115 protein-coding genes and 1 rRNA gene are annotated in these 109,511 nt (G+C 68.0%); 75 read left to right on the top strand and 41 right to left on the bottom strand.

What is annotated here, in order from left to right; all coding sequences use genetic code 11:
* From BIU82_RS19600 to BIU82_RS05495, 3 genes are all read right to left on the bottom strand, one after another.
* Window positions 1–185: helix-turn-helix domain-containing protein (locus BIU82_RS19600; protein ID WP_139146518.1), on the bottom strand; the 185-nt coding region annotated here is incomplete at its 3' end.
* Window positions 186–279: 94 nt separating this feature from the next.
* Window positions 280–732 (bottom strand): DUF1801 domain-containing protein, encoded by a 453-nt coding sequence (locus tag BIU82_RS05500; protein WP_070348461.1) that lies wholly within the window; start codon window positions 730–732, stop codon window positions 280–282.
* Window positions 733–806: 74 nt separating this feature from the next.
* Window positions 807–1,475 carry a GntR family transcriptional regulator gene (locus BIU82_RS05495; RefSeq protein ID WP_070348460.1) on the bottom strand — a complete coding sequence of 223 codons (669 nt, stop codon included), beginning with the start codon at window positions 1,473–1,475 and terminating at the stop codon, window positions 807–809.
* 106 nt (window positions 1,476–1,581) lie between these two features.
* Here BIU82_RS05495 and BIU82_RS05490 point away from each other — a divergent pair, with 106 nt between their 5' ends.
* Genes BIU82_RS05490 through BIU82_RS05475 form a run of 4 tightly spaced genes read left to right on the top strand, consistent with a single transcriptional unit; the run spans window position 1,582 to window position 7,194 of the window.
* Window positions 1,582–2,340: a 5-oxoprolinase subunit PxpA gene (locus tag BIU82_RS05490; RefSeq protein WP_139146517.1), complete on the top strand. Its 759-nt coding sequence runs from the start codon at window positions 1,582–1,584 to the stop codon at window positions 2,338–2,340.
* Between the two features lie 51 nt (window positions 2,341–2,391).
* On the top strand, window positions 2,392–3,729 hold the full coding sequence (locus tag BIU82_RS05485) for an MFS transporter (RefSeq protein ID WP_070348459.1): 1,338 nt from the start codon (window positions 2,392–2,394) through the stop codon (window positions 3,727–3,729).
* 37 nt (window positions 3,730–3,766) lie between these two features.
* Window positions 3,767–5,407, top strand: coding sequence for a carboxyltransferase domain-containing protein (locus tag BIU82_RS05480; RefSeq protein ID WP_253182696.1), 1,641 nt, complete (start codon window positions 3,767–3,769; stop codon window positions 5,405–5,407).
* Between the two features lie 8 nt (window positions 5,408–5,415).
* Entirely contained in the window at window positions 5,416–7,194 is a 1,779-nt protein-coding gene (locus BIU82_RS05475; RefSeq protein ID WP_070348475.1) for a biotin carboxylase N-terminal domain-containing protein, read from the top strand.
* Between the two features lie 2 nt (window positions 7,195–7,196).
* Here the strand turns inward: BIU82_RS05475 and BIU82_RS05470 are convergent, their stop codons facing one another.
* From BIU82_RS05470 to BIU82_RS05460, 4 genes are all read right to left on the bottom strand, one after another.
* Window positions 7,197–7,583, bottom strand: coding sequence for a hypothetical protein (locus BIU82_RS05470; RefSeq protein WP_070348457.1), 387 nt, complete (start codon window positions 7,581–7,583; stop codon window positions 7,197–7,199).
* A gap of 209 nt (window positions 7,584–7,792) precedes the next feature.
* Window positions 7,793–9,073, bottom strand: a complete 1,281-nt coding sequence (locus BIU82_RS05465; RefSeq protein WP_070348456.1) for a sigma-70 family RNA polymerase sigma factor — start codon at window positions 9,071–9,073, stop codon at window positions 7,793–7,795.
* 44 nt (window positions 9,074–9,117) lie between these two features.
* Entirely contained in the window at window positions 9,118–9,282 is a 165-nt protein-coding gene (locus BIU82_RS19835) for a hypothetical protein (protein ID WP_171906504.1), read from the bottom strand.
* The gene (locus BIU82_RS05460; protein WP_139146516.1) at window positions 9,275–9,490 is read right to left on the bottom strand and encodes a hypothetical protein; all 216 of its coding nucleotides are present in this window, start codon (window positions 9,488–9,490) and stop codon (window positions 9,275–9,277) included. The genes BIU82_RS19835 and BIU82_RS05460 overlap by 8 nt, the downstream gene beginning before the upstream one ends.
* A 198-nt stretch (window positions 9,491–9,688) precedes the next feature.
* Between BIU82_RS05460 and BIU82_RS05455 the strand changes: the two genes are divergently transcribed.
* From BIU82_RS05455 to BIU82_RS05440, 4 genes are read left to right on the top strand one after another with little or no spacing between them, the layout of a single operon-like run.
* On the top strand, window positions 9,689–10,588 hold the full coding sequence (locus BIU82_RS05455) for an isoprenylcysteine carboxylmethyltransferase family protein (protein ID WP_253182695.1): 900 nt from the start codon (window positions 9,689–9,691) through the stop codon (window positions 10,586–10,588).
* A gap of 51 nt (window positions 10,589–10,639) precedes the next feature.
* Complete coding sequence (locus BIU82_RS05450; RefSeq protein WP_070348453.1) at window positions 10,640–10,996, top strand: metalloregulator ArsR/SmtB family transcription factor; 357 nt, start codon at window positions 10,640–10,642, stop codon at window positions 10,994–10,996.
* Window positions 10,996–12,348 (top strand): FAD-dependent oxidoreductase, encoded by a 1,353-nt coding sequence (locus BIU82_RS05445; protein WP_070348452.1) that lies wholly within the window; start codon window positions 10,996–10,998, stop codon window positions 12,346–12,348. Before BIU82_RS05450 ends, BIU82_RS05445 begins: the two co-directional genes overlap by 1 nt.
* Window positions 12,345–12,842, top strand: coding sequence for a GNAT family N-acetyltransferase (locus BIU82_RS05440; protein WP_070348451.1), 498 nt, complete (start codon window positions 12,345–12,347; stop codon window positions 12,840–12,842). The genes BIU82_RS05445 and BIU82_RS05440 overlap by 4 nt, the downstream gene beginning before the upstream one ends.
* Window positions 12,843–12,854: 12 nt before the next feature.
* Here the strand turns inward: BIU82_RS05440 and BIU82_RS05435 are convergent, their stop codons facing one another.
* The 5 genes from BIU82_RS05435 to BIU82_RS05415 all read right to left on the bottom strand — a co-directional run bounded on the left by BIU82_RS05435 (window position 12,855) and on the right by BIU82_RS05415 (window position 17,277).
* Window positions 12,855–13,748: a helix-turn-helix transcriptional regulator gene (locus BIU82_RS05435; RefSeq protein WP_070348450.1), complete on the bottom strand. Its 894-nt coding sequence runs from the start codon at window positions 13,746–13,748 to the stop codon at window positions 12,855–12,857.
* Window positions 13,749–13,812: 64 nt separating this feature from the next.
* Window positions 13,813–14,211, bottom strand: a complete 399-nt coding sequence (locus BIU82_RS05430) for a nuclear transport factor 2 family protein (protein ID WP_070348449.1) — start codon at window positions 14,209–14,211, stop codon at window positions 13,813–13,815.
* 39 nt (window positions 14,212–14,250) lie between these two features.
* Window positions 14,251–14,694: a hypothetical protein gene (locus BIU82_RS05425; RefSeq protein WP_070348448.1), complete on the bottom strand. Its 444-nt coding sequence runs from the start codon at window positions 14,692–14,694 to the stop codon at window positions 14,251–14,253.
* A gap of 288 nt (window positions 14,695–14,982) precedes the next feature.
* On the bottom strand, window positions 14,983–16,653 hold the full coding sequence (locus BIU82_RS05420) for a thiamine pyrophosphate-binding protein (protein WP_070348447.1): 1,671 nt from the start codon (window positions 16,651–16,653) through the stop codon (window positions 14,983–14,985).
* Between the two features lie 120 nt (window positions 16,654–16,773).
* Window positions 16,774–17,277: an Lrp/AsnC family transcriptional regulator gene (locus tag BIU82_RS05415; protein WP_070348446.1), complete on the bottom strand. Its 504-nt coding sequence runs from the start codon at window positions 17,275–17,277 to the stop codon at window positions 16,774–16,776.
* Between the two features lie 93 nt (window positions 17,278–17,370).
* Here BIU82_RS05415 and hisC point away from each other — a divergent pair, with 93 nt between their 5' ends.
* Both hisC and BIU82_RS05405 read left to right on the top strand, forming a co-directional pair.
* Complete coding sequence (gene hisC / locus BIU82_RS05410) at window positions 17,371–18,468, top strand: histidinol-phosphate transaminase (protein WP_070348445.1); 1,098 nt, start codon at window positions 17,371–17,373, stop codon at window positions 18,466–18,468.
* 41 nt (window positions 18,469–18,509) lie between these two features.
* Window positions 18,510–19,967, top strand: a complete 1,458-nt coding sequence (locus BIU82_RS05405; protein ID WP_070348444.1) for an amino acid permease — start codon at window positions 18,510–18,512, stop codon at window positions 19,965–19,967.
* Window positions 19,968–19,994: 27 nt separating this feature from the next.
* Here BIU82_RS05405 and BIU82_RS19595 read toward each other — a convergent pair whose 3' ends face one another.
* Together BIU82_RS19595 and BIU82_RS05395 are read right to left on the bottom strand one after the other, a co-directional pair.
* On the bottom strand, window positions 19,995–20,501 hold the full coding sequence (locus tag BIU82_RS19595; RefSeq protein WP_139146515.1) for a hypothetical protein: 507 nt from the start codon (window positions 20,499–20,501) through the stop codon (window positions 19,995–19,997).
* 31 nt (window positions 20,502–20,532) lie between these two features.
* Entirely contained in the window at window positions 20,533–20,850 is a 318-nt protein-coding gene (locus BIU82_RS05395) for a hypothetical protein (RefSeq protein WP_070348442.1), read from the bottom strand.
* A 644-nt stretch (window positions 20,851–21,494) separates the two neighbouring features.
* Between BIU82_RS05395 and BIU82_RS05390 the strand changes: the two genes are divergently transcribed.
* From BIU82_RS05390 to BIU82_RS05335, 12 genes are all read left to right on the top strand, one after another.
* Window positions 21,495–22,280, top strand: a complete 786-nt coding sequence (locus tag BIU82_RS05390) for an amino acid ABC transporter ATP-binding protein (RefSeq protein ID WP_070348441.1) — start codon at window positions 21,495–21,497, stop codon at window positions 22,278–22,280.
* Between the two features lies 1 nt (window position 22,281).
* Window positions 22,282–22,926 carry an amino acid ABC transporter permease gene (locus tag BIU82_RS05385; protein WP_070348440.1) on the top strand — a complete coding sequence of 215 codons (645 nt, stop codon included), beginning with the start codon at window positions 22,282–22,284 and terminating at the stop codon, window positions 22,924–22,926.
* A complete protein-coding gene (locus BIU82_RS05380) occupies window positions 22,923–23,576 on the top strand; it encodes an amino acid ABC transporter permease (RefSeq protein WP_070348439.1) in 654 nt (217 codons plus the stop codon). The genes BIU82_RS05385 and BIU82_RS05380 overlap by 4 nt, the downstream gene beginning before the upstream one ends.
* Before the next feature lie 67 nt (window positions 23,577–23,643).
* Complete coding sequence (locus tag BIU82_RS05375; RefSeq protein ID WP_070348438.1) at window positions 23,644–24,516, top strand: ABC transporter substrate-binding protein; 873 nt, start codon at window positions 23,644–23,646, stop codon at window positions 24,514–24,516.
* 163 nt (window positions 24,517–24,679) lie between these two features.
* Complete coding sequence (locus tag BIU82_RS05370; RefSeq protein WP_070348437.1) at window positions 24,680–25,585, top strand: dihydrodipicolinate synthase family protein; 906 nt, start codon at window positions 24,680–24,682, stop codon at window positions 25,583–25,585.
* 300 nt (window positions 25,586–25,885) lie between these two features.
* Complete coding sequence (locus BIU82_RS05365; RefSeq protein WP_070348436.1) at window positions 25,886–26,887, top strand: proline racemase family protein; 1,002 nt, start codon at window positions 25,886–25,888, stop codon at window positions 26,885–26,887.
* A complete protein-coding gene (locus BIU82_RS05360) occupies window positions 26,884–27,840 on the top strand; it encodes an ornithine cyclodeaminase family protein (RefSeq protein ID WP_070348435.1) in 957 nt (318 codons plus the stop codon). The genes BIU82_RS05365 and BIU82_RS05360 overlap by 4 nt, the downstream gene beginning before the upstream one ends.
* Before the next feature lie 23 nt (window positions 27,841–27,863).
* Complete coding sequence (locus tag BIU82_RS05355) at window positions 27,864–28,559, top strand: GntR family transcriptional regulator (protein ID WP_253182694.1); 696 nt, start codon at window positions 27,864–27,866, stop codon at window positions 28,557–28,559.
* Window positions 28,556–29,761, top strand: coding sequence for an FAD-dependent oxidoreductase (locus tag BIU82_RS05350; RefSeq protein ID WP_070348433.1), 1,206 nt, complete (start codon window positions 28,556–28,558; stop codon window positions 29,759–29,761). Before BIU82_RS05355 ends, BIU82_RS05350 begins: the two co-directional genes overlap by 4 nt.
* Entirely contained in the window at window positions 29,758–30,009 is a 252-nt protein-coding gene (locus BIU82_RS05345) for a (2Fe-2S)-binding protein (protein WP_171906502.1), read from the top strand. The genes BIU82_RS05350 and BIU82_RS05345 overlap by 4 nt, the downstream gene beginning before the upstream one ends.
* A complete protein-coding gene (locus BIU82_RS05340; protein ID WP_070348432.1) occupies window positions 30,006–31,433 on the top strand; it encodes an NAD(P)/FAD-dependent oxidoreductase in 1,428 nt (475 codons plus the stop codon). The genes BIU82_RS05345 and BIU82_RS05340 overlap by 4 nt, the downstream gene beginning before the upstream one ends.
* Window positions 31,434–31,477: 44 nt before the next feature.
* A complete protein-coding gene (locus BIU82_RS05335) occupies window positions 31,478–32,959 on the top strand; it encodes an aldehyde dehydrogenase family protein (protein WP_070348431.1) in 1,482 nt (493 codons plus the stop codon).
* 68 nt (window positions 32,960–33,027) lie between these two features.
* Here BIU82_RS05335 and BIU82_RS05330 read toward each other — a convergent pair whose 3' ends face one another.
* The gene (locus BIU82_RS05330; RefSeq protein WP_216098995.1) at window positions 33,028–33,705 is read right to left on the bottom strand and encodes a FadR/GntR family transcriptional regulator; all 678 of its coding nucleotides are present in this window, start codon (window positions 33,703–33,705) and stop codon (window positions 33,028–33,030) included.
* A gap of 187 nt (window positions 33,706–33,892) precedes the next feature.
* On the opposite strand from BIU82_RS05330, the gene BIU82_RS05325 reads away from it, so the two are divergent.
* The 6 genes from BIU82_RS05325 (at window position 33,893) to BIU82_RS05300 (ending at window position 40,208) form a co-directional block, all read left to right on the top strand.
* Window positions 33,893–34,984, top strand: coding sequence for an amidohydrolase family protein (locus tag BIU82_RS05325; RefSeq protein ID WP_070348429.1), 1,092 nt, complete (start codon window positions 33,893–33,895; stop codon window positions 34,982–34,984).
* Window positions 34,985–35,045: 61 nt separating this feature from the next.
* Window positions 35,046–36,689: an ABC transporter substrate-binding protein gene (locus BIU82_RS05320; RefSeq protein ID WP_070348428.1), complete on the top strand. Its 1,644-nt coding sequence runs from the start codon at window positions 35,046–35,048 to the stop codon at window positions 36,687–36,689.
* A 9-nt stretch (window positions 36,690–36,698) separates the two neighbouring features.
* Window positions 36,699–37,643 carry an ABC transporter permease gene (locus BIU82_RS05315; protein WP_070348427.1) on the top strand — a complete coding sequence of 315 codons (945 nt, stop codon included), beginning with the start codon at window positions 36,699–36,701 and terminating at the stop codon, window positions 37,641–37,643.
* Window positions 37,640–38,533, top strand: coding sequence for an ABC transporter permease (locus BIU82_RS05310; RefSeq protein WP_083292208.1), 894 nt, complete (start codon window positions 37,640–37,642; stop codon window positions 38,531–38,533). Before BIU82_RS05315 ends, BIU82_RS05310 begins: the two co-directional genes overlap by 4 nt.
* Entirely contained in the window at window positions 38,530–39,381 is an 852-nt protein-coding gene (locus BIU82_RS05305) for an ABC transporter ATP-binding protein (protein WP_083292207.1), read from the top strand. The genes BIU82_RS05310 and BIU82_RS05305 overlap by 4 nt, the downstream gene beginning before the upstream one ends.
* The gene (locus BIU82_RS05300) at window positions 39,378–40,208 is read left to right on the top strand and encodes an ATP-binding cassette domain-containing protein (protein WP_083292206.1); all 831 of its coding nucleotides are present in this window, start codon (window positions 39,378–39,380) and stop codon (window positions 40,206–40,208) included. The genes BIU82_RS05305 and BIU82_RS05300 overlap by 4 nt, the downstream gene beginning before the upstream one ends.
* A 41-nt stretch (window positions 40,209–40,249) precedes the next feature.
* Here the strand turns inward: BIU82_RS05300 and BIU82_RS05295 are convergent, their stop codons facing one another.
* The gene (locus tag BIU82_RS05295) at window positions 40,250–41,794 is read right to left on the bottom strand and encodes a SulP family inorganic anion transporter (protein ID WP_070348426.1); all 1,545 of its coding nucleotides are present in this window, start codon (window positions 41,792–41,794) and stop codon (window positions 40,250–40,252) included.
* Window positions 41,791–42,900, bottom strand: a complete 1,110-nt coding sequence (locus tag BIU82_RS05290; protein WP_070348425.1) for a RelA/SpoT domain-containing protein — start codon at window positions 42,898–42,900, stop codon at window positions 41,791–41,793. The genes BIU82_RS05295 and BIU82_RS05290 overlap by 4 nt, the downstream gene beginning before the upstream one ends.
* Window positions 42,901–42,998: 98 nt before the next feature.
* Here BIU82_RS05290 and BIU82_RS05285 point away from each other — a divergent pair, with 98 nt between their 5' ends.
* Entirely contained in the window at window positions 42,999–43,823 is an 825-nt protein-coding gene (locus BIU82_RS05285; protein WP_070348424.1) for an alpha/beta hydrolase, read from the top strand.
* Window positions 43,824–43,835: 12 nt separating this feature from the next.
* On the opposite strand, the gene BIU82_RS05280 is transcribed toward BIU82_RS05285, so the two are convergent.
* The gene (locus BIU82_RS05280; RefSeq protein ID WP_070348423.1) at window positions 43,836–44,714 is read right to left on the bottom strand and encodes an alpha/beta fold hydrolase; all 879 of its coding nucleotides are present in this window, start codon (window positions 44,712–44,714) and stop codon (window positions 43,836–43,838) included.
* Between the two features lie 210 nt (window positions 44,715–44,924).
* Here BIU82_RS05280 and BIU82_RS05275 point away from each other — a divergent pair, with 210 nt between their 5' ends.
* Together BIU82_RS05275 and BIU82_RS05270 are read left to right on the top strand one after the other, a co-directional pair.
* Window positions 44,925–45,875: a carbohydrate kinase gene (locus tag BIU82_RS05275; RefSeq protein ID WP_070348422.1), complete on the top strand. Its 951-nt coding sequence runs from the start codon at window positions 44,925–44,927 to the stop codon at window positions 45,873–45,875.
* 29 nt (window positions 45,876–45,904) lie between these two features.
* Window positions 45,905–46,720: a Cof-type HAD-IIB family hydrolase gene (locus tag BIU82_RS05270; RefSeq protein ID WP_070348421.1), complete on the top strand. Its 816-nt coding sequence runs from the start codon at window positions 45,905–45,907 to the stop codon at window positions 46,718–46,720.
* A gap of 94 nt (window positions 46,721–46,814) precedes the next feature.
* On the opposite strand, the gene BIU82_RS05265 is transcribed toward BIU82_RS05270, so the two are convergent.
* The 5 genes from BIU82_RS05265 to BIU82_RS05245 form a co-directional block, all read right to left on the bottom strand.
* Window positions 46,815–48,392, bottom strand: a complete 1,578-nt coding sequence (locus tag BIU82_RS05265) for a xanthine permease (RefSeq protein WP_070348420.1) — start codon at window positions 48,390–48,392, stop codon at window positions 46,815–46,817.
* Window positions 48,389–49,813: a DUF1116 domain-containing protein gene (locus BIU82_RS05260; RefSeq protein WP_070348419.1), complete on the bottom strand. Its 1,425-nt coding sequence runs from the start codon at window positions 49,811–49,813 to the stop codon at window positions 48,389–48,391. Before BIU82_RS05260 ends, BIU82_RS05265 begins: the two co-directional genes overlap by 4 nt.
* Complete coding sequence (fdrA, locus tag BIU82_RS05255) at window positions 49,813–51,360, bottom strand: acyl-CoA synthetase FdrA (protein ID WP_070348418.1); 1,548 nt, start codon at window positions 51,358–51,360, stop codon at window positions 49,813–49,815. The genes BIU82_RS05260 and fdrA overlap by 1 nt, the downstream gene beginning before the upstream one ends.
* A 32-nt stretch (window positions 51,361–51,392) precedes the next feature.
* Window positions 51,393–52,001, bottom strand: coding sequence for an ankyrin repeat domain-containing protein (locus BIU82_RS05250; protein WP_070348417.1), 609 nt, complete (start codon window positions 51,999–52,001; stop codon window positions 51,393–51,395).
* Between the two features lie 149 nt (window positions 52,002–52,150).
* On the bottom strand, window positions 52,151–53,494 hold the full coding sequence (locus BIU82_RS05245) for a LuxR C-terminal-related transcriptional regulator (RefSeq protein ID WP_083292205.1): 1,344 nt from the start codon (window positions 53,492–53,494) through the stop codon (window positions 52,151–52,153).
* 141 nt (window positions 53,495–53,635) lie between these two features.
* Here BIU82_RS05245 and hxlB point away from each other — a divergent pair, with 141 nt between their 5' ends.
* From hxlB to BIU82_RS05215, 6 genes are all read left to right on the top strand, one after another.
* Entirely contained in the window at window positions 53,636–54,268 is a 633-nt protein-coding gene (gene hxlB, locus BIU82_RS05240; protein ID WP_083292204.1) for a 6-phospho-3-hexuloisomerase, read from the top strand.
* A gap of 60 nt (window positions 54,269–54,328) precedes the next feature.
* Window positions 54,329–54,952, top strand: coding sequence for a 3-hexulose-6-phosphate synthase (hxlA, locus tag BIU82_RS05235; protein WP_070348416.1), 624 nt, complete (start codon window positions 54,329–54,331; stop codon window positions 54,950–54,952).
* 136 nt (window positions 54,953–55,088) lie between these two features.
* Window positions 55,089–55,928 (top strand): pyrroline-5-carboxylate reductase dimerization domain-containing protein, encoded by an 840-nt coding sequence (locus tag BIU82_RS05230; protein WP_070348415.1) that lies wholly within the window; start codon window positions 55,089–55,091, stop codon window positions 55,926–55,928.
* A gap of 112 nt (window positions 55,929–56,040) precedes the next feature.
* Window positions 56,041–56,289 carry a hypothetical protein gene (locus BIU82_RS05225; protein ID WP_070348414.1) on the top strand — a complete coding sequence of 83 codons (249 nt, stop codon included), beginning with the start codon at window positions 56,041–56,043 and terminating at the stop codon, window positions 56,287–56,289.
* A 42-nt stretch (window positions 56,290–56,331) separates the two neighbouring features.
* Window positions 56,332–57,180 carry a glycerophosphodiester phosphodiesterase gene (locus tag BIU82_RS05220; protein WP_070348468.1) on the top strand — a complete coding sequence of 283 codons (849 nt, stop codon included), beginning with the start codon at window positions 56,332–56,334 and terminating at the stop codon, window positions 57,178–57,180.
* A gap of 23 nt (window positions 57,181–57,203) precedes the next feature.
* Window positions 57,204–59,837 carry an AMP-binding protein gene (locus BIU82_RS05215; RefSeq protein WP_070348413.1) on the top strand — a complete coding sequence of 878 codons (2,634 nt, stop codon included), beginning with the start codon at window positions 57,204–57,206 and terminating at the stop codon, window positions 59,835–59,837.
* Here BIU82_RS05215 and BIU82_RS19830 read toward each other — a convergent pair.
* Window positions 59,829–59,975: a hypothetical protein gene (locus tag BIU82_RS19830; RefSeq protein ID WP_171906501.1), complete on the bottom strand. Its 147-nt coding sequence runs from the start codon at window positions 59,973–59,975 to the stop codon at window positions 59,829–59,831. The genes BIU82_RS05215 and BIU82_RS19830 overlap by 9 nt on opposite strands.
* On the opposite strand from BIU82_RS19830, the gene BIU82_RS05210 reads away from it, so the two are divergent.
* The 3 genes from BIU82_RS05210 to BIU82_RS05200 are packed head-to-tail and all read left to right on the top strand — an operon-like array spanning window position 59,974 to window position 62,481.
* Window positions 59,974–60,438 (top strand): hypothetical protein, encoded by a 465-nt coding sequence (locus BIU82_RS05210; protein ID WP_139146513.1) that lies wholly within the window; start codon window positions 59,974–59,976, stop codon window positions 60,436–60,438. The genes BIU82_RS19830 and BIU82_RS05210 overlap by 2 nt on opposite strands.
* A 40-nt stretch (window positions 60,439–60,478) precedes the next feature.
* Complete coding sequence (locus BIU82_RS05205; protein WP_070348411.1) at window positions 60,479–61,621, top strand: glycerate kinase; 1,143 nt, start codon at window positions 60,479–60,481, stop codon at window positions 61,619–61,621.
* 5 nt (window positions 61,622–61,626) lie between these two features.
* Window positions 61,627–62,481 (top strand): HAD family hydrolase, encoded by an 855-nt coding sequence (locus BIU82_RS05200; RefSeq protein WP_216098994.1) that lies wholly within the window; start codon window positions 61,627–61,629, stop codon window positions 62,479–62,481.
* Here the strand turns inward: BIU82_RS05200 and BIU82_RS05195 are convergent.
* On the bottom strand, window positions 62,468–63,568 hold the full coding sequence (locus tag BIU82_RS05195) for a VanZ family protein (RefSeq protein ID WP_070348410.1): 1,101 nt from the start codon (window positions 63,566–63,568) through the stop codon (window positions 62,468–62,470). The two genes, BIU82_RS05200 and BIU82_RS05195, sit on opposite strands and share 14 nt — an antisense overlap.
* Before the next feature lie 131 nt (window positions 63,569–63,699).
* Between BIU82_RS05195 and BIU82_RS05190 the strand changes: the two genes are divergently transcribed.
* Both BIU82_RS05190 and BIU82_RS05185 read left to right on the top strand, forming a co-directional pair.
* Window positions 63,700–64,191: a DUF2975 domain-containing protein gene (locus BIU82_RS05190; protein ID WP_070348409.1), complete on the top strand. Its 492-nt coding sequence runs from the start codon at window positions 63,700–63,702 to the stop codon at window positions 64,189–64,191.
* Window positions 64,192–64,458: a helix-turn-helix transcriptional regulator gene (locus BIU82_RS05185; protein ID WP_070348408.1), complete on the top strand. Its 267-nt coding sequence runs from the start codon at window positions 64,192–64,194 to the stop codon at window positions 64,456–64,458.
* 123 nt (window positions 64,459–64,581) lie between these two features.
* Here the strand turns inward: BIU82_RS05185 and BIU82_RS05180 are convergent, their stop codons facing one another.
* On the bottom strand, window positions 64,582–66,078 hold the full coding sequence (locus BIU82_RS05180) for an HNH endonuclease signature motif containing protein (protein ID WP_070348407.1): 1,497 nt from the start codon (window positions 66,076–66,078) through the stop codon (window positions 64,582–64,584).
* Window positions 66,079–66,270: 192 nt separating this feature from the next.
* On the opposite strand from BIU82_RS05180, the gene BIU82_RS05175 reads away from it, so the two are divergent.
* Both BIU82_RS05175 and BIU82_RS05170 read left to right on the top strand, forming a co-directional pair.
* Window positions 66,271–67,188: an SDR family oxidoreductase gene (locus BIU82_RS05175; RefSeq protein WP_070348466.1), complete on the top strand. Its 918-nt coding sequence runs from the start codon at window positions 66,271–66,273 to the stop codon at window positions 67,186–67,188.
* A gap of 58 nt (window positions 67,189–67,246) precedes the next feature.
* On the top strand, window positions 67,247–67,759 hold the full coding sequence (locus BIU82_RS05170) for a hypothetical protein (RefSeq protein WP_070348406.1): 513 nt from the start codon (window positions 67,247–67,249) through the stop codon (window positions 67,757–67,759).
* A 97-nt stretch (window positions 67,760–67,856) separates the two neighbouring features.
* Here the strand turns inward: BIU82_RS05170 and BIU82_RS05165 are convergent, their stop codons facing one another.
* Window positions 67,857–69,209 carry a solute carrier family 23 protein gene (locus BIU82_RS05165; RefSeq protein ID WP_070348405.1) on the bottom strand — a complete coding sequence of 451 codons (1,353 nt, stop codon included), beginning with the start codon at window positions 69,207–69,209 and terminating at the stop codon, window positions 67,857–67,859.
* Window positions 69,210–69,271: 62 nt separating this feature from the next.
* Window positions 69,272–70,219, bottom strand: a complete 948-nt coding sequence (locus BIU82_RS05160; protein ID WP_070348404.1) for an NAD(P)/FAD-dependent oxidoreductase — start codon at window positions 70,217–70,219, stop codon at window positions 69,272–69,274.
* A gap of 77 nt (window positions 70,220–70,296) precedes the next feature.
* On the opposite strand from BIU82_RS05160, the gene BIU82_RS05155 reads away from it, so the two are divergent.
* From BIU82_RS05155 to BIU82_RS05145, 3 genes are all read left to right on the top strand, one after another.
* On the top strand, window positions 70,297–70,887 hold the full coding sequence (locus BIU82_RS05155; protein ID WP_070348403.1) for an XRE family transcriptional regulator: 591 nt from the start codon (window positions 70,297–70,299) through the stop codon (window positions 70,885–70,887).
* Window positions 70,888–71,041: 154 nt separating this feature from the next.
* Complete coding sequence (locus tag BIU82_RS05150; protein WP_070348402.1) at window positions 71,042–71,647, top strand: malonic semialdehyde reductase; 606 nt, start codon at window positions 71,042–71,044, stop codon at window positions 71,645–71,647.
* A 108-nt stretch (window positions 71,648–71,755) separates the two neighbouring features.
* Window positions 71,756–72,274 (top strand): 2'-5' RNA ligase family protein, encoded by a 519-nt coding sequence (locus tag BIU82_RS05145; protein ID WP_070348401.1) that lies wholly within the window; start codon window positions 71,756–71,758, stop codon window positions 72,272–72,274.
* Here BIU82_RS05145 and pgm read toward each other — a convergent pair.
* The gene (pgm, locus tag BIU82_RS05140; protein WP_070348400.1) at window positions 72,271–73,932 is read right to left on the bottom strand and encodes a phosphoglucomutase (alpha-D-glucose-1,6-bisphosphate-dependent); all 1,662 of its coding nucleotides are present in this window, start codon (window positions 73,930–73,932) and stop codon (window positions 72,271–72,273) included. The genes BIU82_RS05145 and pgm overlap by 4 nt on opposite strands.
* Before the next feature lie 171 nt (window positions 73,933–74,103).
* Between pgm and BIU82_RS05135 the strand changes: the two genes are divergently transcribed.
* Entirely contained in the window at window positions 74,104–74,640 is a 537-nt protein-coding gene (locus tag BIU82_RS05135; protein WP_070348399.1) for a DUF4190 domain-containing protein, read from the top strand.
* A gap of 82 nt (window positions 74,641–74,722) precedes the next feature.
* Here BIU82_RS05135 and BIU82_RS05130 read toward each other — a convergent pair whose 3' ends face one another.
* From BIU82_RS05130 to BIU82_RS05115, 4 genes are all read right to left on the bottom strand, one after another.
* On the bottom strand, window positions 74,723–76,192 hold the full coding sequence (locus BIU82_RS05130; RefSeq protein WP_070348398.1) for an oligopeptide:H+ symporter: 1,470 nt from the start codon (window positions 76,190–76,192) through the stop codon (window positions 74,723–74,725).
* 94 nt (window positions 76,193–76,286) lie between these two features.
* Window positions 76,287–77,711, bottom strand: coding sequence for an amidase (locus BIU82_RS05125; RefSeq protein ID WP_070348397.1), 1,425 nt, complete (start codon window positions 77,709–77,711; stop codon window positions 76,287–76,289).
* Window positions 77,704–78,432: a peptidase E gene (locus BIU82_RS05120; protein WP_070348396.1), complete on the bottom strand. Its 729-nt coding sequence runs from the start codon at window positions 78,430–78,432 to the stop codon at window positions 77,704–77,706. Before BIU82_RS05120 ends, BIU82_RS05125 begins: the two co-directional genes overlap by 8 nt.
* Before the next feature lie 65 nt (window positions 78,433–78,497).
* Window positions 78,498–78,746: a winged helix-turn-helix domain-containing protein gene (locus BIU82_RS05115; RefSeq protein ID WP_070348395.1), complete on the bottom strand. Its 249-nt coding sequence runs from the start codon at window positions 78,744–78,746 to the stop codon at window positions 78,498–78,500.
* A 151-nt stretch (window positions 78,747–78,897) separates the two neighbouring features.
* Here BIU82_RS05115 and BIU82_RS05110 point away from each other — a divergent pair, with 151 nt between their 5' ends.
* The 3 genes from BIU82_RS05110 to BIU82_RS05100 all read left to right on the top strand — a co-directional run bounded on the left by BIU82_RS05110 (window position 78,898) and on the right by BIU82_RS05100 (window position 80,484).
* Window positions 78,898–79,224 (top strand): rhodanese-like domain-containing protein, encoded by a 327-nt coding sequence (locus tag BIU82_RS05110; protein ID WP_070348394.1) that lies wholly within the window; start codon window positions 78,898–78,900, stop codon window positions 79,222–79,224.
* Window positions 79,225–79,258: 34 nt separating this feature from the next.
* Window positions 79,259–80,209 carry a prephenate dehydratase gene (gene pheA, locus BIU82_RS05105; RefSeq protein ID WP_070348393.1) on the top strand — a complete coding sequence of 317 codons (951 nt, stop codon included), beginning with the start codon at window positions 79,259–79,261 and terminating at the stop codon, window positions 80,207–80,209.
* A 65-nt stretch (window positions 80,210–80,274) separates the two neighbouring features.
* Window positions 80,275–80,484 carry a hypothetical protein gene (locus tag BIU82_RS05100; protein WP_070348392.1) on the top strand — a complete coding sequence of 70 codons (210 nt, stop codon included), beginning with the start codon at window positions 80,275–80,277 and terminating at the stop codon, window positions 80,482–80,484.
* 6 nt (window positions 80,485–80,490) lie between these two features.
* On the opposite strand, the gene BIU82_RS05095 is transcribed toward BIU82_RS05100, so the two are convergent.
* A complete protein-coding gene (locus BIU82_RS05095) occupies window positions 80,491–81,540 on the bottom strand; it encodes a diacylglycerol kinase family protein (protein WP_070348391.1) in 1,050 nt (349 codons plus the stop codon).
* 75 nt (window positions 81,541–81,615) lie between these two features.
* Here BIU82_RS05095 and serS point away from each other — a divergent pair, with 75 nt between their 5' ends.
* A complete protein-coding gene (gene serS / locus BIU82_RS05090; protein ID WP_070348390.1) occupies window positions 81,616–82,896 on the top strand; it encodes a serine--tRNA ligase in 1,281 nt (426 codons plus the stop codon).
* Window positions 82,897–82,968: 72 nt separating this feature from the next.
* Here the strand turns inward: serS and BIU82_RS05085 are convergent, their stop codons facing one another.
* Window positions 82,969–83,961, bottom strand: a complete 993-nt coding sequence (locus tag BIU82_RS05085) for a hypothetical protein (RefSeq protein WP_070348389.1) — start codon at window positions 83,959–83,961, stop codon at window positions 82,969–82,971.
* Between the two features lie 236 nt (window positions 83,962–84,197).
* Here BIU82_RS05085 and BIU82_RS05080 point away from each other — a divergent pair, with 236 nt between their 5' ends.
* A complete protein-coding gene (locus BIU82_RS05080) occupies window positions 84,198–85,046 on the top strand; it encodes a Cof-type HAD-IIB family hydrolase (protein WP_070348388.1) in 849 nt (282 codons plus the stop codon).
* A 3-nt stretch (window positions 85,047–85,049) separates the two neighbouring features.
* Here BIU82_RS05080 and BIU82_RS05075 read toward each other — a convergent pair whose 3' ends face one another.
* From BIU82_RS05075 to BIU82_RS05050, 6 genes are all read right to left on the bottom strand, one after another.
* Window positions 85,050–85,649 carry a hypothetical protein gene (locus BIU82_RS05075; RefSeq protein WP_070348387.1) on the bottom strand — a complete coding sequence of 200 codons (600 nt, stop codon included), beginning with the start codon at window positions 85,647–85,649 and terminating at the stop codon, window positions 85,050–85,052.
* 72 nt (window positions 85,650–85,721) lie between these two features.
* Complete coding sequence (locus BIU82_RS05070) at window positions 85,722–86,282, bottom strand: hypothetical protein (RefSeq protein WP_253182693.1); 561 nt, start codon at window positions 86,280–86,282, stop codon at window positions 85,722–85,724.
* Window positions 86,283–86,340: 58 nt separating this feature from the next.
* Window positions 86,341–86,979: a hypothetical protein gene (locus tag BIU82_RS05065; protein WP_070348385.1), complete on the bottom strand. Its 639-nt coding sequence runs from the start codon at window positions 86,977–86,979 to the stop codon at window positions 86,341–86,343.
* 30 nt (window positions 86,980–87,009) lie between these two features.
* Window positions 87,010–87,786 (bottom strand): hypothetical protein, encoded by a 777-nt coding sequence (locus BIU82_RS05060; RefSeq protein WP_070348384.1) that lies wholly within the window; start codon window positions 87,784–87,786, stop codon window positions 87,010–87,012.
* Window positions 87,783–88,760 carry a hypothetical protein gene (locus tag BIU82_RS05055; RefSeq protein ID WP_070348383.1) on the bottom strand — a complete coding sequence of 326 codons (978 nt, stop codon included), beginning with the start codon at window positions 88,758–88,760 and terminating at the stop codon, window positions 87,783–87,785. Before BIU82_RS05055 ends, BIU82_RS05060 begins: the two co-directional genes overlap by 4 nt.
* Window positions 88,761–88,989: 229 nt before the next feature.
* Window positions 88,990–89,478 (bottom strand): inorganic diphosphatase, encoded by a 489-nt coding sequence (locus BIU82_RS05050; RefSeq protein ID WP_070348382.1) that lies wholly within the window; start codon window positions 89,476–89,478, stop codon window positions 88,990–88,992.
* A gap of 253 nt (window positions 89,479–89,731) precedes the next feature.
* On the opposite strand from BIU82_RS05050, the gene dacB reads away from it, so the two are divergent.
* From dacB to BIU82_RS04940, 22 genes are all read left to right on the top strand, one after another.
* On the top strand, window positions 89,732–91,087 hold the full coding sequence (gene dacB, locus BIU82_RS05045; protein ID WP_070348465.1) for a D-alanyl-D-alanine carboxypeptidase/D-alanyl-D-alanine-endopeptidase: 1,356 nt from the start codon (window positions 89,732–89,734) through the stop codon (window positions 91,085–91,087).
* Window positions 91,078–91,491 carry a hypothetical protein gene (locus BIU82_RS05040; protein WP_139146512.1) on the top strand — a complete coding sequence of 138 codons (414 nt, stop codon included), beginning with the start codon at window positions 91,078–91,080 and terminating at the stop codon, window positions 91,489–91,491. The genes dacB and BIU82_RS05040 overlap by 10 nt, the downstream gene beginning before the upstream one ends.
* 188 nt (window positions 91,492–91,679) lie before the next feature.
* Window positions 91,680–92,828, top strand: coding sequence for a zinc-dependent metalloprotease (locus tag BIU82_RS05035; RefSeq protein ID WP_070348380.1), 1,149 nt, complete (start codon window positions 91,680–91,682; stop codon window positions 92,826–92,828).
* 89 nt (window positions 92,829–92,917) lie between these two features.
* A complete protein-coding gene (gene tilS, locus BIU82_RS05030) occupies window positions 92,918–93,967 on the top strand; it encodes a tRNA lysidine(34) synthetase TilS (protein WP_070348464.1) in 1,050 nt (349 codons plus the stop codon).
* A gap of 31 nt (window positions 93,968–93,998) precedes the next feature.
* Window positions 93,999–94,550, top strand: coding sequence for a hypoxanthine phosphoribosyltransferase (gene hpt / locus BIU82_RS05025; protein ID WP_070348379.1), 552 nt, complete (start codon window positions 93,999–94,001; stop codon window positions 94,548–94,550).
* Window positions 94,551–94,730: 180 nt separating this feature from the next.
* Complete coding sequence (locus tag BIU82_RS05020; protein ID WP_070348378.1) at window positions 94,731–95,336, top strand: SipW-dependent-type signal peptide-containing protein; 606 nt, start codon at window positions 94,731–94,733, stop codon at window positions 95,334–95,336.
* A gap of 35 nt (window positions 95,337–95,371) precedes the next feature.
* Complete coding sequence (locus tag BIU82_RS05015) at window positions 95,372–96,064, top strand: SipW-dependent-type signal peptide-containing protein (protein WP_171906500.1); 693 nt, start codon at window positions 95,372–95,374, stop codon at window positions 96,062–96,064.
* On the top strand, window positions 96,061–96,663 hold the full coding sequence (locus BIU82_RS05010; protein ID WP_070348377.1) for a signal peptidase I: 603 nt from the start codon (window positions 96,061–96,063) through the stop codon (window positions 96,661–96,663). Before BIU82_RS05015 ends, BIU82_RS05010 begins: the two co-directional genes overlap by 4 nt.
* Window positions 96,641–97,345 (top strand): hypothetical protein, encoded by a 705-nt coding sequence (locus BIU82_RS05005; RefSeq protein WP_139146511.1) that lies wholly within the window; start codon window positions 96,641–96,643, stop codon window positions 97,343–97,345. The genes BIU82_RS05010 and BIU82_RS05005 overlap by 23 nt, the downstream gene beginning before the upstream one ends.
* Window positions 97,342–97,881: a hypothetical protein gene (locus tag BIU82_RS05000; RefSeq protein WP_070348375.1), complete on the top strand. Its 540-nt coding sequence runs from the start codon at window positions 97,342–97,344 to the stop codon at window positions 97,879–97,881. Before BIU82_RS05005 ends, BIU82_RS05000 begins: the two co-directional genes overlap by 4 nt.
* 161 nt (window positions 97,882–98,042) lie before the next feature.
* On the top strand, window positions 98,043–100,157 hold the full coding sequence (gene ftsH, locus BIU82_RS04995; RefSeq protein WP_074466409.1) for an ATP-dependent zinc metalloprotease FtsH: 2,115 nt from the start codon (window positions 98,043–98,045) through the stop codon (window positions 100,155–100,157).
* Window positions 100,158–100,212: 55 nt separating this feature from the next.
* Complete coding sequence (gene folE, locus BIU82_RS04990; protein ID WP_216098996.1) at window positions 100,213–100,824, top strand: GTP cyclohydrolase I FolE; 612 nt, start codon at window positions 100,213–100,215, stop codon at window positions 100,822–100,824.
* Window positions 100,825–100,831: 7 nt separating this feature from the next.
* Window positions 100,832–101,737: a dihydropteroate synthase gene (folP, locus tag BIU82_RS04985; RefSeq protein ID WP_070348373.1), complete on the top strand. Its 906-nt coding sequence runs from the start codon at window positions 100,832–100,834 to the stop codon at window positions 101,735–101,737.
* A 46-nt stretch (window positions 101,738–101,783) separates the two neighbouring features.
* Window positions 101,784–102,176 carry a dihydroneopterin aldolase gene (gene folB / locus BIU82_RS04980; RefSeq protein WP_070348372.1) on the top strand — a complete coding sequence of 131 codons (393 nt, stop codon included), beginning with the start codon at window positions 101,784–101,786 and terminating at the stop codon, window positions 102,174–102,176.
* Window positions 102,173–102,721, top strand: a complete 549-nt coding sequence (folK, locus tag BIU82_RS04975) for a 2-amino-4-hydroxy-6-hydroxymethyldihydropteridine diphosphokinase (protein WP_070348371.1) — start codon at window positions 102,173–102,175, stop codon at window positions 102,719–102,721. The genes folB and folK overlap by 4 nt, the downstream gene beginning before the upstream one ends.
* Window positions 102,718–103,239 (top strand): DUF3180 domain-containing protein, encoded by a 522-nt coding sequence (locus BIU82_RS04970; RefSeq protein WP_070348370.1) that lies wholly within the window; start codon window positions 102,718–102,720, stop codon window positions 103,237–103,239. Before folK ends, BIU82_RS04970 begins: the two co-directional genes overlap by 4 nt.
* Window positions 103,220–103,732, top strand: a complete 513-nt coding sequence (locus BIU82_RS04965) for a PH domain-containing protein (RefSeq protein ID WP_070348369.1) — start codon at window positions 103,220–103,222, stop codon at window positions 103,730–103,732. Before BIU82_RS04970 ends, BIU82_RS04965 begins: the two co-directional genes overlap by 20 nt.
* Before the next feature lie 13 nt (window positions 103,733–103,745).
* The gene (locus BIU82_RS04960) at window positions 103,746–105,269 is read left to right on the top strand and encodes a PH domain-containing protein (RefSeq protein ID WP_253182692.1); all 1,524 of its coding nucleotides are present in this window, start codon (window positions 103,746–103,748) and stop codon (window positions 105,267–105,269) included.
* Complete coding sequence (locus BIU82_RS04955; RefSeq protein WP_070348368.1) at window positions 105,262–106,206, top strand: DUF2520 domain-containing protein; 945 nt, start codon at window positions 105,262–105,264, stop codon at window positions 106,204–106,206. Before BIU82_RS04960 ends, BIU82_RS04955 begins: the two co-directional genes overlap by 8 nt.
* 2 nt (window positions 106,207–106,208) lie before the next feature.
* Complete coding sequence (locus BIU82_RS04950) at window positions 106,209–107,126, top strand: pantoate--beta-alanine ligase (protein WP_070348367.1); 918 nt, start codon at window positions 106,209–106,211, stop codon at window positions 107,124–107,126.
* Between the two features lie 116 nt (window positions 107,127–107,242).
* Window positions 107,243–108,685 carry a DHA2 family efflux MFS transporter permease subunit gene (locus BIU82_RS04945; RefSeq protein ID WP_070348366.1) on the top strand — a complete coding sequence of 481 codons (1,443 nt, stop codon included), beginning with the start codon at window positions 107,243–107,245 and terminating at the stop codon, window positions 108,683–108,685.
* A gap of 752 nt (window positions 108,686–109,437) precedes the next feature.
* Window positions 109,438–109,511: ribosomal RNA gene (locus BIU82_RS04940) — 16S ribosomal RNA — on the top strand; the annotation flags it as partial.

The raw sequence follows: 109,511 nt of genomic DNA, 5'->3' as shown, positions 1-109,511 counted from the left end.
GAGTGTTTCGTCGGCTTGGTCACCAACACCCCTTGCCCATGAATCCTCCACCGCCGATACAGCGACTTGACCGGCGTACTGGAGACACCCAGTAACCTGGCCGCCGCTTTGTACCCGATGCCCTCATCAAACAACGCTACAGCCGCCTCACGCTGTGCTGCGGCCAATGAACTACGTACGTGCATAAAACTGCTCCCCGGGAGTCGGAACTGAATTTCTCAGTCCAACTTCCGGGGAGCAGTTCAGTTCCGGGAGGGGGCGCCGTTGTTTGTGGTCCGCTTAGCCGGCGGCCTTCTTCACGAGCTCTGCGATCCGGGTCTCGACCTCCGGGGTCAGCTCCGTGAGGGCGTAGGCAACCGGCCACATCTCGCCGTCGTCCAACTGCGCGGGATCGTTGAAGCCGAGCGTGGAATAGCGGGTCTTGAACTTTCCCGAGCCCTGGAAGAAGCAGACAACCTTGCCGTTCCGCGCGTAGGCGGGCATCCCGTACCAGGTCTTTGGCTCGAGTTCCGGGGCGCTTTCCTTGACGATGGCGTGGATGCGTTCGGCCACGCCCCGGTCCGGTTCGGGGAGCTCAGCGATCTTGGCGAGCACCTCGCTTTCGCCGTCAGGCTTGGCTGCCTTGCCGGTGGTGCGGCGCTTTGCGGAGGACTTCAGCTCCTGCGCCCGTTCCTTCATGGCGGCGCGCTCTTCTTCGGTGAAGCCGTCGTAGGACTTGTTGCTTTCGGTCATGGCAGTTCCCCCTCTGTCGCTTGTGATGGGAGCAACGCTACGCGGGCGCGCCGGGGATGGCTTCTCCGGAACTGCTATTCCCCGTGGACGGCCCTCTGCTGCTCTTCGGAGCGGTTGAGGTACCCGGTCAGCAACTCGCCGGCGCGTTCCAATTCCCCGGCTTCGAGCGCGGCGCAGATGGCCTCGTTCTCCTCCAGCCAGGCGCTGTAGAAGTGCGCATCCGCGGTGGCCTTGTGGAAGTACAGGCGCATCTCGGCGAGGACGTGGCGCATGATCGTGTCCAGCCGTTTGCTCTCGGCCAGGGCCACGATGGCGCCGTGGAAGTGCTGGTTGGCGCTGCCGAGGGCGTCGTTGTCGTCGGCAGCTGCCGCGCGCTTGCCCTCCTCGACGGCGGCCCGCACGGCGGCGATCCGTTCCGGGCTTCCGCCGCCGCGGATGGAACTGACCTCGATGGCCCGCCGCACGGTATAGAGATCGTGGATATCTCCGGCTTCGAGGGTGGCCACGAAGACGCCGCGGTTCGGCTGGCGGACCACCAGGCGTTCGCTGGCAAGTTCGGCAAAGGCCTCGCGCACGGTGTTCCGCGAGACTCCCAGGTCCTCGGCGATGGTGGCCTCGGTGAGTCGTGCGCCGGGCAGCAGCATGCCCTCGGCCAGCTGATAGCGCAGTTCTTCGGCCACGCGTTCGGCCACGGAGGGCACGGCGATGCGGACACGTGCGCTGCTGGTCAGAGGAGGTGCCATGACATGAATTTACCCGATTGCCACATTTCCGGATCGAAGAATCGTTGAACAATCCGACGATGTAGTGCATCCTAGATGGACCACAGCCGATGAGATGAGGATCACAGTGGCAAGCATCGACCTGAACAGCGACGTCGGGGAGTCCTTCGGACGCTGGACCCTCGGCGACGACTCCGCGATGTTCCAGTCCGTCTCCAGCGCCAACGTGGCGTGCGGCTTCCACGCCGGCGACCCCAGCGTCATCCGCGCCACCGCGCAGAAGGCGGCGGAGGCCGGCGTCGTGATCGGAGCGCATGTGGGGTACCGGGACCTGGCGGGCTTCGGCCGCCGCTTCCTGGACGTGGATCCCGTCGAACTGGCTGACGACGTCGTGTACCAGATCGGCGCGCTGCAAGCCCTGGCTGCCACCGCCGGAGCCCGGGTCAAGTACGTGAAGCCGCACGGCGGCCTGTACAACGCGATCGTGGCGCACACCGCCCAGGCGCAGGCCGTCGTCGACGCCGTCAAGGCTGTGGACCCCAGCCTTCCGATCCTCGGGCTGCCGGGCTCGGAAGTCTTGCGGCTGGCCGAAAAGGCCGGGCTGCGCGCCGTGACCGAAGCGTTCGCCGACCGCGCCTACAACCCGGACGGCACCCTGGTCTCCCGCCGCCAGCCGGGAGCCGTGCTGCACGATCCCGCCGAGGTCGCCGAGCACGTGCTGCGCATGGCTACGGAACAGAAGGTCAAAGCGATCGACGGCTCCATCCTCGGCGTCCGCGCGGAGAGTATCTGCGTGCACGGCGACTCACCCGGCGCCGTGGCCATGGCCGCCGCCGTGAAGGCTGCCCTTGGCGACGCCGGCGTCACCATCGCCAGCTTCGCCTGAACCCAAACACCCCAAGAATCCCCAGCACCACCCTCACCCCCGGAGGAAACCATGACCACCAACAGCAAGGCGGCCGCCGCCGTGAAAAGGAAGCCGCCGGCCGGCGCGCTCAAGGCGTACATCGCCAGCCTCACCGGAACCTCGCTGGAGTACTACGACTTCGCCATCTACTCCGTGGCCTCGGCCCTGGTGTTCCCCAAGATCTTCTTTCCCGCGGGGGATGAGTTCGTGGGCCTGCTGCTCTCCTTCTCGGCCTTTGCGGTGGGCTACCTGGCCCGTCCGATCGGCGGCGTGGTGTTCGGCCGGCTCGGCGACAAGATCGGCCGCAAGTACGTGCTGGTCTTCACGCTGGTGCTGATCGGCGTCGCCACGGTCCTCATCGGCGCGCTGCCGGACTACACCGTCATCGGCGTCGCCGCCCCCACCATCCTGGTGCTGCTGCGACTGGCCCAGGGCATCGGCGTCGGCGGCGAATGGGGCGGCGCCGTGCTGCTCTCCAGCGAATTCGGCGACCCCAACAAGCGCGGCTTCTGGTCCTCCGCCGCCCAGATCGGGCCGCCCGCCGGCAACCTGCTGGCCAACGGCGTCCTGGCCGTCCTGGCCGCGTCCCTCAGCAACGAAGCGTTCCTCTCCTGGGGTTGGCGCGTGGCATTCCTGGCCTCGGCCCTGCTGGTGGCGTTCGGCCTGCTGATCCGCCTCAAGCTTGAGGAAACCCCGGTCTTCAAGGCCATCCAGGCCCACGGCGAACGCCCCAAGGCTCCCATCAAGGAAGTCTTCACCACCGAGCCCAAGGCGCTCATCTCGGCTGCCCTGTCCCGCGTCTGCCCGGATATCCTCTACGCCCTGTTCACGGTGTTCGTGGCCGTCTACGCCACCAAGCAGCTCGGCCTGACCACCGGCAATGTGCTGGCCGCCATCCTGATCGGCTCGGCCTTCCAGCTGTTCCTCATTCCGCTGGCCGGCGCCGTGACCGACCGCTTCAACCGCCGCCTGGTCTATGGCATCACCGCCGCCGCCACGGCCGCGTACATCCCGCTGTTCTTCCTCATGATCCAGGGCAAGTCCGTGGTGATGCTGACCGTCGGCGTGGTGATCGGCTTGGCGCTGCACGCCTTCATGTACGGCCCGCAAGCCGCCTACATCACCGAACAGTTCCCGGCCCGCCTCCGCTACGCGGGCAGCTCGCTGGCCTACACCTTGGCTGGCGTGATCGGCGGCGCCGTTGCTCCGATCATCTTCACCGCGCTCTACGGTGCAGCGTCGGGCGGCTGGTGGCTGATCGCGCTCTACCTGCTGGCCGCCTCTGCGGTGACGATCGTGGGCCTGCTGCTGGGCCGCGACCCGCAGCCGGAAGAGGACATCCAGCTCCTGCAGGACGCCCCGGCCTGAGCCGTTCCTGCCCGAGTTCTTGCTGAAGGAAACGATGATGGAGACCAGGATGCACACGGCCCGCAAGGTGCGCTCCGTCCGGCCTGTGGGGACCCGCGCGGTGCTCGCCGAATTGGACGGCATGGAGGACGTGCTGGCGTTGCAGGCGCAGCTGACCGCCTCCCCGTTGCCGGGCCAGTTGGACGTGCTTGCCGCGGCCGGGACCGTGATGGTGGTGGCTGAATCCGCCTCCGCGGCCCGCGCCATCGGCGCCCGGCTGCTGGAGCTCGAACTGGGCGGAGCGGCGGAAAGCGACAGTGCGTTGGTGGTCATCGACACCGTGTACGACGGCGAAGACCTGGCCGAAGTCGCCGAGCTCACCGGCCTGGGTGTGGACGGAGTCATTGCCGCGCACACCGGCCAGCTCTGGACTGTGGCCTTCGCGGGTTTCGCCCCCGGATTCGGTTACATGGTGGGCGAAAACCAGGCCCTCGAGGTCCCGCGCCGCTCCACCCCGCGCACCGCAGTCCCCGCCGGATCCGTGGCCTTGGCCGGGAACTACTCGGCGGTGTACCCGCGGCGCTCGCCGGGCGGCTGGCAGCTGATCGGCCGCACCGGCGCGCACATGTGGGACCTGGACCGGGAACAGCCCGCGCTGGTCCGGCCGGGGGACCGGGTGCAGTACCGGGCAGTCCGCGAAATCGTGGAACTTTCCGCTCCGGCACCCGCGGCTGCTGCCGAGCCCGCCACCGGGATCCGCATTGTTGCCCCCGGCGCGCTGAGCCTCGTCCAGGACCTGGGCCGGCGCGGCCACGGCGGCCTGGGCGTGTCCGCTGCCGGCGCCCTGGACCGGTCCTCCCTCCGCCGGGCCAACCGGCTGGTAGGCAACGCGCTCACGGCCGCCGCGATCGAGACCGTCAACGGCGGGCTCACCATCCAGGCTGTGGGGGACCAGGTGATTGCCGTGGCCGGTGCGCCGTCCAGCCTCACCATCACGCCGCCGTCGGACGCTGTTTCCGGCTCGAGTAACGACGACGGCGACGCCGGGCCCGCTGCGCCCCGCACCGTTGCGATGGCCACGCCGTTCGCGCTGCTCGACGGCGAGACCCTCACCATCGGTGCCCCGCAGGCCGGCTTCCGTACGTACCTCGCCGTCCGCGGCGGCGTCGATGCCCTGGCCGTGCTCGGCAGCCGCTCCACGGACACCCTGTCCGGGCTCGGACCGGCCCCCTTGGCTGCCGGGCAGGTGCTTGGCGTCGGAAGCGAAACGGAATCCGCCGCCGTCGGGAATCCCGAACTGCAGCCGGACTTTCCGGAACCCGGCAGCGTCACGGTGCTGGACATCGTGCCCGGTCCGCGTGACGACTGGTTCGATCCGTCCCAGCTCGAAGCCCTGTGCAGCCAGGACTGGCAGGTGACACCGCAGTCGAATCGGGTGGGCATGCGCCTGGCCGGCGAACCGCTCACGCGCAGCCGCGACGGCGAACTGCCCAGCGAAGGCACCATGGCCGGGGCGCTGCAGATTCCGCCCGCTGGCCTGCCCGTGCTGTTCCTGGCCGACCACCCGATCACCGGCGGCTACCCCGTGATCGCGGTGGTCACCGACGAGCACCTGGACCGCGCAGCGCAGGTCCCCATCGGCGGGAGCATCCGCTTCCGCGTTTTCCCTTCTTTTGCACGAACTTCGGCACGAAAGTGAGCACCCTGATGCGCAAGGTCCTGATCGCGAACCGCGGCGAAATCGCCGTCCGGATTGCCCGTGCCTGCGAGGACGCCGGCATTGATTCGGTGGCTGTTTACGCGGACATCGACGCCGACGCCATGCACGTGGGCGCCGCGGGCGAGGCGTACAGCCTGGGCGGCAACAGCCCGGCGGACACGTACCTGAACATCCCCAAGCTGCTGGACGTCGCGGCCCGTTCCGGCGCGGACGCCGTGCACCCCGGCTACGGTTTCCTGTCCGAGAACGCGGACTTCGCGCAGGCAGTGCTCGACGCCGGACTCGCCTGGATCGGGCCGTCACCGGAGGCGATCCGGCAGCTGGGCAACAAGATCACCGCCCGCGAAATCGCCGTCCGTGCCGGGGCGCCGCTGGTGGCCGGCAGCGACGGGCCGGTGGCGTCCGCCGCCGAGGCCCGGGCTTTCGCCGAGGAGCACGGACTGCCGATCGCCATCAAGGCGGCGTTCGGCGGTGGCGGGCGCGGTTTGAAGGTGGTCCGTGAGCTGGCCGAGGTTGAGGAGGCCTTCGATTCCGCCGTGCGCGAGGCCGTGGTGGCGTTCGGCCGGGGCGAATGCTTCGTGGAGCAGTACCTGGACCGCCCCCGGCACGTCGAGGCCCAGGTGCTTGCCGACGCCCACGGAAACGTGGTGGTGGTCGGCACCCGCGACTGCTCCCTGCAGCGCCGCCACCAGAAACTCGTGGAGGAAGCGCCCGCACCGTTCCTTACGGATTCGCAGCGTGAGTCGATCTACTCTGCGGCCAAGGCGATCTGCCGCGAGGCCGGCTACACGGGGGCCGGAACGGTGGAATTCCTGGTTTCGGCCAACGGCGCGGTGGCCTTCCTTGAGGTCAACACGCGCCTGCAGGTGGAGCACCCCATTACCGAAGAAACCTCCGGCGTGGACTTGGTGCAGGAGCAGCTCCGCATCGCAGACGGATTGCCTTTGAGTATTGCCGCGGATCCCGAGCCGCGCGGGCACTCCTTCGAATTCCGCATCAACGCCGAGGACGTGGGCCGCGGCTTCCTGCCCTCCCCGGGGACGGTTGCCGCTTTTGCCGGTCCCACGGGCCCGGGTATCCGCCTGGACGCCGGCGTCCGTGCCGGCTCCGTGGTGCCGCCGCAGTTCGATTCCCTGCTGGCCAAGCTGATCGTCACCGGCGCCGACCGGCAACAGGCCCTTCGCCGCGCCCGGCGCGCGCTGGCAGAGATGGAGATCTCCGGTGTTGCCACGGTGCTGCCGTTCCACCGGGCCGTGCTTGAAGCCCCGGAATTCACCTCCCCGGATGCGCTGGGGGTGCACACCCGCTGGATCGAAACCGAGTTCGCCGAACGTATCCCCGCGGACCCCGGATACAGTCCCGTGGCGCCCTCCGGTGAACGGCGCACCATCACGGTGGATGTGGATGGCAGGCGCTTTGCCGTCGGCCTGCCCGCCGATCTGTTGGACGGATGGGCGAGGTCGGGTGGCTCCTTGCCTTCTGTGGCGCTCGACGGCGGCGCTCCGGTTGCGGGCGACGCTTCCGGTGCCGCTGTTCCTGAGTCTGCTGTCCCCGAGTCCGCGCTGGTGTCCGGGATGGCCGGCACCGTGGTGAAGTGGCTGGTGGAGCCCGGATCGTCCGTTGCGGAAGGCGACCCGCTGGTGGTGCTCGAAGCCATGAAGATGGAAACCCAGGTGCCCGCGCACCGAGGCGGAACGCTCTCCTCCGTGCTGTCAGAAGCAGGCGCTGTCGTGTCGCCTGGCTCGGTGCTGGGGCATATCGAGTAAAACTAGTAGCCCGGTGGCCGTGGGTAGGAAACGACCGGCGTCGGCTTGAGCCGAAGGAGTCCGACGGCCAGGATCACCAGTCCGAGATACACCCAGGCCGCCCAGAAGATCGGCCGCCTTTCCATGGAAATGGCGAGGTCAATGGCATTGATCACCGAAAAGACAAAGCTCCCGCCGGAAACGATGACTGCGGTAACCAGCGGGGCGATCGCCCAAGTGCGCCGCGCAGCAAGGTTCCAGATGCCGGTTCCCAGCAAAGCGAGAAACATGAGCACGCCCAAGGCGGTGCTGGCCACCACCTCGTCGCGCTGGCCGTCGTCCAGGAAGTCGACAACGGGGAGGAGCTGCGAGTACAGCCAGACCCCGGCGGCGGCGCCAATCGCGCACATGACAAGGAGTGCAACACCGAGAGAGGTCCTGCCGACGCGGGAGCGCCTGGCGTTTCCATCCTCGACCGGCGGGAAAAGGACTGTTCGCGGGGGCGGAAACTGAGCGCTCATCGGGGCTCCTTGCAACAGGGGAGTACCCTGACGCGCCCCCACTGCGACGAATGTAGCAGCACGAGCGTCTTTTCGCCCCGGTTTTCCGGTGCCTATTCTTATCGCTGCGGCGGCGGACTTATCCGCGGCATGCAGAAGAACAGCACGTCGTTGCACGGCGGCCGCGCCGAGGTCGGAGCCGGGGCCGGAGTGGCCGTCGGGGGAGGCGCGGGTGGCTGCGTCGGCGTGGCGCTGGCGGTCGACGCCGGGCTCGGCGTTGTTGTCGACGACGGCGCGGTGGCCGCCGGCGAGTCAACCACCGGGGTGGTTTCCGCCGTCGGGTAGCTGGCGGAGCTGACCGCAGGGACCGGCACGACGGGACTCTTAGGAGGAGACGGCGACGGAGTGCTCCGCGGCGGAGCTTCCCGCGCCGGGCCGTCCTGGGAAGCGTCGCTTGGCGGAACTGCAGGCTGCGTCGCGGGAACCGCCGGCGCCGGAGAAGTGTTGCCGGCCAGGCTGAAGCCGCCCGCCACGGCGGCAACGGCCACGCACGTGGCGACGAGCGCCGTCGTCATCCCCGGAGCGGGCGGCCACAAACGTGGCCCCGGCAGCAGCACGGCCGTTCCTCCGGACACGGCGGCGCCGGCCGGAAGTAAGGGAACCAGGAACAGCGGAGCCAGGACCCCGCGCATGGTTGCCCCCACGTGCGTCAGTTCGGCCAGGACCTTGGCGCAGTCCTCGCAATCGCGGGTATGCTCCTTGGCCTTCCGCCGGTCCCGGGCGGCGCCCGTGCCGAGGACCGTCGCCGCAAGGAAGGGGAAGGTCGGCTCGCACTCGGGCCGGGGTGGAGTGGCGGCGTACGCGCTGAGGTATGCCTCCCGCAGCCCTTTGCGCGCACGCACAAGCAGGGCCGAGACGGCGCCCGGCTCCATGCCCAGGATCGGCGCGATACGCCGGGGCGGTTCCTTTTCCACCTCGGCATGCCACAGCACGGTCATCCACCGTGGCGGAAGGGACTGGAAGGCCCTGAGTGCGAGGCCCGGGTCGTTGCGGTGCAGGACAGCTTCCAGGGACGCGTCTTCAACAGGGGTATCACCGGTGCTGTCCACCGGTGTTTCCTTGGCTTGCTGGTTCCAGCGGTCGGTGGCCACGGTGCGTACGGTCCGCAGCAAGTAGGGCCGGAACATCTCTTCGGGACCTTTGCCGCGCTCCATGGCCGCGGCGACCTTGAGGAATGCTTCCTGCGCGACGTCCTCGGCGTCGGCCGTGTTGGCCATGAGCCGCCGCGCGTAGCGGAGGCCGGCGTCGTGGTGCCGGCTGTACAGCGCCTCCAAGGCAGCGGCGTCCCCGGAACGGCCGGAGCGGATGAGCTCCTCGTCCGAAATCTCAGTTGTGGTCATGATGTTCTTCCAGGTTTGCTGGACCGGGCCTGGCCCTCGCCACCCTACTCCTTCCGCATGCCGTGACGCTTCCGGCGCCTGGCCTGCCTGGCGCTGTGAACCAGCGCGATGCCGCTGAACAGCAGCAAAGACAGAGCTCCGACGGCGAGGGCGCCCAGGACGAAAAGGGCCAGCGTTCCTGCGTAAACGAGGAGGTTCAAATCAGGCATGGCCGGCCTGCCGGTTCAGGGCCGGAGTCCCGGTGGGCAGGTTGATGACCCGCCGCACCGCTTCCAGGACATCGCCGGTCAGGTTGAGGACCTGGACCGGATCCATGGAACTGGTGAGGGACTGGCGGTATTCGACGTACTTGTAGGTGAGCTCCCGCAGCCGTGCCGCATCCACGGCGACGAGTTCGGGAGAGGCTCCGTGCTCCATGGCTTTCTCCTTCTCAATGAGTCCGACAGGTGCCCTCCCCATCAGCACCCACATCTCTAGTACCGGCGAGGGGCCGATTTCATGACGGACTTTTATGTGGCCTTCCTCACGCGGCGGCTCGGGGCGCCCGGTTCGCTACGCTGAAGCCACTGTTTGTTCCGGCCTCACCTGCCGGGTTCCGGATGATCGGTGGTGTGCGTGGTTCTGTGGGGGCGGGCCTATTTCGCGGCGCAGGCGCTCGCCGGCGCGATCTGGTGGGTGCTGGTTTTCACGATGCCCGCAGTGCGCGAGGCGACGCTCGGCAGCCTTGACCCGGTCATCGTCGCCGCCTTCGACCTTCCCCTTTTCGTCCTGGCGTCAGCAGCGGCCGCAGCAGGCAGCCGCGCGGCCGCTGTAGTGGGCGCCGGCTGGACGGTGATTGTCGCCGTCGTGCTGGCGGCTTACGCGACGGTCACCGGCGAGGCGGGCTGGGGCGTGTTGGCCATGGCAGCCGCGACGGCGGGCTCCCTGCTGGCGCTGAGCGCCGTGTGGCTGGGCCGGATTCCGAATGAGTGGCTCCTCCGCGGTCCGTTCGCCTTCCGTTCTGCCCCGCGGACGGCGGGGACGAACCATGTGGCCAGGACGTTTGCCCAGCTGGTGGTGTTCTGGGGATTCTTCCTGGCCGTGGTGCCACTTGCGGTCCAGCTCCTCGAAATGCGCTGGGGTGTGGGCCTGCCGTTTCCGTGGTTTGCATGGCTTGCCGGAGCGGTGATCCTGGCGGCGGCCAGCGTGCTCGGGATCGCCTCGGCGGTGGCCATGTCCACGCGAGGCGAGGGCACTCCGCTGCCTTCGGCGATGGCCAACCGGCTGGTGGTTGCCGGGCCGTACCGCTGGGTCCGCAATCCGATGGCGCTCGCGGGCATCACCCAAGGCGTGGCGGTCGGCCTGATCCTGCAGTCGTGGCTGGTGGTGGCGTACGCGGTGGCCGGTTCGCTGCTGTGGAACTACGCCATCCGGCCGCTGGAGGAAGCCGACCTTGAAGACCGCTTCGGCGAGGACTTCAGGCGGTACCGCGAGGACGTGCGGTGCTGGGTGCCGCGGGTGCCGGCATCGAGATAATCCTTGTCCCAACCCTTGATTGCCGACATAGACGGTTGTATATATTTACGTATGTCTATGTCTCTGGCGCCCGCAAAACAAGCCTCGCCGCTGGGGTGCTGCGCCCCGCTGTCCCGCGAGCCACTCACTGAAGAAGGCGCTGAGCGCGCTGCCGCTCTCCTGAAGGCCCTGGGCGATCCGGTTCGGCTGCGCCTGATGTCCCTGGTGGCCTCGCGCGACGGCGGGGAAGCCTGCGTCTGCGATCTCAACGACGCCTTCGAACTCTCCCAGCCGACCATCAGCCACCACCTGAAAGTCCTGCACGAGGCGGGACTGCTGGACCGGGAAAAGCGCGGCGTGTGGGTCTACTACCGCGCCCGGACCGAGGTCCTGAACGAGCTCGCCGCCCTGATCGGAGGCGCAGCCTGATGAACGGAAACCCGCTGCCCGTCGCCGTGATCGGTGCCGGACCTGTCGGACTCGCGGCCGCGGCCCATCTGCTGGAACGCGGACTGGAACCGCTGCTGCTCGAGGCCGGCCCCGCCGTCGGCTCCGCCATCCGCGCCTGGGGCCATGTCCGCCTCTTCTCCACCTGGCGTTACAACCTCGACGCCGCCGCCGTCCGCCTGCTCGAAGGCACCGGCTGGGTGCCGCCCCGGCCTACCGCGCTGCCGTACGGGGCGGAAATCGTGAGCGACTACCTTGAGCCCTTGGCGGCAACGCCGCAGCTCAAGGGGAGGATCCGGACCGGTTCGAGGGTCATCGCCGTGACCCGTCACGGCCTGGACAAGGGCCGCAGCGCGGGCCGGGACAAGGCCCCATTCCTGCTGCGGATCCAGCACGCCGACGGCGGCACTTCGGAACTGCTGGCCCGTGCGGTGATCGACGCCTCGGGCACCTGGAACACCCCCGCGCCACTTGGCGCCTCCGGCCTGTCCGCACCGGGAGAAGCCGAAGCCCGGGCGGCCGGCTTGGTCCCCGCCCCGTTGCCGGACGTCTTCGCGGACGGCTTTGCCGGCCGGAGGACCCTGGTGGTCGGGGCCGGGCATTCGGCGGCGAACATGGTGCTGGACCTGGCCCGGTTGGCCCGCAGCAACCCCGGAACCGAGGTGGCCTGGGTCATCCGCGCGGACAGCCCCGCCCGCGCGTACGGCGGTGGCGACGCCGACCAGCTGCCCGCCCGCGGCCAGCTCGGCACCCGGCTCCGCACCGCCGTCGAAAGCGGCGCCGTCCGGCTCCTGGCGGGCTTCCGGACCGCCCGCATTGACGTGCGCGGCGACGGCGCGACGGTCCACGCCGAGGACGGCCGCAGCATCGAGGTGGACCGGATCATTCCCGCCACCGGCTTCCGTCCGGACCTTGGCATGCTGTCCGAACTCCGCTTGGAGCTTGACCCCGCGGTGGATGCCCCGAAGGCGCTCGGCCCCCTGATCGATCCGGATTTCCACAGCTGCGGAACAGTCCCGGCGCACGGAGCGGCGGTCCTGGCCCACCCGGAGAAGGACTTCTACCTGGCGGGCATGAAATCCTACGGCCGGGCACCCACGTTCCTGCTGGCAACCGGCTACGAACAAATCCGCTCCATCGCCGCCGCCCTGGCCGGAGACGCCGCCGCGGCGTCCGCCGTCGAACTCGAACTCCCCGAAACGGGCGTCTGCTCCACCGGCCTGGCGGACACGGACGCCGATTCATGCTGCGGAGACGCCGGCCCCGTTCCGGTCACCCTGGGCTTCGCCAGCGGGCTGCAGCACGGCCGCGCGGCGGAAACGGCCGCCCCGTGAGTAGGGCCGTCATCCGGCCGATGGTTCCTGCCGACTGGGCGGAGGTCGAGGCCATCTGGGCCGAAGGCATCGCCACCGGAAACGCGACGTTCGAGGCCGTGCCGCCATCCTGGGCGGACTTTGACAGCAGCCGACGGCGGGACTTGCGCCTGGTGGCCGAGCTCGGCGGGCGGGTGCTTGGCTGGGCCGCGGCCTCTCCGGTGTCCGTGCGCCCGGTCTACCGGGGCGTGGTGGAACACTCCGTTTACGTGGGCAGCGAGGCGCGAGGCAAGGGACTCGGGCGGCGGTTGCTGGCAGAGTTCATTGAGCACTGCCAGGCGCAGGGCGTGTGGACCATCCAGTCCACGATCTTCCCGGAGAACACCGCCTCGCTCGGTCTTCATCACAGCCTTGGTTTCGTCAGTGTCGGCATCCGGCAGCGGATCGGCCTGATGGACTATGGGCCCCACGCGGGAGTGTGGCGGGACACGGTCCTGCTGGAGCGGCGGAGCTAGCCGGCCCTGGAGTTACCCCGCGTGCTGCTTTCCGGCTCCCTGCCCGCTTGTCTTCGCGTACTCCGTGGCCGCCCAGGAGGCGAGCAGGCGCATGGCTTCCTCTGACGGGGAGGCAGGTTCAGCGGCATAGATGGTCAGGCTGAGGCCGGGCTCGGCGGCCATTTCGAGGCCTTCGTACGCCACCGTGATCTCGCCGACCACCGGGTGGCGGAACGTCTTGAAGCCGGTGCCATGCTGGCGGACGTTGTGCAGGCTCCAACGACGGCGGAACTCCTCGCTCCGTGTGCTCAGCTCGCCTATCAGCTCGTGGAGTTCCTTGTTGTGCGGATCGCGGCCGGCTTCGGTGCGCAGGATGGCTACGGTGATATCTGCGGCGGCGTCCCAGTCCGCATAGAAGTGCTTGCTGCGCTCGTCGAGGAAGGTGTAGCGGGCCAGGTTGGGTGGCTGGCCGGGCATATCGTAGACGTCCTTGTAGAAGGCGCGGGCCAAGGAATTGACGGCAACCAGGTCCATCCGGCCGTTCCGGATAAAAGCCGGTCCCGCCGTCACAGCGTCGAGCACCCATTGGAGGCTGGCATGCGGAGCCCAGCTCTTGGCGCTGCGCCGCTTGGGCGGCCGGGCTACCGGGCTTGCCGCATGGGCGAGGTCGAAGAGGTGGGCGCGTTCGGCGTCGTCCAGGCGCAGCGCGCGGGCCAGCGCGTCCAGGATCTCGGGGGAGGCGCCGCTGATGGACCCCCGCTCCAGGCGTGTGTAGTACTCCACGCTTACGCCGGCGAGTGTTGCCACCTCGCTGCGGCGCAGGCCGGCCACGCGCCGGTTGCTCCCGGTGGGCAGCCCGATGTCTTCGGGGGAGATGCGGGCCCGGCGGGAGGTCAGGAATTCGCGAACGTCGGCACGGTTGTCCATGAATTCACCATAGGCGTGTACCGGCTGGTGAAGGAGACCCTTCGAGTACCTGCCTCCGGCCGCCTTACTCTGCCACCGTATCCGCGTGCCGGTGAACCACCCTCCATTCGCCGTCCTCGCGGCGGTAGACCTGGGTGACCCGCAGGACGTAGCTTCCGGGTTCGCCGTTGACAGAAACCGAGGTGCGTTCAAGGCCCGCCGTGTAGGCCATATCGCCCGATACGTCGTAGGACTGCAGCTCGAATGCGTAGGAGATGCAGTCGGAGAAGGAGCGCTCAAGGAAGGCGAAGACCTCGTTCACTTCGTCCTGCCCGAACGCGTTGCGCCACGCACCCAGGATGCTCACGGGATCGTTGCGTGACCAGATGGCCCGGCGCGGAGCCGAGTCGCCGTTGTGGAGGGCCAGTTCAGCTTGGTAGAGCGTGGACTTTACCCATGACAGGAAGTCGTCGTTGGCAGCCATGCCTCAGTATGGCCCCGGGTGGGGAGATTGGACAGGGTGCTAGCCGGAGTGGCGTTCCCAGTAGGCATCGGCCGCTTCGAGGAGCCGCCGGCGGGCTATCCGTTCCCCGCGGATCGGATAGGCTGCCGGGTCTCCGGGGGGCCCGCCAGCGTCTGCGCCGGGGACGTTGATGACAGCGATGGCGACGGCGGCAGGGACCGAAAACAGGGCCATCAGGGCAAGGACCAAGCCATACTTCGGGCCAGGTTTGTCGCCGGATCTGGTGCGCAAGCTGAATCCGCAAAGCCCGGTCCCGGGGGTCGCGCCGCGGGCGAGGAACGCCCAGTACGCCGCCACCGCTGCAGTCAGCAACCCGAGGGCGACGGCGGCCGGGCCACCGAGGGCGAACACCAGGACCGCCGGCGTCCACACGATGAGGGAGTCGAGCAACACGGCAAGAAGCAGCGACGGCCAGTCAACGATCTCGGGTTCGGCGGCGTCCATCCGGTGATTGTTTCACGCAGGCGCGGAGTGGCGCCGAGGGTGCGCGGCCGCCGTCGCATCTTGCTCAATTGATCCTGCAGATCAGGCGGGTTTCGCGGCCGGGAGGTCGCGTGATCTGCAAGATTGATCGCGGTGCTGGCGGAATCCCCATCGCCGTACCTTGACGCTCCTCCCCAGTTGCTCTCGGAATCTTGTCCGCCGCCCGCGCAAACACGGGGCGTCAGAAGTATGCCGGGCGAAGCAACCGGGACGGAGCGGTGCTACCGGAGCCCGCTGGGCCGCAGACCCCTACCCCGCCACCTTCTCCTTCGCGGCCTGCGAGGCCTTCATCCACTCGCTCAGCCACGGCGCGCGGACGCTGGACGTGATCCGGCAGTCCGCCACGAACGTTCCGCGCGCGCCGGTGTCGATCCAGTCCTGCAGCGCCTCGAGATCCGAGAGGGTGCGGATGACCGCCGACTCTGCACCAAGCGCGCGGGCAATACCGCTGAAGTCCACTTCGGGGATCAGCATCGGCTTTTCGGTGAGGCCTTGGGAGCCGTACTGGTGGATTTCCGCTCCGTAGGCGGCGTCGTTGTAGATCACCACGATGGCGCTCTTCGCCGCGCCCACCAGTGACTCGAGGTCGGACAGGCCCATGAGGAAGCCGCCGTCGCCGGACGCCAGGACCAGGGTGCGGCCGTCCTCGATGGAGCGCGCCGCCCCCACCGCGCTGGCCAGGCCAAGCCCGATGGTCTGGTACGCCGTACCCACCATCACCAGGTCCTGCGGCCGCGGGATGCGCCAGTACATGGGTGCCCAGCCGAGGAAGTGCCCGCCGTCCTGGACCACCGTGCGGCGCTCCGGAAGGATGCCGTCCAGGGCTGTGGCCAGGGCCCGCGGGTCCAGCCGGCCGTCCGCGGTGTCCGCGGAACCGGGGTGATGCCCGGCGCCGGACGCCAGCCGCTTCCGGGCCTCCGCCCGCCAAGCCGCGGCGCGTCCGGAGGGAACCGCACCGCCGTCAAGCAGTTCCAGCAGCCGCTTCGCTGCCGCCTTCGCGTCCGCGCTGATGAACATGTCCACCCGCGGGTTCGTGGGCTGCAGGGCGGTATCGATCTGCACCAGCACGCTGTCCGGCCCGATCAGGTGGCCGAAGCGCATGGTGAACGGGCTCAGGCTCGCGCCGGCCACCAGGACCACGTCGGCTTCGCCCATGAGCCCTGCCGCGGTGTCCGTGCCGAAGCCACCCGCGACGCCGAGATACCCCTCGCCCTCCAGCAGGTTCAGTGCCAGCGCGGTGCCGGCGGTCAGGGCGCCGAGCCGGTCGGCGAGCTCCCGGAGTTCGGGTGCCGCTCCGGCGAGGTGCGCGCCGCGGCCGGCCAGGATCAGCGGCCGCTTCGCCGAAGCGAGCAGTTCGGCAACCCGCCCGAGTCCGCCGTTGACGTCGGACGGAACCGGAGCTGCCGACGCCGCCGGAAGTTCTTCGTCCGCCGCTTCAGCTGCGGCGAGGTCGTACGGGATGGCAATCACGACGGCGGTGCGCTTGGTGAGCGCGTACTCCACCGCCTGCCGGGTGATGGAGCCCGCGGATTCGCGGGTGACGGTGAACGTCGCCGCGCCGAGGCCGGCAGCGATGGCGGCCTGGTCCACGTCCCAGGGGCGGGGTCCGGTGCTGGGCGCGTCGCCGGTCACGAGGACCACGGGGATCTGCGCCTGGACCGCTTCGGCGAGGGCCGTCAGGGCGTTGGTGTAGCCCGGGCCGTAAGTCGTAGTTCCCGCGGCGAGCCGTCCGGAGGCGCGGTAGTAGGCGTCGGCCGCGGCGATCGCGGCACCTTCATGGCGCACGGGGGAGAAGCGGAGGCCCTGCTTCTCGGCGGCATCCAGGAAGTAGACATTCCCGTTGCCCATGACGCCGAATACATCGCTGAGGTAGCCGCTGAGGACCTGTGCCACGCGGCCGGAGACGGTCAGTGAAGTCATGCAGGAATCTTCGGATCACCGCACTGTGCTGGCAACACCCGAAAATTCTGATGGGATATTTGGCAGTTTCCAGCAGTGGATAGTGAAAATCTGCACAAGTGTGGCGTGCGCCACTAAGGTTCAGCCCTGCGGCTTGCTTTCCTGCTCCGACAGCCTGTTGAGGAGGCCATCGTAGCGGGGCGGCATGAGTTCGAGCACCGAGATCGCCGTGCTGGTGCGCTGGATGCCTTCGATTTCGAGGATCTGGTTGGTGATGCGGTAAAGATCGGCGGTATCGCGGGCCACCACCTTCGCCATCAGGTCGGCGTCTCCGGTGGTCGCGTGTACCTCGATGACCTCGGGGATTCCTTCCAGGCCGTTCTCCACCGAGCCGGCGCGGGTTTGGCTGATGGCCAGGGACAGGAACGCCATGAGCCCGTAGCCAAGTGCCGCGGGATCCAGCCTGCGGCTGAAAGAACGCAGGGCGCCGCTGCGCTCAAGCCGTGAGAGGCGCGCGTGCACCGTATTACGCGCGACGCCGAGGATCCGGGAAAGCGCCAAGGCGCTCGCTTCCGGGTCCTTGTCCAGGGCGAGGATGATCCGGGCATCGAGGGAATCAAGGTTGCGGGCACCAGGGATGGTCATATTTTCACCACGGCTAGTAGAAGTTGAGCAGAAATCCCAATGTGCTCAGCGTATCTTGCAATGTGCTCCGGGTCACTTTCATCATCGAGCCTCATGAGCCTTTCGAGCACCGAGCTGCTTCCCACCGCCGTCCGACCCGCCCTGCGTGCGGCAGTCTCCGGACTCCCGTCCTACGTTCCGGGCCGCCGCGGCACGGGCGTGGACATCGCCGCCCTCGCCAGCAACGAAAGCCACCACGAACCGCTGCCCGCTGCCGCCGCCGCGGTGGCCGAAGCGGCAGCCCGCATGAACCGCTACCCGGACATGGCCGCCGTCGGGCTCCGGGAACGGATCGCCGCGCAGTTCGGGGTCAGCGCAGACGAAGTGGCCGTGGGTCCCGGCAGCGTGGGCGTGCTGCAGCAGATCATCACCGGATTATGCGACGCCGGAGACGAAGTGGTCTTCGCATGGCGCTCCTTCGAGGCCTACCCGATCCTGGTGGAAGTGGCCGGGGCCCGCGCCGTGCGCGTTCCCCTGGACGCTGCCGAGGGCCACGACCTCGACGCGATGGCCGCCGCCGTCACGGAGCGGACCAAGGTGATCCTGCTCTGCACCCCCAACAATCCCACCGGCGTTCCGATCAGCCACGAACGCATCGAGGCTTTCCTGCGCTCGGTGCGCTCCGACATCCTGGTGGTGATCGACGAAGCCTACGTGGAATACGCCGACGCCGGCAGCGGACCGGATTCGCTCGGGCTGTACCGCGCCTTCCCGAACGTGTGCATCCTGCGGACCTTCTCCAAGGCCTACGGCCTGGCCGGGCTGCGCGTCGGATACGCCGTGGCGACGCCGGAGATCGCCGAAGGCCTGCGCCGCACCGCCATCCCTTTCGGCGTGACCGCCCTGGCCCAGGCCGCCGCAATCGCCTCGCTCGACGCGGCGGACGAGATGGAGGCGAGGGTCGCCGTCGTCAAGGAAGAACGCGCCCGCATGGCCGCCATCCTGGAGGACCGCGGTTGGACGCTGCCCCGCAGCCAGGGCAACTTCCTGTGGATCCGGACCGACGACGAACTCCGCCCCCGGCTCATGGACGCCTTCGATAACGCCGGCATCCTGGTCCGCGCCTACCAGGGCGACGGCATCCGGATCACTGTGGCCGACCCCGCCTCCAACGACCGTGTGCTCGCGGTCCTGGAAAGCTTCACAGCCTGACCCCCAACACCCCGTTCCACCTCTTACCCAAAGGACTCCCCATGGAACAACGGACAATGACGTCTGCCCGCGCCGCCTCCGCCCCGGAACCCGGTGGCCGGTCGCTCGGCGCGGCCCTCAAGCCCCGCCAGCTCACGATGATGGGCCTCGGCAGCGCCATCGGCGCAGGCCTCTTCATCGGATCCGGCGCCGGCATCCAGGCTGCCGGGCCCGCCGTGCTGATTTCCTATCTCGTGGCGGGCACGCTCATCATCCTGGTGATGTGGGCCCTCGGTGAGATGGCCGCCGCCAATCCGGACAGCGGCGCGTTCTCCGTCTACACCGCCCGCGCCTTCGGCCCGGTGGCCGGTGCCACCGTGGGCTGGCTCTGGTGGCTGCAGCTGGTGGTGGTGATCGCGGCCGAAGCACTCGGCGCCGCGGCCCTGCTGGCCACGATCTTCCCGGCACTCCCGGTCTGGCTCATGGCCTTCATATTCATCGCCGTGCTGACCGCCGTGAACCTTACCCGCGTGAAGAACTTCGGCGAATTCGAATTCTGGTTCGCCCTGCTCAAGGTCGCCGCGATCGTCGGCTTCCTGCTGGTCGGTGCCGCGCTGCTCTTCGGCTGGATCCCCGGCGTTCCGTCTCCGGGCTTGGCGAACTTCGGCGGAGAAGGCTTCGCTCCGAACGGCTTCGCGGGCATCGCAACGGCGCTCTTCGTGGTGGCCTTCGCCTTCGGCGGCACTGAAATCGTCTCCGTGGCGGCCGCCGAAACCGAGGATCCCGCCCGCAGCGTGGGCAAGGCCGTCCGCACCGTGCTGTGGCGCATCCTGGTGTTCTACATCGGCGCCATCTTCATCATCGCCGCCGTCATCCCGGTCGGCTCGGCCGGGCTCAAGAGCCCCTTCGCCGCCGTGCTCGACGCCGCCGGCATGCCCGGCGCGGCCACCGCCATCACCCTGGTCGCCGTCGCGGCCCTGCTCTCCGCGCTCAACGCCAACCTCTACGGCGCCTCCCGCATGGCGTTCTCCCTGGCCGAACGCGGCGAGGCTCCCCGCTCGCTCGCCTTCGTCTCCAAGGCGCAGGTCCCGGTGGTGGCGGTCCTCGCGAGCGTCTCCTTCGGCGTCGTGACCGCAGTGCTCGAGGTGATCTTCCCGGACAAGGTGCTCCCGGTCCTGCTGAACATCGTGGGCTCCACCTCGCTGCTGGTGTGGACCTCCGCGCTCCTGGCCCAGCTGGCGCTCCGCCTCCGTGCCGACCGCGAAGGAACCGCCCTGCCCCTGCGGATGGCCGGCTTCCCGTGGCTGACGGGCATCGGCCTGCTCATCCTCGCGGCGATCTTCGTGGTCGGCTTCATCGGCGAAGACTCCCGCCCGCAGCTTGTGAGCACCTTCGTGCTGGTGGGCGTCCTGGCGGCGGCGAACTGGCTGCACCACCGGACGGCGAAGCCCGGTTCCGGCAAGGGGCCCGACGGCGCCGGCTCACCTGAGCGCGCGAAGGCTGCGGTTCCGGCCGGCTAGGGTTTCCTGCGCCTGGCGGTGTGCGGTTCAGTGGCCGGACATCGCCAGGCAGCCGCCGTCCAGGATGGAGCCGCGCGGCGAGAGTTCCACCTTTCCGTCGATGCCCACGAAGCCCACAAGGCAGCCGCCCGCAGCCGCGGCGCCGAAGCGGATTCCGCGGCCGGTATCGTCTGTCCGCACGTCCTGCGCATGGAAGCCGGCGGCCTCGAATGCGCGCTCAACGTCCTTGGTGCCCGCTGGGTCCGGAAGGGCCTCGAGCGCCTTGCGGACGGCCGGGATCCGGCGGTTCAATTCGGCCTTGGCGTCTGCGCTGATCGGCCGTTGTTCGCGGTACCGCTCGTTCTCGGCCATGGCGGCTTCGGGGTCATAGAGCGCGCAATTCGATGGTTGCGGGCCTTCCGGAACATAAGGGCAGGCCGCCGTCGGGCTTGGGCTGGAAGGGGCTGGCCGGGCAGGCGACGTCGCCACCCCGCAGCCGGACAGCAGCACGGCGGCCGCAACGACAATGACGCTCAGTACACCTTGTTTCCCCATGGCCGAAGCCTACGGGACGCGGCCGGCCCGCTCATTCCCGCGGAATGCCCGGCGGAGGGACGATCGTCGACGGCAGGAGGCCTTTCGACCCGGGGTCGCTCAGGCCGAGTTCGCTGAGCTGCCAGCCGTTGCTGGTGGAGACGAAACGAGCGGTCTGGTCCAGGGAGTACATTGTGGGGACATCGCTCGGGCCCGCCTTTGATGCCAGCCGCAACTCGGTGAGTTCGTTGAAAGCCACCAAGGTGTAGCGCTGGTCCGCAGTTACCTTGATGCCGCGGATTTCCACCGTGGAGGACGCCCCGATGTACCAAAAGCCGGTGTCCCTAAAGCGCTTGGCGCGGGCTGCCAACTCCGCCGCATCCCGGGTTGGGCTTCCTTAAAGGCGGCCGTGGAGTCGCTGTCGGCCAAACGCTTCGACGCCGGCGGCTCGGCCAGGAGGCCCGAATTCCTGTCCTCAACGGCTGCCAGGATCATGGCGGTCATCCTTTCCTTCTCCGGCGAAGGCCGCTCGACGGTGGTCACCGCGATTGTCTTCTGCGCATCAGGGGTTGGCCCGGCTTGGACGCCGGCAGCAGGCTGCAGCATCCCGTACACAAGGAATCCGCCGACGACAAGCAACATCACCGCTGAGACCGCCAGGATTGCCTTGGCCCGAGTATCCATGTTTTCCCCCAAACAGTTTGGCCTGAGCCACAGTGTGTGCCCCTGCGGTTGGCCCGGTCAATCGCGCGGGCAAAGAATCCGGGTGTCCTGCGTCCGCGGAATCGATGATTCGTTGCAGGGACGATGATGCGCACCATCGTCCCTGAAGGGAACCATCGATTCCGCGGCCGGCCTGCGAAGCGCACCCTCTCGACTAGCCGCGCCAACCGGGAAAACGAGCCCAAAAATCCGCCCTTGCATCTCTTCTTGTGTCATGTACCATTGCACATATGATGTGACATCGAACACAGAAAACGATGTTCCCACCAGTTCCCCACATGGAAGATCGCTATGACCCTTTCAGAAATCGCGAACGGCAAGCTCGCGCCCCGCACCGGCATCAAGCTGGAGAACATCTCCAAGAGCTACGGAAACCACGTGGTGATCGACGATGTTTCCCTGGATGTCGAACCCGGTACCGTGACGGCGCTGATCGGCCCGTCCGGCGCCGGCAAAAGCACCTTCCTGCGCTGCATCAACCTGCTGGAACGTCCCGATTCCGGGACCATCCGGGTGGCCGGCCATACGATCGAGCCCGGCAAGGTGATCAACGCCAAGGACCTTGCAGCACTGCGCAGCACCGTAGGCATGGTGTTCCAGTCCTTCAATCTTTTCCCGCACATGTCCGCGCTGAAGAACATCAGCTTCCCGCAGCAGAAGGTCCTGGGCCGCAGCAAGGAAGAAGCAGATGAGCGCGCCCTGCAACTGTTGGAGCGCGTTGGCCTGAAGGACAAGGCCAACCAGCACCCGGGCCGCTGCTCGGGCGGCCAGCAGCAGCGCATCGCGATCGCCCGCGCCCTGGCGCTGGACCCGTCGATCATGCTGTTCGACGAACCGACATCCGCCTTGGACCCCGAGGTGGGGCTCGAGGTCCTGGCGGTCATGCGCGAACTGGCCGACGACGGCATGACCATGATCGTGGTGACCCACGAGATGCAGTTCGCCCGCGACGTTTCGGACACGCTCGTGGTGATGGCCGACTGCAAGATCATCGAGCAGGGTGATCCGAAGGCCATCATGAGCGATCCGCAGGAGGCCCGCACCCGGCGCTTCCTGCGCGCCGTCCTGGAGCGCTGAGATGGACGCATTCTCCGCGGTCCTCCAAGGACTGCCCATGACCCTGCTGCTGACGGTGTCCGCATTCGTGATCGGCATCGTCGGCGCCGTGCCGCTGGCGGTGGGACTGTCTTCGCCGAACGCGGTGCTCCGCCTGGTGTGCCGGCTCTTCGTGGACCTGGTCCGCGGCGTCCCGATCATCGTGTGGCTGTTCCTGCTGAAGTTCGGCATCCAGATCGGCACCTTCAAGTTCAACCCTGTGGGTGCGGCGATCGTGGGCCTGGGCGTGGTGTCCATCGCGTACCTGGCCGAGATCTACCGCGGCGGCCTCGAATCCGTGCCGCGCGGCCAGAACGAGGCCGCGGACGCCCTGGGCCTGGCCCGTTCCACCACCTTCTACCGGGTGCTGGTGCCGCAGGCCTTCCGGATCGTGTCCCCGTCCATCGCCACCTACCTGACCGGCCTGCTGAAGGACTCCTCGATCGCGTCCACGATCATCGTGGCCGAGATGGTGTTCCAGTCCCAGTCCTTCGCCCGCCAGCACCCCACCGTGGAAGGCATCCTGCCGTACGTGCTGGTCGGCATCCTGTACATCGTGCTCAGCCTGCCGGTGGCGTACCTGTCCCGCAGCCTTGATGCCCGCATGAGGAAGGCGGTCTACGCATGAACTGGCTGATCGAATGGGCGGCCTACCTGCCGCAGCTGATGTCCGGCCTCGGCGTAAGCCTCATGATCGCCGGCGTCTCCATCCTGGCCGGCTATCCGCTGGGACTGGTGCTCAGCGTGATGGTCGGAGCGAAGAACCTGGCCGTGCGCACCCTGGGCCTGGCCGTCGTCGAAATCGGCCGCGGCGCCCCGGCCCTGGTGATCCTGTACCTCTTCTATTACGGGCTGCCGAAGTTCGGCATCGCCTTCGAAAGCATCACCGCGGCCTGCCTGGCGCTGAGCTGGAACGCCGCGGCCTACTCCTCGGAGATCATGCGCGCCGGGCTGCAGTCCGTGGCCCGGGGCCAGCACGAAGCGTCCGCCGCGCTGGGCCTGTCCTGGAGCCACACCTTCTTCCGGGTGATCATGCCGCAGGGCATGCGCTCGGCGATCCCGGGCCTGATGGGTGTGGCCATCCAGATGTTCCAGGGCACCTCGCTGGCCTACGCCATCGCCGTGCCGGAGCTGATGAAGTCCGCGTACAACATCGGCTCGCAGGACTTCAACTACCTGCAGATCTTCACCCTGGCGGGCATTTGCTACGCCGCCATCTCCATGCCGGCCACGTGGATCACCGTGTACTTCGAAAAACGCATGGCCCGCCACGCCTGAAACACCCGCCACGCCTGATCCCTTACCCAGAACTCCCAAGCATTCCCCACCACCTCAGGAGGAAAGTATGAACATCCGCAAGCTCAAGACCACCGGTGCGCTGGCCGCCGTCGTCCTCGCCGCCGGCCTGGGCCTGACCGCCTGCGGCGGCTCCTCGACCGCAAGCAACTCGAACTGCACGCCCAAGCACCAGGGCGTCCAGACCGTGGCGCAGGGCAAGCTGACCGTCGGCGTCATCGACATCCCGCCGTTCAGCAGCTACAACAGCGGCAAGCCCACCGGCATCGACATCTCCATTGTGGAGAAGGTCGCCAAGGACGAATGCCTCGAGCCCGTCTACCAGCAGGCCACCTACGCCGACGCCGTGCAGTCCATCTCCGGCGGCAATATCGACCTCGCGCTCGGCACCATCGATGCCACCGAGAAGCGCCTGAAGGCCGTGGACTTCTCCGCCTCCCTGTACCTGGACGGCATGGGCATCGCGTCCAAGAGCGGCGCGACTACCGTTGCCGACCTTGAAAAGATGAATAAGGTGGGCACCATTGACGGCTACCTCTGGGTGGAGGATCTCCGCAAGATCCTCGGCGACAAACTGGTCACCTACCCGTCCAGCGTTGAGCTGAAGGCGGACTTCGACGCCGGACGCCTGGACGCCGACGTCGACGCTTACGGCGTGCAGGTCCTGCAGTTCAAGGACGCCTCCGGAGTGAAGGTCGCCTTGGCGAACGAGAAGCCGGATGCCCGCGTCGGGGCGATCACCCAGGCGCCTGAGGCTGCCTTCCCGATCACCAAGGGCAACACCAGCCTGAAGGAAGCGCTCGACGCCGGCATCAAGGCCCAGCGCGAAGACGGAACCATCACCAAGCTGCTCACCGACGCCGGCCTTTCCGAAGGCCTCGGAAAGGTCGCCGAAAAGCAGTACGTGGTTCCCGCGAGCTGACGTCCCGGCCCGCCGCGCTCCGCGGCGGGCCCCGGATGCCGGGCGCCTGCCCGGCATCCCCTTAATCCACCTGTGCAATGTCACATGGTAAGCTGGGCTGTGAGGCACCTCACGGCAGCAAAGATAAACGGCGCCGAGTGTGCCAGACCGAAAGGACCTGATCATGACTGAAACCCGCAAGCCCTGGCACGGCGTACACGTCGCCACCGCGCTGCCGTTCAATGACGACTTCAGCGTGGATTTCGACGCCTACGCCGAGCATGTCCGCTTCCTGGCCAACGCAGGCTGCGACGGCGTTGCCCCCAACGGCTCCCTGGGCGAGTACCAGACCCTCAGCGAAGAGGAACGCGGCCGCGTGATCTCGACGGCGGTCGAGGCCGCTCCGGAAGGCTTCACCGTAATGGCCGGCGTCGGTGCGTACAGCGCCCTGCAGTCCGTGAAGTGGGCCGAGCAGGCAGCCGAGGCCGGCGCTTCCTCGCTCATGCTGCTCCCGCCGAACGCCTACCGCGCCAACGACGACGAAGTGGTTGACCACTACCGCCGTGTTGCCGCCGTCGGCCTGCCCATCGTGGCCTACAACAACCCGATCGACACCAAGGTAGACCTGACCCCGCAGTTGATCGCCCGCCTGCACGGCGAGGGCCTGATTGTCGGCGTCAAGGAATTCACCGGCGACGTCCGCCGCGCCTACGAGATCAAGGAGCTCGCCCCGGAGGTGGACCTGATCATCGGCACGGACGACACCGTCGTCGAGATGGGCCTGGCAGGTGCCGTGGGCTGGGTGGCCGGCTACCCGAACGCCATCCCGGAGTCCACACTGGAGCTGTACCGCCTCTCCACTTCCGGCGACGTCGCCGACCTGGCCCGTGCCCGCGAGATCTACACGGATCTGCACTCCCTGCTCCGCTGGGACAGCAAGACCGAGTTCGTCCAGTCGATCAAGCTGTCAATGGACATCGTGGGCCTCCGTGGCGGAGCCTGCCGCCCCCCGCGCGGCCCGATGACCCCCGAAGCCCACGCAGCAGTAGTAAGGGACACAGAAGCAGCCCTCGCCAAGGGCTACAAATAAACAAAAACAAAAGGGCTGGTTGCCACGGTGCCTGACGCGATTGGTGACCAACCCACAAGCCGGGCCGGCGGTCCTCCGGAAACGGTGAGATAAGCACACGACGGATTTCGGTCCTCCGGAAAGGAGCGCATCGCGAGCGATCGCAGCGCGGAGGTCGCCCAGCGACCGAAGCACTGCATATCGTTCGTGTCTAAGCGACGCCGGAGGGCCGGAATCCGGCGAACCCAGCCGCGACGAACACCGAAGCGGAAGCGGACGGGCAACCGGCGAAAGCCGGCAGAAACAACAAGGAGAGAGCACATGAGAACCAGCCGCATCTTCCATGCCGTGGACTCCCACACCGAGGGCATGCCCACGCGCGTGATCACGGGCGGCATCGGGACCATCCCCGGCGCGACGATGGCTGAGCGCCGGCTGTGGTTCATGGAGCACAGCGACTGGATCCGCACCCTCCTGATGACCGAGCCGCGCGGCCACGCCTCCATGAGCGGGGCGATCCTGCAGCCGCCTACCCGGCCGGATGCGGATTACGGGGTGCTGTACATCGAGGTGTCGGGCCTGCTGCCGATGTGCGGGCACGGCACCATCGGTGTGGCCACGGTGCTGGTGGAGACCGGCATGGTGGAGGTCGTGGAGCCTGTCACCACGGTGCGCCTGGACACCCCGGCCGGCCTGGTGATCGCGGAGGTCGCGGTGAAGGACGGCCATGCCGAGTCCGTGACCATCCGCAATGTGCCCTCCTTCGTGGACCGCCTGGACGCGGAGGTGGAGGTGCCCGGCTACGGCCTGGTGAACTACGACCTCGCGTTCGGCGGCAACTTCTACGCCGTGGTGGACCTGGAGAGCCTGGGCCTGCCGTTCGAGCGGGAGCGCAAGGATGACCTGCTCAAGGCCGGCCTGGCCATCATGGACGCCATCAACGCCAAGGACGAGCCGGTGCACCCGGAACGGGACGACATCCGCGGCTGCCACCACGTGTACCTGAAGGCGCCCGGCTCCACGGCCGAGCATTCCCGGCACGCGATGGCCATCCACCCGGGCTGGTTCGACCGCTCGCCCTGCGGCACCGGCACCAGCGCCCGCATGGCCCAGCTGCACGCCCGCGGCGAGCTGGCCCTGAACACGGATTTCATCAACGAGTCCTACATCGGATCCCGCTTCATCGGCCGCCTGGTGGAGGAGACCGAAGTGGCCGGCCGCCCCGCCGTCGTGCCTACCGTGACGGGACGCGCCTGGCTGACCGGCACCGCGCAGTACTTCCTGGATCCCACGGATCCCTTCCCGGAAGGCTTCCTGCTGTGAGCCTTCCCTATTTCGACGCCGCCGCCGTGCGTGCCGCTGCTCCGTGGCCGACGGCGGTCGCGGCCTTGGAGCGCGCGCTCGCAGACGGGGTGGACCCGGAGTCCGACAGCCCCAGGCTGTTCAGCCCGGCGCCGGGCGGGGAGTTCCTCATCATGCCGGCACAGGGTTTCACCAAGGCAGGGCAGGCTTATTCAGGCGTCAAGGCCCTCACCGTGGCCCCGGGCAATCCGGCCCGCGGGCTGGAGAAGATCCAGGGCATCTACCTGCTGATCGATTCGGACACCCTGGCACCGCTGGCCACCATGGACGGCACGGAGCTCACGGCCATCCGCACCCCGGCCACCACGCTCATGGCGGTCAAGCACATCCTCGCCGCGGGCCCCGAAACCACGGAGCACCTCCAGATCCTCGTCTTCGGCGCCGGCATCCAGGCACTCAACCACCTCCGCGCGGCGCACGCCGTGCTGCCCGGGGCGCGCTTCGCCGTCGTCGGCCAGCGTCCGGAAAGGGTACAGGCGCTGATCGGAACGCTCGCTGCGGAGGGCATCGAGGTCCGGGCCGGCAGCGTTGCCGACGTCCCGGAGGCGGACGTCATCCTCTGCACCACCTCCTCCCGCACTCCGCTGTTCGACGGCGGGCTGGTGGCGGACGGCGCGGTGGTGGCCGCCGTCGGGCAGCACGGACTGGACGCCCGCGAAGTGGATGCCGCGCTGGTACTGCGCTCCGACGTCGTGGTGGAAGGCCGGGCCTCGGCCATGCGCGAGGCGGGCGACCTCATTCCCGCGCGCAGCGTGGAGGAATGGGAGGCCATCCACCCGCTGAACCTGCAGGAACTCGTGGCCGGCAAGCTGGAACGCACGCCCGGGAAGCCTTGCCTGTACGCGGGAGTGGGCATGGCCTGGGAGGACCTCGTGACGGCGGCCGTGGTGTATGAAGGAGGCACCAGAGAATGACGCCCGCCCAAGGAGTGCTCACCGTGCCAGCCAACAACCTCCCCATCGCCCCGCTCGGCCGCCAGCGCAGCCTGCGCGAATCGGTCACCGAGTCGCTGCGTGCCGCGATCATCGCCGGCACCCTGGAGGAGGGCACCCTGTATTCGGCGCCGGCCCTCGGCGCGGCGTTCGGCGTCTCGGCCACGCCGGTGCGCGAGGCCATGATGGACCTGGCCCGGGAAGGCCTGGTGGAGACGGTCAAGAACAAGGGCTTCCGCGTCACCAGCATGAGCGACCGCGAACTGGACGAGATCACCGAGATCCGCCTCCTCCTGGAACCGCCGGTGATGGCCGACGTCGCCGGAACCGTCCCGGAGTCCGACATGGAACGCCTGCACAAGCTCGCCGAGGACATCGTGGACGCCGCCCGCGAAGGCGACCTGGCCGCCTACCTGGCCGCGGACCGCGACTTCCACGCCGAACTGCTCGAATACTCGGGCAACAAACAGCTCGTGGAACTGGCCACCAGCCTGCGCACCCGCACCCGCATGTACGGCCTGAAGACCCTCAGCGAGAGCAACCGCCTGGCCGATTCCGCGCAGGAACACCACGAACTGCTGGAGCTGATCGCCGCCGGAGACGGCCCCGCCGCCCGCGAACTGATGCGCCGCCACATCGGCCACGCCCGCGGGCTCTGGGCCACCGGCGATGACGAAACCCCACAGGAGCAACAGACATGAGCCAATCCAGCGATGTGCTGGTGATCGGCGCCGGAGTCATCGGAGCCGCCACCGCGTACTTCGCCGCACAGCAGGGCCAGAGCGTGACCGTGCTGGACAAGGGCCTCCCCGCCAGCGGCACCTCCTCCGCCTGCGAAGGCAACATCCTCGTCTCGGACAAGGAACTCGGCCCCGAACTCGAACTGACCCGCTACTCCCTGGGCGTCTGGCACAACGACCTCGAAGAGCACAAGAAACTCTGGGAGTTTGAATCCAAGGGCGGCATCATCGTGGCCTCCCGCGAAAGCAGCCTGGCCTCCCTCAACCGGGTGATGGCCGTCCAGAACAGCTACGGCGTGGACGTCGAGGAACTGGACCAGGCCGCCCTCCGCGAAGCCGAACCCCACATTTCCCCTGAAGCCCTGGGCGGCGCCAGCTACCGCGAAGACTGCCAGGTGCAGCCCATGCTGGTGGCGGCCCACCTGGTCCGGCTCGCCACCGAAGCCGGTGCCCGCTTCATCGCCGATACTCCCGTGACGGGCTTCCTGCGTTCAGCGCGCGACGGCGGCCGGGTCACCGGCGTCCGCACCCCGCGCGGCGATTTCCCCGCCGGAGCCGTGGTGAACTGCACCGGAACCTGGGCCGGCGAGCTCGCGGCGATGGCCGGCGTCGAGGTCCCCGTGCTGCCGCGGCGCGGCTTCGTGATGGTCACCGAGCCGCTGCCGCCCATGGTGCACCACAAGGTCTACGCCGCCGAATACATCGACAACGTGGGCAGCTCGGACGCCGGACTCCAGGCCTCGCCCGTGGTGGAAGGCACGCCCGCCGGCAGCATCCTCATCGGCTCCACCCGCGAACGCGTCGGCTTCGACCGTAAAGTCAGCACCGCCGCGCTTGGCCTGCTGGCCCGCAACGCCACCTCCCTCTTCCCGTTCCTCAAGGACGTCAAAGCCATCCGGCACTACCACGGCTTCCGGCCGTATTGCCCGGACCACCTGCCCGTGATCGGCCACGACGACCGTGCCCCCGGGCTCTGGCACGCCGCCGGCCACGAAGGCGCCGGAATCGGGCTGTCCGCCGGTACGGGGAAGCTCCTGGCCCAGGCGCTCGCCGGGCTCACCCCGGACATGGACCTTTCACCGTTCGCGCCGGCCCGCTTTGGCGAGTTTGGCTCTGTACGGCACCACCGAAACTCCGAACACCGAGAGGAGGCCACGGCATGACCACCCAGCCGGTCACCATCAGCTTCGACGGCCGCCCGCTCACCGCGGCCGCCGGCCAAAGCGTCGGCGCGGCCCTGGCATCCCAGGGCATCACCGCCTGGCGCAGCACCCGCAAGGGCGGCAAGCCGCGCGGCCTGTTTTGCGGCATCGGCGTCTGCTTCGACTGCCTCGTGACGGTCGACGGCGAGCCGAACCAGCGCGCCTGCCTCGTGGAAGCCTGCGAGGGCATGGAGGTGGAAGGCTCATGAGCGTCACTGCAGACGTCGCCGTCGTCGGTGTCGGTCCGGCCGGGCTCGCCGCCGCGGTGGCGGCCGCCGAAGCGGGGGCGAGGGTCGCCGTCGTCGACGCCGGAAACCAGCCGGGCGGCCAGTTCTGGCGGCACGCGCCGGAGTCGGTCCGGGAAGCGGACGGCCACGGCCACCACGGCTGGAGCACCTACCTGGACCTGCGCGCGCGTTTCGACGCCGCGCGCGGCGCCGGGCGGATCACGTACCTGCCGGGATTGCAGGTGTGGATGGCTGAGCGCACTGGCCTTCCCGGCTCCGCCGAATTTGTTTTGCGGACGACGGCGGCCGTCGCCTCGTCCGGGGCCGCGCCGGCCACCGTCGCCGCGGACCGCCTGGTCCTGTGCCCGGGTGGCTACGACCGCCAGCTGCCCGTTCCCGGCTGGGAGCTGCCCGGCGTGATGGCGGCGGGCGGCATCCAGGCGTTCATCAAGGCCAACGGCGTGCTGCCCGGCAAGCGATTCGTGATTGCGGGCACCGGTCCGTTTCTGCTGCCCGTCGCGGCGGGCATCGCCGAGGCCGGCGGAAAGGTGCTGGCCGTGCTCGAGTCCTCCTCGCCGTCGGCGTGGCTGCCGCACCTCGGTGCGGCCACGGGCGTGCCGGAAAAGGCCCTCGAAGGCGCCGAATACGCGGCGGTTTTCGCCAAGCACCGCATTCCGTACCGAACTCGCAGCATCGTCACCGAGGTGCTGGGCCCGGATAAGGCGGAGGGAGTGCGCACCGCGAAGGTTGACGCCGACGGCCGGGTCCGCCCCGGAACGGAACGGGAGTACGCGGACGTGGACGTGGTGGGTTTCGGCTGGGGCTTCACCCCGCAGATGGAATTGCCCGTTGCGCTCGGCGTCGAAACCCGGCTGGACGCCGACGGCTCCCTGGTGGGCGTCGTGGACGAACGCCAGCAGTCCAGCGTTCCCGGGCTCTACCTCGCGGGCGAGGTGACCGGCGTCGGGGGAGCGACCCTCGCTGTGTTGGAAGGCCTCGCCGCGGGAGCCGCGGCCGCCCGCCCGGACTCGCACGTTCCGGTCAAGCAGCCCGCCGCGATCGCCCGGCACCGCCGCTTCGCCCGGGCCATGCACCACGCCCATCCGGTCCCTGCCGCCTGGCAGGACTGGCTCACCCCGGACACCACCGTGTGCCGCTGCGAGGAAGTCACCGCCGGGGAAATCACGGAGGCCCGGGACAGCCTGGGCGCCCGCGACATCCGCAGCCTCAAGTCCTTCACCCGCGCCGGCATGGGCTGGTGCCAGGGCCGGGTCTGCGGTTTCGCGGCCGGCTGCCTGGGCGCCGGTCCGGGGGAAATGCCCGACGCCGGATCCCTCGCCTCCAGCGCGAAGCGGCCTCTCGCCGCGCCCGTGGGCATCGGCGAACTGGCCGCGCTCGACAACTAGTGCGCTCGACAACCAGACCAAGACCTCAACGGAAGGAGACCGCGATGACCGCGATCACCCACAACGCCGGCACCGTTGCCGCGACCACTGACGCCGAACTCGAACTGCACCTCGCCGCCGCCCACGCCGCGGCCGCACCCCTCGCCGCACTCCGCCCGGCAGACCGTGCAGCGCTGCTGGACGCCGTCGCGGACGCCCTCGACGCCGCCGTCGAAGAACTGGTGCCGATCGCGCAGCAGGAAACCCGCCTCGCCGAGGCCCGGCTGCGCGGCGAACTCAAGCGCACCACCTTCCAGTTGCGGATCTTCGGCGAAGTGCTGCGCGACGGCGGCTACCTGGATGCCCGGATCGACCACGCCGACCCCGACTGGCCCATGGGCGCACCCCGCCCCGAACTCCGCCGCCTGCTGGTCCCCGTGGGCCCGGTGGTGGTCTTCGCGGCGAGCAACTTCCCCTTCGCCTTCTCCGTGGCCGGCGGCGACACCGCCTCGGCGCTCGCGGCGGGCAACCCCGTGATCCTCAAGGCGCACTCCGGGCACCCGGAGCTGTCCAGGGCGACGGCCGCCGTCGTGGTCTCCGCCCTGGCCGCCGCCGGCGCGCCGGAAGGGACCTTCGCGCTCATCACCGGAACCGCCGCTGGATCCGCCGCGCTCAAGGATCCACGCGTCAAGGCCGGCGCCTTCACCGGGTCGATTCCGGGCGGCCGCGCGCTGTTCGACATCGCCAGCTCGCGGCCCGAGCCCATCCCGTTCTTCGGCGAACTGGGCAGCAACAACCCCGTCTTCGTCACGGAGGCCGCGGCCGCCGAGCGCGGTGCGGAGATCGCCGAAGCGTTCATCGGCTCCTTCACGATGGGCGCCGGCCAGTTCTGCACCAAGCCCGGGACGCTGTTCGTGCCCGCATCCTCCGGCATGGTCGAGGCCTTGCGCCAGGCCGCCCTGCCCGCCGCGGCACCGCTGCTGAATGACCGTATCCAGTCCGGCTACACGGAAGTCCTCGGCGAACTGCAGGCCAACCCGCGGCTGTCCGTGCTCGCGCAGGGCGAGGAACCGCTGGCCGATCCGCCCGCGCCCACGCTCCTGCTCACCACCGCCGCGGACATGCTTGCCGAGCCGCACGCGCTGCAGGCCGAATGCTTCGGCCCCACCGCCGTGGTGGTGGAGTACGACGACGAGTCCCGGCTTCCGGAGATCGCCGAGACCTTCGAGGGGCAGCTGACCGCGACGATCCACGGCACCGACTCCTGCGAAGTGGCCAAGCTGGTGGAGGTGCTGGCGCGCAAGGCCGGCCGCGTCCTGTGGAACCAGTGGCCCACCGGCGTCTCGGTCACCTACGCGCAGCAGCACGGCGGACCGTACCCCGCCACGACCGCGGCCGGCAGCACCTCCGTGGGCACCGCCGCTATCGAACGCTTCCTGCGCCCGGTGGCGTACCAGGGCTTCCCGCAGCACCTGCTGCCCGAGGCCGTGCGCGAGGACAACCCGCTGGGCGTCCCGCGCCTGGTGGACGGACGCCGCGAAGGCTAACTGTCCGGGGGCAATGGCAGGAGGGCCGGCACCGCATCATGCGGTGCCGGCCCTCCTTCGCTTAAGCCTCAGGTGTCCCCGTCCCGCCGCTCATCCGGCATGGCTTCGCTGTGGTCCAGCAGGCCGAGGGCCGCGGCGGCCGCGGCGTCCGGATCACGTTCCTTGATGGCGAGCAGAAGCTTTGAGTGCAGCTCGTCCAGGATGGCGTCCGTGTTGTCCGACATGCAGTTGTTGGGCCCGACGGCGAAGCGCAGCGAGGTGTCGAAGCTGGCGTAGATGGCGGCAAGCAGGCGGTTGTGGGACGCCACGGCGATGCCGACGTGGAAGGCGACATCGTGGTCCACGAAAGCGTCATGGTCATCCCTTGCGATCGCCTCCCGGCGCTTCGCGAAATGGGCCTCCAACTCCGCCACCTCGGCGTCGGTCCGGTTCAGGGCGGCGTCGCGTGCGGCCAGGCCGTCCAGGGCGCGCCGCACGCTGAGCACCTCGCGGGTGTCTGCCTCGTTGAGCATGCGTCGCAGCGCCACCTCGCTGGGGTCGCTGGCCACCACGTAGGTGCCGTCGCCCTGGCGGATTTCGAGCAGGCCGAGCTGGACGATCGAGCGCACGGCTTCGCGCAGCGAGGGGCGGCTGACGCCGAGCACCTTGGTCAGCTCGCTCTCCGCCGGGATCCGCTTGCCCACGGGCCAGTTTCCGGAGCTGATCTCGGTTTGCAGCCGGTCGACGATCGTGTCGACGAGTGACATTCGCTGGATTGGCTTCACGATTCCAATATTTCCATAACCATTGACCTCTTACGATCAGACGTCATACCATCTGACCCATGTTCCCGCGGCGGGCGCTCCGGCGCAAGATGCGGGCCCTGGCTGTTTTGAACTGCAGGCCCTGAACAGGCCTGCAGCAAGGCTTTCGATGGACAAAGGAGTTCACGATTTGAGCGGTCTTCCCGAAGCGCACGCTTCGAATTTCGCGGCACCGGCCTTGGTCGATGCCCACATCCACCCGGACAAAACAAGCTGGGGCGGCCGCTGGCTGTCCCGCAAGGAAGCGGTGGAACTGCGCGATTTCATCGCCAATGACCTCGCCACCCAGCGGGCCTACACGCGCAGCGTCGAGGAGCGCGCCTACGGGCTGCTGAGCACGGCGGTCGCCAACGGCACCCTCGCCATGCGGGCGCAGGTGGACGTGTCCAGCGAACTCGGCACGGCCAATGTCGAAGGCGTCCGCGCTGCCGCCGAACGCATCCCCGGCCTCACGCTGCAGATCGTGGCGTTTCCGCAGTTCGGCCTGCTCAGCAATCCCGGCACCCTGGAGGTCATGGCCGCGGCCCTGGACTCCGGCGCGGATCTGGTGGGCGGCATCGACCCGCTGAGCCTGGAGGGCGACCTGGACGGCCACCTCGACGCCGTCTTCGGCCTGGCTGAGCGCAGCGGCCGGGACCTCGACATCCACCTGCATGACCGCGGCGCCGCGGGGCTGGCCCAGATCCGTGAGATCGCCGCCCGCACCATCGCCACCGGCATGCGCGGCAAGGTCACCGTCAGCCACGCCTTCGCCCTCTCCGAAGACTCGGACCCTACCCTGCGCAAGACGCTGGACCTGGTGGCCGACGCCGGCCTCTGGATCACCACTTGCGCCCTCGGCTCCGAACCGGTTCCGGACCTGGGGCTGCTTGCCTCCCACGGGGTGCAGCTCGCTCTGGGGTCCGACGGCGTCCGGGACGCCTGGACGCCGTTCGGCACCGGCAGCATGGTGGACCGGGCCCATCTGCTCGCCTACCGCACGGGCGCCGTGACGGACGCCGAGCTGGAGCGCTGCTACGCCCTGGCCTCCACCGAAGGCGGCCGCATGCTCGGCATCGACGACCTCGCCTCCTGGCCGGGCCCGGATGCCCCCACCCGGCTGGAGTTCCACGCCGAATCGCTGGCCCAGCTGGTTACGGACCGGCCCGCGCCGCAGCGCGTGTTCCGCTCAGGCCGGCTGCTCGGCACCAAGCCCGTGCCGGCGTCGGCCCCTCCGGCGTAGCACCCCAGACTTCCCCCACAAGCCCTTCCCCCAACAACACGTCAACAAAGGAGTTCTCGTCTTGTCCAGAAGCGTTTTCCCCCGAAAAATCCTCAGCAGCGCCGCGGTCCTCGCGGCAACAGCCCTGGCACTCAGCGCCTGCGGCGGATCGAACAGCAAGCCTGAAGCCAGCAAGGTTTCCGTGGACCTGGCCAATCTCGCCACCACCACCCCGCGCGGCACCGAAGCCGTGGACAAAGTGGCCTGGAACCTGCCATATGAGCCGCTGTCCCTGGACCCGATGCTCGGCTTCAACTACGCCGAAAACACCGTGACGGCGAACCTGTGCGAAAGCCTCATGCGCATGACGCCGGAGCTCGGCACCGAACCCGGCCTCGCCGAAAGCGTCTCCGCTCCGGATGACACCACCCGCGTCTACAAGATCCGCGCCGGCGTGACGTTCTGGGACGGCAGCCCGCTCACGGCCGAGGACGTCGCATACTCCCTGAGCCGGCAGACCGGCAACGGCGGCTCCTACTTTGCCGACTACTTCCTGAATGTCGCCTCCGTTAAGGTCACCGGCGACCGCGAAGTGACGGTCAAGCTCAGCAAGCCCGACGTCCTCTTTGAGCAGGCAATGGCCAGCGCAGCGGGCGCGATCGTCCAGAAGAAGGCGGCCGAGGCCGGTGGCAAGGCATTCGGCACGCCGCAGGGCAAGCTGCAGTGCACGGGCCCCTTCGCCTTGGACAAGTGGACCCCGGGCAAGAGCATCGAGCTGAGCAAGAACCCTGCCTATTGGGACAGCAAGCTGGCACCGCTCGTGAAGAAGCTCAGCTTCAGCTTCATTGCCGACGAATCCACCGCAGTCAACGCCCTGCGCAGCGGCGACATCGACGGCCAGTACTTCTACCTGCCGCCGGCCGGCCTCTCCCAGCTGCAGCAGAGCGACAAGGTCACCCTGACCCACGGCAAGTCCCTGGTGTTCTGGACCCTTGCCGCCACCAGCAAGAGCGGCCCGTTTGCCAACCCCAAGGTGCGCGAAGCCCTGTCCTTGGCCATCGACCGCAACGCCCTGGCCAAGGTGGTCTTCCAGGATGCCGCCATCCCCGCACCCACCCTGGTGGGCCCGGACTACTGGGGCTATGAAAAGGACGCCTTCGCCAAGGCCCACGCCGGATTCTCCGCAGCGCCGGACTTCGAGAAGGCCAAGAAGATCCTGGCCGAGGCCGGCCCGCAGGACGGCAAGATCGTGCTGGGCGTCCAGGGCAGCTCCGCCGTGCACGAACAGACCGCCAACGTCTTCCAGGCCGCCGGAACCGCGATCGGCCTGAAGGTCGAAACCAAGGTGATCCCGGTGGAGCAGTTCGGCAACCTGTACTTCGATCCCGCCGCCCGCAAGGGAATCGACGGCTTCTTCACCACCTACTACGGCAACTTCGCCGACCCCCTGGACGTCTACCAGATCTTCCGCACCGGCGCCCATGGCGACTACATCGGCTGGAACGACGCCGACGCCCAGCTGAACAAGGCCGTCGGAACCACGGACAAGGCCGAACGCGCCAAGCTGACCATCGAAGCGCAGAAGCTCATCACCGAAGGCAACCCGCGCATCCCGCTGGCCTACGAGCCGAACACCCTGGTGCAGAGCAAGCGCATTTCCGGCGCCACGGCGTCCTTCGCGTACCTCTACTACCCGTGGGCCGCGACCATCGGCGGGGTGAAATAGCCGGTGTCCATGGGTTCCTACCTCCTCCGGAGGCTGGGAGGCCTGCTGCTGGTGCTCCTGGTGACCTCGTTCATCGTCTTCGGACTGATGTACCTGGCACCGGGCAGCCCGCTGGCCTTCGTACTCGGCCCCCGGGGCGGCACGCCTGAACAGGTGGCGGCCGTGACCGCGCAGTACCACTTCGACGATCCCTTCTTCGTGCGGTACTTCCGCTGGCTGGGCGATATTGTCCAGGGCGACCTTGGCCATTCGATCGTCTACCGCCAGGACGTCTCCGCCCTCATGTCCGGCCGCATCGGCACCACGGCGGCACTTGTCTCGCTCTCGGCGGTGCTGATCGCCGTCGCCGGTGTCGGTTTCGGAACGCTCGCCGCGCTCAAGAGCCGCTGGGTGGACACGGTGGTGTCCACGCTCGCGGCGATCGGGCTGTCCACGCCGTCCTTCGTGGTGGGCGTCGCGCTCATCAGTGTGTTCGGCGTCGGGCTGGGCTGGTTCCCCACCTTCGGCGTCGGCTCCGGCGGCTTCGACACCCTGGTGCACCTGATCCTGCCGGCCATCGCTCTCTCGGTGGCCAGCGCGGCCTACCTGGCCAGGATCACCAAGGCCGCCGTGAACGAGGAACGCGGCCGGGAGCACGTGCAGACCGCCACCGTGCGGGGCCTCGCCGCCGGAGTGATCGTCCGCCGGCACGTGCTGCGCAACGCGCTCATCCCGATCACCACGGTGATGGGCCTGACCGTGGCCACGCTGATTGCCGGGGCCGTGGTGGTGGAGAACGTCTTCGCATTGGACGGCCTGGGTTCCCTGCTGGTCCGGGCCATCCTGCAGCGGGACTTCGCCGTGGTGCAGGCGGTCATCCTGGTGCTCGTGGTGGCGTTCGTGGTGGTGAACGCGATCGTCGACTTCCTGTACACCATCATCGATCCACGCATCGCACTGGGGAGCCGGCAATGACACTGAGCATCAAGCCACCTGTGAAAACCGTGAAGCGGGCGGCCGTGGAACTGCGGCAGCCCGGCGTCCTGCAAAAGGGCTACGAACGGCTCGGCCTGGTCGGAACGGCCGCCGCGGCGGTGCTGTTGGTCATCGTGCTGGCCGCGGTGTCCGCACCCGTGCTGGCTCCGTACGATCCGGACTTCCCGGACCTGTTGGCGGCCCTGGGCGGCCCGACGGCGGAGCACCCTTTGGGGACCGACGCCCTGGGGCGGGACATCCTTTCCCGCCTCATGTGGGGTGCGCGGGTCACCCTTGCCGGCCCCGGGCTGGTGATCCTGCTGTCGACGGTCGTGGGCACCGCGCTGGCGCTCGTCGCGGCATGGTGCGGCGGCCGGGTGGACACCGTCATCAGTTGGGTGCTGGACATCCTCTTCGCGGTTCCGGGCATCGTTTTCGCACTGATTTCGGTGGCCATCTGGGGGCCGAGCCTGCTGACCGTCGTGGCCGGCCTGGCCGTGGCGTACGTTCCGTACGTGGCCCGGGTGGTGCGCGGCGCGGCGTTGCGGGAACGGAACCTGCCGTACGTGTCCGCGGCTTGGTTGCAGGGCCAGTCCGGCGTGGGCATCACCTTCACGCAGATCCTGCCGAACGTGCAGCCGATCGTGATCGCCCAGGCCGTGTCCTCACTGGGCTTCGCCGTGATCGACCTCGCCTCCGTGTCCTTCCTGGGCCTTGGTGTGCAGCCGCCCACCGCGGATCTCGGCCTGATGGTCAAGAGCGGCTTTGATTCCGTGCTGCGCGGCCACCCCGGCGAGGCAATCTCCGCCGGCGTCCTGATCATCCTGATCGTCTGGTGCGTCACCGTCATCGGTGACCGCCTGACCAGCACTGCAAGGAGCATGCGATGAGCGAAGCCCTGCTGACCTTGACCGACGTCCGGGCAGTCCTGCATTCCCGGCACCAGTCCCAGTCCCTGCTCAACGGCGTCAGCTTCAGCATCGCCAAGGGCGAGGCCCTGGGCCTGGTGGGCGAATCCGGCTCCGGCAAGTCCCTCACCACCCGCGCCGTCACCCGGATGCTGGACCCCGCCTTCGAGGTGTCCGGGTCCATCAGTTTCGATGGCGCCGAGGTGCTGTCCATGGGGCCGGCCGAGCTGCGCAACTACCGGTCCCGGGACATCGGCATGATCTTCCAGGACCCGCGGGCGCACGTGAACCCGGTGCACACGGTGGGCGATTTCCTCACCGAAGAACTGGTGCGCAACCGCGGCCTGGCCCGGGAGGAGGTGGAGCAGCGGGCCATCACCCTGCTGGACGAGGTGGGCGTGCGGTACCCGGAACGCCGCCTCACGCAGTATCCGCATGAACTTTCCGGCGGCATGCTGCAGCGCGTCATGATCGCCAGTGTGCTCCTGGCCGAGCCGCGGCTGATCCTGGCGGACGAACCCACCACCGCGCTGGACGTCACGGCGCAGTCCGACGTCATGGCAATCCTCGACGAACAGCGCCGCGCCCGCGGGCTCTCCCTGCTGTTCATCACCCATGACCTGGAGCTGGCGGCGGCATGCTGCGAGCGGCTCGCAGTGATGTACGCGGGGGAGATCGTGGAGCAGGGCGCCCACGTCTATGAATCGCCACGCCACCCGTACACGATCGAACTGCTCGGCGCCCGGCCAAGCATCGACCAGCGGCTCGAGCGCCTGCCGGTGCTGCAGTACAACCGGGACATCCACGAACAACTGAAGGCGGAAGCATGAGCACCGAAGCGCTGGTTGTCGCGCAGAATCTGAGGAAAGTCTTCCCCGCCCCGAAGGGGATGAAGTCGGAGCCGATTGTCGCCGTCGATGACGTGTCCTTTGAGCTGTTCCCCAACGAATGCCTGGCGATCGTGGGGGAGTCCGGTTCCGGAAAGACCACGGTGGCCCGGATGCTCGTGGGCCTGGAAACGGTCACCGGCGGCAGCCTCAGCGTCCGCGGCGAAGACCGGAACAAGGGCGCGCGCGGCCTGGCCGGGCGGCGTCGCTGGGCGCGCGAGGTGCAGTACGTCTTCCAGGATCCCTACTCCTCGCTCAATCCGCGGCAGGGCATTGGCGACATCATTCAGGCGAGCCTGTCCCTGCACGCGCCCGGCAATCCGGGGAAGCGGGAGCTGAAGCTGAAGGCCGGGGAAATCCTGGACAGCGTGGGCCTGGGCTCCGCCTTCCACAGGAAGTTCCCGCACCAGCTCTCCGGCGGGCAGCGCCAGCGCGTGGCCATCGCCCGGGCGCTCGCGGCGGACCCGGCGGTGATCGTCCTCGATGAGGCCGTGGCGGCGCTGGACGTCTCCATCCAGGCCCAGATCCTGAACCTGCTCAGCGACATCCGGGCCCGCCGCGAGGTGAGCTACCTGTTCATCTCGCACGATCTGGCGGTGGTCAACCAGGTCTCGGAGCGGATGATCGTGATGGAGCAGGGGCGGGTGGTCGACGCCGGCAACACTGCCGAGCTGTTGGCCAACCCCGTGCATCCCTACACGCGCTCGCTGCGCGCCGCCGTCCCTGGGCCGGGATGGAAGCCGGTCCGCCGGGAGCGGCTGGCGTCCTAAGGGCTCTGCCGAGGTGTGCCCGACGCCGGCTGGCGGGGGAGCTATCCCAGCTTCCCCGCCAGCCGCTCGCGCATGGCGGCGCTGGCCGTGTTGAGGCCGATGAATTCCACCTCGCGGCCGTGGTTCCGGTACTTCTCCGTGACCGAATCCAGCACCGCCACGGTGGAGGCGTCCCAGACGTGCGAGGCGTGCAGGTCGATCACCACGCGGGCAATCCGGTCCTCGGCGTCCTTCGCGTAGTCGAACTGGGTGTAGAGATCGTTGGAGGAGGCGAAGAACAGTTCGCCGTCCACTGTGTACGTAGCCACGGTTTCGCCGTTGAGCTCCAGTTCCGTCCGTTCCACCGTGGCGAAATGGGCCACGCGCCGTGCGAACAGCACCATCGCCGCGAGCACGCCGGCCCCGACGCCGATGGCCAGGTTGTGCGTCGCGACCACCACCGCGACGGTGACCAGCATGACGCCGGTTTCCGACTTCGGCAGCCGCCGCAGGGTGGAGGGTCGCACTGAATGCCAGTCGAAGGTGATGAGCGAAACGAAGATCATCACGGCCACCAGCGCGGCCATGGGGATCATGCCCACCACGTCGCCCAGTACTACCACCAGGAGCAGGAGGAACGCCCCGGCCAGGAAGGTGGAGAGCCGGCTCCGGGCACCCGAGCCTTTGACGTTGATCATGGTCTGGCCGATCACCGCGCACCCGCCCAGGCCGCCCAGGAAACCCGTGACGATGTTCGCCGCGCCCTGGCCCCAGGACACCCGGGTCTTGTTCGAACGGGTATCCGTGATGTCGTCCACCAGCTTGGCCGTCAGCAAGGATTCCAACAGGCCCACCAAGGCCATGGACAAGGCGTACGGGGCGATGATCCGCAGGGTGTCCAAGTTCAGCGGGACCTGCGGGAAGAAGAAACCAGGCAGGCTGCGCGGCAGTTCGCCTTCGTCGCTGACCGTCGGCACATCGATGCCTGCCAGGACGGTGGCCAGCGTCAGCAGCACGATCGCCACCAAAGGCGCGGGCACCGCCGTCGTGAGTTTGGGCAGGGCGAAGACGATCAGCAGGCCCACCGCCACGATCGGATAGACCATCCACGGCACGTTCACCAGCTCCGGGAGCTGCGCCATGAGGACCAGGACGGCCAGGGCGTTGACGAAGCCAATCATCACCGAGCGCGGGATGAACCGCATCAGCCGGGTGACGCCGAGCGCCGCCAGCAGGATCTGGAAGACCCCGGCCAGGATGATCGTGGCGATCAGGTAATCGAGGCCGTGCTCCCTCATGACCGGCGCGATCACCAGCGCCACGGCACCGGTGGCCGCGGAGATCATGGCCGGGCGGCCGCCCACGATCGCCGTGACGATGCCCATGGTGAAGGAGGCGATCAGGCCCACCCGCGGGTCGACGCCGGCGATCACCGAGAACGCGATGGCCTCCGGGATCAGGGCCAGCGCCACCACCAGGGCGGCCAACGATTCGGTCTTGAGGCGGCGCAGCGAGCGGAAAGTGAAGCGCAGCGACTGCAGCTGTTCCGGAGTGGCGTGTTCGGGTTTCAGTTCTTGTCCAGGCGTCAGTTCTTGTCCAGGCGTCATGGGCGGGCAGTCTGGCGGTAGCGCTCGATTTGCTTCAGCCGCCGCTGGAGGCTGTCACGCCGCGGGTGCGGAACGACGTCGGGCCCTTCGGCGGTGAGTTCGATATGCCGGGGGCCGTACTCCCACAGCAGGAGGTCGTCCAGCAGGCGGTCCGGGCCGGGGGAGTAGCGGTGGTCCAGGGCCTTCCGGACCTCGGTGATGCGGCCGGCGCTCAGCAGCCCGGCCAGCTCCACGGTCTTGTTCAGACCGTGCGCGGCGAGGAGTTCCGCGGCCCAGCCCCAGTCGTCGTCCACTTTCCGGTCCACGTGCGGCAACAGGGTGCGCCAGACGTCCCGCACGCGGTTGGGCGTGAGCGGGCTGGCGCCTTCACCTTCCAGGTCCCAGTAGCCGCGCACCTCGGCATAGCGTTCGTTGAGGTCGGAGAACGCACTCTCCACGGTTTCCAGCATGGCGGCCGTGGCGGTGAACTGTCGGTCGAAATGCGGGGTCCAGGCCCGGGGGTCTTCGGCCTTGAAGCGGATGTCGTGCTCGATCTCGCTCCAGGCGTGCGCGAACACGGTGCGGATCTGGCACTCGAAGAAGTAGCTGCCGTTGGCCGGCAGCTCCGGGTTGAAGATCTGCTGGTATTCCTTGACCGATTCGTTCTGGATGGTCCGCAGGATCAGGTGCCGGCTGGAGTAGCCGTAGGTGCCCGATTCGATGGAGCCGATGTCCTTCTCCCGGTCCCCGCGGCAGTCGAAGAGCTGGCGCTGGCGCTTGATCAGGTTGGCCACGGCGGCGTTCTCCGCCGGGAGCTTGGTGATGACGCGGATGCCCACCATGTCATTGAGGGTGCGGAAGGGATCCGGGAACTTCAGTTGCCGCGGCCCGCCCGGCTCCAGGGGCTCATCCGTGCGGGAGATCTTTTCACGGAAGGAATCCACGGTCTTGGTGCGGCCAGTGACGAACAACGGCACGGAATCGCTGTTCTTCAACATGTCGCGCAGCGTGAGCAGCACGTCCCGGGTGACGAGTTTCAGCGCCGGGCGCACGCGCTCATAGATCTCGACGTTCGCCTGCACCGATTCGCGCAGCCGGGGATCCAGCTTCTCCCAATTGCTTGCCATGCCCCCAAGCTTACGGCGCGGGGCTGACACCGCACCCGGCCGCGAAATGCGTTGTAGGCTCGTGGGAGGCTCTTGCAGCACCCCAAAGGAGGCACGCAGTGAAGCGGCAGAAGTACCACTACGGCGAGCACCCCAGCCAGTGGGCCGAGCTTTTCCTACCGGAACCCGCCCATGGCTCCAACGGCCATCGGCCGGTGACCACCGGCGTCGCAGTAGTGATCCATGGCGGTTATTGGCGCTCGCAGTACGGTGCGGAACTGGGTGAGCCGCTCGCCCGCGACCTCGCCGCGCACGGCATCGCCGCATGGAACCTCGAATACCGCCGGGCCGGCAACGGCGGCGGCTGGCCGCACACTTTCGAGGACGTCCTCAGCGGCATCGACCACCTCAAGGAAGTAGCCCCGGAACACGGGCTGGACCTCAGCAAGGTGGTGGCGCTGGGCCACTCGGCCGGCGGCCACCTCGCGGTGTGGGCCGCCGGCCGGCGCCGCCTGGACAAGATCGGAACGCCCGACGCCGACCGGCAGCTGGTGCGCAACGGCGACGACGCCGCGGTGCAGCTCAGCGGCGTCGTCAGCCAGTCAGGGGTACTGAACCTCGCGGAGGCCGAGCGCCTCAACCTGAGCAACGGCGCGGTGGACAACCTGATGGGCGGCGATTCCGTCAGATACCCCAAACGGCATATTTACGCCGACCCCATGAAGTGCCTGCCGCTGAGCATTCCCGTATATGCCGTGCACGCCATGGATGACGAGGACGTTCCGGCCAGCCTGTCCGAGGCCTACGTCAACGCTTCCCTTGCGGCGGGCGGCGCGGCCCAGCTCCTCAAGGTCCCGGGAACCCACTACGACCTCATCGATCCCCGCGCCGCCGCCTACAAGAAGTGCCGCGAGCTGGTGCAGCGGATGCTCACCGGAGCCTAGGCACTACAGGTACTACAGGCACAGCGGCCGGAACGCCGGGTCCGCCGGGCCGTCCTGGGCGAGCGCGTTCGCCACCCACTGGTGCACCACGGGATCGTTGGGCGTCTGGTCGTGCTCGAACACGTCGAGCGGGCAGGCATCCTGGAGGGTGATGTTGGTGACCTGCTCCGGGCTGCCCGCCAGGAACTGGCTGCGGTACGGCGTCACCACTTCGTCGTACCTCGTGGAAATGACGGTGTAGGCAGGGCCCTTCACGGTGTCGCCGATCGAGTTCAGCTCGGTCATGAACGCCGAGCCGGCTTCCTGGTCAATGCAGGCCTGGCAGATCGGGCCGAAGAGCTGCATCTCCGATGGCGTGCCGTCCGGCGGCGGGACAATCAGTCCTTCGGTGCCGTGGTTGGAGGGCGAAATGCCTACGAGGTGGTGCACTTTCTTCGCACCGCTCAGGAAGCCCATGTAGTAGCGGGGCATCATGCCGCCCTGGCTGTGGCCCACGATGTCCACCTGGCGTGCCTGTGTGGCGGCCAGGACCGCGTCGATGAAGGGCGCCAGTTCCCGGGCCGAATCAGCCACCGGACCGGAGGCGGCAATTCCGTTGGCTTCGCCGTAGTTGAGGGCGAAGACGCAGTATCCCTGCGATTTCAGCGCAGGGGAGAGGGTGCTCCAGTTCTTGGCCATCGTTTCAAAGGTTCCCGGGACCAGGACGACGGGATAGGGATGTTCCGCCGTTGGCTTGCAGGCCCAGTCGTTGGCGCCGGGCGGGTCGATGTCCAGGGTGTCAGCCGAGGCCGCGGCGGGTCCGGCGAACAGGGAAAGCACCAGGATGGCGGCGGCGGACAGGGCTGCCGTAACGGATCGTTTGTGCGTTGTCTGAGGGCGGTGCACTGTCATAGGGCACTCCAATCATTGAGAAGGTTCCGCGCCTCAGTGGCGCACATCACATTCCCCCAAGTCCCAGCAGGTTACTTGTCGGTAACTTCTGCTGCAATAACGTCGCCCCGAAAATGGGAAAACGTGCACAATCGCTGGTGATCCTGTGGCGGGAGTAACAGAAGTGCCGTCTCTGGCCCGCCGCTTGGCCGCTCTGGCAGAGTGTTCCCCATGCTGACTGTGATCGGAGAAGCCCTGGTGGACGTGGTCCGCCGTTCCTCGGGCGAAGAAGCGCACGTGGGTGGAAGCCCGCTGAACGTGGCCGTGGGCCTGGCCCGGCTGGACCACGCCGTGCAGTTCATCGGGCGTTTCGGCAAGGACCCCTACGGTGAAGCCATCGCCGCCCATCTCCGCTCCAGCTCCGTGATGGTTCCGTTCGCGCCGGACGGCAAACCCAGCAGCGTGGCCACCGCCGTGATCGACGACGACGGCGCCGCCAGCTACACCTTCGACCTCGCCTGGGAGCTCCCCGGCCTGGCCGAGCGTCTTCCGTTCATGCTGCAGGGCGCCTCCCTGCTGCACACCGGTTCCATTGCCACCATGCTGGAACCGGGCGCCGCCGAGGTGCTCGCCGCCGTCGAACACGCCCACCCGAACGCGACCATCAGCTTCGATCCCAACTGCCGGCCCAGCATCATCACGGACCTGGAGTACGCACGTGCCCAGACCGAACGCTTCGTGGCGCTGGCGGACATCGTCAAGGCTTCGGACGAGGACCTCGAATGGCTCTACCCCGGCGTGGACGTGCGCGAGTCCGCCCGCCGCTGGCTCAGCCTGGGCAGCGCCTCCGGCCGTCAGGGCCCCGCCATGGTGGTGGTCACCCGCGGTTCCGCCGGTCCGTGGGGTGTCACCGCCGCGGGTGAGGCCGAGGTTCCCGCGCCCAAGGTCAAGGTCGCGGACACTGTGGGCGCGGGCGATTCCTTCATGGCCGCCCTGCTCTCCGGCGTGGTGGACCGCGGGCTGGACGGCGCGCAGAACCGGGAAGCCCTGCGCGCCATGCCCGCTGAGGTGCTGCGCGAACTGCTGGCCCACGCGGCAAGCGCGGCCGCCATCACGGTGTCCCGGGCCGGCGCCAATCCGCCCACCCGCGCGGAGATGAACGCCCTCAACGCCGGGAAGTAGCCCCGGAACAGGCCCCGTAGACTGGCAGGATGCGGCTTGTAGCAAGTGACATCGACGGCACCATCCTCGGCCACGACGGCCGGATCAGCAGCCGCACCGTCCGCGCCTTCCACGCCTGCGCCGAGGCCGGCGTCGAGATCGTCTTCGTGACCGGCCGCCCGCCGCGCTGGCTCTACCCGCTCCGCGAACAGCTCGGCCACAGCGGCACCGTCATCTGCTCCAACGGCGCGGTGCTGTGGGACCTCGAGGAAGACAAACTGCTGTCCGCCCGCGCCATCGGGCTCGACGCCGTCCTCGAAGCCCGCCGCCTCATCAAGGAACTGTGCCCGGACGCGCTGTTCGCCGCCGAAACCGTCGCCGGCTTCCACCTCGAACCCGGCTTCGTCGAGAACCCCACCAGCGAACTGCTTGCCGAGTTCAGCCCCGCACCACTGGACGAGACGCTCACGGCGGAGGACGCCGTCGTGAAGTTCCTCGCGGTGACCCGCACCGGCACCCCGGACGCGTTCCTCGCGCAGGTGCAGCCCGTCGTCGCGCACCTGGTGGAAACCACGCACTCGGCGCCGCGCACCGCGCTGCTGGAAATGTCCGCGCCCGGGGTGAACAAGGCCGTTACCCTCGCCGAATACGCCGCCTCGCTGGGCATCCCGGCGTCGGAGGTGGTGGCGTTCGGGGACATGCCCAACGACATCGAGATGCTCCGCTGGGCCGGCCACGGCTACGCCATGGCCAGCGGCCATCCGGAAGCGATCACCGCGGCCGGCCGCCAGGCGCCGCATTTCGACGACGACGGCGTGGCCCAGGTGATCGAGACGCTCCTCGCCGGGATGAAGCTGGGAGCCTGAACCGGCTTCCCCGCGCCGCCCACCTTCCCGGCCCGCGATACAACCGTGGCCGGGAAGGATCGCTCCTCCCCGGCCACAGCCGCTGTATTGCCGCTTACTCGCCGGACTGTTCGCCTGCCAGGGCGAGTTCCCGCGGCGGTTCCTTTTCACGCATCATGCGGTCCTGGAGCAGCTTGGCCCCGAAGAGCGCCGCCACCATCAGGTAGCTCATCATGAACGTGTTCTGCGATTCACCGAAGCCCGGAACAGGCTGGTGGATGACGCCGAAGAAGGCCAGGGTGGCTGCGATCACCGCAGCCACGATGCCGTGGACCGACTTGTTCCGGATGGCGAAGATCGCGATGCAGCCCCACAGCAGCGAGGACAGCGGAGCGCCCGCACCGAGGTGGGCGATGCCCGTGAAGAAGGTGCCGGCCCCGTTCAGGGCCTGTGCACCGACCTCGCCCACGGTGGTGCCCGCGGCCTTGAGCGTGTTGCCTACCAGGGTGTTCGCCCAGTTGGCGATCCAGGGGAACAAGGCCACAAAGATGACCGGAACTTCCGGCTTCGGGGTCTCGCGCACCGCCTGGTTGGCCGTCACGATGCCGATGTAGATCAGGATCGGAGCGATGGCCGCCATCGGGATGATGGACAGCAGCAGTGCGCCAAGGCCGAAGAGGCCCACCAGGAACATCGTGATGCCGTTGAGCAGGGTGTAGCCGATGCCGGCGCCCATTTCTTTGTACGCGGTGTGGCCCACGTACACGGTGACCGGGAAGGGGTTGCCCATGAGGGCGCCGATCATCGAGGAGCTGCCGTTGGCGAGCATCACCGGGCGGGCCTTGTAACGGTCGCCCGCGGCTTCCGCGGATTCGATGTTCTCAAGGTCGAACACGTAGTTCGCCAGCGCCAGCGGCACGGCCGAAGCGAGGTGCGGACCGGCGTGTGCCAGGCCTTCGATGAAGGTGGTGATGTGCACGGTGGGCGGGTGGTAGCCGGCGTGCGCCAGGGCCTTGGTGATGGCTTCGGGCGACTGCAGGCCGAAGGCCCACGCGAGGGCGGTGCCCACCACCAGCAGGAGCAGGCCGGTGGGGATCTTCTTCAGGAACGGCGAACGGCCGAACCAGTTCATGAACACGAGCACCAGCACCACGAAGGCGACCACCGGGAACTGGAAGGCCTGCAGCATCGGGTTCATGGCCAGCAGCAGCAGGCCAAGGCCGGCGAGGCAGGCAAGGAGCACCGTGCGGGGAACGGCGCGGCGCAGCCAGTCGCCCACGAAGGAGCCAGCGAACAGGATGGCGCCTTCGGCGAAGCCCCACACCAGGGCGATGCCGAGCGTCAGTTCAGCGTTCTGCGTTTCCCGGTACACGGGCAGCAGCACGAGGAACGTGACGGTGAAGATCGACGGCGCGCTGGGGCCGGAAGGCAGGGCCACGACGTCGCCGCGTCCTTCCTTCTTGGCCAGCTGCCGCGCAAACGTCACGTACGCCACGGAGGCGACCAGGATCGCCAGGCCGAAAGCCGGGGCGATGCGCCCGACCACCAGTTCCGCGGGGAGGCCCACCACCACGGTGAGCAGCGCCGTCATGGTGAGGAGGTTGGTGAGGTTGTTCGTGAACAGGCCGAAGTAGGCCGCTACGTCACCCTTCTTCCACCACTTCAGGCCGGTTTCGGCGAGGGCCGTGCTCATTGCGCGATCCGGCGGGAGAGCTCAAGGAGCGCCTGCTGGAATGCCTCGACCGGCGGGTGGACGATGCCGGCGCCGATCATGCCGATGCCCGGATCCTTGTGTGCGATCGCGGTGTTGATCAGCGGCAGGATGCCCGTTTCGATGACCTTGCGGACGTCGATGCCGCTGGGGACGCCCATGAAGTCCAGCGCCGGGATGGTCACGTTCGGGTTGTTGCCCGTGGTGATGGCGTTCATGGTCTTGGAGTAGCCCATGGCCTCCTGGACGGTGCCGCCCACGAGGGCCACGATCGCCGGCGCCGCGGCCATGGCGAAGCCGCCGATGCCGTAGGTTTCGGTGATCGCGGAGTCGCCCATGTCCAGGCCGGAGTCGGCCGGGGTGTAGCCGGCGAACATCGGGCCGACCACCTGCTGCGCGGGGCCGGTGAACCACTGGCCGCCGGTGCCGGAGACCCGGATGCCGAAGTCGACGCCGTTGCGCGCCATGGTGGTGACCACGGTGGAGTTTTCGATGCCGTTGGCTGCGTCCATGGCGGCCTTGGCGGTGACCATCCAGGTGGGGCCGGAGAAGTAGTCCGAGGAGGCCACGAAGTCGAAGACCTCGCGCTTTTCCTTGGTGGTGAAGTCCGTTTCGAGGATGTACGGGGCCAGCGCCTGGATGAGCAGGGTGGTGCCGGCAACGTTGCGGTTGTGTGCCTCGTCGCCCATGTGCAGGGCCTGGGACAGCATGAGGCGCAGGTCCAGGCCGTCCTCGTTGAGCTTCATGGCCTCGGAGAGGACCGGGCCGAAGACGTCGCGCATCCAGTTCAGGCGGTCGATGACGCTCTGGTCGTTGGCACCGAAGCGCAGGATCTTGGAGAGCTGTTCGGACAGGTTGGTGTAAGCGGTGTTGCCGTGCGTGCGGTTGGTGACCTTGTGGACCCACATGCTGGCACTGGTCACACCTGCCATGGAACCGACCGACTGGTGTTCGTGGCACGGGGAGAAGGTGATCTCGCCGGAGGCCGCGAGTTCGCCGGCTTCGTCCAGGTCCTTGGCCAGGCCTTCGAACACCAGCGCACCGGTGACGGCACCCTTCATGGGGCCGCACATGCGCTCCCAGGTGATGGGCGGGCCGGAGTGCAGGATGGTGGTCTTGGTCATGCCCGGAACGGTGTCGATCGCCTGGCCGAATCCGTCGAGGAACGGCTGCGCGGCCAGGATGCGGCTGAGCGCTTCCTGGTTGGCGGCGTCGATCTTTTCGGCAATTTCGGGGCGTTCGAGGCGGCCCAGGGCGGAGATGATCTCCGGGTCGCCGCCGCCCGGCGGGGTCCAGTCCATGAGGACCGGCGTGGCGCCCTGTGCCCGCAGGTCATCGGCGAACATGTCCAGGCCGAGGTTGACCGGCTTGAGGTCGGAGCTGAACAGATCGTTGACGCTCATCAGTTGTTACCCTTCGCGACGAATTCGCGGGCCAGGAGCCCGAGGTTGGTGGAGGAGGAGGCGATGGTGACGCCGGCGGCTTCGAGCTGGGCGATCTGGTCTTCCACGGCGGGGGTGTCCAGGTCGGTGCCGAGCACGTAGCCCAGGATTTCCAGGTGCTGGCCGCGGGCCTCGGCCTTGGCCTTGGCTTCCTTGATGGCCGGGATGGTCACGCCCACCGGGTCCTCGTGGGAGCCGAAGCCCACGATGAAGTCCATGGCGATGACGCCCACCTCGGGATCATCGGCTTCCTGGACCAGGCGCTGCAGGCGCAGGGAGGGGTCGATCATGGGGTGCGGGCGGCCGTCGGTGAAGTCGTCGTCGCCCATGTCCAGGTAGGTGTGCTCCTTGGACGCGTCCGTGGCGCCCATCGTGTAGGAGGGATCCTTCTGGATGTTGGAGTACACGTTGTCGTACTTGGCCAGGGCAGCGAACATGGCTTCGTCGCAGAGCGTGCCGCCGCAGAACAGGCCGCGGACGTACTTCTGTTCGGGCGCCAGCTTCGCCTGGACTTCCGCGATAAGCGGCAGGTTGAGCGGGTGCATGTCCAGGGTGGACTCGTCGACGCCGGAGGCGATGACGGCTGCCGCGGCGGCAGGCTTGGTGCCGGAGACGAGCTTGACGTTGTCGTAGCCGGATTCGGTGCGGGTGGAGCCAAGGAAGGTCACGATGACGGGCTTCGACGCGGCGCCGGCGACGGCCAGGACCTTGTCCGCGACCTCTTCCGCCGGGGGCTTGGAGACGACCAGGATGACCTTGGTCTCGGGGTCGGCGTCGAGGGCGCGGATGCCGTCGATCATGGAGATGCCGCCGACTTCGGTGGACAGGTCGCGTCCGCCGGTGCCGATCAGCTGGGAGACGCCGCCGCCGAAGTCGTGCACGCGGACGGAAACTTCCTGGCTGCCGGTGCCGGAAGCTCCCACGATGCCGATGCTGCCACGGCGCACGGCGTTGGCGAAGGCCAGGCCGGTGCCGTTGATGATGGCGGTGCCGCAGTCCGGGCCCATGACCAGCAGGCCCTTTTCGTGGGCCAGGGTCTTCAGCTCGACCTCGTCTTCAACGGAGACGTTGTCGGAGAAGATCATCACGTGCTTGCCGGCGTTGAGCGCCTTGCGGGCCTCGCGTGCGGCGAAGGCGCCGTTGACGGAGATGATCACCAGGTTGGTGTCGGCGGCTTCCTCGAAGGCGCCGTCCAGGGTGCGGTAGCGCACGGCCGCGGCATCCGCGCCGCCGCTGTTCTTGCGGGCCAGGATGTCTTCGACGCCGGAGATCGCGTTGTCCAGCTGGTCATCGGCGGCGTCGACGATGATCATCAGGTCGCTGGGCTTGGCTGCCTCGATGGCGGGGTCGGTGATGTTGAGGTTCGCCAGAACTTCCTTGTTCATCGGCGTTGCCATGGCGATGAACGCCTGGCTGACTCCCTCGAGCGCGTTGGCCTTGGTGCTCATGGACATGAGCGAGACCGAGTCGAGGTAGGTGTTTTTCCTGATATCGATGTGCCTGGTCATCGTTTTCCTTTCCGGGACGAGGGTGGAGGCCCTTAGGCCTGGTAGCGCTCGAGGATGCTGACGATCTCGGTGTAGCCGCGCTCGCGGGCCAGCTCGATGGGCGGGACGCCCCACTTATCGGGCATGCCGGGCTTGGCGCCGTGCTTGAGCAGGAGCTCCACGAGTTCCTGGCGCACCGGTCCGCCGTCGCCGAGGATGATGGTCTCGATCAGCGCGGTCCAGCCGAGGTTGTTGGTCAGGTTGACGTTGATGTTGGTGTTCTCGAGCAGGTAGCGGACCAGCTCAAGGAAGCCCTTCTCGGCGGCGGGGGTCAGGCCGTTGCCGCCCATGCGGGTCAGGCGCTTGAGGTCGGTGCCGGCCTCGACCATGATCTTGACCAGTTCCAGCTTGTCGTTGAGGCAGCCGAAGATGAACGGGTTGGCGCAGGTCTGGTCCTGAGCGTCGATGTCGACTCCCTCGGCGATGAGGGCGCGGACGACGTCGAGGTGTCCGCCGCGGGCGGCCCGCAGGATGGCGGTGGCTTCCTCGCGGTCAACGGCGTTCTTGTCGGCGCCATCAGCGAGGGCGGCACGGACGCCTTCCAGGTCTCCGGCGGCTGCGGCGACGAGGTAGGCCTCGTTGGCAGTCTGTGAGTCGGTCATCGATGTTCTCCTTGGGGTAGGGCAATGCGGTATACCAAATGATACGTATGGCCCGTAGGAGATGCGATAATAGTGCGAAAATAAGGAGATTTCCGCTTGGGGTATACCACTCCGCGCAGTTTGTGACGCGTGGCAGCGTCAGGAAATGTCTAGGAGTGGGCGCGGATCCCGTGGCTGTGCGCCAGGGCGATCGCCTCGGTGCGGGAGCTGACGCCGAGTTTCCGGAAGATGTTCCGCAGGTGGAATTTGACCGTGTTTTCGCTGATGAACAGCTTTGCGGAGATGGCCCGGTTGCGCTGGCCCGCCGCGAGCAGCTGGAGGACCTCCATTTCGCGTTCGGCCAGGCCCCATCCATCAGCGTCGGCCACCGGAGCGGACGGCGGGTCCAGCGGCAGGACCACCTGCACATCGGCGCCCCAGCCGGCCATCACCTCCATGTTCATCCGGCCGTTCAGCGCAGCCACCCGCGCGTTGAGGCGCGCGATGTTGGGTGAGTCGGCGGACAGTTCCCCCTGGCCGTCGTCGCGGACGTTGATCAGCAGGTTCTCGCCGTCGCAATCCCACTGGGCGCGCACGCGCCGCACCTGCGGCTGTTCGACGATCGCCAGCACCAGTCCGCGCACGATCGCCCGTGCCGCGTGGGCCACCTCGCCGGGCAGGGCGCGGCCGTTGACCGGCGGCTCGATGAACTGCACGTCGATGCCGCTGAAATGCGTCAGGGGGCGCAGCTCCTCGCGGAGCCGCTCGAAGGCCGTGGCCACCGGTTCTTCCACCAGGTCGGTGGTGCGGTCGCTGACGGTGCGGAGTTCCACGAGTGCCTTAACGGCGAGATCCGTGACGTTCCGCCGCGCCGCGGCGTCGTCCAGGCTGTTCGAACGCAGCGCCGCCAGGAGGGTTTCGAGGGTGGTGGAGTGCCGGTCCACCAATTCGGCGGTGACGCGGAGCCGTTCGGCGGAGGCCGCGCGGGATTCCAGCAAGTACGACGGCGGAGCGTCCGCCACCTTTTCGCGGATGCGGCGGGCTGCCAGCCGCCACAGGTAGTCCAGCATCCTGAGTGCCTCGGCCCGCTTTGCGCTGTCGGACGGAAGCTGCGGGGACGTCAGGGTGAGGAGGGCGTTGGTCTCCGAGGGGAGGGCCAGGACCGGGTGTTCCTGGCCCGCGATGACGGCCGTGCCTTCCCATGGGCCCTGTTCCGGGGTCCAGGAGTCCGGAATGCGTGCACGCAGCTGGTCCAGTTCGGGGACGGACACCCTGCTGATGATGGCCTCGGCCCCGGCCTTCTTTTGCGGACGGCCGGTGCAGTCCTCGGTGAAGATGATCAGCGCGCTGTTGCCGGCGTAGGGCAGCACGGCCTGCCGCAAACGCTCGGCGATGCTCAGCAGGGGCGCATTCACCAAGGCGGCGACGGCGTCGAGCAGTTCCTGGTGCGCAGTGTAGGCAGCGGGCGCGGCGTCCCGGACGGGCGCGGTGGTGGCAGCAGGCGCAGTGGTCATCCCGCCACGATAACCGCCCAATCCGGCTCCCGGCTACCCGAACGGGTAGCCATTACTGCCCATCATCGCTGTTCTTCCTACCCGTTCAGGGACGCGACCATGGATCAACGAAGTCGTTCAGGGCAGAACAGGAGGCAAGGCATGACCCTCACGGTCGAGGCAGTCGCCGCCGTTTCAGGAGACGCCGTTTCCGAAGAGGCAGCGTCCGAACAAGCCTCCCGCCTGATCCGTTCCAACCTTGCCCTCGTGCAGGAAGAGATCACCCGGACTGCTGCCGGGATCAACCCCGGACAGCTCGCCCTGCTGGCCGGTGAACTGCGTGGTGCGCAGCGCGTGTTCGTGGCGGGGGCGGGCCGCAGCGGCCTGGTCCTGCGGATGGCAGCCATGCGCCTGATGCACCTGGGCCTGGACGTCCACATTGCTGGCGATACCACCACGCCCGCCATCCGTTCGGGCGATGTGCTGCTGCTGGCCTCTGGATCGGGCATCACGTCCGGCGTGGTGCGCGCGGCGCAGACGGCGGCGAAAGCCGGCGCCCGCCTGGCTGTGTACACCGCAAACCCGGACTCGCCGCTCGCGGAACTGGCCGACGTCGTGGTCACCATTCCCGCGGCGCAGAAAACGGACCACGGCTCCGCGCTGTCCGCGCAGTATTCGGGAAGCCTCTTCGAGCAGGTGCTTTTCCTGGCCTCGGAAGCCGTTTTCCAGACCCTCTGGGACCACGACGCCACCCCGGCCGAGGAACTCTGGCTCCGTCACGCGAACCTCGAATAGGCCCACGCGGTGCCACGCCGTAAACCACCCATAAGCTCCCGCAACAAGAAAGAGATGCCCATGAAGCTGCAAGTCGCCATCGACGTCCTCTCCACTGAAGCCGCCCTTGAGCTGGCCGGCCAGGTTGCGGAGTACGTGGACATCATCGAGCTCGGCACCCCGCTGGTGAAGAGCGAAGGCCTCTCCGCCATCACGGCCGTCAAGGAAGCCCACCCGGACAAGATCGTCTTCGCCGACCTGAAGACCATGGACGCCGGCGAACTCGAAGCCGACATTGCTTTCAAGGCCGGCGCGGACCTCGTGACCGTGCTCGGTGCCGCCGACGATTCCACCATTGCCGGTGCGGTCAAGGCCGCCAGGGCCCACAACAAAGGCGTTGTGGTCGACCTGATCGGCATCGAGGACAAGGTGACCCGTGCCAAGGAGGTCCGCGCCCTGGGTGCGAAGTTCGTGGAGATGCACGCGGGCCTGGACGAGCAGGCCCAGCCCGGCTACGACCTGAACGTGCTGCTGAACGCCGGCGAGGAAGCCCGCGTGCCGTTCTCCGTGGCCGGTGGCGTGAACCTCTCCACCATCGCCGCCGTGCAGCGCGCCGGTGCGGAGGTCGCCGTCGCCGGTGGTGCCATCTACGGCGCCGACGATCCGGGCGTCGCCGCGAAGGAACTGCGCGCCGCCATCATCTAAGGCGCGCCAACAAGCCACAGCGGCGGTGCGTTCCTGCCGGGAGTGCGGACAGGACTCCAGGTCCCGGCAGGACTGGGTGCGCACCGCCGCTGTATTTTTTGTACCCGTTTCCATGACCCGCCCCCAGGAAGGAAGAATGCCGGCCATGATCGCTTTCCTGGGCTGCGGTGAAATGAACGAGGCCATCATGGCCGGCCTTCTGACGGCCGGAACTTCCCCGGACCGGGTTGTCGCCACCGTCCGCAGCGCGGACCGGGCGGCCGCCCTGCGCGGCAGCTACCCGGGCGTCACCGTCATCTCCACCGAGGAAAATCCGGACGGCAACAGGGCGGCGTGCATCGGCGCCGCCGTCGTCGTGCTGGGTGTGGCTCCGGGCGCGACGGCGGAACTCGCCCGGGCGGTCGGCCCGGCGCTGCGCCGGGACGCCGTAGTGGTGAGCGTGGCTGCGGCGCTGCCGCTGGCGCAGCTCGAGGCGGCGCTGCCGGAAGGCCAGGCGGTGGTCCGGAGCATGCCGAATACGCCGCTCAAGGTGGGCCGCGGCATCGTGTCGCTTACGCCGGGCAGCAGTTGTACCTCCGCGCAGTTGCAGCAGGCCAGGAGCATTTTCGAAGGTTCCGGCACGGTGGTGGAGGTGCCGGAGGAGCAGATCGCGCTGGTTTCGGCCATCAGTGGCTCGGGCCCGGCGTACGCCTACTACCTGGCCGAGGCCATGGCCGCTGCAGGCGCCGGTCTGGGCCTGGAGCCGGGGCTCGCCGAGCTCCTGGCCCGCGAAACCGTGGCCGGTGCGGGCCTTATGCTCGCTGCGCCCGGCGCGACGGCGTCCGCACTGCGGCAGGCGATGACCGGTCCGGAAACCATCACCTCGCGCGCTATCGCGGTGTTCGAAGAGCGCGGACTTCCCGGCATCATCGCCGAAGGCGCCGGGGCAACGGTGAAGCGCACGGGCGAAGTCACCGCCCGGCTGGTGCGCAATTAAGCCGATTAACCGCAATTAAGCTCAGTGCAAACTCACATCTTGAATCCAACTGCCGTTCAACTTCGCGCCGTAGGCTGGCGCCATAAACGAGAGCTCACTTCAGGGGGACCCCATGGCCAAGCGTAAGACGAACGGCTTCTACGACGCGCCCATTCGCCGCGCCGAGCCGGCCGAGCATTGGAAGCAACTGCGCCAGGGCGACCGCGTCAGCGTGAAGCTTGCCCCGGGTTATGAGAACCGGGGCCTGGTGGACGCGGTCTCCGGCGACCACAGCATGGTGTGGATCAACCTCGACGGCGGCCGCGGCCGCACGCTGGTGCACTGCGGCGACGGCGTGGAGATCGTCCGCCACGAGGGCTGAGGGATTGCGGCTGAGGCGCGTTACGCTACCCGGGTGAGCCGGATCCTGCCCTACTTCCTGCATCCCAACGGCCTCAATGCCGACGGCAGCAGCCGGCCCCTCGCGCTGGCCCACCGCGGCTTTTCCCTGGAGGGGCTGGAGAATTCCGCGGCAGCCTTCCGCGCCGCCGTCGAACTCGGCATCACGCACCTGGAGACGGACGCCCGCGCCAGCCGGGACGGCACCGTTTTCCTCTTCCACGACGACACCCTGGACCGTGTCACCGACCGCCGCGGCCGCATCAGCGAACTGCCCGCCGCCGAAATCTCCCGCGCGAGGATCGGCGGCCTCGAGCCCATCCCGCTGCTCGAGGACATCCTGCACGGTTTTCCGGATGCCCGGCTGAATATCGACGTCAAGGATTCGAACACCATCGCTCCGCTGGCCGCCGTGATCGAACGCTGCGGCGCCCATGACCGCGTCCTCATCACGAGCTTTTCGGACAGCCGCCGCCGGGCCGTGCTCAACAGCCTCAGCCGCCGCCCGGCGTCGTCCGCGGGGATCGCCTGCACGGCAGCGTTCGCGCTGCTCGGCCCGCTACTGCCGGCGGGCTGGCTTGCCCGCGTGATGCACGACGTCGACGCCCTCCAGGTGCCCGTCCGTTACGGACCGCTGCGGCTGGTGACGCCCGGGTTCCTGGCGCGCGCCCGGCGCCACGGGCTGCAGGTGCACGTCTGGACGGTGAACGATCCGGCGGAGATGCATGAAATGTTCGAGCTTGGCGTGGACGGAATCGTCACGGACCGGGCCGATCTGTTGCGGAAAGTCTTGGAAAAGCGTGGCCAGTGGTGGCCGAGTGACGCCAGTGATCCGCGGGACGACCAAGAGCGAAACCCAAATGAAGTTAGCTAAGCCTTACCTATAAAATTGGCCGGGTGACCATCCCCCTTGATCTCGCGCGGATCCCCTTTGTCGCAGGCCTGGCCCGCTTCGGCAACCGCGCCGCCGTCATCGACGGTGACACCGCCATCAGCTATGCGGAACTCGCAGGCCGCGTTGCCGCCGTCGCGGACCGTCTCGGCACCACCCGCCGCCTCGTGGCGCTCGCGGCCGCGAACGACGTCGACTCCCTGGTCGGCTACCTCGCCGCGCTCTCCGGCGGCCATCCGCTGATGGTGGTCCCGGCGGACAAACCCGCCGCCCTGGAGTCGCTGCTTGCGGCCTACGATCCCGACGTCGTCATCCGTCCTGGTTCGGGCGCCGCCGCCGGAAGTGGCCCCGCGATTGAGGAGCGCCGCCCCGGCAGCCGCCACGAACTGCACCCCGAGCTCGCCCTCCTGATGAGCACTTCCGGCTCCACCGGATCGCCCAAGCTGGTACGGCTCTCGCAGGAAAACGTCCAGGCCAACGCCGAATCGATCGCCGCGTACCTGGGGATCAGTGCGGATGACCGCGCCGCCACCACGCTGCCGATGTCCTACTGCTACGGCCTGTCGGTCATCAACAGCTACCTGCTCCGCGGTGCCGCGCTGGTGCTCACGGAGCTGTCCGTGGTGGACCCCTGTTTCTGGGAGCTGATGCGCCGGCACCGCGTGAGCTCGTTCGCCGCGGTTCCCTATACCTTCGAGCTCCTCGAGAGGGTGGGCTTCGAATCCATGGACCTGCCCGCGCTGCGCTACATCACGCAGGCCGGCGGGCGGCTCGCGCCGGAGAAGGTGCGCCACTACGCGGAACTCGGCCGGCGCCGCGGCTGGGAGCTGTTCGTCATGTACGGCCAGACCGAAGCCACCGCCCGCATGGCGTACCTGCCGCCCGCGCTCGCGGCGGAGAACCCGTCGAGCATCGGTGTTCCCGTGCCGGGCGGCTCGTTCCGGATCGAGGCGGTGGACGGGCTGGAAGACGGCGAACTGGTTTACACGGGCCCCAACGTCATGCTCGGGTATGCGCAGGACCCCGCGGACCTGGCCCTCGGCCGGACCATCACGGAACTCCGCACCGGCGACCTCGCCCGCCGCCAGGACAACGGCCTGTACCGGGTGGTCGGCCGGCGCAGCCGCTTCGTGAAGATCGTGGGCCTGCGGATCGACCTCGGCCAGGTGGAAACCATGCTCGGCGAACTCGGGGTCACCGCTGCCGCGGCGGGATCGGACGAAAAGCTCGTGGTCGCCGTCGAAGGCGAACACGACACCACGCTCCTGGCCAAGATCGTCACGCAGGGCCTCGGCCTGCCGCGCGCCGCGCTCCAGATGCGCGTCGTCCCCGCGATCCCGCGCTTCGCCACCGGGAAGACGGATTACCCGGCGGTCCTCGCGCTGGGGGCCGTTTCTCCGGACGGCACGCACGACGCCGGCGCGGACGACGGCGGCCGGGTCGCCGGCGTCGGAGGACCCGCCGTCGGGGGTTCTTCCGCCCGCGCGATCTTCGCCGATGCGCTGGAACGCGACGACATCGCGGACGGCGACACTTTCGTCAGCCTGGGCGGCGACTCGTTGTCCTACGTGGCGGCGTCCATCCGGCTGGAGAAGGCGCTCGGCTACCTGCCGCCGGACTGGCACATCACCCCGGTACGGGACCTGGTACCGCGGAAGGCTCCGGCCACGCCGCGACGGTTCGCCCCGGCCAAGCGGCTCGGCAAGCGCCTGTTCGCACCGCTGGAGAGCGGAATCCTGCTGCGCGCAGTGGGGATCATCCTGATCGCGTCCACGCATATCGGGCTGTTCCACTGGGAGGGTGCGGCGCACATCCTGATGGCCGTGGCCGGGTACAACTTCGCGCGCTTCCAGCTGAGCGGGCGCGGGTTCGCACGGTTCAAGAGGCAGCTGCACAGCCTGGGCCGGCTGGTGATTCCGGCGGTGGCGTTCATCGGCGTGGCGTTCCTGCTGACGGACGACTACACCGTGGCGAACATCTTCCTGCTCAACTCGATCGTCGGCCCGGAAGAAGTGACCACCCAATGGCACTTCTGGTTCATCGAGGTGCTCGTGTACATGCTCGCCGTGCTGGCCGTGCTGCTCGCGGTTCCCGGGGTCGGCAAGCTGGAGCGGCGGTTCCCGTTCGCGTTCCCGCTGGCGATCGCCGGGCTGGCGCTGATCAGCCGCTACGACATCGTGGACCCGCAGATTCCGCACCCCATGCCCACGTTCTGGCTGTTCATGTTCGGCTGGCTGGTGGCGCGGGCCAAGACGCTGCCGAAGCGCCTGTTCATGTCCGCGCTGGTGGTGTTGACCGTTCCGGGCTACTTCTTCGGCGACCAGTTCCGTGAAAATACGGTGATCGCAGGAGTGCTCATGCTGATCTGGCTGCCCACGCTCCTGGTGCCCGTGGTGTTGCGCCGCCCGCTCGGCCTGCTGGCCAGTGCTTCGCTGTACATCTACCTGACGCACTGGCTGGTCTTCCCTCTGTTTGCCGGGACCAGCCCCTTGCTTGCGTTGCTGGCCTCACTGGCGGCGGGCGTGGCGTACTGGGCCGTGTCCATGCAGTTCCTGGGCCTGGTGGAACGCTGGCTGGGCAGGCGGCGTGCCGCGGTCCGTGCTGCGGCTGTCCTGGAACCCGTCCCGGTCCTAAACTGAGGCAACTGTTCGTTTGTGCGGATGTTCTTGGGGGAATAAGTGAAACAACGCAGGATCAAGCACGTCCTCAAACGGGCCATGTCCCGGCAGCGGCACGTCATTGTCGAACGCCGCCTCAAAGGCACCGATGGAATCCATGGGTACGTCATCGCCGTCGGGAAATCCTGGCTGCTGCTGGCCACCACCATGGAGGGCGGCTACCTGGACGGCTGCACTGCGCACCACGGACGTCAGGAAGGTCCGCAAGGACAGGCATTTCGCGGCCCGGCTGCTGGAGGCGATCGGCCAGGAGGTTCCCCTCGGGGTTGCGGACGAGATCGATCTCTCCGGCCCCGGCACGATCATCCGCGACGCCGCCAAGCGGGACACGCTGGTTTCGGTTTTTACTGAGCAGAAGTGGCCGGATGAGTGTTACATCGGCTCCCCGGAGGTCGACGCGGAACGCGTCTGGCTCCAACGGATCGATCCCCAGGCGCATTGGGATGGCCACCGCGAAGGCTGGAAGCTCAGGAAACTCACCCGCATCGATTTCGGCGGCGCGTACCTGACGGCGCTGCTCGCGGTCGGGGGCCCGGTGCCGCCGCCGTCATCCTCCGCGTAACGCTGCTTATCCTGTCGGTCCCGGATGGCAGGATGGGCGCATGCGCATTCTGATCGCCCCGGACAAGTTCAAAGGCTCCCTGACCGCCACCGAGGCCGCCGCCGCCATCGCCGAGGGGGCGCTTCGCGTCTACCCGGACGCCGTCGTTACCCGTTTCCCCATCGCCGACGGTGGCGAGGGAACCCTTGAGGCCGCCGTCGCCGCCGGCTACGAGGAACGGATCACCGCGGTCACCGGTCCCATCCTCAAGCCGGTGGGCGCGGCCTGGGCCATCCGTGAAAACTCCTTCGGTGGCGCCACGGCCGTCATCGAGACCGCCCAGGCATCCGGCCTGGCCAGCATGGAGCCGACGCCGGAAAACTCCCTCCGTGCCCACAGTTACGGCTGCGGGCAGCTCATCGCAGCGGCCCTCGACGCCGGTGCCACCGAGATCGTGCTCGGCCTGGGCGGCTCGGCCATGACCGACGGCGGCAGCGGCGCCCTGCGCGCGCTCGGCCTGAAGCCGCTCGACGCCGCGGGCAACATCGTCCCGCTCGGCGGTGGTTCGCTCGCTGACGTCGTCGCCCTCGACGTCTCCGCGCTGGATCCGCGGCTGGCGAAGACCCGCTTCCGGATCGCCGTCGACGTCCGTAATCCGCTGTACGGCGGCGACGGTGCCGCGCACGTTTTCGGTCCGCAGAAGGGCGCCGACGCCGACGCCGTGGAACTGCTCGACGCCGGCCTGCGCAACTGGGCATCCGTGCTGCGGGAAGCGACCGGGCGGGACGTGAACGTCCCCGGCGCAGGCGCGGCCGGCGGCTTCCCGGCGTCGTTCCTGGCCTTCACGGAGGCGCAGCTGGAAGGCGGCTTCGAGCTGGTTGCCGGGCTCACCGGCCTGGAATCCGAGCTGACCACCGCGGACCTCGTCATTACGGGCGAAGGTTCCCTCGACTCCCAGTCCCTCAGCGGCAAGGGGCCCATCGGACTTGCCGACGCCGCCAAGGAACGCGGCATTCCCGTGCTCATGGTGGCCGGGCGGATCGCCGTCACGCCCGAGGACCTCGCCGAACACGGCGTTGAGGCGGCCGCCCAGCTGCTGGATATCGCGCAAAAGCACGACGGCGAACCGGACGTCGCGGACGCCGTCGCCAACGCTGCCAAATACCTTGCGTGGGCCACGAGCCAGTTGCTGGAAGGGGCGTAAGGAACGTGGGCGCCGGGGTGCCGGAGGGCGCGGTCCGCGCGGTTTTCCTCGATGTGGATGGAACCTACGCCGATTACGGGGTGGTGCCGGAAGGCCATGTGCGTGCGGTCCAGGCCGCCCGGGCCGCCGGCCACAAGGTGTTCCTGTGCACGGGCCGCCCTGTGTCGATGCTCCCGAATGCCATCCGCGGAGCCGGCTTTGACGGGCTCGTGGCCAGCGCCGGCGCCTATGCGGAGGTGGACGGCGAGGTGCTGCTCGATCTGCGCTTCCCCGGGGACCTCGCTGTCCGGACCGTCGCTGCCCTCGACGCCCATGACGCCGTGTACGTGTTGGAAGCACAGGAAGCCCTCCATGCTCCGCCTTCCGCCCGGGAGCGCCTGTGCGCCATCATCGAGGAGCACTTCAGCCAACGGGCCGACGGCCGCGATGCCGGATCGTCCGCGATTCTCGGCGCCCTGAACTACTCCGCGGACCTCGCGAAGGTGCCGTTCTCCAAGGTCTCGGTGTTCGACGCCGCAGCACCCATGCGGCAGCTGGTCGACGAGATCGGCGAGGGGATCGCGGTCGTCGAGAACTCCATCGCGGACGAAGGCCGCCACACCGGCGAGCTGTACCAGCGCGGCATCAGCAAGGCCGACGGCGTCGCCGCGGTGATTGCGCACCTAGGCATGCCGCGCGAGCACACCATCGCAGTCGGCGACGGCGAGAACGACCTCGAGATGCTCGCGTTCGCCGGGGTCGCGGTCGCCATTGAGGGCGCTTCGCCCGAGCTGCTGGCACTGGCCGACCGCACGGCGGCACCGCCCGCGAAAGAGGGCCTGGTGGCGGTGTTCGAGGAACTCGGGCTCACAGGACACTAGGCACGTCCGCCGTCGTCCGCGCATCCACCATGCGTGCGCCGCTCAGCAGTCCGGACAAGCCGCGCTTCCCGCTGAGCGGCACGGCCACGAAGGCCGCCAGCAGCACCATCGACGCCAGCAGATCCAGCGCCGGTAGCGGCAGTACGGCCGCGAGGAACGCCAGCACGGTGTACAGGCCGCCGGTGCTGCTCGCCCGGAGGAGGCGGCGGGGCTTGCCCGCCCATGCCGGCTTCAGCCAGACGGCGCGCTGGCCGAGGGAAGCGCCGCTGCCGGAGAAGGCCGGCAGGTAGAACACGAGGATGCCCGGAACCACTACCGCTAACACCTGGGAGAACGGGTCCTCCGTAGCGGGGAGTTCGGCGCCCAGCGCGAGCAAGGCGGTCCGGTACAGCACCACCAGGACGAAGCCGATGATCGACAACGCCGCGTAGTCGATCACCATGCCGAGCCAGCGCCGCAGGACGGTGACCGGCCGGGCCTGCCTGCGTGCGGCGAAAAGCTCCTTCCGCTGCGGCATGAACCAGAGGACGTAGGGCGCGATGACCGCGCCGATCAGGGCGCCCAGGGTGTTGGTGATGAGGTCGTCCATGTCGCCCACGCGGTAGGCGCAATCGTAGAGTCCCCACAAGCCGGTGTGCTGGGTGGTTTCGATCGCCAGCGAAGCCAGCGCGCCGGACAGGACCGACGCCGGGACGCCCCATGAGAGGTACCGCCGCGTGATCACGCCCCACGGGATGAACAGGATGACGTTGAAGGCCACCTGCAGGGTGGCGCGGCTGGCCAAGGTGCCGGCGACGCCGAGGCCCGCCGTTTCGCGCTGGATGTCAGCGATGAAGTTGAACGGGATCCACTGGAAGGTGCTGCCGCCGGGCGGGCAGCGGAGCGTTTCGGGATCGGGCAGCGGTAGCAGGGTGTAGGCAACCAGGGCTACGCCGTACACGCTCAGGCCGGCTGCGCCCAGGAACCGGAGCCAGGTGAAGCGGCCGTACATGCGGTACTGGATGGCGACGATCGGGATCATGAAGGCCGCGAACAGCGCCGCTCCGCCGATGATTCCCACGTATGCCGGCCACACCCAGTCACCCACGATTTACCCCCAAGTTCCGTTCCCGAGTCCCCGTCCCAAAACAGGGCCAGCCTATCGCTTTGCGTCGTCCAGGCTTTTGGATCTATCGTTTTTCGATAGAATAGTGTTGTCGTTCGATAAAGGAGGCTCCCGTGGGGAAACTGACGACGCTGGCATTGCGGATCGTGATCGCGATGGTCCTGGCCGGTTCGGTGTTCGTCCAGGTCTGGATGGTGCCGTTGTTTTCGGCGGACCTGGAAGAGGCCGGCGCCCCGGACGGTCCGCGGATTGCGCTTCTTGTGGTGGTGGTCCTCGGGATCGTGTGTGCCCAGGTTTCCGCGGTGTGCGTTTGGCGCCTGCTCACCATGGTGCGCCGCGGAACGGTGTTCTCCCATGGCGCCTTCCGCTACGTGGACATCATCTTCGGCGCCATTGCGGCGGCTGCTGTCCTTGTGTTCGGGATCGCCGTGATCCTTGCGCCCGGCGAAATCGCACCCGGCATCATCCTGCTGATCTGCGGGGCCGCGGTGATGATCGCCGGTGTCGCGCTGATCGTGCTGGTGCTTCGCGCCCTGTTGGCGCAGGCCGTTGACCGCGACGCCGAAGCCCGGAAGCTTCGCAGCGAGCTCGACGAGGTGATCTAAGTGCCCATCATCGTGGACATCGACGTCATGCTCGCCAAACGCAAGATGCCCGTGGGGGTGCTCGCGGAGCGCATCGGCATCACGCCCGCCAACCTGGCGGTGCTGAAGAACGGCCGCGCCAAGGCCGTGCGCTTCACCACCCTCGAAGCCATTTGCGAGGCACTCGACTGCCAGCCCGGCGAGCTGCTGCGCTGGGAACCGGATGGTTCGGGCTCCTTGTTGTCGGATGCCGATGCGGACACGAACGACGACGGCGGCGGGAAGTAGAGCGCGGCAGTGTGAGGTAACGCCCGCCCCGGCTCCGGTTCGGAGTGAGTGTGCGGTCGAAACAGATCGGTCCGAAATTTTGGACCGTGGCCCCTGGCTCCGGGGTCAGCCCTTGGTTCCGGGTTAGAAGGGCGGCGGCTGAGGTTCTTCCGGCGGTTTGGCGGCTTCTGGATACCTGGCCGGAACCGTGTTCGCGGCGGGTGTTGGCGGACTGTCCGTGTAGATCCGGCCGGTGGGGCTGGTCCATTCGAGGGTTCCGTTTCCGCTTTGTCGGGTGGTCCAGCGGCTCTGGTGCTTCAGCACGTGGTGGCGTCGGCAGAGGCCTGCGAGGTTTCCGGCTTCGGTGGCGCCGCCGAGCGCGGCATCGTGGGTGTGGTCGAGGTCGAGTTCGCGTGCGGGGATGCCGCAGCCAGGGAAACGGCAGCGTGAGTCCCGGGCTGTCAGCAGGCGCTTGAGGTCTTCACCCGGCCGGTATCTGTCCACGGCAAGCACGGCGCCGCTGATCGGATCAGTCAGCACCCGGTTCCAGGCTGTTGCCGCGCCGGCCAGGGCGCGGGCGGTGTCCGGGTCGATCGGGTGCCGGCCGTTCAACTCGGCCGCGGCCCGGGACAGGCGCCCAGGTTTGGAGCCGGACTTGGGGGCTGGGGTCTGCGCCGTCGGGCTGGCCGCGCCGGGCCCGTTGACGTCGGATTCGCCAAGGCCCGTCTCAGTATCCGGCCCATCGTCGCCGACCAAGGTCAGCACCGGGACGGTGATATCCACCCGGGCGCTGATCGCGGCCAGGAGCCCGTCCGGGGTGTCGTGGCCGGCTGGTGCACCGCGCAGCAACATGTCTGCGAACAAGTCGGCACGCAGCTGGTCCATGGATCGGGGTTCGCCGGTGCTTGTGCCGGCGGCGGTTGCATCCACACCGGCGGCCTGGCCTCCTCCAGCGGCGCCCAGTTCCGTGTGCTTCTTGGCCATCTGGGTCAGCCGGTCATGGATGCCGTACGCCACAGCCGCAGGCAGGGTCGCGGCCAGCTCGGCCATGCCATCAGGCAGGGGATGCACCCGCACGCACCGCCCGGCCGCCGCCCGCTCATGCCGGACCGTCAACGGCTCTGCCTGGGCTTTCTCCGCTTCCCGGGCCGCGAGGCGCCGCACCCGGTTCGGAGCTTGCCGCTCAGCACAGTCCACCACCACGGCCTCATACCGGGAACGGGCGTCGTCATCGAACAAACCGGCCCCGGCCTCCTGGATCGCCCGCACATGGGCCAGGCTGATCCGCCCCTCCGACAACGCCCGGTACGCCAAGGGGAACCGCACTGCCAGCTCCACCGCCTGGCCCATCTGCCGCTGCACGGTCCGGTCACTCATCCGCGTCGCCGCGGCAATCTCGGCCGCCACCGCCCGCTCCGCCACCTCCCGCCCAGGTGCCCGCCACCCCGAACCCGGGCCGGCGCCGTCGTCCGCCATCGCTTCGGCCAACTGCGAAGCCATCACCAACAAGCCCTCACGCAGCGCGTGCAAACGAGCCTGCACCCGCTCCAGAGATTCCAGCGAGGACACGACGTCAGCGAGCGCGTCGAAAGGAAGAGTCCGCTTCCCCGCCGCCTGCTCCAACACCGTGCTGTTCTCCATGAACCAATCCAAACAGCAGGCACCGACAATTTAGCCTCGCCCGAAAACCGCCCCGAAAACCCCGTAAGAAAACAAACTGCTAAGTTTGCTGATTATTTTCCCGGAAACCATGGACTCGCGTTTCGGACGCCGATAGCGTCAAAGGTGGAACTCCCGCACAACGCACAAACCAAGCAGAAAAGCAGGTGGACCATGAGCGAATCACAGCAGCAGACGCCCGCAGATGCCCTCAACGCACCCCCGCAGGATCCGCGCGGCGGCTACCATTCTGGGCCGTTCCCCAAGCAGGAACAGGAACAGCCGGGCCTCACCGGCAAAACCGAACCGACGCCGGACCACGGCGAACGCAGCTACCAGGGCCACGGCCGGCTGGACGGCAAGGCGGCACTGATCACCGGCGGCGACTCCGGTATCGGCAGGGCGGTGGCGATCGCCTTCGCACGGGAGGGGGCCGACGTCGCGATTTCCTACCTCCCGGAAGAAGAAGCGGATGCGAAGGCGACGGCGGATCTCATCCAGGAGGCCGCCAAGCGTTCGCTGCTGCTCGCCGGAGACGGGCGCGAGGAGGAATTCAGCAGCGGGATTGTCGAAAAAACCGTGGAAGAGTTCGGCAGGCTCGATGTCCTGGTCCTGAACGCCGCGTACCAGAAGAACCGCGACAGCCTCGATTCCACGCCCACGGACGAGTTCGACCGCGTCTTCAAAACCAACCTCTACAGCCTGATCTGGACCGCGCAGGCCGCCATCCCGCACATGGGGCCCGGGGCGTCGATCATCACCACGGCATCCATCCAGGCCTTCAACCCCTCGCCGGGGCTCTTCGACTACGCCATGACCAAGGCGGCGCAGGTGGCGTTCACCAAGGCGCTCGCGCAGGAGCTCGGGCCCAAGGGCATCCGCGTGAACGCCGTGGCGCCCGGGCCCATCTGGACTCCGCTGATCCCGGCCACCGAATGGCCCGATCACCTGCCCAAGTTCGGCCAGGACACGCCGCTCGGCCGTGCCGGCCAGCCCGCCGAGCTGGCCGCGGCGTACGTGCTGCTCGCGTCCAACGAGGGTTCGTACATCTCGGGTGCGGTACTGCCCGTCACCGGCGGCAAGGGACTGTAACGAGGCAAGGCGCTGTAGCCAAGAGGGACTGTAAGCGCAACTAACAGAGGAGGAAACCATGGATCAGGATCGCAGGAATCCGGAGGAAGAAGCGGGCGGCTACGGAACGCCCACGGCGGAGCAGGAGACCGCGGGGGAGCAGTTCGCGCAGCCGCGCCCCGAGCAGGCCATCGATGAGGCCGGGCTTGAGGAGGAACGCGGCGAAGGCGGCGGCTACCCGGGCGGTGCCCCGGATTTGAGCCATCTTGGGGACGAGGACGCGGACAGTGCGGGCGAGCCAGGCGCCGGGCGGATGGGCGGCACCGAGGACCAGGCCAAGGCCGAGCAGGACAGCGCCGAACCGGATGTCGCGCTGCCCTCTGCGGAAGCCCCGATGGACGAAGGAAACACCGACGTGTTGGACCGCCCGGACGTTGCGGGCCCGGCCGAGGAAACGGTGGAGCCGGGCGAAACAGTGCCGGGCGAAACAGCACCTGGAGAAGGGGCGCCCGACGGCGGCGGGACCGGACTGCCGGACGAGCAGTCGCCGCGTGATGACGAGGAAGAAGGCGAAAGGTTCGACGCCGGATAGCGGCTTGGGCGCCGCCGCTTGAGCGGGTGCCGCATCTGCAGACAACGCGCAGACAGCAGGGGCCGGGGTCCGATCAGGACCCCGGCCCCCGTCTGCCTTACTTCTTCTTGGGGTGCCGCTTCGCCGCCGCGTTCATGGCGGACTTAACAACGGGCGGCAATCCCGCTGTCTCGGTCTCCGGCTCGGCGGCTGTGCCGCGCCAGCGGGCCAGGCCGGTCATGCCGTGGTAGATCACCAGGGCCGCGGCGGAACCCAGTGCGATGCCGGTGAACTTCAACTCGCCGAGGGTCCACGTGTAGTCGGCGATACCGATGATCAAGGCGACGGCCGCCGTCGTGAGGTTGACCGGGTTGGAGAAGTTCACCTTGTTCTGCACCCAGATCTTCACGCCCAGGATGCCGATCATGCCGTACAGCATGGTGGCCGCGCCGCCCAGCACACCGGCCGGAACGGTGGCAATCAGTTCGCCGAACTTCGGCGAGAAGCTCAGCAGGATCGCGAACACGCCCGCCACCCAGTAGGCCGCCGTCGAGTACACCTTGGTGGCGGCCATGACGCCGATGTTCTCCGCATAGGTGGTGGTCCCGGAACCGCCGCCGAAGCCGGCCAGGACGGTGGCGGCGCCGTCGGCGATCAGCGCGCGGCCGGAGACGTCGTCCAGGTTGCGGCCGGTCATGGTGGCCACGGACTTCACGTGCCCCACGTTCTCGGCCACGAGCACCAGCACCACCGGCACGAACAGGCCCACCACGCCCAGGTGGAATTCCGGCGTCTGGAAGTGCGGCAGCCCGATCCACGCCGCGGCGTCCATCTTCTCGTACGAGACTTCGCCTCGCGCCATCGCCACGAGGTACCCGACCACCACGCCCACCAGGATGCTCAGGCGGCCCAGAATCCCGCGGAACAGCACGCTCACCAGGATGATCGTCACCAGGGTGACCAGAGCCGTGATGGGGGCTTTGTCGAAGTTCGCCTTCGCGGCGGGCGCCAGGTTCAGGCCGATCAGCGCCACGATGGCGCCCGTGACGATCGGCGGCATGGTCCGGTTGATCCATTCCGCGCCGAACTTGTTCACCACCGCGCCGATCAGCGCCAGGACGACGCCGGCCAGCACCACTCCGCCCAGCGCGCCGGCCACGCCGTACTGCTGCTGGGACGCCATGATGGGCGCGATGAATGCGAAGCTGGAGCCGAGGTAGCTGGGCACCCGGCCCTGCGTGATCACCAGGAACAGCAGGGTGCCGATGCCGGAGAACAGCAGGGTGGTGGCCGGTGGCATGCCCGTGATGATGGGCACCAGGAAGGTGGCGCCGAACATCGCCACCACGTGCTGCATGCCGACGCCGATGGTCAGCGGCCAGGCCAGCCGTTCCTCGGGCGCAACCACGTGGCCGGGGCGGATGGTCTTGCCGTTGCCGTGGAGCTTCCAGTTGATTCCGAGCATGCTCATGGCAGGGGCCTTCCTCAGGAGATTGCGGGGGTTCGCTGAAACTTTACCCCTGAAATGCCCGCTCAGTACCCCAGCTTGAAGCTGTGCAGGGCCTCCTTGATGTCCTCTTCCACGAGGTCGGCGTTGATGGTTGCCGCTGCCATGGAACCTTCGCTGGCTGCGGTAATCACCTGTGCGCGCGGATTGGCCAGGTTCCCCGCGACATACACGCCCCGCACGCTCGTCTGGCCGCCGGCATCCGTGGCGACCCATCCGGCGTCGTCCATTCCACAGCCCAGGCCGCTCAGCAGCCCGTTGTTCGGCACGAAGCGCGGCGGCACAAAGAGGGCGCCGCGAGGAACCACGCGGCCATCGGCCATTTCCACACCGGACAGGTGCCCGTCCTCGCTCAGTACGCGCTGCACGGTTCCTTCCACCGTCCCGATCGCCCGCGCCGTCAGCTCGGCCTCCTGCTGGACCGTCAGTAAGCCTTCGGGCACGAAGAGCACCACGTCCTTGGCCCACTGGCGGATCAGTTGGACGTAGCGTACGGAATCCGGGGTGCTGCCGATGACGCCGAGCGGCCGGTCCCGCACCTCGTAGCCATGGCAGTACGGACAGTGCAGCACGTCCTTGCCCCACAGCTCGGCCAGGCCCTCGATCTCCGGAAGCTCATCCCGCAGCCCGGTGGCCACCAGCACGCGCCGCGCGGAGATCCTGCGCCCGCCGGCGTCGCCTGGTGTATCTGCCAGCAGTACCCAGAACCCCGTGCCGCCGTCCGGCACCAATTCGCGTACGACGCCGTCAATCACCTCGCCGCCGTAACCCGCCACTTCCTCGCGGCCGAGAGCCAGGAACCCGCCGGGCGGCATCCCGTCCCGCGAGAGGAAGCCGTGCATATGCGCCGCGGGCGCATTCCGCGGCGCCCCGGCATCCACCACCAGGACCCTCCGCCCCGCACGGGACAAGACCAAGGCCGCCGAGAGTCCGGCTGCGCCGCCACCAATAACCACTACGTCGTATTCGCTCATGCCACCAAGGCTGGCCCGCCATCGCGGAAGCGGCAACAAACGTTGCTGATTCCGGGAATTGCGGATTGGATGGTTGCGTGGAAAACGAACCGGAAGAAATCACGGCAGCCCTCAACCAAGTGGGCGCCCGGCTCAAGCGGCTCCGCACGCAGCGCGACATCACGCTCACGGCGCTCGCCGAAGCCACTGGAATCTCGAAAAGCACGCTGTCCCGCTTGGAGACCGGCCAGCGCAAGCCCAGCCTGGAGCTGTTGCTGCCGCTGGCGCAGGCGTACCGGGTACCGCTCGATGACCTGGTCGGTGCGCCGGAGGTGGGCGACCCGCGCATCACCCTCAAACCCCGGCAGGCGAACGGACGCACGGTCATCCCGCTGACCAGGCAGCCGGGCGGGCTGCAAAGCTGGAAGATTGTCATCCCGCCGTCGAGCGCTGACCCGGATCCGCGGGTCCACGAAGGCTACGAATGGATGTACGTGCTCTCAGGCAAGCTGCGGCTCGTCCTCGGTGAACACGATCTGGTTCTCGGCCCCGGGGAGGTGGCCGAATTCGATACCCGGGTGCCGCACTGGTTCGGCAGCGCCGGGAAGGAGCCGGTTGAAGTGCTGAGCGTGTTCGGCGAGCAGGGCGAACGGATGCACGTCCGGGCGAAATCGGGGCCGAAGCGCTGAGGACGCCTGGCCGGCAGCCGGCCAGGTGTGCCAAAGGTCACGCGGCGTTAAGGGAATCGCGCACAAACAGTTGAAGTTGCAACCATGGAAAGCAACAGCGCCCGGCCAGCAGCCAAACAAGCCGAAAGCCACGGGCCCAGCGAAAGGTACGCGAATGACTATCGCCCACGAAGAAGCAGTGATTGACGCCGCCGCAGTCGACGCCATCTTTGCCGAAGCCCGCACCGCCAACTCCTTTGCCGGTGAAGTCACCGAAGAGCAGGCCCGCGCCATCTACGAACTGACCAAGTTCGGCCCCACCGCCTTCAACTCCCAGCCGCTGCGCGTCACCTACGTCCGCTCGGACGAGGCCCGCGCCAAGCTGGTGGATTCCCTCATGCAGGGCAACAAGGCCAAGACCGCTTCCGCCCCGCTGGTCGCCATCCTCAGCTACGACACCGCCTGGCACGAGCAGTGGGACAACTTCCTCCCCGGCTACAACGCCCCCAAGGCCATGTACGACGCCAATGCCGAGTTCACCGCCGCCACTGGCAACAACAACGCCCATCTGCAGGCCGGCTACTTCATCCTGGCCGTCCGCTCCCTGGGCTTCGCCGCGGGCCCGATGACCGGCGCCGACTTCGCCGCGATCGACCGCGACTTCTTCCCGGCCGGCGACCAGAAGAGCTTCCTGGTGGTCAACATCGGCCAGCCCGGCCCGGACGCCTTCGGTGAGCCGAAGCCGAAGTTCTCCTACGACGACGTCGTCCGCACGGTCTAAGCACAACAGGACTCAGTGCAGCCAGGCCCGGTGCGCGCCCGCAGCGCAGCACCGGGCCTGCGTGTTTAAGGACTGCGAGTTCAAAGCCGCCGGTGGCACACTGTCCCTATGTGGAAGCTGGTGATGGTGGTGTTCACCGAGGAGGTGGCGGAGGGGCTCGTCTTTCCCCGCGACGACTGGCCGCTGCACATCACCCTGCTCCGCTTCGACCTTGAGTCACCCCCGGAGGCGCCGTCCGACGTCGTCCATCACCTGGCGGAGCGCGCCGCGGCTCCCGTCAAGGGCGCCCTGGGCGCGGAACTCACCGTGGGCGCCGACGAGCGCTTCGGGCGGCAGGGTTCCATTCCGGTCAGCCTGGTGGAGCACCACCCGCTGTTGCAGGGCCTCCATGAGGAACTGTTCGACGCCGTCGCGGAGCTGGGCGGGAACGTCGCCACCCCGCATCACACCCTGGCCGGCTACCGCCCGCATATCTCGCACCATAACGGCCGCAGGCCGCACGAGGGCGACGCCGTCCTGCTGGACCGCGTCGCCCTCGTTGACATGGCTCCCGGCGGAAACCATACGATCCGCCGGGTGCTGAAACTGTGGCGCCTTCCTTCCGAGGGGCGCCCGGAGGAGCTTTAGGCGATGACCCCGTCCACCAGCTTCTTGGCCTCGTCCTGGACCTGCTTCAGGTGCTCGGCGCCCTTGAAGGATTCGGCGTAGATCTTGTAGACGTCCTCGGTGCCGGAGGGGCGGGCCGCGAACCAGGCGTTCTCCGTGACCACCTTCAAGCCGCCGATCGACGCGCCGTTGCCGGGAGCTTCGGTGAGCTTGGCCGTGATTTCCTCGCCGGCCAGCGTGGTGGCGGTGACGTCAGCGGCGGAGAGCTTGCCGAGCTTGGCCTTCTGCTCACGTGTAGCAGCGGCGTCGATGCGCGCATACACCGGCGAGCCGAACTGGTCAGTGAGGCCCTTGTACAGCTGGGACGGAGAGCTTCCGGTCACGGCGGTGATCTCCGAGGCCAGCAGCGCCAGCAGGATGCCGTCCTTGTCCGTGGTCCACACGCTGCCGTCCTTCTTATTGAAGGACGCGCCCGCGGATTCCTCGCCGCCGAACGCACCCTCGCCGGAGAGCAGGCCCGGCACGAACCACTTGAAGCCCACGGGGACCTCCACGAGCTTGCGGCCCAGTCCGCCGGCCACACGGTCGATGATCGAGGAGGACACCAGGGTCTTGCCCACCACCGACGCCGGGTTCCAGCCGCTGCGGTTGCGGTACAGGTAGTCGATCGCGACGGCGAGGTAGTGGTTCGGGTTCATCAGCCCGCCGTCGGGGGTGACGATGCCGTGGCGGTCGGCGTCGGCGTCGTTGCCGGTGGCGACGTCATACGCGGCCCCGCCCGCACCGCCGTCGGACATCCGCTGGATGAGCGATGCCATGGCCGACGGCGAGGAGCAGTCCATACGGATCTTCTCGTCCCAGTCGAGGGTCATGAAGGCCCACTGCGGGTCCACGGTGGGGTTCACCACGGTGAGGTCCAGCTGGTGGCGCTCGCCGATCTCGCCCCAGTAGTCCACGGAGGCGCCGCCCATGGGGTCGGCGCCGATGCGTACGCCGGCGCGGCGGATGGCGTCCAGGTCCAGCACGGAGGGGAGATCGTCCACGTAGCTGCTAAGGAAATCGAACTTCCCGGTGGTTTCGGCCTTCAGGGCGTCGTTGAGCGGCATGCGCTTCACGCCGCGGAGCCCGTCCTCCAGCAGTTCGTTGGCGCGCTTGGCGATCCAGCCGGTGGCGTCGGTGTCTGCCGGGCCGCCGTGCGGCGGGTTGTACTTGAAGCCGCCGTCCGCGGGCGGGTTGTGGCTGGGGGTGACCACGATGCCGTCGGCCCGCGGGGTGCCCGGGGCGGCTTCGCGGTTGTACTTCAGGATGGCGTGGCTCAGGGCCGGCGTGGGCGTGTAGCCGTGGCGGGCATCGATCAGCACGTTGACGCCGTTCGCGGCGAGGACCTCCAGCGCCGAGTTCTGCGCCGGCTCGCTCAGCCCGTGGGTGTCCTTGGCCAGGAACAGCGGGCCCGTGATGCCCTGCCCGGCGCGATACTCCACGATCGCCTGCGTGATGGCGAGGATGTGGCCCTCATTGAACGACGCCTTCAGGCTCGAGCCGCGGTGGCCGGACGTACCGAACGCCACGCGCTGTGAAGGATCGCCCAGATCCGGCTTGACGTCGTAATACGCGTCAAGGAGGGCAGTGAGGTCTACAAGGTCCTGGGGAAGGGCAACTGTGCCCGCACGGCTAGCCATTGCCCCAGCATGCCAGACCGTTTCATGGCGTTGAAGTGTTGTGACCGCGAAACGGCCCCTGTGACGCCGGATACCCGCCAAGGCCCCGAAGGTTTCACCGTCCGTTTACCGGGCGGGTTCCCGGCAGGCGGCGGTAGGCTGGGCAAAACAGGACTTTTCAAGGGGAAAACCATGAGCGACCAGCCAGCCAAACCGGACGAAACACCACGGAACGACACTCCCTCGGCCTCCGGCCCGCAGGGTTTTGAGCCGCCCGCTTACGAGCCGCCGTCCTTCGCGCCGCCGGCTCCGCCCGCGCCGGAATACGGCCAGCCGCAGGCTCCCGCTTACGGCCAGGACGGCTACCAGCAGCAGCCCTACGCGCAGCAACCGTACGGCCAGCAGCCCTACCCCCAGCAGCCTTATGGACAACAGCCGGCGAACCCCTACGGACAGCCCGCCTACTATGGCGTCCCCGCCGAGCCCAAGGGCCTGAGCATCGCGGCCATGGTGTGCGGCATTGTCGGCGTGATCTCGGGCGGCATGTTCGTGCTGCCGCAGATCGCAGCCGTGATCCTGGGCCACATGGGCATGAAGAAGGAACCCGCGGGCCGCGGCTTCGCCCTGACCGGCCTCATCACGGGCTACCTGGGCGTCCTCTTCGGCGTGCTGTGGCTGGTGTTCCTGCTGATCGGCCTCGCCGTGCTCGGTGACGCGAGCAGGTACTGATTAACGACGACGGCGGCAGGCACCCGGGCGGGAATCCCCGCCACGGTGCCTGCCGCCGTCGTGGTTTAAGCGGCTGAAGTAATCAGCGCACGCCGGCCATCAGCTTCCGGATGGCCGGAGCGCCTGCGGCAAGTGCCACGGCAAGGATGACCGCGGCGCCGCCCACGCCGATGAAGTAGGGCAGCTCGTTCTCCGGGTTGTACAGGCCCGCCAGGATGCCGGCAAGGGTGGTACCCAGGGAGACGGACAGGAAGAACAGCGCCACCATCTGCGTGTGGAAGGCCTGCGGGGCGAGCTTGGTGCTCACGGACAGGCCGATGGGGGAGAGGAAAAGTTCCGCCAGGGTGAACAGGAACAGGATTCCCACGAGCGCCAGCAGCGGGGTCTTGCCCTCACCGGCCAGCGGGATGAAGGCCAGGAACGCCAGGCCCATCACGAAGAGGCCCGCGGCGAACTTCATGGGCGAGCTCGGCTGCTTGTGGCCCAGCTTGGTCCACAGCGCGGCCATCACGCCGGCGAAGATGATGATGAACACCGGGTTGATCGACTGCACCCAGGCGGCCGGCATTTCCCAGCCGAACAGGCTACGGTCCAGCTTCTCCTCCGAGTACACGGCAATGAAGGTGAACTGCTGCTGGAACAGGGCCCAGAATGCGGCGGAGGCTACGTAGAGCGGGATGAAGGCGAGTACGCGGCTGCGTTCGGTGGAGGTGACCTTGGGGCTGCGGAAGATCAGCAGGAAGTAGATCACCGAGGCGCCGATCGCGGCGTAGGCCATGGAGCGGGCCAGGTTGCCCGCGTTCACCACGCCGGTCAGGAGCAGGACCATGATCACCAGGATGATGCCCAGGAAGATCAGTCCGTAGCGGCCGCGCTGGGCGGCGGGCAGCGGGTTCGGCACGTGGTGTGCCTCCTGCGGCAGCTTGCTGCGGTTGATCGCGTAGATGCCCAGGCCGATCGCCATGCCGATTGCGGCGGCGCCGAAGCCCCAGTGGAATCCGTGGCTTTCCTGCAGGAAGCCGGTTACCAGCGGGCCCACGAGGCCGCCGATGTTGACGCCCATGTAGAAGATGGAGAAGCCGGCATCGCGGCGGTCGTCCTTTTCGTCGTAGAGCGTGCCCACCAGCGCGGTGGCGTTGGCCTTGAGGCCGCCGGAGCCGATGGCCACGAGCACCAGGCCGGCGATCAGGCCGGGGATGCCGGGCAGCAGGGCGAGAGCCACGTGGCCGGCCATGATGAGGATGGCGGAGCCGAAGAGGACGCGTTCGGAGCCGAAGATGCGGTCAGCCAGCCAGGCGCCCAGGATCGTGGACAGGTACACGCCGCCGCCGTAGGCGCCAACCAGGCCCGCGGCAAGAGTCTGGTCGATGGCCAGGCCGCCCTGCTCGGCGGTGAAGTACATGTAGTAGAGGAGGATTCCCTGCATTCCGTAGAAGGAGAAACGCTCCCACATTTCCACGGAAAACAGGCTGGCCAGCATCTTTGGGTGGCCGAAAAAAGAGGTGTCGCCCGGGGTTTTGGCCGGGGACACCGTCGTTTGCGATGTGCTCATTTACACCATGCTGGCACTTAACGGTAGTCAATGTCACATCGCGGACACCCCGGCGCGGGCGCTTTGAGCTGCTATGGGACGGCGAAAAGATGATTTATAGCGGCTGGATTTCCGTCCCGCGCAGTCGCTCGAACTGCGCCGCGAGCTGCAGCAAGAGCAGCTCCGACCCCGCCTGCCCGATCAGCTGGATCCCCGTCGGCAGGCCGCCCTCCACGGGCGGCAGGGGAATGCTCACCGCGGGAAGCCCGCACACGTTCACCATCGAAGACCATGGCGCGAATTCGCACTGCCTGCGGTAGTCCTCGTCGGGATCCGCTTCCCAGCGGTTGCCGGAGCCGCTGAACCAGCCTAGGGGCCGCGCCGTCTGCGCCAGCGCCGGAGTCAGGATGACGTCCCACTGCGCGTACTGCGCGACGGTGTCCTGGCTGAACTGCCGCAGGAACCCCACGGCCTCGGCCACCTTCCGCGGGCTTCGCTGCTGCGCCCGCTTCCGGAACGTCCGGGTGAGCGGGGTCAGGAGCGCTTCCCGCTGCGGCAGGATCCGGGCGCTCCCGACGCCGGCGGTCCAGGCCGTGGTGAAGGCGTCCGGGTAGCGGTTGTCGTAGCGGATGTCAGCCCCGCCCACGGTGTGGCCGGCTTCTTCAAGCAGCGCGATGCCGCGGTTGAGGGAATCGAGCACCTCCGGTTCGGTTTCGAAGGGGAAGACGCCGCTCCACGGGCTGTCCAGGCTCACTCCGATCCGCAGCCGCGGCGGTGCCTTTCCTGCACCGGCGAGGTAGCCGCCGTCGGGCCGTGATTCGGGTGGCACCAGTGCGTCCAGCATGAGTGCGGCGTCCGCGGCGTTCCGGGCCAACGGCCCGGCCACCACCAGCCGTGCGGCGTCCCCCGGGCTTTCACCGGCCGGCACCAGACCACGGCCCGGCTTCAGGCCGAGGATCCCGCAGGCCGCCGCCGGAATGCGGATGGACCCGCCGCCGTCGCTGCCCGGTGCGAACGGCAGGAACCCGGCGGCCACCGCCGCCGCGCTCCCGCCGGAGGAGCCGCCGGAGCTGCGTCCCGGTGAGTGCGGATTGCGCGACGGCGGCGCGATCCGGTTCTCGCTGTACGCCGTCAGGCCGAATTCGGGAACCTGCGTTTTGCCCAGCGATATTGCCCCCGCACTCTTGAGTGCGGAGGCCAGGGCACCGTCCGCGGGGGCCGGCTTATGGTCCAATGCCGCGCTGCCATGCGTGGTCACCACGCCGGCCACATCCGTCAGGTCCTTGAACCCCAGCGGCATCCCATGCAGCGGCGGCAGCTCCGCCATCCGGCCCTCCCGCCGCAGCCGGGCGTGCAGCGCGTCCGCAGCCCCGGCGTCGAGCAGGGCCTGTTCAGCCGTGACAGTGACGAAGGCGCCCAGCACATGGTTGCGGGCGGCGATCCGGGACAGGAAACAGGTGGCCGTATCCCGGGCCGACAACTCGCCGGCAGCCAGGGCGTCCCGCAGGGACACGGCGCTGAGCAGGTGCATCTCAGCCAAGGAAGCGCGGCTCCAAACGTTCTTCCACCGCGGTTCCGCCCGCGACGGTGACCCGGTACGCCGCCCGCTCCCGGACTTCGGCCACCACTTCCACCAGTTCCGTGCCGCGGTACACCAGGCCCACGCCGTCGTCGGTGCAGTGCGTCTCGCCCAGCACGCCGCCGGACACCAGCTCGTGGATCAGCGGCCGGCGGCCGGGTTCGGAGTCGAAATGGACGCCGTTGGCGTAGGGGAGCAGGCCCAGGCCGTTGGTGACGGGCCGCAGTTCGGGTCCGAAAGAGTCGGTGGCGCCGCCCTGGAACCAGCAGATGGACCCGGCCGAAACGCCGGCCAGGACCACCCCGGCAGCCCACACTCTCCGGAGGACCTCGTCCAGCCCATGGGCGCGCCACACTGCCAGCAGGTTCACCACGGACCCGCCGTGCACCCACACCACGTCCTGCTCCATCAGGTACGCCTCGGGGTCCGCCTGGCTGGGCATGGTGAAAAGGTTCAGGTGGCTGAGGTCGAATCCGGCGATCCGGGCGGCCTGGTCCATCTCCGCGGCGAACCAGCGCTGGTCCCCGGACGCCGTGCCGAGATGCGCGATCCGCGGCGCCCGGCCGCTCACCCCGGAAAGCTCGACGGCGTAATGCACCAGGGCGTCGAACTCCAGCCGGGTGCGCTGCCCCGACTTGTAGCCGCCGGAGGTGGCCAGGATGGTCGGTTCTCCGGCGGGCATGGGCGGGCCTCCTCGCGTTGGTTTGCTGGCGTGTTCCTGCCGCCCACCCTAACGCCGCGCGGTGTTCAGTGTGTAGCAGTGTTCAGCGAGTAGTAGGGCGTGCGGCGCTGCCGGGCCTCCAGGGGGATGTTTGAGCGCACGATCGTGAATACTTCGAGTTTCTTCAAGTGGTACTGGGTGCTGTCGCGCGAGATTCCCAGGCCGTTGCTGATCGTTGCCACCCGGCTGGCCCCATGGCGTTCCAGGTAGGCGAGGATCCGGTGCTGGACAGGGTGGGACGGCTGCTGCGTGCCGGAGGTGTTCGGCAGGTTCACGCTTTCTCCTCTGGGGTAGAGACTCTTGCAGGAGCCAGTACACCCCGCTGTTGTTGCACGCGTGTTTCCGCCAGGGGTCCTGGTATTTCACGGCGGCAGGGCGCTGCCTCCGCGCCGTAAGCTGGGAAGGAGCCAACGAGGAGTAAACACCATGAGCGATTTCGAAACAGTTCCGGCCAGCGAGGTCCCGGAAGGCGCCAGCATCCTGGATGTCCGCGAGGAATACGAGTGGGCCGCCGGCCACGTTGCCGGAGCGCGGCACATTCCGTTGGACCAGCTGCCCGAGCGCCTGGATGAACTCGACGCCGACGAGGACCTCTTCATCATCTGCCGCACCGGGGGCCGCTCGATGCGGGCCGCCCAGTGGCTGGTGGGCCAGGGCTACACCGCCACCAATGTCGCCGGCGGCATGGACATGTGGTTCGAAGCCGGGCGTCCGATTGTTTCGGACAACGGCCTGAAGCCCGTGGTCCTCTAGCCTTCCCCAAGATATAGCTGTTAAGGAATATTCAATGCCGGCATCCGCCCTGCGCTACACCTTCCTGGGCCCGGAGGGCACCTTCACCGAGGCCGCCCTGCTGCAGGTTCCCGGCGCTGCCGAGGCCATCCGGATCCCGTGCTCCAGCGTCAACACCGCGTTGGAGCGCGTACGGCAGGGCGAGGCGGATGCCGCCATGGTGCCGATCGAGAACTCCGTGGAAGGCGGCGTGACGGCCACGCTCGACGCCATCGCCACCGGTGCCGAGCTGCGGATCATCAGGGAAGCCCTGGTCCCCATTACCTTCGTGCTCGTGGCGCGGCCGGGCGTCCGCATCGAGGACATCCGCCGCATCTCCACCCACGGCCATGCCTGGGCGCAGTGCCGGCTCTGGGTCGAGGAAAACATTCCCAGTGCAGAATACGTTCCGGGATCCTCGACGGCGGCCGCCGCCGTCGGGCTCCTCGACGACGAGCCGCACTACGACGCTGCGATCTGCGCGCCGCTCGTGGCCGCCGAGCGCCCGGGGTTGGACATCCTGGCGGAGAACATCGGCGACAATCCCGGAGCGGTGACCCGCTTCGTGCTCGTCAGCCGGCCGGGCCCGCTCACGCCCCGCACCGGCGCGGACAAGACCACCGTGGTGGTGCCGCTTCCCGAGGACCGGCCCGGCGCACTGATGGAAATCCTGGACCAGTTCGCCTCCCGCGGAGTGAACCTCAGCCGCATCGAGTCCCGCCCCACCGGCCAGTACCTGGGCCACTACTTCTTCAGCATCGACGCCGACGGCCACGCCGAGGATGCCCGCGTGGCCGATGCCCTCGCCGGCCTCCACCGGATCAGCCCGGCAACCCGCTTCCTCGGCTCCTACGCGAGGGCCGACGAAGCCAGGACGCCGGTTGCCCCGCACACCTCGGATGCTGCCTTCACCGCCGCCCATGCCTGGGTGAACGGCATCCTGGAGGGTGCCCCTACCGCCGGGTAAAAACAGTGCGTATGCTTACTTGATCCAGAGCGGATGGACCATGCCTCGGATGGAGGAAGCGGGCCATGACAGATAAAAACATCGATACCGGCGGCCAGGGAATGATCGTCAATCCCAAGCCGACAACGGAAAACCAGGACTGGGACGGAGACGACGCCGACCGCGCCGACCGCCTGCGCTTCGAAGAGGAGCAGGCCATGATCCGGGAGCAGTCCGAGGCCCGCGCCGCCGCAAAGGCCGCAGCCGAAGCGAACGAGGAAAAGGACGCGAGCTAAGCGTCGTTATCGGACCCGCACCAGCAATGACCGCGCGTCCACCTGGACGGTGACTTCCGTCGCCTCGCCGGCGGGGTCGCCGTCGAGTTGTGTGGCCATCGGTTCGCTGCTGCGGATCACCACCTTGCCTGAACGGTAGAAGTTCATCACCGGCAGGTTCCTGTTGTGCTTGAAGAGCACCTTGGCGTACATCGCCAGCCAGCCGATGGCGCTGCGCGGGCTCATGACCACCACGTCCAGCATGCCGTCGTCGATCATCGCCTCCGGGATGAAGTCGATGCCGCCCGGGATCAGCCCGCAATTGGCGAAGAGCACGCTGCGGATCTTGCGTGCCTGTTCCGGTTCGCCGTCCAGCGAGATGCTGACGCGCTTCCGCCGGCCGGGCAGGTGCCGCACCCCTGCCTCGGTGTAGGCCAGCCAGCCCACCGCCTTCTTGAGCTCCGCGTTGGTGTCGCCCACTACCTCGGCGTCCAGGCCCATGCCCGCGATCACCAGGAAAACGTGCTCGGATGATTCGCCGGTGCGGCTGTTGGCGATGGCCATCCGTGCGGTATCGATGTAGCGCTGGTGGCCGAACAGGGCAGTGTGGATGCTGCCGCGGAGGTCGTTGACGTCCAGCTCGATGTTGCGGGCCAGGAGGTTGCCGGTGCCCAGCGGAACCAGGCCCATGGCCGTATCGGTTCCCGCGAGGGCCTCGGCCACGACGCGCACGGTACCGTCGCCGCCGCCCGCGAGGACGACGTCGGCTCCCCAGTCCAGGGCCGCGCGCGATTGCGCATGGCCGGGATCCTCCGCCGTCGTATCGAAGAAGACGGGTTCGTCCCAGCCGGCCAGCTGGCAGGCCTCCCGGATCTCACGGCGGGCCTCTTCCGAGCGGGCTTTCACGGGATTCAGGATCACCGCCACTTTTTGTTCCCCGGGCAGCGGCTTGTGCGAGTCGCCGCGGACGGCGCTCCGGCTGTGCTTGGCTTTGAGGCGGCGCACGCCCCACCAGCTGGAGACAAGAAAGACCACCATGCCCCCAGCGAGAACCGCGTAAAGGATCCAGTCGCTCATGGTCCTCCAAGATTATCCCGGCGCACCGCGCTTCCCGGACCGCGGAGGGCCCGTGCGATTCGATACCCTTGTCAGGTGATCGACGTAAAAGACCTCAGCGAAAACCCGGACAAGTTCCGTGCCAGCCAGCGCGCCCGCGGTGCCGACGAGTCCCTGGTGGATGCGATCATCTCCGCCGACGCCGAACGCCGCGCCGCGCTGATCCACTTTGAGACCCTCCGCGCAGAGCAGAACGCCTTCGGCAAGAAGGTGGCCCAAGCCAAGGGCGAAGAGAAGCAGGCCCTGCTGGCCGAGGTCAAGGAACTGGCCAACTCCGTCAAGGCAGCCTCCGCTGATGCCGACGCCGCGCAGGCCAAGCACGACGAACTGCTGCGCATCATCCCCAACCTCGTGATCGACGGCGTTCCCGAAGGCGGCGAGGATGACTACGTGGTGGTCAAGACTGTCGGCACGCCCCGCGAATTCACCGACTTCGAGCCGAAGGACCACCTGGAAATCGGCGAACTGATCGGCGCGATCGACATGGAACGCGGCGCCAAGGTGTCCGGCGCGCGCTTCTACTTCCTGCGCGGCGTGGGTGCCCGCCTGGAGATGGCGCTGCTGCAGATGGCCATGGACCAGGCCATCGAGGCCGGCTTCATCCCCATGATCACGCCCACCCTGGTGCGTCCGGAGACCATGCAGGGCACCGGTTTCGACGTGAAGCACGACGCCGAGATCTACCGCCTCGCCGAAGACGACCTTTACCTTGTGGGCACCTCGGAGGTGGCCCTGGCCGGGTACCACGCCGACGAGATCCTGGACCTGTCCGCAGGCCCCATCCGCTACGCCGGCCAGAGCTCCTGCTACCGCCGCGAAGCCGGCTCGCACGGCAAGGACACCCGCGGCATCATCCGCGTCCACCAGTTCAACAAGGTGGAAATGTTCATCTACACCACGGTGGAAGAGGCCGAGGCCGAGCACGCACGCCTGCTCGCCTGGGAAGAGGAAATGCTGGCCAAGTGCGAGCTGCCCTACCGGGTGATCGACACCGCCGCCGGTGACCTGGGCATGTCCGCGGCCCGCAAGTTTGACTGCGAAGCCTGGGTTCCCACGCAGCAGGCCTACCGCGAGCTCACCTCCACCTCGAACTGCACCACCTTCCAGGCCCGCCGCCTCAACGTCCGCGAACGCGCCTTCGCCGAGGACGGTACCCCGAAGGGCACCCGCTCCGTGGCCACGCTGAACGGCACCCTGGCCACCACCCGCTGGATCGTGGCCATCCTGGAACACCACCAGAACCCGGACGGTTCGGTCAACGTTCCCAAGGCGCTCCAGAAGTACCTGGGCGGCCTCGAGGTGCTCCCGGTCCTGTAGGTTACTCCCCGGACTACGGACTTTTCCCCGCCGTGTTCGGTGTGGATTCGTCCGCAGGCCGGGGATTCTTCGTTAATGCCCGACGGCGGGAAGTCCTGCCGCTGCGAGTTTGCGTTTGAGCCGCTCGGGGTCGTTCGCCGTGGCCCAGTCCCAGCGCACCACGGTGAAGCCGAGTGCCCGGAGGCGGTCCTCGCGCTTCTTCTCGGCCAGCACGGCTTCGCGGCTTGAGTGGCCGTCCAGGTACTCGTCGCGCAGATATTTGGCGTCGCCGTCGAACTCGCCGATCAAGCGGAACTTCCGCCAATGGAAGTCAGTGCGGGCAACAAAGCCGTCGTCATCCTGGAAGCTGGCCTGCAGCTCCGGCGGAGGGAAGCCGAGGGCATGGATCCGGGCACGGCTCAACGACTCTCCGGCCGACCCCGAGCGGGGATCGGCGAAGGCGACCACGGAGGCTACCCAGCGTCGTTTGGCAGCCGACGCCAGCCGTTCTGCCTCGCGGAGAAGCTCAGCCTGGCTGCAGGACTGACCTTTGAACCGTTCAGGGCTTAGGGCGTGATCGGCGAGCACCACTCCCTTTGCGAAATCGGACCGGGCGATGATGTCCACCACCGTGCGGGCCAACGGGGTGACCTGGAATCCCTGGTGGACCACTGTCTCGGCGTCATAGCAATGCCGGAAGACCCCGTATCCGCGGATCTTCTCAAGGCCCGTGCTTTGCGTCGCTGCCTGGAATGCGGCGCTGGTGGTGGGCGCCGACCTGCCTGAGCGGCTCGCCGACGCGCCTGCGAGGTGCACGTGCCCAGGCACGCCGACCAGGTTCAGCCCCCAAACCAGTCCGGCGGATTCGAAACACAGCCGCGGAGCGGACAGTTCCAGGGAGACGGCTTTGACCGTGGCGGCGTAGCGTTCCCACGGTTTCATGGCCAGCCACCCTGCTTTGTCCGCGTAGATTCCCCGCCGGACCCGCACGAGTTCACCCCGTTGGTAGCGCAGGCTGAGGGAACGGATGTCTCCGGTGTTGCGCCGCTGGTCTGAGGCAACAATGAGTGTGGGCGTCGTGGGCATGTACCAAGCCTCGGGCGTCGCTGAGCGGAGCAAAACGTTCCAGGGTGGCTATGTGGACAAATCGGCCAAACAGTTCGTCCCGTCCCTGTGGACTTTTCCCGGCCGTGTTCGGTGTGGATTTGTCCGTGGGCCGGGGATTTTCGTTCCACGCCCCGCGCCAGGTCTTCATCCGCTATTCACCCGGGGCGGACCTCCCGTTCTGGTGACTGTCAGGGGTCTCTGCAACACTAAGGACCATGACTATTTTGACTGACACTTCAGTAGCTGGCATCGATGACCAGCGGAATTCACACCAGAAGCTCATGATCGCGCTGGACGTTGACGGGACCCTCGTGGACCACGACGGCCACATGACCCCCGGCGTCCGCGAGGCCGCCCGGGCAGTGGTCGCGGAGGGGCACGACGTCCTCATCGCCACCGGCCGCTCCCTCAATGCCACGCTGCCCGTGATCGAGCAGATCGGCCTCGAACGCGGCTACGCGGTCTGCTGCAACGGCGGCGTGACCCTGCGCCTGGATCCCGCCCTGGAATCCGGCTACGAGATCATCCACAAGGCCACCTTCGACCCCGCACCGGCGCTCAAGGCACTGCGCGAACGGCTCCCCGCCGCCAAGTACGCCTTGGAGGACGAGGAAGGCAACTTCCTGTCCACGGAGCGCTTCCAGGACGCCAGCTTCGGCGTCGAGGCCGTCGGCGTCGATTTCCAGACCATGCTGGACGCCACCGCCGTCCGCGTCGTGGTCTTCAGCAGCGAGAACACCTCCGAGGAATTTTCCGAGGCCATCCGGCAGGTCGGCCTCTCCGGCGTCACCTACTCGGTGGGCTGGACGGCGTGGCTGGACATCGCCGCGGCCGGGGTCACCAAGGCCAGCGCCCTCGAACAGCTCCGCCACCGGCTCGGCACCCACCCCCGCCACACGCTGGCCATCGGGGACGGCCGCAACGACATCGAAATGCTGGAGTGGGCGGGCCGCGGCGTCGCCATGGGCCAGGCTCCCGAAGAGGTGATCGCCGTGGCGGATGAGGTCACCGCGTCCGTGTACGACGACGGCGCCGCCCGGGTGCTGCGCGGCCTCCTCGGGTAGGGGCTAGCGAACCTCGAGGATCAGCGAGAGGAGCCGCGCCGCGGCGGGCCGGGCTGCGTGTTCCTCGGCCCACTGGGCACGGGCCAGGGCTTTGCTGACGGCCTGGGTGGTGATGCCGAGTTCCTGGGCCACGGCTTTTTGCTGGCCGCGCACTCCGGGAGTCAGCAGGTCCAGGACCCGCCATTCCGCCGCGGTCCGGTGCTGCACGATATGCCCCAGCAGGCGCAGCACGGCCTCGGACTCGGCGGCCAGCGCGGCAACGGGTCCCTCCACCGCGACGGTTACGCGGTCCTTGCCGTTCCGCAGCCTGTCCACGGCCCGCCGCGCGTACACCAGCCCGTGGCCGGAGGCATCCTTGATCTGGTTGGGCAGCGGTTCGTTCACCGGTCCGACGCCGATTCCCACGTACCAGTGCCCGCCGCGCAGGGCGATGAGTGCGGTTTCCACGGCCTGGTGCGGGCAGTCCACGATTCCTTGGATTTCGTCTTCCACAGAGCGGTCGAAGTCCAGCCGCGCAGGGATGTGCCTCAGGTCCTTGAGGAGCTGCGGCACCAGGTCGCCGTCTTTGCGGCTGTCGCGTTGGTTGATGGTCAGCGTGAACATGTGGATCACAGCCTACCGGCAGGTAGCTTTGCGGCAAACGGGAGGAAACACAGGGACACAGGATGGGCCGGTTCAGTCCAGGCTGGTTCGGTGGGTAACCACGACCGGCGGCAATGCACGCGCAGCGACGCCCGCAGCGCCGGGCACCCCGGCGTCGAGCATGGCCTGTTGGATGGCTATCACCAGCGCTGTGGGGTCCTCTTTGCTTTCGAACAGCCAGAACTCTCCGCCCGCGCGGAAAACCAAGGCGTTCGGGCCCGAAACTCCCAGGGACGTTTTCTTTCGCGACTCCAGCAGGCGCGATGGGCTGCTACCTTCAGGCGTTCTGACGGTTTTGATGGTTGCCGCGTCGATGTCTGCCCAGGGGAAGACCTTGGTGGTTTGCTTCTGGGCGATGCGCGTTGCGAGGCCGCCGTCAAACACCAGCAGCTTCCGGAAGCCCATCAGCAGGATCAGGGACCACAGCACCAGGCCGGTGAGCGCGCTGACCAGGACGTATCCCGGAATGTCGCTGAAATAGCCTGGCTCTCGGCTCGAACGCGGCGTGACGAACTGTGCGATCGCTCCGTAGATGAAGCCGACGGCCAGGCAAGGCAGCAGCGCCTTCCAGAAGATCTTTCGCGATATGGCCACATGGCGTAGCTTGCCGAGCCGGGGTTCAAGCCGCTGCTCAGCCCGCCGGACGAGCCAGTTACGACCCCGCATCGGGGCGGCGGCCGTACAAATTGGGCAGGTTCCGGCGCTCCGCATCTGCGGCACGGGCCGCTTCGGTCTCAGCCACGGCTTTCGGATCGGGAATGGGCTGCTGGCCGCGGGCAAGCCCGGACCGCAGATCGATGGCGGCGAATTTCGTGTCGATGCTGTCGCCGCCGCTTCCGCTGAGGGCCGCTCCGATCGCGAGGATGACGTAGACGGGGGCGAAGGACCAGCACACTGCCCGCCAGCCGCCAAGCCACGCCCCGGAGGTGGTGCCGTCCGAGACGCGGACTCCGCGCATGCCCGCGGCGGCGTCCCCCAAACCACCGAAAGCGCCGCAGATCATGCCGTAGCCGAAGAGAACCCCGAACCAGATTGCTGCAATGACGCCATAAAACGCCCCCGTGCTGAACATGAACGTGTAGCCGAGCGTGCCGTTCTGGACGAGGCTGTTGAAAACGGCCATCAGGATCCCGGCTACCGCCATGACCACCAGTGCATCCAGCGTCCGGCCCCAGAAATGTGCCCAACCGCCTTTGCGCACGTAGTAGTTCCCGGTCTCCGTGTACCGCAGGACGGGGCGGCCGGTGACGGCGTCAACCAAGCCGGTACTGCGGGCGTGTTTGCTGCTCATGAATGTCTTTCGGAGTGGAGGGTACAGGCGTCAGGACAGTCCGGCCAGGCTTCCGAAGATCCCCGTCAAGGTCTCGCGGGATGTGCCGCGCAGCTCGAGTGACACCGACTCGCCCTGGGCGCTGGGAGTCAACACCTGCACGCCGGATGGCCCGGTGTAGACGGTGACGGTGGGGAATTCGTCCGAGTCGGTCTTGAACGCCACCACGTTGCTGGCGGCCAGGGTGTCGGCCAGGGCGGTCGGCGCGTGCTCCTCGAATTCCGTCTCGGTGTAGGAAACGGCCTCGGTGTCCTGCGCGGCGGCGCCTTCGGGATCCACAAAGGCGGCCATCCGGCCGGGCAGCGCATCCCGGGAGATAACGGTGAAACCGTGCAGGCCGCCGTCGTCGACTTCTTCCAGCAGCACGCCCTCTGCGTGCGTGTACGCGTACAGCCAGCGCCGGCCGGTGGAAACAGTGCGCTCGATGGAAACAACCGTGTCGCCGCTGCGGCGCAGCGTCAACGCCCCGGTAATGTCATCAACCGCGTGCAGGCGGCTCGGTTCACTTTCACCTTCGAAGATCACGGGGTAGACAAGTTCCTTGGCCAGCAGCCCGCGCAGGGCCACGGCACACATGATGTCCTTGCGTGCCTCCTGGGCGGAGAGCCACGGCAGGGCGACGATCTGCTCGCGCTGGACGCCGTCCAGGGCCACGACTTCTTCGTCCGTGAGCGTGGGGAGGGCGAAGCCTTCGTCCGACGCCCGTCCCAACACCGCCGCCGCGCAGCGCACATCGCGCTCGGTCCAATTGATCGTGTTCGTGGTCATCCGAAAATCCCTCCAACAAACTTTCCGACTGATTTGGCCGCGTTCGTGACCCCATCTGCAACCTTAGTGCCAACGTCCTTGGCGAATCCGGCCACTTCCCTGGCGCCGTCGGCGATGTAGCTGCCGGGGTTCCTGGCGAAGTTCTTGATTGAGTCCCAGTTGTCCGCCACCAGGTTGCCGAGCGCCCAAGCGCCGGCAACAAGTCCGGCGCCGATGACAATCGGTGCGCCGATTGGCCCCAGCAGTGCCGCGCCGCCGGCCGTCATCAGCATGATGCTGCCGACGCCACTCACCACGGAGAGGCCTCCCGCGATCCGGTCTCCCGTTCCGCGCCAACCGTCGTGCTGGGGGTTGATGATGTCGCTGATGCCGCCCACGATGTTCAACGGGGCAGCCAGGGCGCCGGCGATGCGCAGGCCCTTGGAGAACTTCGACGCCTCCTGGAATGCCTGGCTGTAGGGGATGTTGGCCTTCAGGTCGGAGATGACGTCGGTGATCTTGCCGCCGTTGCGGAGCGCATCGAGGGCTTCGCGCAGTACCGTTCCGCCGGCCCGCCAGTTGGTGAGGATCTCCTTGGTCTTGGCGAACTCCTGCCAACCAAGCTTCCCGAGCTTGTACGCCTGCCAGAGCTGGGCTGCAACGTCCTTGACGCCGCTGGCGGTGTCGTAGACGTCCTTGATGACACCCACCGAGCTTTCGCCGCTCTTGTGGCTGGTGAACTCCTGCTGGTTCGCGTGCTTCTTCAGTTCGCTGGCACCGGAACGCAGCATGGACGCCGCCTTGATGATGCTTTGCCGGTGCTTGCCGTTCCATTCGTTCTTGAACGTCGAGGCGTCCTGCCCCTTCCACGCGGTGGTGGAGTTGATCAGCTGGGTCAGCTGGGTGCCCTGCAGGGCGATCGTGTCCGCGGCTTTGCCCATGACTCCTGCGAGCGACCGCAGCTGCGCGACGTCGGCTCCGTAGAACCCTGCCATCCGGATTCCCCCCGTTTCTCCATGTGTTTGCTCAGTTCCCACCAGCCTATGGACCGGCCGGAAACCGCGCGATGGGGAACCCTCCCCATGTGGGCAGCGGCCTAAACGCAGCGGCTTAAAACAGCGACGGCGGCAGTCCAGGTTCACATGGAACCCGGCCTGCCGCCGTCGTGCAAGTCAAGCGAGGTGCAAGACAAACGGTGAAACGGGCGGAAACCGCCCCGGCCGCTTAGTGGCCCTCTGCCTCGAAGCGCTTGATGGAGGCTTCCAGCTCGGCCTCGGCGGCTGCGCGGTCGGCCCAGCCTTCGGCCTTGACCCACTTGCCCGGCTCGAGGTCCTTGTAACGGGTGAAGAAGTGCTCGATTTCCTTGATGAGGAATTCGCTGACGTCCGAGACTTCCTGGATGTGGTCGAAGCGCGGGTCCGCGGGAACGCAGAGGACCTTGGCGTCTCCGCCGCCGTCGTCGGTCATGTTGAAGACGCCGATGGGGCGGGCCTCGACGATCACGCCGGGGTGCAGGTCGAAGTCCTGCAGGAGCACCAGGGCGTCCAGCGGGTCGCCGTCCTCGCCCAGGGTGTTCTCGAAGAAGCCGTAGTGGGTGGGGTACTGCATGGACGTGAACAGGATGCGGTCCAGGCGGACGCGGCCGGTCTCGTGGTCAACTTCGTACTTGACGCGCGATCCCTTCGGGATCTCGATGGTGACGTCATGCTTCATGGAATGCTCCTTGACGGTATTGGCGTGGGCGCGGCAAAAGAACGGCCGGCGCCGCCGACTACTATTGAGGATATAGCGAGAGGTCCAGGTTTCTTGAACCGGGGGACATCCAGGACGTTAAAGGACCACAAGCCACATGAAGGGCCAGAAACAGGGGGCCGCGCCCGAAGTGCGTGGAGAGGCCCGGCGCTCACCCGTCCGCGGGCTCCAGTCGCTGCTCCTCGTTGCGGCGGTCGCGGCGCTTGCCGTGCCCATGGCCGTGAACGTCGCGCCCGCTTTCTTCGCGCCGCAGCAGGCGCCTGCCGCGCAGACCCCGCCGTGGCAGCTCGCTCCGGAACAGCTTTCCTTGCCGGCCGGCGTCGCGCCGCTTGATCCTTCTGCTCCCGTCCCCTCGCCCGCGAAGCTTGGCGCGCTGCTGGATCCGGCCTTGAAGCCCGACGGCGGCGGCACCTTCACCGCGGTGGTCCAGGACGCGTTGAGCGGCGATGTCCTTTACGAGCGCGACGGCGGCAGGAACCGGGTGCCGGCGTCCAACATGAAGCTGCTCACCGCCGTCGCGGCGTTGCGGGCGGCAGGTCCGGAGTCCCGCTTCCGTACGGAGGTCGTGGCAGGTGCGAAGCCTTCCACCGTGGTGCTGCGCGGCGGCGGGGACGTACTGCTGGGCGAAGGTATTTCCGAGCCGGATGAGGTGATGGGCCGCGCCGGCCTGGAGACCTTGGCCGCCGACACCGTGGCGGCCCTGACTGCTCAGGGCGCCAAGGGGCCGCTGACGGTGCAGCTGGACGACTCCCTCTTCACTGGCCCGGCGCTGAACCCGGCGTGGGACCTCGCGGACGTCGCCGCCGGCGAAACCGCGCCGCTGTTCCCGCTGGCCATGCACGGGGGCCGGAATGCGCCCGGAACCACTGGCGGGCCCCGGCCCAAGGACGCCGCGCTGGACGCTGCGCAGGCCTTCGCCCGCAAGCTGCAGGCAGCCGGTGCGCCGAAGGGCATCAAGGTCAGTGCCGCCGTCGTCCGGGCCAAGGCGCCAGCCGATGCCGAGGTGCTGGCCGCCGTCGAATCCGCCACGGTCCGCCAGCAGGTGGACCTCATGCTGGAGACCTCGGACAACTACCTGGCCGAGGTGCTCGGCCGCATGGCCTCGCTCGCGTCCGGCGGGGCGGCAAGCAACGACGGCGCCACGGCAGCTGTGCGGACACAGCTCGGCGAGCTGGGAATCGACACCGCCTCGATGCGGCTGTCCGATGTGTCCGGGCTGTCCCTGGCGAACCAGGTTTCGGCCCGGCAGTTCTCCGAAGTGGTGCGGCTGATTACCTCGGGCCCGGATACGCGGCTGAGGGCTGCGCTCGCCGGTTTCCCGGTGGCCGGCCTGACCGGAACCCTGGACGACCGCTACGGCGACGCCAGCACCGCCGGCGGAGCAGGCCTGGTGCGCGCCAAGACCGGCACCCTGAACTCGGTGATCGCGCTCAGTGGTTACGTGGTGGACGCCGACGGCCGGCTCCTGGTGTTCTCCTTCATCGGCAACGGGCTCACCCCGGGCGCGGCCGGGAACAAGGTGGCGCTGGACCGGGCGGCCTCGGCGCTGGCGTCGTGCGGGTGCCGATGACGGCCCACAGAGACGACGCCGTGCGTCGGTACTTACTGGAAGTCCAGCACGAGGCTGACAAGATTCTTGCGACTTTGCCGGAAGGTATCCACGGCGGGGCAAGCATCGAAGGTGGCCAGGTGTACGTCGACATCCGTGGGCCGAGACTGAAAGCCTTCACCCTGGTGCTCGGCGGCGAGGCGCCGGAAATTGTGTATGACGCCAGCTACATCCAGCTCTGCTTGATCGGTGAAGGTATCGCGGAACAGGTGGAGTTTCTGCAGGAAACCGTCTCTGCCATTGCGGAGTTTCTCCTCAGCGACAGGCTGCCAACCCAACATCACAGCTGGATTCTCAAGCGTCCTTATCTGCTTTTTCCCATGGCTGATGGCACCCAGTGGAGGCTGAGCAAGTTCACAAAGTGACGGTGCGCGTTTTGAGCGCGGGCATTCGGGTTGATCCTGCAGACCAGGTGACGTACGCGGCCTGGAACTCGCCTGATCTGCAGGACGAATGAACCGCAGGGTTTCGTTGCGACGCAGCCTGGCCCCAACCCTCCGCGCGCAGCGAACTTAAAGGACGGTTGTCAGGGGGCTGTGGTGTGATTGGAAGCATGGAGTCCCAGCAGCAAGGCACCACGTCCAAAACCACTGCACAGTCGTCCAAGACCACTGCACAGTCCCTCATCAACTGGGAGCTCGCCGCGTCCACGGCGGCCCGGCTCGCACCGGCGGGCCCGGCCATGAGCCCTTCGGAGATCGGCAAGGCGGTGGAGAGCCTGCGCCGCAGCGCCGATGCCTCGGTGCCGCATGTCCACGAGATCACCGGTATCGAAGCGGCCCGGGACCTGCGTGACTCCCACGTGCTGGTAGTGGACCGTGCTTCCTGGTCCAAGGCGAACACCCAGAGCTTCGCCGTCATGCTCCAGCCCGCGCTGCAGCAGATGCTCGATTCCCGCCGCGGGGCCGCCCTGACCCCGGCCGCGGCCGCCACGAGCGGTGCGATCACCGGCAGCCAGCTCGGCGCCGTCCTCGCGTTCCTCTCCAGCAAGGTCCTGGGCCAGTACGATCCTTTCGCCGCGCTGGCCCCCGAATCCAAGACTCCCGCGGGAGGCCGCCTGCTCCTCGTGGCGCCGAACATCATCTCCGTGGAACGCGAACTCAACGTGGACCCGGAAGACTTCCGCCTCTGGGTCTGCCTGCACGAACAGACGCACCGCGTGCAGTTCGCCGCCGCGCCCTGGTTGCGCCATCACATGCTGGACGAGATCGAAAAGCTCAGCGGCCACCTCCTGGGCAACGTCGATTCCCTCATGGAGCGCGCCGCCGCGGCCGCCCGCTCCCTGCGGGACCGTTCCGCCCCGGGGGACATGCCGCGCCGCGGCGCCATCCTGGACCTGCTCCAGGACCCGGAGGAAAAGGCGTCCCTGTCCCATCTCACGGCGGTCATGAGCCTGCTGGAAGGCCACGCGAACGTGGTGATGGACGCCGTCGACTCCTCCTTGGTTCCGTCGGTCAAGACCATCCGCCAGCGCTTCAACGCCCGCGGCAAGGACCGCGGCGTGATCGAAAAGTTCATCCGCAACCTGCTCGGCCTGGACGCCAAGATGCGCCAGTACAGCGACGGCGCCAAGTTCGTGCGCGCCGTGGTGGCCGTGGCGGGTATGGAAGGCCTCAACAAGGTCTGGGAATCGGCCGAACACCTGCCCACCGAAGAGGAGATCCACGACGCCAAGCTGTGGCTCGAGCGGATGGGGCTGTGAATGAGGGGGCTGGGACGGATCGGCCTGCGGGCAGGGGCCGACGCCGGCCGGGCCGTTTGGCGCCCGTCGTCGGCAAGGCGCGCAACCACCTGAGGGACGCGCTCGCCGCCGCCGGCTACCCGGCCCGGGTGCTGGTCGCCTGCAGCGGCGGCCCCGATTCCCTCGCGCTCGCTGCAGTAGCTGCGTACTTTGCCCGCCGTGGAAATGTGGACGGGCACCCGGTCTCCGTGGCCGCCGTCGTGGTGGACCACCAGCTGCAGCCCGGTTCGGCGGAGATTGCCGCGGAAACCGTCGCTGTGCTGGAGGAACTGGGCCTTTCGCCAGTGCAGCTGCGGGCCGTCGAGGTTGCGTCCACCGGCTTCGGGCCCGAAGCCGCCGCCCGGGATGCCCGCCACGCTGCCCTGGACGCCACGGCGGAAGAGCTCGGCTGCGGTGCGATCCTGCTCGGCCACACCCTGGATGACCAGGCCGAACAGGTGCTCCTTGGCCTGGCCCGCGGTTCCGGCACCCGTTCCCTGGCCGGGATGCGCCCTGCGCGAGGCAAGCTCCTGCGCCCCTTTCTGGGCCTGCGACGTGCGGAAACCCTGGAGATCTGCGCCGCTGAAGACCTCGAGCCGTGGCACGATCCGCACAACACGGACCCCGCGTTCGCCCGCTCCCGGACCCGGGTGGAGGTGATGCCCGTGCTGGAGGAAAAGCTCGGCCCAGGCGTCGCCGAATCGCTCGCACGCACCGCGGCCATCCTGCAGCAGGACGCCGACTTCCTCGAAGACCTCGCCGTCGAACGCTACGCCGCGCTGGTCCGCCGAACGGAAGACGGCGTCTGGCTTCCGGAAGCCGCCGTGCGGGAACTGCCCGCGGCACTCAGGTTCCGGGTGATCGCCAAGGCGGCGTCCGACGTCGGCGGCCAGCAACCGGGGTACGGCCGCCTCCAGGCTGCCGAAGCCCTGCTGCGGCGGCAGGGTTCCGCCGGCCCGGTCCAGCTGCCGGGCAATGTCAGCGTGTACCGGCTCTCGCTCGCCGGGCAGGCCGAGGAGAAGCGGGCACAGGAAGCGCTCTCTGTGCAGGCCGGTGTTCCCCGCGAAGCGGACGGCTGTGGGAAGCTAGTATTCCGGCATCACAAAACGCCCCAGCACTAGCCGCAGACCCGCATCAACACAGGAGCCATTGGTGGATTCAAACGACGTCCAGGCAGACCTCAAGCACGTTCTCTACACCAAAGAGCAGATCCAGCAGCGGATCACTGAACTCGCAGCGCAGATCGACAAGGATTACGAGGGCCGCGAGCTCCTGATCGTGGGCGTCCTCAAGGGCGCCGTCATGGTCATGGCGGACCTGGCCCGTGCCCTGCACAGCCACGTCAGCATGGACTGGATGGCTGTCTCCTCCTACGGCTCCGGGACCCAGTCCTCGGGCGTGGTGCGCATCCTCAAGGACCTTGATACGGACCTCATGGGCAAGGACGTGCTGATCGTCGAGGACATCATCGACTCCGGCCTGACCCTTTCCTGGCTCAAGACCAACCTCGAGTCCCGCGGCACGGCCTCCGTGGAAATCTGCACCGCCTTCCGCAAGCCGGATGCCGCCAAGGTGGAGCTGGACGTCAAGTACATCGGCTACGACCTCCCCAACGAATTCGTGGTCGGTTACGGCCTGGACTACGCCGAGAAGTACCGCAACCTCGAGTTTGTCGGCACCCTCGCACCGCACGTTTACGAGTAATCCGCAGGCCGCCCGCCAAAGGCGGCACCACAGTCAAGGAGGCTGCTTCCCTTTTCCGGGAGGCAGCCTTCACTTATTGGCGTCCTTGTGCGTACCCTGAAGCCCTGTTGTGCCCCGCTTGGCTGCGTGCAAGCGCTTCGCGGGGGACTGCTTCACATACGCAAAATAGGGGGAAACGCAGTGACAGAGCAAACAACACGTACCCGGGCCCGCGGCAAGGTCCGCGCCTTCCTGGCCGGCGGCCTGGTGCTCGGTGTGGGTGCCACGGTGGTTCTCGCGGCCTGGAACGATTCCGAGTTCGGAACCGGAACCTTCACGGCAGGCACTTTCAACATGCAGGGCAGCACGGACGGCACCACCTACGCCGACCACGCCGCGGCACCCGGCGCCACCCTGCCCTTCACCGTCAATCCGGCCAACCTCGCGCCGGGGGATACCGTCTACGCACCGTTCGCCGTGCGCCTGGCAGCGAACACCTCCACGGGTGCCACCGTCACCGTCAACGGGGCCACCGCCGGCGGCAGCGTCGCCAACCTGAGCTACCAGCTGCTCCAGACCACCAGCTTCGGCTGCTCCGCGGACACGACGGGAACCGAACTCGTGGCCGCCGGAACCGCATTGGACGGCGCCCTCAGCGGTGTGACCTTCGACCTCGCGGCCGGTTCGCCCGTGACCGACCCTGGCCAGGCCGCCTTCCTGTGCTTCAAAGTCACTGCAGGTGCCGGACTCGTCCAAGGCCAGACCGGCACGGCCACCTGGGAGCTCGCGGCAGCGTCCACCTCCTGAGCACGGCTCCTGGATCTCCCATGACGGAGCCTGCCATGACCGATATGGGGAACACCCCTCCTTCCGCGCGACGTGCTGCCCGTCGGCGTTCCGCGCGCCGTAATCCTGCGCGCCGTGCCGCGCAGCGCCACCTGCTGCTCCGCGTCCGCGCCCTGCTGGCCGGCGGGCTGGTGCTGGGCGTGGGCGGAACCATGACCCTCGCCGCGTGGAACGATTCGGAATTCGCGGCCGGAACGTTCACGGCCAGTTCCTTCGCTTTGCAGTCGTCCACGAATTCCGGCGGTGCGTGGCAGGACCACGGCACTGCGGCGACTGCCGCCGTCATGTCCTTCAACGCCGCGGGGATGTCCCCCGGGTCAACCAACTACGCAAGCCTCTGGGTCCGGACAACGTCCGGCTCGGTGGCGGGCACCCTCGCCCTCCAGGGTGGGCAGCCGGTCCAGGGCGGGAGCGCCGCGCTGTTTGCCGCCCTGGACTACCGCGTGGTCCGGTACGGCTCCGGTGCGTGCGACGCCGGCCAGTTCGGCGCCGGGGCCACCTACCTGGTGGGCACGGCGGCGTCGAAGGCAGCCCTCGGCACTGCAGGATCCACCACAGCCGTGGCGGCAAACGCGGGCAGCCCGGTGCAGCTGTGCTTCGAAATCACCATGAAGGCCACCGCGGACAATTCCCTGCAGGGAAGCAGCGCCGGGGCCACCTGGGAAATCCGGGGGACGTCGGACTCATGACGGCGCAGCCTGCGGCACGGCACTTACGGGGGAGCGGCGCCGGCTCGGATGCCCGACGGGGAGCGTCCGCCGTCGTCCGCGACGTCCTGCTGAATGTCGCGGCAGCGGGCGGGGCACTGTGCATCCTGGTCACCCTGGCCGCCGTCTTCTTCCACGTGTCGCTCATCATGTTCAAGACCGGTTCCATGGCGCCGGCCATTCCAGCTGGATCGCTGGCCGTGGTGCGTGAAGTGCCCGTGTCCGAGGTGAAAACCGGCGACGTCGTCACCGTTGAACGCCAGGGAAAGCTTCCGGTCACGCATCGGGTTACTTCGGTCCGGCTTGGCGAGGACGGAACCGGCACCCTCACCATGAAGGGCGACGCCAATCCGGTGGAGGACCCCGCGCCGTACACGGTGTCGACCGTCCGCACCGTGCTCTGGTCCGCACCCGGATTGGCGCAATGGGTGGCGCAGGCGTCCAACCCGTTCGTGCTGGGCGGGGTGACCCTCAGCGTCGCGGGGCTGGTCACCTGGGTGCTGTGGCCTAGAGATGAGGGGCCCAGGGATGAAGGGCCTAGGGATGAAGGACCCATGGATGAAGAGGCCGGCGATGCGTAGCCGGACGCTCAAAGGGCTCGCCCTGGCGCTGCTGCTGACGTCCCTGGCGCAGGCTCCTGCGACGGCGGAAACCGGCGCCGGGCCCGACCTCCTGCTGGAAAACCGCGGGCAACCGCCTGCCGTGCTGGTGCCCGGATCCACCAGTACCTGGACCCTCGGCGTGACGACCGTGGGCGTCGAAGCCGGCGCCTTGTCCCTGCGGCTGAGCGGCGCCGGGCCGCTCACGGACGCCATGCCGCCGGGCCATGTGACCGTCCAGGTCAGCGCCTGCCCGGGGCGCTGGACCGCGGACTCCTGCCCCGCGGGAGAAACCGCCGTCATCCCGCGCACCTCCCTCGGCTCCCTTGACGGAACCGCCCGCAGCCTGGCCGAACCCGGCGGCCGCATCCCCGCCGGCGTCGAGCTCCGCATCGCGGTGACCCTGTCTCCGGCGGCCGGCAACGAGGTCCAGGGACTCAGCGCGCAGCTGACTGCCCGCGTTGACGCCGCTGAGGCAGCCGGACAAACGGGTCCCGACGGCGGCACCCCGCCCGGCGGGAAGGTGCCCGACGGCGGCCTTCCGGATACCGGATGGCGGCTCGGCGCTTTGGCCCTGCTCGGCGCCGCCGCGGCAGCTGCCGGGATCGCGGCAGCGGCGTTCGCACGGCGGATGGCGCCCGCACCAGGAAAGGTCCAGGCATGAGCCCGCGGCCGCCGTCGGGCAGCTACGCGTGGAGGCGGGCAAAAACGGTGCTCGCCGCCGGGGCGCTGGCATTCCTGCTTGCACTTCCCGCAGCGAACGGCGGCACGTTGGCCGCCTGGACGGATTCGGAGTTCGGGCGCGGCTCCTTCGCGGCCGCCACCATCCAGCGCCCTGTCATCACCTCCTGCACTTTGGCCCCGGGAACACTCGGCGCGAACCCGGTGATCACGCTGAAATGGCGTTTCCCGGCGGGCAGCAGTTACGCGATCCCCGCGAACGTGAACTACTACGTGGCGAAGGACGGCCTGCTGACGAACCTCACGTCCGTTCTGCTGGGCTCGGAGCTGACCACCACCGGGCCGCTCGCGGGGGAGTACACCACCCAGTTCAAGTCCGGATTGCTCGGCGGCCTGCTGGGCGGTTCCTACGGGGTCTATGTTCAAACGAAAGACGGTTCAGGCTGGACCTCCACGCTGGCGGAAGCCAAGGCATCCATGGGTGCTTTGGGCGCCAACCCAAGCTGTACGGTGTCCTGATGGCGGCCTGCCCGGCCTGTACGCCCAGAGGGAACTTTTGCCTCCGTCTATGCGTGAATTACTCGGAACGGTGTAAAGCTAGAACTGTCGCAGCACCGCACGCGCACTGAAGCTGCGCCGTACAGCACTACCAGGAGGGACGGGGCCTGGCCCCGGAATAGATGAAAGCTAAGAGTTTCTTCAAGGGCCCGGGCATCTGGATTGTCGTCGTGGTCGCCTTGCTCCTGGTGGCCTTTGCAACCCTGGCACCCGGCGGATCCACCAGGATCGACACGGACCGCGGCCTCTCGCTCCTCGCCGAAGGCGGCAAGGTGGAGCAGGCCAAGATCTTCGACGCGGAAAACCGCGTGGACCTGGTGCTGAAGGACAACCTGGTCATCGACGGCCAGGACAAGGGCAAGAATGTCCAGTTCTTCTACGTGAACCCGCGCGGTGCGGACGTCGTCAAGGCCGTCACCAACGCCAAGCCCAGCAAGGGCTTCACCGACCAGCCCGTCGAGAACAACTGGTTCTCCGGGCTGTTCTCCCTCCTGATTCCAGTGCTGCTGCTCGGCCTGCTCTTCTGGTTCCTGCTCTCCCGCATGCAGGGCGGCGGCTCCAAGGTCATGCAGTTCGGCAAGTCCCGGGCCAAGATGATCAGCAAGGACATGCCGCAGGTGACTTTCGCCGATGTGGCCGGTGCGGACGAAGCCGTGGAGGAACTGCAGGAGATCAAGGAATTCCTGCAGGAGCCGGGCAAGTTCCAGGCCGTGGGCGCCAAGATCCCCAAAGGCGTGCTGCTGTACGGCCCTCCCGGTACCGGCAAGACCCTCCTGGCCCGCGCAGTCGCCGGCGAAGCCGGGGTGCCGTTCTTCTCGATTTCCGGTTCTGACTTCGTGGAAATGTTTGTCGGCGTGGGGGCGTCCCGTGTCCGTGACCTTTTCGAGCAGGCCAAGGCAAATAGCCCGGCCATCATCTTCGTTGACGAGATCGACGCCGTCGGCCGCCACCGCGGCGCCGGCATCGGCGGCGGCAACGACGAACGCGAACAGACCCTCAACCAGATGCTCGTCGAGATGGACGGCTTCGACGCCAAGACCAACGTCATCATGATCGCGGCCACCAACCGGCCGGACATCCTGGACCCGGCCCTGCTGCGCCCGGGCCGTTTCGACCGCCAGATTTCCGTGGACGCCCCGGACCGCCTGGGCCGCGAACACATCCTGCAGGTGCACGCGAAGGGCAAGCCGTTGGCTCCCGGCGTCGACCTGAACGCCGTCGCGAAGAAGACACCCGGCTACACCGGAGCGGACCTCGCGAACGTGCTGAACGAGGCCGCCCTGCTGACCGCGCGCTCCAACGCCCAGCTCATCGACGACCGCGCCCTCGACGAAGGCATCGACCGCGTCATGGGCGGCCCGCAGAAGCGCAGCCGCGTCCAGAAGGAACACGACCGCAAGCTCACCGCCTACCACGAAGGCGGCCACGCCCTCGTGGCAGCGGCGCTGCACAACGCCCCGCCCGTCACCAAGGTGACCATCCTGCCGCGCGGCCGCGCCGGCGGCTACACCATGGTGGTTCCGGACGAGGACCCGCAGGGTTATACCCGCAACGAGCTCCTGGACCGCATGGCCTGGGCCATGGGCGGCCGCGTTGCCGAGGAAATCGTCTTCCACGACCCCACCACGGGCGCTTCGAATGACATCGAGCAGGCCACCAGCACGGCCCGCCGCATGGTCACCGAGCTCGGCATGAGCGAGAAAGTGGGCACCATCAAGGTCAGCGGCGGCGACTCCGATCCGCTGAGCGGACGCGGCAGCCAGGGTTCCGCTCCGATCATCTCCAACCAGCTGGCCGCCCTGATTGATGACGAAGTGCGTCGCCTCCTGGATGAAGCGCATGACGAGGCGTACCAGATCCTCACGGAGAACCGCGACATCCTGGACCAGATCGCCCTGGAACTGCTGGAACGCGAAACCATCAACCAGGCCGACGTCGAACGCCTCACCGCGGGCGTCCGCAAGCCGGTGGTCCGGCCCATCTGGCTCTCCAAGGAGACCCGCCCCGTCCAGCACATCGCCCCGGTCCTGTCCTCCCGCGAACGTGCCCAGCTCGCTGCGGAAGCGGCCGCCCGGGCCGCCGCCGGCGAAGACGGGGAAGGTGAGCTCCTGCCTCCGGCGCTGGCCCATCCGGCGGCGGAACGGCCCTACGACAGCGGGGTTCCCGGACACGAATCCCAGCGTCCCTCGGGCCAGAGTGAACCCGAGGCGGGCACCGACGTCGCACATCACGGCTAAGCTTTCTGCTGTGACTCACTTCGACGACGACGACTTCAGTGGTGCCTTCGGCGTGGTGTCCGCCGGTGATTCCGGCGGCTCCCACGGCCATGGCAAGCACTCCAAGGTAGACCGCCCCCGCATCGAGGCCGCCGTGCGCGAGATCCTGCTCGCCGTGGGCGAGGACCCGGACCGTGGGGGCCTGCTGGATACGCCCAAGCGCGTTGCCAAGGCATACGCCGAAGTCTTCGCCGGCCTGCACCAGGATCCGGCGGACGTCCTGTCCACCACCTTCGACCTGGACCACGAGGAACTCGTGCTGGTCAAGGACATCCCGTTCTACTCCACCTGTGAACACCACCTGGTGCCGTTCCACGGCGTGGCCCACGTCGGTTACATTCCGTCGCATGACGGCAAGGTGACGGGCCTGAGCAAGCTGGCCCGCTTGGTGGACATCTTCGCCCGCCGCCCGCAGGTGCAGGAACGGCTCACCACGCAGATCGTCGAGGCGCTCGTTGAGCACCTCAACCCCCGCGGCGCGATCGTCGTCGTCGAATGCGAACACATGTGCATGTCCATGCGCGGCATCCGCAAACCCGGCGCCAAGACCGTCACCAGCGCGGTGCGCGGTCAACTCCATGACCCGGCCACCCGCGCCGAAGCCATGAGCCTCATACTCGGAAGGTAAAAAGACCATGGATTCCCTCGCAGCAGCACCCGGAACAGGACCCGCCACCAGCCCCCTGCCGATCCTCCGCAAACCACGTGCGGCGGCCCGCTTCGAGGACCTGCCGGCAGACCGCACCGTGGTCATGGGGATCCTGAACGTCACCCCCGATTCGTTCAGCGACGGCGGCAAGCACCCGACGCCGGACACCGCCATCGCGCACGGCCTGCGGATGTTCTACGCGGGCGCGGACATCATCGACGTCGGCGGGGAATCCACCCGCCCTGGCGCGGAAGCCGTCAGCCCCGAGGAAGAGCAGCGCCGGGTCCTGCCGGTCATCCAGGCGCTGGTCAAGGCCGGGGCCCTGGTCAGCATCGATACCACGCACGCGTCCACCGCGGCGGCTGCGCTGGATGCCGGTGCCGCGATCATCAACGATGTCTCCGGCCTGAGCATCGAGCCCGGAATGGCCGAGCTCGTTGCCGCGAGCAAGGCGAAGTACATCCTCACGCACCGCCGCGGCGATGCCGAGACCATGGACAGCCTGGCCGAATACGGCAACGTGGTGGACGAGGTCATCGAGGAACTCGAAGGCGTCCGCGGCAAGCTGTACGCAGCGGGCGTCTCGCCGGAGCAGATCATCGTGGACCCGGGCCTGGGCTTCTCGAAGAACGAGGCCCAGAACTGGGAACTCCTCAAGCACATCGGCAAGCTGGACTCGCTGGGCCACCCGATCCTGGTGGGGGCTTCCCGCAAGCGTTTCCTGGGCAGCCTGCTGACCGTCGCCGGCAAGGCCGCCGCCCCCGAGGAGCGGGACCACGCCACCGCAGCCATCACCGCGATCAGCGCCGCCCGCGGCATCTGGGGCGTGCGCGTGCACGACGTCGGACCGAGCCTTGACGCGGTCAAGGTCGCCGCACGCGTCCGGCACTAAGCCGCATCCGCACCGAAGTTATCCGCACTGATTTAGGGGAAGTGGTTTGGACAAGATCACCCTGACGGGCGTCACCGCCGTCGGGCATCACGGAGTGTTCGACTTTGAACGCCGCGAAGGCCAGCCCTTCGTGGTGGACGCGGTGCTGCACTGTGATTTTTCCAAGGCCGTCGAAACCGACGAGATCGGGCACACCGCGCACTACGGCGAGGTAGCGAATTTCATCGTCTCCGAAATCACCGGCGAACCGCTCAACCTCATCGAAGGCCTGGCGGTGCGGATCGCCGAAGGGATCCTTGCCGGATTCCCGGTTGCCGCCGTCGACGTCACCGTCCACAAGCCCAAGGCGCCCATCGAGGTGCCGTTCGGCGACGTGACGGTCAGCGTCCACCGCAGCCGGGCCACCGGCATCATCGGCACCGTCGGAGCCGGCAGATGAGTGACACTACCAAGGCCATCCTGGCGCTCGGCAGCAACCTGGGCGAGCGGAACGACACCTTGTCCACCGCCGTCGCGGACCTGGTGGACCGCCCGGAGGTCCGGCTGCTCGGGGTGTCCCCGATCGTGCAGACCAAGCCCGTGGGCGGGCCGGAGGGCCAGCCGGATTTCCTCAACATGGTGATCGCCGTGGAGACCACCCTCGGTCCCCGCGAACTCCTGCAGCACTGCCACGACGTCGAACAGAAGCACCACCGTGTCCGTGAGGTCCGCTGGGGCCCGCGCACGCTGGACGTGGACATCATCACCTACGGCGATCTGCGCAGCGACGACGAGGAACTGACGCTTCCGCATCCGCGCGCGGCGGAGCGTGCCTTCGTGCTCTTCCCGTGGGCCCAGCTCGAGCCGGCCGCGCGGCTCAACGGCGAAAGCGTGGCGGAGCTGGCGCTCAAGGCGGCGGACTTCCACGGCCTGCGTCCCTTTGACGGCTTCGACGACGCCGACGGTGTCGCGGGCAGCGCCACCACCGGGACGGGGTCCGCATGAAAGCCATGCGCCCGCTGGTCCTGGTGATCATCGCCGTCGTGCTTACGGCGGCGGGTTGGCTGACCGTCATCGCCACCAACCGCTACGGCCTGGCCACCCCCGTGCTTCCGGCGTCGGCACTGGTCACCATGGGCATCATCGCCGCCATCACCCTCGTCATGGGCATCCGGGTGCTGCGCTGGCGCAACGGCAAGAAGAAGTCCCTGCTGAACCCGATCCTTGCCGCCCGCACCTTGGTCCTGGCCCAGGCCTGCGCCTACGTGGGCACGGTGCTGCTGGGCTGGCACGCGGGAATCGTGGTGGAGCAGCTGCGCATCTGGAACCTCCGCAGCGATCAGCCCATCCTGTGGCTCGCGCTGGTCATGGGCGGCGGCGGGCTGGCCATGATCGTGGTGGGCCTGGTGGTGGAGCGCTTCTGCCGCATCCCTCCGGAGGACCTCGAAGGGGGAACCGGAGCCCCGGGGCCGCGGCGCGGCGACGCCAAGGGCGAAGGTGAGTATGCCTACCACCGCGATTGATCCGCCCGGCATTGAGTGGCAGCGCGTCTCGCCGAAGTACGTGACCGTCTGCCTGGTGGGCTGGGCCGCGGGCAACCTCCTGTTCACCGCTTTGCTCAGCCTGCCGCTCGTGTTCGTACTGCTTGGGTGGTGGGAGTGGCCGCCTCTGTGGCTGGCCATCGCTGTTCCGGCGGCCATGCTCGTGCTTGCCCTGTGGCGGCTGGTCCTGATCCCGCGCCAGGTCCGGGCCATCGGGTACGCCGAACGGGACGACGACCTCCTCATCCGCCGCGGCATCTTCTTCCAGCGCACCATGGTGGTGCCGTACGGACGGATGCAGTATGTGGATGTCGCCGTGGGTCCGGTGGAACGCGCCCTGGGCCTGTGCACGCTGAAACTGCACACGGCCTCGCCTGGAACGAACGCCTTGCTGCCCGGGCTCCCCGCCGCGGAAGGTGCCCGCCTCCGCGAACAACTCACGGCCCGCGGCGAAGCGCGGCTGGCCGGCCTGTGAGCCGGTGGACGCTGTGAACTCAAGCCCGGAACAGCCAGCGGTCGACGCCGGCTGGCACCGCGTGCACCCGGCGTCGCCGTTCGTGCGGGGCTGGGTGGCGCTGGTCGCCGTCGTGGTTTTCTTCGGACGGGACATCTTCGAGCGCGCGCTGCAAGGCCGCGAACTGATCGACCACGGCCTCAACGGGCGTGTTCTGTGGCTCCTGGCCGGCGGCGCCGCGGTGCTGCTGGTCACCGTGGCGGGCTTCATCCTCAGCTGGTACTTCACCCGCTACCAGCTCAGCGAGGGCTACGTGCGGGTCAACTCAGGCTTCATCTTCAAGCAGCAGCGCCAGGCCCGCCTGGACCGGGTGCAGGCCATCGACATCGTCCAGCCCCTGCTGGCCCGGATCTTCGGCCTCGCCGAGCTCAAGTTCGAGGTGGCCGACGCCGGCGAATCGGCCGTGAGCCTGGCGTACCTGCCGCTGGGGGAGGCGAAGCAGCTGCGCGCCACCATCCTGGGGCGGGCGGCCGGCATCGCGCCGGGCCCGGGCCCCGCTTCGGAAACCGGGACCGAAGCGGCACCCCTTCCCGAAGCGCCCGAACACGTGGTCCTCAGCGTCCCGCACGGCCGGCTGGTGGGTTCGCTGCTGCTGAGCGAACAGAGCTTGTTCGTGGTCCTCGGCGCGATCGCTTCCGTAGTGGTCTCGGTGCTGACGGAGTCCGGGGCGGTCATGCTCTACCTCATTCCGGCGATGCTTGGCCTGGCCGCCGCGTACTGGAAGTCCTTCAACAAGGGCTTCAACTTCACCTCTGCCATCTCGCCGGACGGCATCCGGCTGCGTTACGGCCTGCTGGACACCCAGGCGCAGACCGTCCCGCCGGGCAGGATCCAGGCCCTGAAGGTCAGCCAGTCACCGCTGTGGCGCATCTTCGGCTGGTACCGCATCCAGGTGAATGTCGCGGGTTACGGCGGCAGCGCAGGCAACGAGAACGCGGCCCGCACCACCCTGCTCCCCGTGGGAACCCTGAATGACGTCATGCTGGCGCTCTCCCTGGTCCTGCCCGATCCCGGCACCGCGGATCCCGTGCGGGTGTTCACGGCGGCGCTCAACGGCCTGGATTCTGACGCCGGATTCACCATCACGCCGCGCCGCGCCCGCCTGATTGCCCCGCTGGGTTGGCGGCGCAACGGTTTCCTGGCCACCGGTACCGCGCTGCTGCTGCGTTCGGGCCGCTGGTGGCGGCAGCTCGTGCTCGTCCCGCACCAGCGCACCCAGTCCATGGCGTTGAGCCAAGGGCCGCTCGCGCGCCGCTTCGGGGTCGCCGACCTCGTGCTGCACACCACCGCCGGTCCCGTGGTCCCGCGATTGATCCAGGCCGACGTCGACGAGGCGGTCGCGCTGTTCGACCAGCAGGCGGCGCGGGCCAGGGAAGCCCGCAAGCGCCAGACCAGCGAACAATGGCTGGCCGAAATTTCGCGGGCAGGCTCCCTGCCGGTGCCCGCCACGGCTCCGGTTAACGACACACCACCCCAGGAGGAACCCCATCATGGCTAGGCCCGGACGACTCGGCATCGGAATCATCGGCGCCGGCAAGGTGGGTGCGGTGCTCGGTGCCGCACTGCGCGCGGCCGAACACGCCGTCGTCGGGGTATCCGCCGTTTCGGAGGACAGCCGGGAGCGTGCCGAAACGCTGCTCCCGGGCGTCCCCGTCCTGGAGGTCCAGGAGATCGTGGAACGCGCTGAACTGGTGCTCCTCGCCGTGCCGGACGACGCCCTCGGCGGGCTGGTCGAGGGCCTGGCCAAGCTCGGCGCCTGGCAGCCCGGCCAGCTGGTGGCGCACACCTCGGGGCGTTACGGCGTCGGAATCCTGCAGCCCGTGCGCGCAGCCGGCGCAATCCCGCTGGCACTGCACCCGGCCATGACGTTCACCGGCATGAGCCTGGACCTGACCCGCCTGCAGGACTGCACTTTCGGGGTCACGGCGGACGCGGCCATGCTCCCGATCGCCCAGGCCCTCGTGATGGAGATGGGCGCCGAACCCGTCGTCATCGCCGAGGCAGACCGCACCATCTACCACGCGGCCCTCGCCCACAGTGCCAACCACATGGCCACCCTCGTGGCGCAGGGCTCGCAGCTGCTGCGGGAGATCGGCGTCGAACAGCCGGAGAACCTCCTCGGCCCGTTGCTGCGCGCCACCCTCGAAAACGCCCTCGCCTCGGGTGAATCCGCGCTGACCGGGCCCGTGGTCCGGGGCGATTCCGGGACCGTCGCCGGGCACGTCGAGGCACTTCGCGAGCACGACGCCGGCAGCGGCGGCGATATCCTGTCCGCATACCTCGCGATGGCACGCGCTACAGCAACGCGCGCCGCGCGACGCGGGCTGCTCAACGACCGGCAGCTCAGCGGAATCGACGCCGCCCTCGACGCCCGGAACCCGGGCGGCAACGGCACTGGCAGCAACGGAACTGCGGACACCCCGGAAGGCAACTGAACATGGCAATCAAGCTCGTCACCACCGCTGCGGAACTGCGCGCCGAAAGCGCCCGGCTCCTCAAGGAAAAGGGCGGCAACTCGTTTGGTTTCGTTCCCACCATGGGCGCCCTGCATTCCGGGCACGCCACCCTCGCGCGCATCGCCGTGGCCGCGAACGACGTCACCGCCGTCTCGATCTTCGTCAACCCGCTGCAGTTCGGCGACGCCGTTGACCTGGACCGCTACCCCCGGACCCTCGACGCCGACATGCAGCTCCTCGACGCCGAAGGCGTGGACCTCGTGTTCGCCCCTTCCGTGGACGAGGTCTACCCGGACGGCCAGCCTCTGGTCCGCGTGACCTCGGGTCCGCTGGGCGAAAAGTGGGAGGGCGCCTCGCGTCCGGGCCATTTCGACGGCGCCCTCACTGTCGTCGCGAAACTGCTGCACTACGCCCTTCCGCTCTGTGCCTTGCCGGGCGGTTCTGCGGCCGACGGCGGTGCTGCCGCCTACCGCGCCTACTTCGGCCAGAAGGATGCCCAGCAGCTCGCGCTCGTGCGCCGCATGGTGGCTGACCTGAACTTCCCCGTGGAGATCGTCCCCGTTCCTACAGTGCGTGCCGAAGACGGCTTGGCGCTGTCCAGCCGCAACCGCTTCCTCAGCGACGACGAACGCGAGGCCGCGCTGGTCCTTTCCCGTGCGCTCCGCCTGCTGGAGCAGCGAGCCAACGCGCACGAACCGCTCGACCTGCCGTCCGCCGTCGCGCTTGTCCGTTCCCAGCCGCTGGTGGAACTGGACTATTTCGACGTCGTCGATCCGCGCACGCTGGAGCCGCTTGCCGAGAACTGCCAGGACACGCCCTTCCGCGGCGAAGGCCTGGCGATCATCGCCGCCAAGGTGGGGCCGGTGCGGCTGATCGACAACATTCCGCTCAATTCCTGAGGTGAACTTTGGGTTTTCCTGCTGACGGGAATGCCGGAGCGGCCTAGACTGTTTCAGTTTTCACCGGTTGATCTCCGGCCGACTCCACACTCGAAGCACCCATTTGGGGGACCCTCTTGTCTACCGACATTACGTCCGACTCCCACGGCAATCCCGTGCAGAACACCACTACCACCACTACTGAGAAGATGCCCCGTGAATCCGTCACGGTCATCATCACTCTCCTTGTCGCCACCTTCGTGGTGATCCTGAACGAAACCATCATGAACGTCGCCCTGCAGCGGCTCATGACCGATCTCAAGGTTGACGCTCCGACTGTCCAGTGGCTGTCCACCGGCTTCATGCTGACCATGGCCGTGGTCATTCCGACCACGGGCTTCATCCTGCAGCGCCTCACCACCCGGGCGGCGTTCCTGCTGGCGATGGGCCTGTTCAGCGGCGGCACCCTGCTGGCTGCCCTGGCACCCGGGTTCGTGGTGCTCCTGCTGGCACGCATTGTGCAGGCCAGCGGCACGGCCATCATGCTGCCCTTGCTGATGACCACCATCCTCACCCTGGTTCCGCTGTCGCGCCGCGGCGCCGTGATGGGCAACGTGAGCATCGCCATTTCGGTGGCTCCGGCGCTCGGCCCCACGGTCTCCGGCATCATCCTGGACCACTTCTCCTGGCGCTTCATGTTCATCTTCGTGCTGCCCGTTGCCCTTGCGGCCTTGGGCATCGGCGCACGCTACCTGAGCAACGTGGGTGAGCAGGGTTCCATCAAGCTGGACTTCCTCTCCGTGCTCCTCACCGTCCCTGCTTTCGGCGGCGTGGTGTACGGCCTGAGCCAGATCGGTGGCGGCGGTGGCGGTTCGGTGCCGCTGCTGGCACTGGCCATCGGCATCGTCTGCATGGTGGTGTTCGTGCTGCGCCAGCTCAAGCTGCAGAAGGCCGATACCCCGCTGCTGGACCTCCGCGCCTTCAACTTCCGCATGTTCACCGTGTCCACCCTGCTCATGGTGGTGGCCATGATGGCACTCTTCGGCGGGGTCATCCTGCTGCCGCTGTACCTGCAGAACGTGCTCGAGCTGCAGCCCATGGAAACCGGCCTGGCCCTGCTCCCGGGTGGCCTTGCCATGGGCCTCCTGGGCCCGGTGATCGGCCGGATCTTCGACAAGGTGGGACCGCTGCCGCTGACGGTCAGCGGCTCGGTGCTGATGGTCTTGACCCTGTGGCAGTTCAGCGTGCTCAACCAGTCCAGCCAGCTGTGGTGGGTGGTTGTCCTGCACGTCGTGCTCAGCTTCGGCCTCGCCCTGCTGTTCACGCCGGCCTTCACCACCGGCCTGAATCCGCTGCCGCCGCATCTGTACTCGCACGGCTCCGCGATCATGAGCACGCTCCAGCAGGTGGCCGGCGCCGCCGGCACTGCGCTGCTCATCTCGATCTTCGCGGTCGTGTCCGCGGCTTCCGGCTTTGTCGCCGGCATGCAGGCGGCATTCCTTACGGCGGCGGTCATTGCGCTTGCCGCCGTGGTGCTGTCCGCGATGATGCGCAAGACCGAAGGTGCCGCCGCGCACTAGGCGCGCCTTTCCCTCAAAGTGCCCGACGGCGCCGTGCCACCTTCCGGTGGGGCGGCGCCGTTGTGTGTACCCGGGTGTGCTTGCCGGCGTAGTTTGAGCGTCCCGTCCCCGCCGCACATGTCCTCTGCACCCGGCTTGCAGTGGACAGAGTGCTGTTGTGCGCGTTTTCCGGACCGAGGGGTGGACATGTTCCGGTGGTGTGACGTGCTTCATAGAGCGGGTTTTCGCGCAGGATCGGGCGCCGGGAAGCGCATATTCCCCGGAATCATGCGGGATTCCGGGGTGGGTGAAGGACGTGCAGGGTGATTTGCCCGGGGTGTTCAAAGGGGTGTAATGTTTTCTGAGTCGCCGCCGCTGAAGCGGAAAAATTGCGACCGACTCCCTTTCAAACGGAAACCAGATTGCTGGTTCGCTTTATTGCGTCCGGCCTGGTCCCGGGAGTCCTGGATGGTTTGATCCGTGTGTGTTTCCGGGAAATCGGAAGTTGCGCCGGGGTGGATGGTCTGGTAAGTTTGAAAAGTTGCTCCGGAGCGATCCTGGACCGGTTGGTTTGGGTGGTACTGCTTTGGAATAGTGACCTGTTGTTTGAGAACTCAATAGTGTGCCAAGTTTGTTGATACCGATTTTTTATTGAATTGGTTAGGCGCCAGGTTGTCCACCCCCGTGGATGGTTTGGTGTTTTTAGCTGGTTTCAGATTTTGTGCAGCCATTCGGCCTTCTTTTTCCGGGGGTTGGTGGTTGTGTCTGTTTTTTTGACGGAGAGTTTGATCCTGGCTCAGGATGAACGCTGGCGGCGTGCTTAACACATGCAAGTCGAACGATGAAG

Source organism: Arthrobacter sp. SW1 (assembly GCF_001766675.1).
Lineage (GTDB): Bacteria > Actinomycetota > Actinomycetes > Actinomycetales > Micrococcaceae > Arthrobacter.
Note: the sequence above shows the minus strand (reverse complement) of the source record. Positions and strands in the feature narration are given on the sequence as shown.

What these genes read in the sequence shown, in the direction of transcription:
- BIU82_RS05500 (WP_070348461.1), bottom strand. Translation starts at nt 732, where the DNA reads ATGACCGAAAGCAACAAGTCCTACGACGGCTTCACCGAAGAAGAGCGC.
- BIU82_RS05495 (WP_070348460.1), bottom strand. Translation starts at nt 1,475, where the DNA reads ATGGCACCTCCTCTGACCAGCAGCGCACGTGTCCGCATCGCCGTGCCC.
- BIU82_RS05485 (WP_070348459.1), top strand. Translation starts at nt 2,392, where the DNA reads ATGACCACCAACAGCAAGGCGGCCGCCGCCGTGAAAAGGAAGCCGCCG.
- BIU82_RS05480 (WP_253182696.1), top strand. Translation starts at nt 3,767, where the DNA reads ATGGAGACCAGGATGCACACGGCCCGCAAGGTGCGCTCCGTCCGGCCT.
- BIU82_RS05475 (WP_070348475.1), top strand. Translation starts at nt 5,416, where the DNA reads ATGCGCAAGGTCCTGATCGCGAACCGCGGCGAAATCGCCGTCCGGATT.
- BIU82_RS05470 (WP_070348457.1), bottom strand. Translation starts at nt 7,583, where the DNA reads ATGTGCGCGATTGGCGCCGCCGCCGGGGTCTGGCTGTACTCGCAGCTC.
- BIU82_RS05465 (WP_070348456.1), bottom strand. Translation starts at nt 9,073, where the DNA reads ATGACCACAACTGAGATTTCGGACGAGGAGCTCATCCGCTCCGGCCGT.
- BIU82_RS19835 (WP_171906504.1), bottom strand. Translation starts at nt 9,282, where the DNA reads ATGCCTGATTTGAACCTCCTCGTTTACGCAGGAACGCTGGCCCTTTTC.
- BIU82_RS05460 (WP_139146516.1), bottom strand. Translation starts at nt 9,490, where the DNA reads ATGGAGCACGGAGCCTCTCCCGAACTCGTCGCCGTGGATGCGGCACGG.
- BIU82_RS05450 (WP_070348453.1), top strand. Translation starts at nt 10,640, where the DNA reads ATGTCTATGTCTCTGGCGCCCGCAAAACAAGCCTCGCCGCTGGGGTGC.
- BIU82_RS05445 (WP_070348452.1), top strand. Translation starts at nt 10,996, where the DNA reads ATGAACGGAAACCCGCTGCCCGTCGCCGTGATCGGTGCCGGACCTGTC.
- BIU82_RS05435 (WP_070348450.1), bottom strand. Translation starts at nt 13,748, where the DNA reads ATGGACAACCGTGCCGACGTTCGCGAATTCCTGACCTCCCGCCGGGCC.
- BIU82_RS05430 (WP_070348449.1), bottom strand. Translation starts at nt 14,211, where the DNA reads ATGGCTGCCAACGACGACTTCCTGTCATGGGTAAAGTCCACGCTCTAC.
- BIU82_RS05425 (WP_070348448.1), bottom strand. Translation starts at nt 14,694, where the DNA reads ATGGACGCCGCCGAACCCGAGATCGTTGACTGGCCGTCGCTGCTTCTT.
- BIU82_RS05420 (WP_070348447.1), bottom strand. Translation starts at nt 16,653, where the DNA reads ATGACTTCACTGACCGTCTCCGGCCGCGTGGCACAGGTCCTCAGCGGC.
- BIU82_RS05415 (WP_070348446.1), bottom strand. Translation starts at nt 17,277, where the DNA reads ATGACCATCCCTGGTGCCCGCAACCTTGATTCCCTCGATGCCCGGATC.
- hisC (WP_070348445.1), top strand. Translation starts at nt 17,371, where the DNA reads ATGAGCCTTTCGAGCACCGAGCTGCTTCCCACCGCCGTCCGACCCGCC.
- BIU82_RS05405 (WP_070348444.1), top strand. Translation starts at nt 18,510, where the DNA reads ATGGAACAACGGACAATGACGTCTGCCCGCGCCGCCTCCGCCCCGGAA.
- BIU82_RS19595 (WP_139146515.1), bottom strand. Translation starts at nt 20,501, where the DNA reads ATGGGGAAACAAGGTGTACTGAGCGTCATTGTCGTTGCGGCCGCCGTG.
- BIU82_RS05390 (WP_070348441.1), top strand. Translation starts at nt 21,495, where the DNA reads ATGACCCTTTCAGAAATCGCGAACGGCAAGCTCGCGCCCCGCACCGGC.
- BIU82_RS05385 (WP_070348440.1), top strand. Translation starts at nt 22,282, where the DNA reads ATGGACGCATTCTCCGCGGTCCTCCAAGGACTGCCCATGACCCTGCTG.
- BIU82_RS05380 (WP_070348439.1), top strand. Translation starts at nt 22,923, where the DNA reads ATGAACTGGCTGATCGAATGGGCGGCCTACCTGCCGCAGCTGATGTCC.
- BIU82_RS05375 (WP_070348438.1), top strand. Translation starts at nt 23,644, where the DNA reads ATGAACATCCGCAAGCTCAAGACCACCGGTGCGCTGGCCGCCGTCGTC.
- BIU82_RS05370 (WP_070348437.1), top strand. Translation starts at nt 24,680, where the DNA reads ATGACTGAAACCCGCAAGCCCTGGCACGGCGTACACGTCGCCACCGCG.
- BIU82_RS05365 (WP_070348436.1), top strand. Translation starts at nt 25,886, where the DNA reads ATGAGAACCAGCCGCATCTTCCATGCCGTGGACTCCCACACCGAGGGC.
- BIU82_RS05350 (WP_070348433.1), top strand. Translation starts at nt 28,556, where the DNA reads ATGAGCCAATCCAGCGATGTGCTGGTGATCGGCGCCGGAGTCATCGGA.
- BIU82_RS05345 (WP_171906502.1), top strand. Translation starts at nt 29,758, where the DNA reads ATGACCACCCAGCCGGTCACCATCAGCTTCGACGGCCGCCCGCTCACC.
- BIU82_RS05340 (WP_070348432.1), top strand. Translation starts at nt 30,006, where the DNA reads ATGAGCGTCACTGCAGACGTCGCCGTCGTCGGTGTCGGTCCGGCCGGG.
- BIU82_RS05335 (WP_070348431.1), top strand. Translation starts at nt 31,478, where the DNA reads ATGACCGCGATCACCCACAACGCCGGCACCGTTGCCGCGACCACTGAC.
- BIU82_RS05330 (WP_216098995.1), bottom strand. Translation starts at nt 33,705, where the DNA reads ATGTCACTCGTCGACACGATCGTCGACCGGCTGCAAACCGAGATCAGC.
- BIU82_RS05315 (WP_070348427.1), top strand. Translation starts at nt 36,699, where the DNA reads ATGGGTTCCTACCTCCTCCGGAGGCTGGGAGGCCTGCTGCTGGTGCTC.
- BIU82_RS05310 (WP_083292208.1), top strand. Translation starts at nt 37,640, where the DNA reads ATGACACTGAGCATCAAGCCACCTGTGAAAACCGTGAAGCGGGCGGCC.
- BIU82_RS05305 (WP_083292207.1), top strand. Translation starts at nt 38,530, where the DNA reads ATGAGCGAAGCCCTGCTGACCTTGACCGACGTCCGGGCAGTCCTGCAT.
- BIU82_RS05300 (WP_083292206.1), top strand. Translation starts at nt 39,378, where the DNA reads ATGAGCACCGAAGCGCTGGTTGTCGCGCAGAATCTGAGGAAAGTCTTC.
- BIU82_RS05295 (WP_070348426.1), bottom strand. Translation starts at nt 41,794, where the DNA reads ATGACGCCTGGACAAGAACTGACGCCTGGACAAGAACTGAAACCCGAA.
- BIU82_RS05290 (WP_070348425.1), bottom strand. Translation starts at nt 42,900, where the DNA reads ATGGCAAGCAATTGGGAGAAGCTGGATCCCCGGCTGCGCGAATCGGTG.
- BIU82_RS05280 (WP_070348423.1), bottom strand. Translation starts at nt 44,714, where the DNA reads ATGACAGTGCACCGCCCTCAGACAACGCACAAACGATCCGTTACGGCA.
- BIU82_RS05275 (WP_070348422.1), top strand. Translation starts at nt 44,925, where the DNA reads ATGCTGACTGTGATCGGAGAAGCCCTGGTGGACGTGGTCCGCCGTTCC.
- BIU82_RS05270 (WP_070348421.1), top strand. Translation starts at nt 45,905, where the DNA reads ATGCGGCTTGTAGCAAGTGACATCGACGGCACCATCCTCGGCCACGAC.
- BIU82_RS05265 (WP_070348420.1), bottom strand. Translation starts at nt 48,392, where the DNA reads ATGAGCACGGCCCTCGCCGAAACCGGCCTGAAGTGGTGGAAGAAGGGT.
- BIU82_RS05260 (WP_070348419.1), bottom strand. Translation starts at nt 49,813, where the DNA reads ATGAGCGTCAACGATCTGTTCAGCTCCGACCTCAAGCCGGTCAACCTC.
- fdrA (WP_070348418.1), bottom strand. Translation starts at nt 51,360, where the DNA reads ATGACCAGGCACATCGATATCAGGAAAAACACCTACCTCGACTCGGTC.
- BIU82_RS05250 (WP_070348417.1), bottom strand. Translation starts at nt 52,001, where the DNA reads ATGACCGACTCACAGACTGCCAACGAGGCCTACCTCGTCGCCGCAGCC.
- BIU82_RS05245 (WP_083292205.1), bottom strand. Translation starts at nt 53,494, where the DNA reads ATGACCACTGCGCCTGCTGCCACCACCGCGCCCGTCCGGGACGCCGCG.
- hxlB (WP_083292204.1), top strand. Translation starts at nt 53,636, where the DNA reads ATGACCCTCACGGTCGAGGCAGTCGCCGCCGTTTCAGGAGACGCCGTT.
- hxlA (WP_070348416.1), top strand. Translation starts at nt 54,329, where the DNA reads ATGAAGCTGCAAGTCGCCATCGACGTCCTCTCCACTGAAGCCGCCCTT.
- BIU82_RS05230 (WP_070348415.1), top strand. Translation starts at nt 55,089, where the DNA reads ATGCCGGCCATGATCGCTTTCCTGGGCTGCGGTGAAATGAACGAGGCC.
- BIU82_RS05225 (WP_070348414.1), top strand. Translation starts at nt 56,041, where the DNA reads ATGGCCAAGCGTAAGACGAACGGCTTCTACGACGCGCCCATTCGCCGC.
- BIU82_RS05210 (WP_139146513.1), top strand. Translation starts at nt 59,974, where the DNA reads ATGGGTACGTCATCGCCGTCGGGAAATCCTGGCTGCTGCTGGCCACCA.
- BIU82_RS19830 (WP_171906501.1), bottom strand. Translation starts at nt 59,975, where the DNA reads ATGGATTCCATCGGTGCCTTTGAGGCGGCGTTCGACAATGACGTGCCG.
- BIU82_RS05205 (WP_070348411.1), top strand. Translation starts at nt 60,479, where the DNA reads ATGCGCATTCTGATCGCCCCGGACAAGTTCAAAGGCTCCCTGACCGCC.
- BIU82_RS05180 (WP_070348407.1), bottom strand. Translation starts at nt 66,078, where the DNA reads ATGGAGAACAGCACGGTGTTGGAGCAGGCGGCGGGGAAGCGGACTCTT.
- BIU82_RS05175 (WP_070348466.1), top strand. Translation starts at nt 66,271, where the DNA reads ATGAGCGAATCACAGCAGCAGACGCCCGCAGATGCCCTCAACGCACCC.
- BIU82_RS05170 (WP_070348406.1), top strand. Translation starts at nt 67,247, where the DNA reads ATGGATCAGGATCGCAGGAATCCGGAGGAAGAAGCGGGCGGCTACGGA.
- BIU82_RS05165 (WP_070348405.1), bottom strand. Translation starts at nt 69,209, where the DNA reads ATGAGCATGCTCGGAATCAACTGGAAGCTCCACGGCAACGGCAAGACC.
- BIU82_RS05160 (WP_070348404.1), bottom strand. Translation starts at nt 70,219, where the DNA reads ATGAGCGAATACGACGTAGTGGTTATTGGTGGCGGCGCAGCCGGACTC.
- BIU82_RS05150 (WP_070348402.1), top strand. Translation starts at nt 71,042, where the DNA reads ATGACTATCGCCCACGAAGAAGCAGTGATTGACGCCGCCGCAGTCGAC.
- BIU82_RS05145 (WP_070348401.1), top strand. Translation starts at nt 71,756, where the DNA reads ATGTGGAAGCTGGTGATGGTGGTGTTCACCGAGGAGGTGGCGGAGGGG.
- pgm (WP_070348400.1), bottom strand. Translation starts at nt 73,932, where the DNA reads ATGGCTAGCCGTGCGGGCACAGTTGCCCTTCCCCAGGACCTTGTAGAC.
- BIU82_RS05135 (WP_070348399.1), top strand. Translation starts at nt 74,104, where the DNA reads ATGAGCGACCAGCCAGCCAAACCGGACGAAACACCACGGAACGACACT.
- BIU82_RS05130 (WP_070348398.1), bottom strand. Translation starts at nt 76,192, where the DNA reads ATGAGCACATCGCAAACGACGGTGTCCCCGGCCAAAACCCCGGGCGAC.
- BIU82_RS05120 (WP_070348396.1), bottom strand. Translation starts at nt 78,432, where the DNA reads ATGCCCGCCGGAGAACCGACCATCCTGGCCACCTCCGGCGGCTACAAG.
- BIU82_RS05110 (WP_070348394.1), top strand. Translation starts at nt 78,898, where the DNA reads ATGAGCGATTTCGAAACAGTTCCGGCCAGCGAGGTCCCGGAAGGCGCC.
- pheA (WP_070348393.1), top strand. Translation starts at nt 79,259, where the DNA reads ATGCCGGCATCCGCCCTGCGCTACACCTTCCTGGGCCCGGAGGGCACC.
- BIU82_RS05100 (WP_070348392.1), top strand. Translation starts at nt 80,275, where the DNA reads ATGACAGATAAAAACATCGATACCGGCGGCCAGGGAATGATCGTCAAT.
- BIU82_RS05095 (WP_070348391.1), bottom strand. Translation starts at nt 81,540, where the DNA reads ATGAGCGACTGGATCCTTTACGCGGTTCTCGCTGGGGGCATGGTGGTC.
- BIU82_RS05085 (WP_070348389.1), bottom strand. Translation starts at nt 83,961, where the DNA reads ATGCCCACGACGCCCACACTCATTGTTGCCTCAGACCAGCGGCGCAAC.
- BIU82_RS05080 (WP_070348388.1), top strand. Translation starts at nt 84,198, where the DNA reads ATGACTATTTTGACTGACACTTCAGTAGCTGGCATCGATGACCAGCGG.
- BIU82_RS05075 (WP_070348387.1), bottom strand. Translation starts at nt 85,649, where the DNA reads ATGTTCACGCTGACCATCAACCAACGCGACAGCCGCAAAGACGGCGAC.
- BIU82_RS05065 (WP_070348385.1), bottom strand. Translation starts at nt 86,979, where the DNA reads ATGAGCAGCAAACACGCCCGCAGTACCGGCTTGGTTGACGCCGTCACC.
- BIU82_RS05060 (WP_070348384.1), bottom strand. Translation starts at nt 87,786, where the DNA reads ATGACCACGAACACGATCAATTGGACCGAGCGCGATGTGCGCTGCGCG.
- BIU82_RS05055 (WP_070348383.1), bottom strand. Translation starts at nt 88,760, where the DNA reads ATGGCAGGGTTCTACGGAGCCGACGTCGCGCAGCTGCGGTCGCTCGCA.
- BIU82_RS05050 (WP_070348382.1), bottom strand. Translation starts at nt 89,478, where the DNA reads ATGAAGCATGACGTCACCATCGAGATCCCGAAGGGATCGCGCGTCAAG.
- dacB (WP_070348465.1), top strand. Translation starts at nt 89,732, where the DNA reads ATGGCCGTGAACGTCGCGCCCGCTTTCTTCGCGCCGCAGCAGGCGCCT.
- BIU82_RS05035 (WP_070348380.1), top strand. Translation starts at nt 91,680, where the DNA reads ATGGAGTCCCAGCAGCAAGGCACCACGTCCAAAACCACTGCACAGTCG.
- BIU82_RS05015 (WP_171906500.1), top strand. Translation starts at nt 95,372, where the DNA reads ATGACCGATATGGGGAACACCCCTCCTTCCGCGCGACGTGCTGCCCGT.
- BIU82_RS05010 (WP_070348377.1), top strand. Translation starts at nt 96,061, where the DNA reads ATGACGGCGCAGCCTGCGGCACGGCACTTACGGGGGAGCGGCGCCGGC.
- BIU82_RS05005 (WP_139146511.1), top strand. Translation starts at nt 96,641, where the DNA reads ATGAAGAGGCCGGCGATGCGTAGCCGGACGCTCAAAGGGCTCGCCCTG.
- BIU82_RS05000 (WP_070348375.1), top strand. Translation starts at nt 97,342, where the DNA reads ATGAGCCCGCGGCCGCCGTCGGGCAGCTACGCGTGGAGGCGGGCAAAA.
- ftsH (WP_074466409.1), top strand. Translation starts at nt 98,043, where the DNA reads ATGAAAGCTAAGAGTTTCTTCAAGGGCCCGGGCATCTGGATTGTCGTC.
- folP (WP_070348373.1), top strand. Translation starts at nt 100,832, where the DNA reads ATGGATTCCCTCGCAGCAGCACCCGGAACAGGACCCGCCACCAGCCCC.
- folK (WP_070348371.1), top strand. Translation starts at nt 102,173, where the DNA reads ATGAGTGACACTACCAAGGCCATCCTGGCGCTCGGCAGCAACCTGGGC.
- BIU82_RS04970 (WP_070348370.1), top strand. Translation starts at nt 102,718, where the DNA reads ATGAAAGCCATGCGCCCGCTGGTCCTGGTGATCATCGCCGTCGTGCTT.
- BIU82_RS04965 (WP_070348369.1), top strand. Translation starts at nt 103,220, where the DNA reads ATGCCTACCACCGCGATTGATCCGCCCGGCATTGAGTGGCAGCGCGTC.
- BIU82_RS04955 (WP_070348368.1), top strand. Translation starts at nt 105,262, where the DNA reads ATGGCTAGGCCCGGACGACTCGGCATCGGAATCATCGGCGCCGGCAAG.
- BIU82_RS04950 (WP_070348367.1), top strand. Translation starts at nt 106,209, where the DNA reads ATGGCAATCAAGCTCGTCACCACCGCTGCGGAACTGCGCGCCGAAAGC.